Source organism: Ruegeria sp. CJ3 (assembly GCF_056536725.1).
In genome coordinates this window covers 56,551-150,791 of record NZ_JBQFQE010000009.1, presented here as the reverse complement: position 1 = coordinate 150,791, position 94,241 = coordinate 56,551, and the positions used below count along the sequence as shown (strand labels likewise).

General features: G+C 58.4%; 85 protein-coding genes and 4 pseudogenes (1 of these 89 running past the window's edge). 49 read left to right on the top strand and 40 right to left on the bottom strand.

Annotated elements, in window-relative coordinates:
* The first annotated feature begins 326 nt into the window (after positions 1–326).
* From ACR0J1_RS16100 to ACR0J1_RS16040, 13 genes and pseudogenes are all read left to right on the top strand, one after another.
* On the top strand, positions 327–1,352 hold the full coding sequence (locus tag ACR0J1_RS16100) for an ABC transporter ATP-binding protein (protein ID WP_480733653.1): 1,026 nt from the start codon (positions 327–329) through the stop codon (positions 1,350–1,352).
* The gene (locus ACR0J1_RS16095; protein WP_480733654.1) at positions 1,340–2,437 is read left to right on the top strand and encodes an ABC transporter ATP-binding protein; all 1,098 of its coding nucleotides are present in this window, start codon (positions 1,340–1,342) and stop codon (positions 2,435–2,437) included. The genes ACR0J1_RS16100 and ACR0J1_RS16095 overlap by 13 nt, the downstream gene beginning before the upstream one ends.
* The gene (locus ACR0J1_RS16090; RefSeq protein WP_480733655.1) at positions 2,434–3,945 is read left to right on the top strand and encodes an ABC transporter substrate-binding protein; all 1,512 of its coding nucleotides are present in this window, start codon (positions 2,434–2,436) and stop codon (positions 3,943–3,945) included. Before ACR0J1_RS16095 ends, ACR0J1_RS16090 begins: the two co-directional genes overlap by 4 nt.
* Before the next feature lie 42 nt (positions 3,946–3,987).
* Complete coding sequence (locus ACR0J1_RS16085) at positions 3,988–4,953, top strand: ABC transporter permease (RefSeq protein WP_480733656.1); 966 nt, start codon at positions 3,988–3,990, stop codon at positions 4,951–4,953.
* A gap of 1 nt (position 4,954) precedes the next feature.
* Positions 4,955–5,818, top strand: coding sequence for an ABC transporter permease (locus tag ACR0J1_RS16080; RefSeq protein WP_480519002.1), 864 nt, complete (start codon positions 4,955–4,957; stop codon positions 5,816–5,818).
* A gap of 15 nt (positions 5,819–5,833) precedes the next feature.
* Entirely contained in the window at positions 5,834–7,627 is a 1,794-nt protein-coding gene (locus tag ACR0J1_RS16075; RefSeq protein WP_480733657.1) for a gamma-glutamyltransferase family protein, read from the top strand.
* 1 nt (position 7,628) lies between these two features.
* Positions 7,629–8,378: a DUF1028 domain-containing protein gene (locus ACR0J1_RS16070; RefSeq protein WP_480733658.1), complete on the top strand. Its 750-nt coding sequence runs from the start codon at positions 7,629–7,631 to the stop codon at positions 8,376–8,378.
* Positions 8,379–8,381: 3 nt separating this feature from the next.
* Entirely contained in the window at positions 8,382–9,215 is an 834-nt protein-coding gene (locus tag ACR0J1_RS16065) for a sulfite exporter TauE/SafE family protein (protein ID WP_480733659.1), read from the top strand.
* 2 nt (positions 9,216–9,217) lie between these two features.
* Positions 9,218–9,928 carry a FadR/GntR family transcriptional regulator gene (locus tag ACR0J1_RS16060; RefSeq protein WP_480733660.1) on the top strand — a complete coding sequence of 237 codons (711 nt, stop codon included), beginning with the start codon at positions 9,218–9,220 and terminating at the stop codon, positions 9,926–9,928.
* Positions 9,929–9,967: 39 nt separating this feature from the next.
* Entirely contained in the window at positions 9,968–11,110 is a 1,143-nt protein-coding gene (locus ACR0J1_RS16055) for an NADH:flavin oxidoreductase/NADH oxidase (RefSeq protein ID WP_480733661.1), read from the top strand.
* Positions 11,111–11,165: 55 nt separating this feature from the next.
* Entirely contained in the window at positions 11,166–11,810 is a 645-nt protein-coding gene (locus ACR0J1_RS16050) for a glutathione binding-like protein (protein ID WP_480733662.1), read from the top strand.
* 200 nt (positions 11,811–12,010) lie between these two features.
* The gene (locus ACR0J1_RS16045; protein ID WP_480733663.1) at positions 12,011–12,817 is read left to right on the top strand and encodes a hypothetical protein; all 807 of its coding nucleotides are present in this window, start codon (positions 12,011–12,013) and stop codon (positions 12,815–12,817) included.
* A 455-nt stretch (positions 12,818–13,272) separates the two neighbouring features.
* Positions 13,273–13,809 (top strand): annotated as a pseudogene (locus ACR0J1_RS16040) (integrase core domain-containing protein); the annotation flags it as partial.
* A 546-nt stretch (positions 13,810–14,355) separates the two neighbouring features.
* Here ACR0J1_RS16040 and ACR0J1_RS16035 read toward each other — a convergent pair.
* From ACR0J1_RS16035 to ACR0J1_RS15975, 13 genes are all read right to left on the bottom strand, one after another.
* Entirely contained in the window at positions 14,356–15,264 is a 909-nt protein-coding gene (locus ACR0J1_RS16035; protein WP_480733664.1) for a carbon-nitrogen hydrolase family protein, read from the bottom strand.
* A gap of 79 nt (positions 15,265–15,343) precedes the next feature.
* Entirely contained in the window at positions 15,344–15,757 is a 414-nt protein-coding gene (locus ACR0J1_RS16030) for a GFA family protein (RefSeq protein WP_480733665.1), read from the bottom strand.
* A gap of 29 nt (positions 15,758–15,786) precedes the next feature.
* Positions 15,787–16,497 (bottom strand): glutathione S-transferase family protein, encoded by a 711-nt coding sequence (locus tag ACR0J1_RS16025; RefSeq protein ID WP_480733666.1) that lies wholly within the window; start codon positions 16,495–16,497, stop codon positions 15,787–15,789.
* Positions 16,494–17,675, bottom strand: coding sequence for a CaiB/BaiF CoA transferase family protein (locus tag ACR0J1_RS16020; RefSeq protein WP_480733667.1), 1,182 nt, complete (start codon positions 17,673–17,675; stop codon positions 16,494–16,496). The genes ACR0J1_RS16025 and ACR0J1_RS16020 overlap by 4 nt, the downstream gene beginning before the upstream one ends.
* 88 nt (positions 17,676–17,763) lie before the next feature.
* Entirely contained in the window at positions 17,764–18,669 is a 906-nt protein-coding gene (locus tag ACR0J1_RS16015) for a LysR substrate-binding domain-containing protein (RefSeq protein ID WP_480733668.1), read from the bottom strand.
* A 152-nt stretch (positions 18,670–18,821) separates the two neighbouring features.
* On the bottom strand, positions 18,822–20,192 hold the full coding sequence (locus ACR0J1_RS16010; protein ID WP_480733669.1) for a M20/M25/M40 family metallo-hydrolase: 1,371 nt from the start codon (positions 20,190–20,192) through the stop codon (positions 18,822–18,824).
* Positions 20,192–22,237, bottom strand: coding sequence for a hydantoinase/oxoprolinase family protein (locus tag ACR0J1_RS16005; RefSeq protein ID WP_480733670.1), 2,046 nt, complete (start codon positions 22,235–22,237; stop codon positions 20,192–20,194). The genes ACR0J1_RS16010 and ACR0J1_RS16005 overlap by 1 nt, the downstream gene beginning before the upstream one ends.
* A complete protein-coding gene (locus ACR0J1_RS16000) occupies positions 22,224–24,035 on the bottom strand; it encodes a hydantoinase B/oxoprolinase family protein (protein ID WP_480733671.1) in 1,812 nt (603 codons plus the stop codon). Before ACR0J1_RS16000 ends, ACR0J1_RS16005 begins: the two co-directional genes overlap by 14 nt.
* A 73-nt stretch (positions 24,036–24,108) precedes the next feature.
* On the bottom strand, positions 24,109–25,086 hold the full coding sequence (locus tag ACR0J1_RS15995) for an ABC transporter ATP-binding protein (RefSeq protein WP_480733672.1): 978 nt from the start codon (positions 25,084–25,086) through the stop codon (positions 24,109–24,111).
* The gene (locus ACR0J1_RS15990; RefSeq protein ID WP_480733673.1) at positions 25,083–26,102 is read right to left on the bottom strand and encodes an ABC transporter ATP-binding protein; all 1,020 of its coding nucleotides are present in this window, start codon (positions 26,100–26,102) and stop codon (positions 25,083–25,085) included. The genes ACR0J1_RS15995 and ACR0J1_RS15990 overlap by 4 nt, the downstream gene beginning before the upstream one ends.
* 2 nt (positions 26,103–26,104) lie before the next feature.
* Positions 26,105–27,004 carry an ABC transporter permease gene (locus ACR0J1_RS15985; protein ID WP_480733674.1) on the bottom strand — a complete coding sequence of 300 codons (900 nt, stop codon included), beginning with the start codon at positions 27,002–27,004 and terminating at the stop codon, positions 26,105–26,107.
* A complete protein-coding gene (locus tag ACR0J1_RS15980; RefSeq protein WP_480733675.1) occupies positions 26,997–27,974 on the bottom strand; it encodes an ABC transporter permease in 978 nt (325 codons plus the stop codon). The genes ACR0J1_RS15985 and ACR0J1_RS15980 overlap by 8 nt, the downstream gene beginning before the upstream one ends.
* A gap of 85 nt (positions 27,975–28,059) precedes the next feature.
* Positions 28,060–29,715, bottom strand: coding sequence for an ABC transporter substrate-binding protein (locus ACR0J1_RS15975; RefSeq protein WP_480733676.1), 1,656 nt, complete (start codon positions 29,713–29,715; stop codon positions 28,060–28,062).
* Positions 29,716–29,928: 213 nt separating this feature from the next.
* Here ACR0J1_RS15975 and ACR0J1_RS15970 point away from each other — a divergent pair, with 213 nt between their 5' ends.
* Positions 29,929–30,717, top strand: coding sequence for an IclR family transcriptional regulator (locus ACR0J1_RS15970; RefSeq protein ID WP_480733677.1), 789 nt, complete (start codon positions 29,929–29,931; stop codon positions 30,715–30,717).
* 144 nt (positions 30,718–30,861) lie between these two features.
* On the top strand, positions 30,862–32,589 hold the full coding sequence (locus ACR0J1_RS15965) for a M28 family metallopeptidase (protein WP_480733678.1): 1,728 nt from the start codon (positions 30,862–30,864) through the stop codon (positions 32,587–32,589).
* Positions 32,590–32,688: 99 nt separating this feature from the next.
* Here ACR0J1_RS15965 and ACR0J1_RS15960 read toward each other — a convergent pair whose 3' ends face one another.
* On the bottom strand, positions 32,689–33,468 hold the full coding sequence (locus tag ACR0J1_RS15960; RefSeq protein ID WP_480733679.1) for an XRE family transcriptional regulator: 780 nt from the start codon (positions 33,466–33,468) through the stop codon (positions 32,689–32,691).
* A 224-nt stretch (positions 33,469–33,692) separates the two neighbouring features.
* Between ACR0J1_RS15960 and ACR0J1_RS15955 the strand changes: the two genes are divergently transcribed.
* The 6 genes from ACR0J1_RS15955 to ACR0J1_RS15930 are packed head-to-tail and all read left to right on the top strand — an operon-like array spanning position 33,693 to position 40,687.
* Complete coding sequence (locus ACR0J1_RS15955; protein WP_480733681.1) at positions 33,693–35,255, top strand: ABC transporter substrate-binding protein; 1,563 nt, start codon at positions 33,693–33,695, stop codon at positions 35,253–35,255.
* Positions 35,256–35,270: 15 nt separating this feature from the next.
* Positions 35,271–36,209 (top strand): ABC transporter permease, encoded by a 939-nt coding sequence (locus tag ACR0J1_RS15950; protein WP_480733682.1) that lies wholly within the window; start codon positions 35,271–35,273, stop codon positions 36,207–36,209.
* A gap of 10 nt (positions 36,210–36,219) precedes the next feature.
* A complete protein-coding gene (locus tag ACR0J1_RS15945) occupies positions 36,220–37,077 on the top strand; it encodes an ABC transporter permease (protein ID WP_480522141.1) in 858 nt (285 codons plus the stop codon).
* Positions 37,074–38,054 (top strand): ABC transporter ATP-binding protein, encoded by a 981-nt coding sequence (locus ACR0J1_RS15940; RefSeq protein WP_480734540.1) that lies wholly within the window; start codon positions 37,074–37,076, stop codon positions 38,052–38,054. The genes ACR0J1_RS15945 and ACR0J1_RS15940 overlap by 4 nt, the downstream gene beginning before the upstream one ends.
* Complete coding sequence (locus tag ACR0J1_RS15935) at positions 38,051–38,971, top strand: oligopeptide/dipeptide ABC transporter ATP-binding protein (RefSeq protein ID WP_480734389.1); 921 nt, start codon at positions 38,051–38,053, stop codon at positions 38,969–38,971. Before ACR0J1_RS15940 ends, ACR0J1_RS15935 begins: the two co-directional genes overlap by 4 nt.
* A 15-nt stretch (positions 38,972–38,986) precedes the next feature.
* Entirely contained in the window at positions 38,987–40,687 is a 1,701-nt protein-coding gene (locus ACR0J1_RS15930; RefSeq protein ID WP_480734388.1) for an amidohydrolase, read from the top strand.
* Between the two features lie 147 nt (positions 40,688–40,834).
* On the opposite strand, the gene ACR0J1_RS15925 is transcribed toward ACR0J1_RS15930, so the two are convergent.
* On the bottom strand, positions 40,835–41,569 hold the full coding sequence (locus ACR0J1_RS15925; protein WP_480734387.1) for a response regulator transcription factor: 735 nt from the start codon (positions 41,567–41,569) through the stop codon (positions 40,835–40,837).
* The gene (locus ACR0J1_RS15920) at positions 41,566–42,756 is read right to left on the bottom strand and encodes a GAF domain-containing sensor histidine kinase (protein WP_480734386.1); all 1,191 of its coding nucleotides are present in this window, start codon (positions 42,754–42,756) and stop codon (positions 41,566–41,568) included. The genes ACR0J1_RS15925 and ACR0J1_RS15920 overlap by 4 nt, the downstream gene beginning before the upstream one ends.
* Before the next feature lie 222 nt (positions 42,757–42,978).
* Between ACR0J1_RS15920 and ACR0J1_RS15915 the strand changes: the two genes are divergently transcribed.
* The 5 genes from ACR0J1_RS15915 to ACR0J1_RS15895 are packed head-to-tail and all read left to right on the top strand — an operon-like array spanning position 42,979 to position 48,267.
* Positions 42,979–43,992, top strand: coding sequence for a substrate-binding domain-containing protein (locus ACR0J1_RS15915; RefSeq protein WP_480734385.1), 1,014 nt, complete (start codon positions 42,979–42,981; stop codon positions 43,990–43,992).
* Positions 43,993–43,995: 3 nt separating this feature from the next.
* Positions 43,996–45,468 carry a sugar ABC transporter ATP-binding protein gene (locus ACR0J1_RS15910; protein WP_480734384.1) on the top strand — a complete coding sequence of 491 codons (1,473 nt, stop codon included), beginning with the start codon at positions 43,996–43,998 and terminating at the stop codon, positions 45,466–45,468.
* Complete coding sequence (locus ACR0J1_RS15905; RefSeq protein WP_480734383.1) at positions 45,465–46,391, top strand: ABC transporter permease; 927 nt, start codon at positions 45,465–45,467, stop codon at positions 46,389–46,391. The genes ACR0J1_RS15910 and ACR0J1_RS15905 overlap by 4 nt, the downstream gene beginning before the upstream one ends.
* On the top strand, positions 46,388–47,365 hold the full coding sequence (locus tag ACR0J1_RS15900) for an ABC transporter permease (RefSeq protein ID WP_480734382.1): 978 nt from the start codon (positions 46,388–46,390) through the stop codon (positions 47,363–47,365). Before ACR0J1_RS15905 ends, ACR0J1_RS15900 begins: the two co-directional genes overlap by 4 nt.
* Complete coding sequence (locus tag ACR0J1_RS15895) at positions 47,362–48,267, top strand: SMP-30/gluconolactonase/LRE family protein (RefSeq protein ID WP_480734381.1); 906 nt, start codon at positions 47,362–47,364, stop codon at positions 48,265–48,267. The genes ACR0J1_RS15900 and ACR0J1_RS15895 overlap by 4 nt, the downstream gene beginning before the upstream one ends.
* A 2-nt stretch (positions 48,268–48,269) precedes the next feature.
* Here ACR0J1_RS15895 and ACR0J1_RS15890 read toward each other — a convergent pair whose 3' ends face one another.
* Together ACR0J1_RS15890 and mgrA are read right to left on the bottom strand one after the other, a co-directional pair.
* Positions 48,270–49,169, bottom strand: coding sequence for an NAD(P)-dependent oxidoreductase (locus tag ACR0J1_RS15890; protein WP_480734380.1), 900 nt, complete (start codon positions 49,167–49,169; stop codon positions 48,270–48,272).
* Between the two features lie 24 nt (positions 49,170–49,193).
* Entirely contained in the window at positions 49,194–50,231 is a 1,038-nt protein-coding gene (mgrA, locus tag ACR0J1_RS15885; RefSeq protein WP_480734542.1) for an L-glyceraldehyde 3-phosphate reductase, read from the bottom strand.
* A gap of 310 nt (positions 50,232–50,541) precedes the next feature.
* On the opposite strand from mgrA, the gene ACR0J1_RS15880 reads away from it, so the two are divergent.
* Positions 50,542–52,068, top strand: coding sequence for a UxaA family hydrolase (locus ACR0J1_RS15880; protein WP_480734353.1), 1,527 nt, complete (start codon positions 50,542–50,544; stop codon positions 52,066–52,068).
* A 50-nt stretch (positions 52,069–52,118) separates the two neighbouring features.
* Here the strand turns inward: ACR0J1_RS15880 and ACR0J1_RS15875 are convergent.
* The 4 genes and pseudogenes from ACR0J1_RS15875 to dctP all read right to left on the bottom strand — a co-directional run.
* A pseudogene (locus ACR0J1_RS15875) lies at positions 52,119–52,322 on the bottom strand (IS6 family transposase); the annotation flags it as partial.
* A gap of 271 nt (positions 52,323–52,593) precedes the next feature.
* On the bottom strand, positions 52,594–53,886 hold the full coding sequence (locus tag ACR0J1_RS15870; RefSeq protein WP_480734354.1) for a TRAP transporter large permease: 1,293 nt from the start codon (positions 53,884–53,886) through the stop codon (positions 52,594–52,596).
* 23 nt (positions 53,887–53,909) lie between these two features.
* Positions 53,910–54,416: a TRAP transporter small permease gene (locus ACR0J1_RS15865; RefSeq protein ID WP_480734355.1), complete on the bottom strand. Its 507-nt coding sequence runs from the start codon at positions 54,414–54,416 to the stop codon at positions 53,910–53,912.
* 19 nt (positions 54,417–54,435) lie between these two features.
* Entirely contained in the window at positions 54,436–55,446 is a 1,011-nt protein-coding gene (dctP, locus tag ACR0J1_RS15860; protein WP_480734356.1) for a TRAP transporter substrate-binding protein DctP, read from the bottom strand.
* A 511-nt stretch (positions 55,447–55,957) separates the two neighbouring features.
* Here dctP and ACR0J1_RS15855 point away from each other — a divergent pair.
* The 6 genes from ACR0J1_RS15855 to ACR0J1_RS15830 are packed head-to-tail and all read left to right on the top strand — an operon-like array spanning position 55,958 to position 61,987.
* The gene (locus ACR0J1_RS15855; RefSeq protein ID WP_480734357.1) at positions 55,958–56,707 is read left to right on the top strand and encodes a FadR/GntR family transcriptional regulator; all 750 of its coding nucleotides are present in this window, start codon (positions 55,958–55,960) and stop codon (positions 56,705–56,707) included.
* Positions 56,700–57,851: an aminotransferase class I/II-fold pyridoxal phosphate-dependent enzyme gene (locus tag ACR0J1_RS15850; protein WP_480734358.1), complete on the top strand. Its 1,152-nt coding sequence runs from the start codon at positions 56,700–56,702 to the stop codon at positions 57,849–57,851. Before ACR0J1_RS15855 ends, ACR0J1_RS15850 begins: the two co-directional genes overlap by 8 nt.
* Before the next feature lie 40 nt (positions 57,852–57,891).
* On the top strand, positions 57,892–59,151 hold the full coding sequence (locus tag ACR0J1_RS15845; RefSeq protein WP_480734359.1) for an ABC transporter substrate-binding protein: 1,260 nt from the start codon (positions 57,892–57,894) through the stop codon (positions 59,149–59,151).
* Positions 59,148–60,083, top strand: coding sequence for a carbohydrate ABC transporter permease (locus tag ACR0J1_RS15840; protein ID WP_480734360.1), 936 nt, complete (start codon positions 59,148–59,150; stop codon positions 60,081–60,083). The genes ACR0J1_RS15845 and ACR0J1_RS15840 overlap by 4 nt, the downstream gene beginning before the upstream one ends.
* Entirely contained in the window at positions 60,083–60,922 is an 840-nt protein-coding gene (locus ACR0J1_RS15835; protein WP_480734361.1) for a carbohydrate ABC transporter permease, read from the top strand. The genes ACR0J1_RS15840 and ACR0J1_RS15835 overlap by 1 nt, the downstream gene beginning before the upstream one ends.
* 9 nt (positions 60,923–60,931) lie before the next feature.
* Positions 60,932–61,987: an ABC transporter ATP-binding protein gene (locus tag ACR0J1_RS15830; protein ID WP_480734362.1), complete on the top strand. Its 1,056-nt coding sequence runs from the start codon at positions 60,932–60,934 to the stop codon at positions 61,985–61,987.
* Positions 61,988–62,071: 84 nt separating this feature from the next.
* Here ACR0J1_RS15830 and ACR0J1_RS15825 read toward each other — a convergent pair whose 3' ends face one another.
* Positions 62,072–62,290: a helix-turn-helix domain-containing protein gene (locus ACR0J1_RS15825; RefSeq protein ID WP_480734363.1), complete on the bottom strand. Its 219-nt coding sequence runs from the start codon at positions 62,288–62,290 to the stop codon at positions 62,072–62,074.
* Positions 62,291–62,581: 291 nt separating this feature from the next.
* On the opposite strand from ACR0J1_RS15825, the gene ACR0J1_RS15820 reads away from it, so the two are divergent.
* Complete coding sequence (locus tag ACR0J1_RS15820; RefSeq protein ID WP_480734663.1) at positions 62,582–62,941, top strand: transposase; 360 nt, start codon at positions 62,582–62,584, stop codon at positions 62,939–62,941.
* A 189-nt stretch (positions 62,942–63,130) separates the two neighbouring features.
* On the top strand, positions 63,131–64,261 hold the full coding sequence (locus ACR0J1_RS15815; RefSeq protein ID WP_480734543.1) for an AraC family transcriptional regulator: 1,131 nt from the start codon (positions 63,131–63,133) through the stop codon (positions 64,259–64,261).
* Between the two features lie 178 nt (positions 64,262–64,439).
* Here the strand turns inward: ACR0J1_RS15815 and ACR0J1_RS15810 are convergent, their stop codons facing one another.
* The 4 genes from ACR0J1_RS15810 to ACR0J1_RS15795 form a co-directional block, all read right to left on the bottom strand.
* On the bottom strand, positions 64,440–64,703 hold the full coding sequence (locus tag ACR0J1_RS15810) for a hypothetical protein (protein WP_480734365.1): 264 nt from the start codon (positions 64,701–64,703) through the stop codon (positions 64,440–64,442).
* 46 nt (positions 64,704–64,749) lie between these two features.
* A complete protein-coding gene (locus tag ACR0J1_RS15805) occupies positions 64,750–65,073 on the bottom strand; it encodes a hypothetical protein (protein ID WP_480734545.1) in 324 nt (107 codons plus the stop codon).
* Between the two features lie 161 nt (positions 65,074–65,234).
* Positions 65,235–66,143, bottom strand: a complete 909-nt coding sequence (locus tag ACR0J1_RS15800; RefSeq protein WP_480734327.1) for an autotransporter domain-containing protein — start codon at positions 66,141–66,143, stop codon at positions 65,235–65,237.
* A 425-nt stretch (positions 66,144–66,568) separates the two neighbouring features.
* The gene (locus ACR0J1_RS15795) at positions 66,569–66,967 is read right to left on the bottom strand and encodes a hypothetical protein (protein ID WP_480734328.1); all 399 of its coding nucleotides are present in this window, start codon (positions 66,965–66,967) and stop codon (positions 66,569–66,571) included.
* 369 nt (positions 66,968–67,336) lie between these two features.
* On the opposite strand from ACR0J1_RS15795, the pseudogene ACR0J1_RS15790 reads away from it, so the two are divergent.
* A pseudogene (locus ACR0J1_RS15790) lies at positions 67,337–67,490 on the top strand (integrase); the annotation flags it as partial.
* A 121-nt stretch (positions 67,491–67,611) separates the two neighbouring features.
* On the opposite strand, the gene ACR0J1_RS15785 reads toward ACR0J1_RS15790, so the two are convergent.
* The 12 genes from ACR0J1_RS15785 to ACR0J1_RS15730 form a co-directional block, all read right to left on the bottom strand.
* The gene (locus ACR0J1_RS15785; RefSeq protein WP_480734329.1) at positions 67,612–68,541 is read right to left on the bottom strand and encodes an SMP-30/gluconolactonase/LRE family protein; all 930 of its coding nucleotides are present in this window, start codon (positions 68,539–68,541) and stop codon (positions 67,612–67,614) included.
* A 44-nt stretch (positions 68,542–68,585) separates the two neighbouring features.
* Positions 68,586–70,088 carry an aldehyde dehydrogenase (NADP(+)) gene (locus tag ACR0J1_RS15780; RefSeq protein WP_480734330.1) on the bottom strand — a complete coding sequence of 501 codons (1,503 nt, stop codon included), beginning with the start codon at positions 70,086–70,088 and terminating at the stop codon, positions 68,586–68,588.
* Between the two features lies 1 nt (position 70,089).
* Entirely contained in the window at positions 70,090–70,998 is a 909-nt protein-coding gene (locus tag ACR0J1_RS15775) for a dihydrodipicolinate synthase family protein (protein ID WP_480734331.1), read from the bottom strand.
* Between the two features lie 3 nt (positions 70,999–71,001).
* Positions 71,002–72,177: an L-rhamnonate dehydratase gene (locus ACR0J1_RS15770; protein WP_480734332.1), complete on the bottom strand. Its 1,176-nt coding sequence runs from the start codon at positions 72,175–72,177 to the stop codon at positions 71,002–71,004.
* A 10-nt stretch (positions 72,178–72,187) separates the two neighbouring features.
* A complete protein-coding gene (locus tag ACR0J1_RS15765; protein WP_480734333.1) occupies positions 72,188–73,192 on the bottom strand; it encodes a 4-hydroxythreonine-4-phosphate dehydrogenase PdxA in 1,005 nt (334 codons plus the stop codon).
* Positions 73,189–74,151, bottom strand: a complete 963-nt coding sequence (locus ACR0J1_RS15760) for a YncE family protein (RefSeq protein WP_480734334.1) — start codon at positions 74,149–74,151, stop codon at positions 73,189–73,191. The genes ACR0J1_RS15765 and ACR0J1_RS15760 overlap by 4 nt, the downstream gene beginning before the upstream one ends.
* A gap of 73 nt (positions 74,152–74,224) precedes the next feature.
* Positions 74,225–75,370, bottom strand: coding sequence for a substrate-binding domain-containing protein (locus ACR0J1_RS15755; RefSeq protein WP_480734335.1), 1,146 nt, complete (start codon positions 75,368–75,370; stop codon positions 74,225–74,227).
* 84 nt (positions 75,371–75,454) lie between these two features.
* On the bottom strand, positions 75,455–76,579 hold the full coding sequence (locus ACR0J1_RS15750; protein WP_480734336.1) for an ABC transporter permease: 1,125 nt from the start codon (positions 76,577–76,579) through the stop codon (positions 75,455–75,457).
* Between the two features lie 11 nt (positions 76,580–76,590).
* A complete protein-coding gene (locus ACR0J1_RS15745; RefSeq protein ID WP_480734337.1) occupies positions 76,591–77,352 on the bottom strand; it encodes an ATP-binding cassette domain-containing protein in 762 nt (253 codons plus the stop codon).
* A gap of 112 nt (positions 77,353–77,464) precedes the next feature.
* The gene (locus ACR0J1_RS15740; protein WP_480734339.1) at positions 77,465–78,511 is read right to left on the bottom strand and encodes a substrate-binding domain-containing protein; all 1,047 of its coding nucleotides are present in this window, start codon (positions 78,509–78,511) and stop codon (positions 77,465–77,467) included.
* 19 nt (positions 78,512–78,530) lie between these two features.
* Positions 78,531–79,550 (bottom strand): ABC transporter permease, encoded by a 1,020-nt coding sequence (locus tag ACR0J1_RS15735; protein ID WP_480734340.1) that lies wholly within the window; start codon positions 79,548–79,550, stop codon positions 78,531–78,533.
* Between the two features lie 11 nt (positions 79,551–79,561).
* On the bottom strand, positions 79,562–81,067 hold the full coding sequence (locus tag ACR0J1_RS15730; protein WP_480734341.1) for a sugar ABC transporter ATP-binding protein: 1,506 nt from the start codon (positions 81,065–81,067) through the stop codon (positions 79,562–79,564).
* A gap of 127 nt (positions 81,068–81,194) precedes the next feature.
* On the opposite strand from ACR0J1_RS15730, the gene ACR0J1_RS15725 reads away from it, so the two are divergent.
* The 13 genes and pseudogenes from ACR0J1_RS15725 to ACR0J1_RS15665 all read left to right on the top strand — a co-directional run bounded on the left by ACR0J1_RS15725 (position 81,195) and on the right by ACR0J1_RS15665 (position 93,372).
* Positions 81,195–82,244 (top strand): LacI family DNA-binding transcriptional regulator, encoded by a 1,050-nt coding sequence (locus ACR0J1_RS15725; protein ID WP_480734342.1) that lies wholly within the window; start codon positions 81,195–81,197, stop codon positions 82,242–82,244.
* Positions 82,245–82,362: 118 nt separating this feature from the next.
* Positions 82,363–82,533, top strand: a pseudogene (locus ACR0J1_RS15720) (integrase); the annotation flags it as partial.
* A 602-nt stretch (positions 82,534–83,135) separates the two neighbouring features.
* Positions 83,136–83,534, top strand: coding sequence for a YegP family protein (locus tag ACR0J1_RS15715; protein WP_480734343.1), 399 nt, complete (start codon positions 83,136–83,138; stop codon positions 83,532–83,534).
* A 236-nt stretch (positions 83,535–83,770) separates the two neighbouring features.
* The gene (locus tag ACR0J1_RS15710; RefSeq protein ID WP_480734344.1) at positions 83,771–84,235 is read left to right on the top strand and encodes an EF-hand domain-containing protein; all 465 of its coding nucleotides are present in this window, start codon (positions 83,771–83,773) and stop codon (positions 84,233–84,235) included.
* A 125-nt stretch (positions 84,236–84,360) separates the two neighbouring features.
* The gene (locus tag ACR0J1_RS15705) at positions 84,361–85,425 is read left to right on the top strand and encodes a hypothetical protein (protein WP_480734345.1); all 1,065 of its coding nucleotides are present in this window, start codon (positions 84,361–84,363) and stop codon (positions 85,423–85,425) included.
* Positions 85,422–86,951 (top strand): ABC transporter transmembrane domain-containing protein, encoded by a 1,530-nt coding sequence (locus tag ACR0J1_RS15700; RefSeq protein ID WP_480734346.1) that lies wholly within the window; start codon positions 85,422–85,424, stop codon positions 86,949–86,951. The genes ACR0J1_RS15705 and ACR0J1_RS15700 overlap by 4 nt, the downstream gene beginning before the upstream one ends.
* Before the next feature lies 1 nt (position 86,952).
* Positions 86,953–88,536 carry a sensor histidine kinase gene (locus ACR0J1_RS15695; protein WP_480734347.1) on the top strand — a complete coding sequence of 528 codons (1,584 nt, stop codon included), beginning with the start codon at positions 86,953–86,955 and terminating at the stop codon, positions 88,534–88,536.
* A 69-nt stretch (positions 88,537–88,605) separates the two neighbouring features.
* Complete coding sequence (locus ACR0J1_RS15690) at positions 88,606–89,277, top strand: response regulator transcription factor (protein WP_480752355.1); 672 nt, start codon at positions 88,606–88,608, stop codon at positions 89,275–89,277.
* A gap of 611 nt (positions 89,278–89,888) precedes the next feature.
* Positions 89,889–90,251 carry a hypothetical protein gene (locus ACR0J1_RS15685; RefSeq protein ID WP_480734349.1) on the top strand — a complete coding sequence of 121 codons (363 nt, stop codon included), beginning with the start codon at positions 89,889–89,891 and terminating at the stop codon, positions 90,249–90,251.
* A 59-nt stretch (positions 90,252–90,310) separates the two neighbouring features.
* On the top strand, positions 90,311–90,847 hold the full coding sequence (locus tag ACR0J1_RS15680; protein ID WP_480627440.1) for a roadblock/LC7 domain-containing protein: 537 nt from the start codon (positions 90,311–90,313) through the stop codon (positions 90,845–90,847).
* 108 nt (positions 90,848–90,955) lie between these two features.
* A complete protein-coding gene (locus ACR0J1_RS15675; protein ID WP_480734350.1) occupies positions 90,956–91,633 on the top strand; it encodes a response regulator in 678 nt (225 codons plus the stop codon).
* Positions 91,620–93,029, top strand: a complete 1,410-nt coding sequence (locus ACR0J1_RS15670) for a HAMP domain-containing sensor histidine kinase (RefSeq protein WP_480734546.1) — start codon at positions 91,620–91,622, stop codon at positions 93,027–93,029. The genes ACR0J1_RS15675 and ACR0J1_RS15670 overlap by 14 nt, the downstream gene beginning before the upstream one ends.
* 13 nt (positions 93,030–93,042) lie before the next feature.
* The gene (locus ACR0J1_RS15665; RefSeq protein ID WP_480734378.1) at positions 93,043–93,372 is read left to right on the top strand and encodes a hypothetical protein; all 330 of its coding nucleotides are present in this window, start codon (positions 93,043–93,045) and stop codon (positions 93,370–93,372) included.
* A gap of 328 nt (positions 93,373–93,700) precedes the next feature.
* Here ACR0J1_RS15665 and ACR0J1_RS15660 read toward each other — a convergent pair whose 3' ends face one another.
* A protein-coding gene (locus tag ACR0J1_RS15660) for a dipeptidase (RefSeq protein ID WP_480734377.1) crosses the window boundary here: on the bottom strand, positions 93,701–94,241 show its end. Its footprint extends 827 nt past the window's final position; 541 of the gene's 1,368 nt are visible here — the last part of the coding sequence; the start codon falls outside the window, past its right edge; its stop codon occupies positions 93,701–93,703.

Below are 94,241 nucleotides of genomic sequence, written 5' to 3'. Positions count from 1 at the left end.
AGCTGGAAGATAGGGTGCAGGCGGCTTCATGGGGGCCATTCTGCGCCAAATACGTTCAGCCTTCAATAGACACGATAAGGAATACTTATCACGGATAATAGAGCAACAAATTTACTGGGAAATGTAGTGATCAAAAGTGATAAACTATGCGCATAAAGTGAACAGAAAACTGATCTAACGGAAAAATCGTGTGATGCAAAACTCTGTCACAAGCCCTGCGCCCACCTTCAGAACCTTTTGATGCCAAAAACAGCAGCAATGCGTTGACAAGTAATTCTCGAAAATGCAACCAATCTTGTATTGGTTAACCATAAAGGTTGCGATCTGTGCCTGACCAAAACAACAGCGCCGTGCCTGGCTCGCAAGCCGCGATTCTGAAGCTGTCGGCGTTCAGCCTGTCGTTTCGTGGTCAGCCCACTGCGGCGGTGGATGGGTTGGACCTTGCGGTCTCGGCGGGTGAAACGCTGTGCATCGTGGGCGAGTCCGGCTGCGGAAAATCGGTGACGGCACTGGCGCTAATGGGGCTGCTGCCGCGCGACATCATCGACATCCCCTCGGGGCGGTTGGAGTTCGATGGCCAGGCATATGACCTGCGCAACCAGCAGCTTGATGGCGCAACGCGGGGCGATCGGATGGCGATGATCTTTCAGGAGCCGATGACCTCACTCAATCCTGCTTTTCGCATCGGTGACCAGATTGCCGAAGCAGTCCTGCATCACCGCAATTGCAGCCGGGCCGAGGCCACCGAAAGCGCCCTGACCATGTTACGGCGCGTTGGTATTCCGGCACCGGAACAACGCCTGCGCGAATATCCCCATCAGTTGTCAGGCGGCATGCGACAGCGGGTCATGATCGCAATGGCCTTGATCAACAACCCCTCGCTCTTGATCGCGGATGAGCCGACAACGGCGCTGGATGTGACCATTCAGGCGCAAATTCTTGATCTGATCCGCGAGCTTCAGGCCGAGACGGGAATGGGGGCTCTGTTCATTACCCATGATTTGGGCGTGGTTGCGGAAATCGCGACGAATGTTGCGGTCATGTATGGTGGTCAGATTGTCGAAAGCGGCCCCGTAAATGCCGTGTTTGATGATCCGCAACACCCCTACACCATTGGCCTTATGAGCTCGGTCCCACGGATGAGCGGGGTGCGGGATCGGCTGATCACGGTGCCCGGAACCGTGCCGTCGTTGGCCGATATGCCGACAGGGTGCCGGTTTCGCACACGCTGTCCCTTTGCCACGCCCGATTGTGCCGAACGCCCGGTTTTGTCCGCGCTGGGGCAGGGGCATGCTGCCGCCTGCCATTATGCCCCACTGGAACAGCTCAAGGGGGTCCGATGCGCGATGTAATCCTTGAGGCGCGAAACCTCACACGTCATTTCACGCTGGGCACCGGGTTGTTTGAACGCAAAACCAAGGTACGCGCGGTTGATGGGGTTTCAATCTCGGTCGGCAAGGGGGAAACCTTTGCCATAGTCGGAGAATCCGGTTGTGGGAAATCGACCCTTGCACGCCTCTTGATGCGGCTGGATCGTCCGACATCCGGTCAGGTCCTGTTCGACGGGCAAGAAGTGCAGGACCTGCCTCGCCGGGACATGGCTCCTCTGCGTCAACAGATGCAGTTTGTGTTTCAGGATCCGTTCTCGTCGCTGAATCCGCGTATGACCGTGGGCAAACTGGTGGGCGAACCGCTTGAGGTGCATGCTCCGGAGTTGGATGAAACTGCGCGCCGTCAGAAGGTTGCGGATCTGCTGGCGCAGGTCGGGCTGCTGCCAGACCACGCCAACCGCTACCCGCACGAGTTCTCGGGCGGTCAACGGCAGCGCATCGGCATCGCCCGCGCGCTGGCCTCGGGTCCGCGGTTGCTGATCGGGGATGAGCCCGTCTCGGCGCTGGATGTGTCGGTGCAGGCGCAAGTTGTCAATCTGCTGAACGACCTAAAGCAGGACCTTGACCTGACACTGGTCATCATTGCCCATGATCTGGCCGTCATTCGTCATATGAGCGACCGGATCGCCGTGATGTATCTGGGTCAGGTGGTCGAAACCGGCCCGGCCGAGCAGGTGTTCGAACAGCCACGCCACCCGTATACACATGCATTGTTGTCGGCGATCCCTGAGCCCGAACCTGACCGTGAAAGAGATCACATGGCGCTGTTGGGTGAGACGCCGAGCCCGTCGGCCCCGCCTGCAGGATGCCGGTTCCATACCCGCTGCCCGTTCGCGCAGGACAATTGCCGGACAACTGCGCCGGTTCTTGATGCGGCAGATGCCGACCATCACGTCGCCTGCCACCATTGGAAAACCATACCAGAGGCCGGAAAACCGGCCCCGCCCCGACGCCGCAGCGCCGGAGCAGAAGAGCGGTTCGCGCTCTACCGCGCTGCCGTCCAAACTCCCCCGGCTTCTGCCGATAACAGAGAGGATATATTATGAATGTCTTGAAAACCGGCCTACTGGCCGGCCTACTGGGTGCCACGGCCCTTTCGGCGCAGGCCGCCGACCTGCGTATCGCATTGCAATCAGATGCCGACGTGCTGGACCCAGATCAATCGCGCACCTTTGTGGGCCGGATCGTTTACGCGTCCATGTGTGACAAGCTGGTCGACATCACGCCCGATCTGGAGCTGATCCCGCAACTGGCCACCGGCTGGGAATGGAGCGAGGACGGCAAATCCCTGACCATGACCCTGCGCGAAGGCGTGGTGTTCCATGACGGCACGCCGTTCAACGCGCAGGCGGTGGCGGACAATATCGACCGCTCGCAGAACCTTGAGGAATCGCGCCGCAAGTCCGAGCTGAAATCGGTCGTGGGCGTCGATGTGGTGGATGACTACACCGTCCGCTTCAACATGGCGGCTCCCGATGCGACGCTGCTGGCACAGTTTGCCGACCGCTCGGGCATGATGGTTTCGCCGACTGCGGCCAAGGCAGCAGGTGCGGATTTCGGGCTTAACCCGGTCTGCTCTGGCCCGTTCAAGTTCAAGGAACGTGTGGCGCAGGACCGGATCGCGCTGGAGCGGTTCCCGGATTACTGGAACGCGGATGAGATTCATTTCGACAGCGTCACCTTCCTGCCGATCCCCGACACCACCGTGCGTCTGGCGAACCTGCAATCGGGCGATATCGACATGCTGGAACGTCTGGCTGCGACCGATCTGGGGCAAGCCAACGATGACAGTGGCATCAATGTCGAAAGCGCTGTTTCGCTGGGATATCAGGGCATTACCATCAACGTGAACAATGGCGACAAGGGCGACAACCCCTGGGGCAATGACAAACGTCTGCGTCAGGCGCTGAGCTATGCGCTGGACCGTGATGCGATCAATCAGGTCGTCTTTGAGGGCGCCTTCGCCCCGGGTAACCAGCCCTTCCCGCCGACCTCTCCGTGGTATGATACCGATCACCCGGTGCCTGCGCGCGATGTAGACAAGGCCAAGGCTCTGCTGGCCGAGGCAGGCTTCCCGGACGGGATCGACCTGGAGGTTCAGGTGCCAAACACCACCGTTCCGCTGCAGCTGATGCAAGTGGTTCAGGCCATGGCAGCCGAGGCCGGGATCAATATCGAGATCACGTCCAAGGAATTCGCCACTCTGCTGGCCGACCAAAGCGCCGGTGACTATCAGGCCAGCCAGATCGGATGGTCGGGCCGTGTGGACCCCGATGGCAATATCCACCAGTTCATGACAACCGGCGGCGGCATCAATGACAGCCACTACTCCGATCCGAAAGTGGATGAGATGCTGAACAACGCCCGCGCCTCGACCGATTTCGACGCACGAAAAGTGGAATACGACAACGCACGCGATATCCTCGCGCAGGATATGCCCATCGTATACCTCTATCACCAGACATGGATCTGGGCGCTTGATGATGGCCTCAAAGGCTTCACCCCTTACCCGGACGGTATGATCCGTCTGGAAGGCGTGACGCTGGAGAAATAAGCCACTCACCCCCCGCCCGGTCCTCCAGCCGGGCGGGTACCCTTGACCGAAAGCCCTGATCCCATGCTGTCTTTCATCCTGCGCCGCATTCTGATTGCGATCCCGACGATCCTGCTGATCTCGATCTTCGTGTTCAGCCTGCAAAAGCTGCTGCCCGGCGACCCGGTCCTTGCCATGGCGGGTGAAGAGCGCGACCCCGAAGTACTGGAATTCCTGCGCGAAAAATACCGTCTGAACGATCCGATCCCGGTGCAATATCTGACATGGGTCGGCAATGCGCTGCAGGGCGATCTGGGAATTTCGCTGCGGACCAACCAGCCAGTGACTGAGCTAATTGCGGAAAAGCTGCCAGTGACGATCCAGCTTGCGATCATGGCGATCCTGTTTGCGCTGGTGATCGGGATACCCGCCGGGATTTTGTCGGCGGTCAAGAAAGGCACGATCACGGATTATGTAGCTAACATCGTGGCCCTGTCCGGGCTGTCGATTCCGAATTTCTGGTTGGGGATCATGCTGATCCTGCTGGTATCGGTGAAACTCGACCTGTTGCCCGCCTCGGGCTATGTGCCCTTGTCCGAGGACCCGGTGAAATCCATCACCACCATGCTGATGCCAGCCTTTGTGCTGGGCACCGCACTGGCCGCAACACTGATGCGGCATACGCGGTCAGCTATGCTGGGCGTATTGAAATCCGACTATGTGCGCACGGCCCGCGCCAAAGGTCTGCATGAACGTCGCGTGGTCCTGAAACACGCCTTCCGCAACGCGCTGACACCGATTGTCACGCTGACCGCGCTGCTGTTCGGTGAACTGATCGCGGGCGCGGTCCTGACCGAGCAAATCTTCACCATCCCCGGCTTCGGCAAGATGGTCGTCGACGCCGTGTTCAACCGCGATTACGCCGTGGTGCAGGGCATCGTGCTGGTCACTGCCGTGGGTTTCATATTCATGAACCTGCTGGCTGACGTGGCCTATGTGCTGCTGAACCCCCGTCTGAGGACCGCCTGACATGGCCCTAGCTGATCCCATCCTCGCGCGCCGTCCCGAAAACCGGGTCTGGAAGAAATTCCGCACCCACAAAAGCGCCATGCTGGGTGGCGTGCTGGTCACGTTCTTCGTGCTGATCGCCCTTCTGGCCCCGATCCTACCTGTGCCCGATCCGGCTGCCACCGATTGGGGCGCAGTGCGCAAAGCGCCCACCGCTGCGCATCCGTTTGGCACGGATGAGATCGGACGGGATGTGCTGTCGCGCATGATCTGGGGGGCGCAGGCGTCGTTGCTGGCGGGCGTCGTCTCGGTCGGGATCGCTGTCTTGCTGGGTGTGCCGCTGGGCATCATCGCAGGCTATTTCGGCGGCTGGATCGACGCCATCATCTCGCGCTGTACCGAGGCGCTGCTGGCCGCGCCGTTCCTGATCCTCGCCATCGCGCTGGCCGCGTTTCTTGGCCCGTCGCTGACCAATGCCATGATCGCCATCGGCCTGTCGGCGACACCAATCTTCATCCGCCTGACACGCGGTCAGGTCCTGTCAGTCAAGGCCGAAGACTACGTGACCTCGGCCCGCGCCATCGGCCTGCCGACCCCCAAAATCCTGACGCGGTACGTGTTCCCAAACGTGCTGCCGCCGGTGCTCGTGCAGGCGACGCTGACCATCGCGACCGCCATCATAGCCGAGGCGTCGCTGTCCTTCCTCGGCCTTGGCCAGCAACCGCCCGCGCCAAGCTGGGGATCGATGCTGAACACCGCCAAAAACTTCCTCAACCAAGCCCCGTGGATGGCCATGTGGCCGGGCATCGCGATCTTCCTCGTGGTGCTGGGGTTCAACCTATTGGGCGACGGGCTGCGCGATGCGCTGGACCCGCGCGAACATTGATTTCGGAGACCAGAAATGACTGAATTCACCACCCGCCCCGAGATCCGAGGCACTTTCGGCGTCGTCACTTCGACGCACTGGATCGCCTCGGCCGTGGGGTTCGGTATTTTGGAAAAGGGCGGCAACGCCTTTGACGCCGCCGTCGCGACAGCGATGACCCTGCAAGTGGTTGAGCCGCATCTGAACGGCCCCGCAGGCGACATGCCAGCCATTTTCCACTCGGCCAAGACCGGCAAAACACAGGTGCTATGCGCCCAGGGTCCCGCCCCCGCCGCCGCCACCATTGAGCATTACACCGGGCTGGGTCTGAACCTGATCCCCGGATCGGGCCTGCTGGCCACAGTGGTGCCCGGCGCGTTTGACGGCTGGATGCTGATGCTGCGCGATCATGGGCAGCTGCCGCTGCGCGATGTCATGCAACCTGCTATTGATTATGCCCGTGACGGCCACCCTGTGCTGCCGCGCGTCGCGCATACCATCGGCGGCCTGTCCGACTTCTTCGAAGATGAATGGCCCAGCTCGGCGGAAACATGGATGCCCGACGGACAAGCGCCCGAACCACACAGCAATTTCGCCAACCCCGCTCTGGCCGCGACCTATGAACGTCTGGTTGCGGATGCCGAAGCCGCGCATGACGACCGCATTGAGCAAATCGATGCTGCCCGCCGCGCCTGGCGGCAAGGTTTTGTGGCGGATCGCATCTTTGACTATCTCGCGGATGCAAAGGTCATGGACGTTTCGGGACAGCGCAATTCAGGCGTCATGGCGCGCGCGGACATGGAAAACTGGCAGGCCGCGTATGAAGATACGCTGACCTATGACTATCACGGCTGGACCGTCCACAAGACGCAGGCCTGGAGCCAGGGTCCGGTGCTGCTGCAGACGCTGGCCATTCTAAAGGGGATCGAACTTGGTTCGATGGACCCGAACGGGGCCGAGTTCGTGCACACGGTCATCGAAGCGATGAAGCTCGCCTATGCTGACCGTGAGGCTTATTACGGCGATCCCGACCATAGCGAGATCCCGATGGACTACCTGCTCAGCGACGCCTACGCCACCGAGCGCCGCGCCATGATCAGCACGGACGCCTCGCAAGAGCAACGCCCGGGTCGGGTGCCGGGGTTCGAACATCTGGCCGATGCCTATGTCGCCCGCGCCGCGCGTGATTTCTCGGCCAACACCGGGGCCAGCGCGGGTGAGCCAACCATGTCTCACCTGACCGAGAAACGCGGCGATACCGTGCATCTCGACGTGATTGATCGCTGGGGCAATATGGTCGCGGCGACGCCCTCGGGTGGTTGGCTGCAAAGCTCTCCGGTCGTTCCAGGACTGGGATTTCCGCTCAACAGCCGGGCGCAGATGTTCTGGCTGGAACCGGGCCTGCCGACCTCGCTTGCGCCGGGGCACAGACCACGCACCACGCTGACGCCCAGTTTGGCGGAAAAGAACGGGGTGCAGCTGGTCTTTGGAACACCCGGCGGCGATCAGCAAGATCAGTGGCAGCTGATCTGGTTCCTGCGCTTTGTCCATTTCGGGTTGGGGCTTCAGGAATGCATGGATGCGCCGCTGTTCCATTCGATGCATTTTCAGGGCTCGTTCTATCCCCGGGCGGCGCAACCGGGTGAAATGATGATCGAGGAAACCTTTGGCGCGCCTGTGATCGAGGATCTGCGCGCGCGAGGCCACAAGGTTACCGTGGCTGAACCGTGGACGGTTGGCCGTCTCACGGCTGCCCTTCGGGAACAGGACGGAACCCTGCGCGCGGCGGCCACGCCGCGCCTGATGCAGGCCTATGCAGTAGGACGGTGACATGACATACTCTCTGATCGCGAAAGACCCTGAGACCGGAGCCATCGGTCTGATCGTGGCCAGCCGGTTCTTTGCCTGCGGCGCGCGGGTGCCCTGCGTCGGCGCGCGCAGTGCGATTGCCTCACAAGCGTTTTCGAACCCGGTCTGGGGGACCGAAGGGCTCAGGCGGTTGGAAGCGGGCGAAGCCGCGCAATCCGTTCTGGACAATCTGGTGGCCCGCGATGCAGGGCGCGATGCACGGCAGGCGCATCTGATGGATGCGCAGGGCAATTTCGCCGCCTATACCGGGGCGGATTGCGTCGACTGGGCCGGACACCGGATCGGTGCGGCGCATGCGGTTGCGGGTAACATGCTGGCCGGGCCGGACGTCGTCGACGCAACGTTTGAGACATATGCATCGGAAACCGCGCTGCCATTCCCGGAACGCCTTATGGCTGCGATGGAGGCGGGCGAGCGCGAAGGCGGCGACAAGCGCGGCAAACAGGCCGCCGGACTGGTCATTCACCGTGGCCAGTCTCATGCCTGGCTGGACATGCGCAGTGACGACCACGCCGACCCGCTGTCCGAACTGCGACGGCTTTATGACGTGGCCAGCGAGCGTTACCTGCATTTCGCCGAAGCTATGCCGAGCGAGCAGAACTTCTCGGGCAATCCCGACCGGGCGGCGCTGGAAGATGCGATCGCGCTCGCGGATGCCAAACGCCAGGCCGAGGGGCGGGTGAGCCGCTCGTTCGCCAGCGACCCTGCGTGATGTATGGGCGGTATTGACCTCTCGACCCTTGCGGCGCTGATCGCCATCGCCGGTGCCGCCGGCGTGTTTGGCGGTATTCTGGCCGGTCTGCTGGGGGTTGGCGGTGGGATCGTCATCGTCCCAGCGCTGTATTTCGCCCTGTCGCTGACCGGCAGCGATCCGGCGCTGACCATGCAGGTGGCGGTCGGGACATCTCTGGCGACGATTGTGTTCACCGCGCTGTCGTCCAGTTGGGGGCATTACAAGCGTGGGGCACTGGATATGGCGCTGCTGAAACGCTGGGCGCCGGCCATCCTGATCGGCGTGATCATCGGCGGGCTGCTGGGCGGGCTGGTCAGCGGCTATATTCTGGTCGCCGTGTTTGCGACCGTGGCTGCGGCGGTATCGCTGGACATGATCTTTCGCAAACCGGGCAATGATGGCCCGCCGCGCAGTTTTTCACCGCGCGTCTGGGCCGCGACCGGCGTATTCGCAGGCGCGATTTCGGCGATGATGGGCATCGGCGGCGGCACGGTCTGCGTGCCGGTTCTGAACTTTCTGGGCTATGACATTCGCCGCGCGGTCGGCACATCGGCGGCCATCGGGTTCGTGATCGGCCTGCCCGGGGCGCTGATCTATGCGGCCACGGGGCTGGGGCAGACCGGTTTGCCACCCTTTTCCATCGGCTATGTCAACTTGATCGCAGCGGCGTTGATCATTCCGCTGACGACCAGTTGTGCCCACATAGGCGTCCGCATCGCACACACGATTTCGCAGCGTGCCTTGCGACTTGCTTTTGGCGCGTTCCTGATGCTTACGTCGTTGCGCATGTTTTACGATCTGATCGGAGCGTTCTGACCTTGGGGAATTGTCCAACTGATACCGAGCTGACCGCCGCCTTGCACACCGGAATCGAGAGCGGCGAATTCGTGAAGAATGGCAAATTGCTGCCCGAGCGCGCCTTGGCAGAGGCGCTGGCAGTGACCCGCGCCCGGATGCGCCGCATTCTGGATCAGCTAGAAGAAGACGGCACCGTGTTTCGCAGGCACGGACAGGGGACCTTCGTGTCACCTCCACCCGCCGTTAATGCAAGCCCGTTCCGCGCGGTTGCGGCCAAGGTAATGCCCCGCGATGTTATGGAGGTGCGGCTGGAAATCGAACCCGCATTGGCGGCCTTGGCAGCGCAACGTGCCACGGCGAAGGAGTTGCGAACGCTAGAACAGCTTACACGGGCCACTCTGGATGCCGCAGATACGCAGGCCTATGGGGTGGCGGATGATGTCTTTCACTACAAGATTGCCGAACTGGCCCACAATCCCCTGTTTCTGACCGTGTATGACTCGATCCGCGCGGTGCGCAAGCAATCGGAATGGACCCGCCAGCGGGAAACGCACTATTCGTCGTCGACCTTGTTGCGTTTGGGCGAACAGCACGAACAGTTGTTCAGCAGCATCGCATCGCGCGACAGCCAGGCAGCGGCAGAGGTTATGCAATCGCATCTGCTATCTGTGTCCAGTGCGATGCTGCGGGACAGGACGTATGGGCAAACTCAGAGCCTGACCGGGGGCTAGACGGCCCGCAGAACAAAAAAACAGGTTTGAGAGACAAGTATGCCCGCACTTTTCAGCAGTTTTCGCCTTCGCGGCGTGACCTTCAAAAATCGCATCGCCGTCTCACCGATGAGCCAGTATCGCGCTGACGAAGGACGGGCCAATGACTGGCATCTTGTGCATCTGGGGCGGTTTGCCATCGGCGGCGCGGCACTGGTCTATGCTGAGGCCACGGCGGTCACCCGCGACGGGCGCCGCACGCCCGGGGATCTGGGTCTTTGGGACGACAGCCAGATTGACCCGCTACGACGTGTCAGCGATTTCATAGCGCGCGAGGGGGCGGTGCCGGGTATCCAACTCAGCCATGCCGGGCGCAAAGCATCCGAGCGGCGGCCCTGGCATGGCGAGACGCCGCTGGACGAGGCGGACGCGTCCGAGCGCAAGGAAGACGCGTGGCCAGCCATCGCACCATCAGCCTTGCCCTATGCAGACGGTTGGCCGACACCGCGTGCTATGACGGAAAACGATATCGAAACCGTCATCGCGGCCTTCGGGGCTGCCGCTCGGCGGGCCAGGCTGGCCGGGTTCAAAATGATCGAGGTCTATGCCGCACATGGTTTTCTTGTGCATCAGTTTCTGTCGCCGATTACCAATCAGAGGGGCGATAAATGGGGTGGGAGCGCGGAGAACCGGATGCGGTTCGCAGTCGAGGTCGCGCGCGCCATTCGCCGGAACTGGCCCGATGAGCTGCCGCTGGCGTTTCGTCTGTCTGCGACGGATTGGCTAGAAGCTGGTCTGACCGTCGAAGACACGGTCGAGATTGCAAGGGCACTCAAGTCAGCGGGCGTCGATCTGATCGATTGCAGCTCGGGCGGGATCGCGGGCAAGGACAGACCGCAGCGGATGACCATCGCGCAGGGCTTTCAGGTACCGTTTGCTGCGCAAGTCAGGACGCAGGTAGAAATCCCCACCATGGCGGTTGGCTTTCTTTGGGATCCAAAGATATGCAACGCGGCGATTGAACAGGGCGACGCAGACATGATCGCCCTTGCCCGAGAGCTGCTGGACGATCCCAACTGGCCGCTGCACAGCGCCGCACAGCTTGAGGGAGACACCGGGCACGCACGCTGGCCGGTTGAGGCGGGCTGGTGGTTGATGAAACGCGACCGACTGTTGTCCAAACTTGGTCTACGCTCGGACTGAGGGCCGCCGCACGAAATCCGCGCTGAGGCGCGCCGTCAATGAGAAGGAGCCTCGGATGGCGACTTTGTATCACGCACCGCTCACATGCTCATTGGCCGCCCGGTTTGCGGCGGCTGAGGCATGTGTGGATTTGGATGTTACGCTTGTGAACCTGGCGACCCGAAAGACGGAAGACGGGGGATCGCTTTATGATATCAACCCGCTGGGTCAGGTCGCGGTTCTGGATTTGGGTGATGGAACAAAGCTGACCGAAACCTCAGCCGTTATTGCCTGGATTCAATCACAGTCCACTGCTGAGCTTTTTCGGATCGATCCGTCTGATGCAGCATATTTTCAGATGCTGCGGTGGCTGGCATTTTGCGCGACCGAACTACACAAGGGGTTGTTTCGCGTTGTGTTCTATCAGGAGGCCACGGACGAGGTGAAGGAGCGGGTGCGCGGACTGGTGCCGTCTCGTTTCCAGCTTCTCGATACTCATCTGAAAGATCGCGATTTTCTTCTGGGGGATAGGTTTTCTGCCGCTGACGCTTATCTGGGATGGTTTTTCGTCCTATCCAGTTACGCCGATGTTAATCATACGGCGTACCCTCACCTCGAAGCCTACCGCAAACGTGTACTGGCGCGCGAGGCTATCGCCGCGTTGATCGCAGAAGACACAGAGCTGAACCGCGCTATCAACCAGAACCTCTTTGGGGCTTAGGGCACACCTGTCTAGGTCATGTTGACAAATGACGCAGCCTGACGCGGATTGATGTGAAAATAACTTATGGTAGCGATGATTTGCTGGAGATTCTGAACGCAGATGTTTCAGATTTTACGAGTGGTGAGTTTCAGTTTGTCTGAAGTCTAGGGTTAGGGCCGATCATTGCGAGCTGGGCCAAGAAAGTTGGAAGTGGCGTTATGAAAGTCGTGATCCATCAGGGTTTTCACAAAACAGGGACAACAACATTCCAAAGGACGCTGTCCAAGAACCGGCGCATCTTAAGAGATCGCGTGAACGTGCTTCTACCTCGGGATGTTCAGGATGCTGGTTTTTCTGCAAGACGGTACGCGATAGCTCCTAAAGACCGAACTCTTCTTAATTTCAGAAAGAAGTTTCGGAACTCACTTGAGCCATATGTGGGTCAAACTGAAAAACCACTGCTAATCAGCAATGAAGAGTTCGCTGGCTTGATTCCAGGGCGCAAAGGCGTGTGGTCTTATGCTCATACCCACGTCCTTGCAGAGGTCTTGTTGGACGAAATCCACCGGCTCACAGAAGACCAAATTCATATCACGCTGCTATATACGACCAGAAATGCTGCTGATTGGATCCGAAGTACATATTGGCAGAACCTTCGCTCAATCCGAATCCTCGAAGATCTTTCTGAATACAGCGCTTCCCTGCAAAAGGGAGCTGACCTCGACGTAGTGGTTGACCGAGTAAAGGAGTCCGTCTCGTCCCGCGCCGACATCGTATCCATCGATGTGACCGAGCTAAATGACCGCTTAGAGCCTCTTGCCAAGGCACTTTCCATATTAAATGTGAGATCGGATAACTTGGTTGCAATCGAAGACCAAAATGTCCAACCAAACGGAAGCGCGGACTACTTTCTGGAATTGAACCGGTCAAGTATGACAGACGAAGAAGTCGCGGTGGCAAAACGCTTGCACTTAGATCGTCTGAGGGCGGCGAAAAACAACAGCCAACTGCCTGATCACATCTGAACCACTACATATGATCGCTGGCCCAAAGTCTTCCTGTCCGCAGTCGCACTCACAGCAACCGCCATCTATTGGTTAAGGATCCTGTCCATAAGCGGAACAACGTGTGTGCCGATAACAAAAATAGTTGTCTTGGGATTTATTTGACGATCAACAACGGTGTCTAAGTTAGCAGAAACAGCGCTATAGCAAGCGTGTCCATGCGTCCCGGCCAGCCAAATCCTGCGACTGGAGTGACTTCGGCCAAACTTCTGACAACCCTATTGGTCCTATCGGACGAATGAATCTTATCGCACGACAGCTTCTTGGAGCGCGCGCGCGCCAAGAAGCTGGCTCGGAAATGATGGCTGCACGCGCCAGAAACTCAATTTTCCAGCATCACCAAGCTGCTCACTCTCAACGATCTAGGATCGTCCAGCGTCGATAACCACAGATGTCCAGTCACCTGGCCGTGGATACTTAATGACGGCTTATGCGTTCGGCTACGGCCAGAGTATCGCAACCATGTTTGGTCGTATGACTTTTTTCATAGTCGAACCGATGATGGCGAAGCCCTCCGGACGCTGAACATCCTTGATGAGTAGAGTCGGGAATGCTTGGCAATCAGGGTCGAGCGGAAACTGAACGTCGACCGATGTAATCGACGTTCTGACGGGCCTGTTCATACTTCCCGGCGCGCCCAGTTTCATACGTTCTGACAATGGGCCGGAATTTGTCGCCCAGGCTGTCAGAGACTGGATTGCTGCCGTCGGCGCCAAGACGACTTACATCGAACCTAGCAGCCCATGAGAGAACGGATATTGCGAAAGCTTCATCGGGAGAATGAGGGATGAGCTGCTCAACGGCGAGATCTTCTGCATCTTGCGAGAGGCTCAAATTCTGATCGAACAATGGAGAAAACACTATGACACAAACGCCCCCACAGTGCTCTGGGCTATCGCCCGCCAGTGCCCGAAACCATCATCCCGACGGATCAAAGACCGATGATGCACTAACAATCAAATTGGACCAGCCAGATGAATCCGTTCAATTGCACCAGCGTATTTTGTCACCCAACAGTTAAGTGTCGTGCGATCTATCGCAACGCCACGCTCGGACATGACCTCTCAAAGTCACCGTACGACACGCCGCATCAAAGGTAAAAGAACATAGCAAAGAGGACCAGCTCGATCCGCAAAGGACAATTCACGCCCGGAATCTGCCCGTTTCAGCAGTTTATACAGCTGGCGGGATAATCGCCTTTCCAGTTTCGTCTACACAACTCTCAAAGATATTTGCGACAAGACCCAGCGCGCCTGGTAAACTCGGCACTGAACTTCTGAACCCGTCGAAACAAAGCCGACCGATCAACTTCGATGCCGCGTTCAGCCAGCAGATCGACGACATGCCGATAAGGAAAGCGGAACCTGCAGATGCCAGCGTACTGCGCAAAGAATGATGTCGCGCGAAACGCCGTGGTGTCTTAACGGGGATCTAAGCGGCATATTTAACCTCAAGCCCCAGATTGCCACCAATGTTGGCGATTAATGCAACAGTGTCCTTCAGTCCAATCGCTGCTTGTTGTGATCGAGGCTGAGGATGTCGCGTCTGCTGTAATGTCCGGCCGGGTCCAGTTTCATGTGCGCCGCAACGACTTTGTCGACCTCGACATCTGCATAAAGCGTTTTTTCTTCTCCTACGACCGGACCTGCGATCAATTGGCCGCCGGGCGCGGCAATCATGCTACCCCCGTCGTTGATGATGTCACGACCATCCGTCACGTATTTCCGCAGGGCAAAGCTGTCGGGAATATCGCTGCTTCGCAGAAGGCCCGAGACAGAGACGACATAGATACGGCCCTCCATCGCTATGAACTGGGTTATGTGATCTGTGACGTCCAGATCTCCGGGCCATGTCGCAACATGCAGTTGCTCACCCTGCTGGTACAGCGATTGGCGAGCCAGGGGTTGCCAGTTTTCGTAGCAGTTCAAACCGCCGACCCTGACACCTTTCCAGTCCTGGACCGCCAGACCATGACCATCGCCGTCCGCCCACAATAGGCGTTCATGGAAGGTCGGCTTGAGTTTGCGATGAACATTCACAACCCCCTTGTCGGGATGGATTGTCACCAACGTTGCATAGACCGAACCGCCGGACCCTGACCGCTCGACGATACCGGTCATGACCGCCACACCCAGCGCAGAGGCTTCTGCGCAGATTGCCGCAATTTCCGGCCCGTCCGTCGTGATGGCTGATTTCAAATAGGCCACATGGCCGATCTTTAACAACTCATCATTATGCGCCACGGCTTTTGCCCGCAGCCAGACGGGGTAGCCCGAAATGAAGACCTCGGGGAAGACAACCAACTCTGCCCCATGTGCTGCGGCGTCCCGCAGCAAAGCGATCAGCTTGTCCGTACTGGCCTGGGGATCGAGAAAAACCGGAGCGGCCTGAACAGCGGCTACTTTCATTGGAACGTGTCCTGCAATTGAGCGCGTGTAACCCGGGCCTGATCAGATCAGGCCCGGGTAAGAGTGTCAAACCGGCTGCTTAGCCCGGGTTTGCGGGTGCCGTATCCATATCGTCGGTGACCGGCCCCCACGGCTGTGCAGAATCGCACCAGATCTGGATTGTCGGCTTCACCCATGAGCTGTCATTCAACGTACCGGCCTTGACGGCTGCGAGATTGCCGAAGGCGGGCATTTCCGTCGATAACGGCGATCCGCAATTGCCGCAGAAATTGCGCGTTACCGGTTGCCCAGACGCACCGTTGACGACAAATTGCTTGCGGCTACCGCCCTCAAACGCGATCGAGGCCGTCGGCACCAGAACATTGGTGGAATAGGCCGATCCACTTTGACGCTGGCAGTCGGGGCAATGGCAGACAACCATCATGGCAGGTTCATCGGCGCTTGAACTATAGGTGACCTGTCCGCACAGGCAGCTTCCTTCGATCTTTGGCATTGGGTTCTCCTTGCTGGTGGTTGGTTTTGTTATCGGGATGGTTCTGGGGCGGACATCAGATGGTCAGCTGACTGGTTGAACAGGGTTGAGTTCTGTTCAGCAGAGGTCTTGCCAGAGAATTGGGCATCCTTGTGCAGATTGATTGCATCGCGCACAGCGGGACGTGTTTTGATGCGTTGCCGCCAGGCCGCTACGTTCGGGAAAGCCTCCAGCGAAACGCTCAGGGGTTTTGCGATGAACGCCCAGGGAAAGCACATCATGTCTACGATCGTGTAGCGCCCGAACATATAGTCGCGCCCGTCCAGCCAGTTCTCCATCACCGCAAGGGTTCGTTCAAATTCGCCTTTGTAGCGGTTCAGCGAATAGGGCTGATCTTCCGGCGCGTAGTTCACGAAATGGCTTAGCTGTCCGCCCATGGGACCCTGATTTGCAGCCTGCCAGAATAACCATTCGTTGAACGCGACGCGTTCTCTGGCGGTCTGTGGTCCGAACTGCCCGCTGCGGTCGGCCAAGTATGACAGGATTGCGCCGCTTTCGAACACGGTCAAAGGGCCGCCCTCGGCGTCATGATCCTTGATAGCGGGCATTCTGGCGTTTGGGCTGATGGCGCGGAACTCGGGCGTGAACTGATCGCCGGCGCGCAGGTTCATCAGGATAGTGCGATGATCCAGTCCCGTTTCCGCCAGCATAATCGCCACTTTCCAGCCGTTCGGCGTAGGGGCGTAATAGAAATCAATCATGATGCATCCGCCAAATTGCCCGCCCGCAAGCTGGCACGTATGTCGTCGCTATGCTCGCCCAGTTCCGGGGCAGGGCGCAGATCGGTTGCCGGAGTTCCATGAAAGACTGCCGCCGACCGCGCCTGCCGCAAACGGCCCGCCGTCGGGTGATCGTATTCGACGCAGGTGCCGTTGGCTTGAAGCTGGGGATGCTGGCGCATTTCGCGGCGGGTCAGAACCGGGGCGCAGGGCACGCCTGCGTCTTCCAATGCTGCCAGCAGCGTATCGCGGTCGACCTCGCGTACAATTTCCTGGGTTAATTCGAGGCGCGCATCGCGGTTGATATCGCGCAGCTCAGTTGTCTTGAATCGCTCATCATCCAGTATGTCGGGACGGCTCGTCGCGTGGGCCAGCGCCTCCCAATGTTTGTTCTGCATGATCGAGATGCTGAGATACCCGCCTTTGACCTCGTAGATCAGATCGTGGAAGGATTGGCTTTCCTCTTTTTCCATCTCGTCGCCGACGAAGGTGTGGCCGTTCATATCCGAGGCCCACAGGAAGGCTGTAACCGTGTCCAGCATCGACAACGTGACCTTTTGCCCCTTGCCCGAGCGTTCACGTGCGAGCAGGGCGGCGGTCACGGCCTGGCTGGCCTGAACGGCCGTCAGCTTGTCGGGCAGGATCGTGCGCACCAGACGCGGGCGCTCCTGGTCCGAGCCGGCCTGAACCGTGGTCAGTGCCGACAATGCCTGAATCAGCGGGTCATAGACCGGTTTGTTGGCAAGCGGACCGTCGAACCCGAACCCGGAAATCGACATATAGACCAGCCGGGGGTTTAGCGCGCTCAGAACGTCGTAGCTCAGGCCCAGGCGGTCGACGACACCTGGTCGAAAATTCTGGATGAAGACATCGGCCTCTGCCACAAGCGCTTTGATCATCTCGATGTCGTCGGGGTTCTTAAGATCCGCCACAACAGACCGCTTGTTTCGGTTGTTGTTGAGGTATGACGCAGAATGCCCGCCCCGGCGCGTCGCTACATGACGGGTGAAATCGCCATCTGCGCGTTCGATCTTTATGACATCCGCGCCCTGATCGGCCAGTATCATGGTGCACATAGGCCCCGAGACGACGGCGGTCAGGTCAATAACGCGAATGCCCGAAAGCGGACCGTTTCGTTGAATGTCGCTGTGCTGGACCATAGCCAAACTCCTGCAGTTCTTGAGTTGAGCCTAAAATCCAGAGATCGGGGTGAAAAATGCAAAAACCTCAGCAGGAGGTGAAAAAAATTCAACCCTTCTGAGTCAAGAGCCAGTCATGGAACCGTTTGACATCGGACCGCATAGAGGCGCTGGCCCGGGCAACAAAATAGCCAATATTGTCTGCGTCCGGCACATCAAAGGGGGCTACCAGAATACCCGCAGACAGCAGCGGATCGACCAACGGTCTGCGGCCAAGGGCAATGCCCAGCCCGTCCTGTGCAGCCTGAATCGTCAATTCATATGTTTCAAGGCTATAGCGCTGGCTGGTTTCCGGTGGTTCATAACCCCGTGCCTGACACCAGGCGTCCCATTCCGCGTCGACGGTTGAATTGGCAAGAAGCCGTTGCGTCTTTAGAACTTCGGGCAGGGGCGTTTCTTTGAGTTCATCCGCCAGCTTGTGCGACATCACGGGTACAATCTGTTCTCGCAATAGCGGTGTGGTAATGGCGTGGTCCCACCCGCCGGCACCTCGTCTGATGGCCAGATCGATGTTCTCGCGTTCCAGATCGACCACCCGGGTTGTGGTCACCAAGTTGACCTCGAGGTCAGGATGGCTTCGCTCCAGGTCTGCCAGTCTTGGCAAAAGCCACCCGGCAGCAAAGGACGGGGTCAGCGTCAGGGATATTCGCTTTCGTCCGGGCATGGAACGGATGGCTTCGGTGGCACGCAAGATCTCGGACATCGGGCCTTTGATGCGATCGAAAAACTGGCTTCCATCAGCGGTCAGATACAACCGCCCTTTGCGGTTCTCGATCAGTCTTACGCCCAATTCAGCCTCAAGGGATTTAACTTGGTGGCTGATGGACGAGGCCGAAACGTTCAAGCGTTCCGCCGCTTTGACGGCGCTGCCTGTCAGCGCGACCTCGTAGAACGATTTCAGCCCTCCGAAGGGTGGAAAACGGTCATGCTTACCGGGGTGTTTTGGGTCTGACATGGCTGCAGGTTAGCGCGAAGAGACAAGATTGGAAGCCCACCAGAGGGCGTATGTTCGACAGGCCGCACCCGCCGATGCGCGGCCAAGTCCTGCAGGACGTGGATTGCCTGCTGCGTAAGCCTCCGGCGTACCAATGTGCTGTATAGGAACTTTTAGGCTTCCTTCAGGTCAGCGCTGCGCAATGTTCCAAGTGCGTTCAAAACAGCGGCACCGGTCTTAATACCATCCAGAAACCTCACCACCTCCAGATTCTCGTTTGGCGCGTGGTTGGCTTCATCTGCGTTTGCGTATGGAATCACAAATGCGTCTTTTTTCAGGATCTTGGTAAAGACATAGTCGGGAAGCGACCCGCCGACGGTCGGATAAATCAGCGGCTCCATCCCGCGCGCGGCGATGATCGCGTCCCGCAGGGGTTTTGCGTAAGGGCTGTCCAGAGGTGTTTTTGAGGGCAACATGCCATTGTGCCGAACCACCTCGACACCCGGCGCGTGCCGCTTCACATGGGCTTCGATGCGATCGAACACGTAATCGGGTGTCAGCGGTTCGACCAGCCGCACGTCGCATTTCGCGATGGCCTCGTTCGGCAGCACTGTTTTGCTACCCGGCCCGCCATAGCCGCCATGCAGCCCGTTAATCGTCAGCGTCGGGTGGAACATCAGCCGATCCCAATACGGCCGGTCGCGAGGTCCGTCCATTTGGCCGAGCTTCAAATCCTCCATCACCGCCTGTTCATCATCCGGCAAACGCGCCACCGCATCGCGTTCGAGGTTGGTGGGCGGGATCACCGGCTCGGTCAGGCCTTCGACGGTGATGTTACCCTCGGCGTCTTTCATCGTGGCCAGCAGTTGTACCAGCGTCCAGATCGGGTTGGGCACCACACCGCCGTAATTGCCCGAATGCACGTCGCGCGCGGCCCCTTTGGCAACCAGATCGAACGAGGCAACGCCGCGCACGCCAAACGTAATCACCGGCGCGCCGCTTTCATGCAGGGGACCGTCCGACGTGACCACCAGATCGGCCTGCAGGCGGTCCGCATTTTCCCGCACGAAATCGGCGATCTGGGGTGAGCCGATCTCTTCCTCGCCTTCCAGCAGAAAGATGATGTTGCAGGGCAGCGTACCGTTGACGGCAAGATGGGTTTCAATCGCCAGAAGCTGTGCGAAATGCTGCCCCTTGTTGTCTCCGATCCCGCGCGCCCAAATGCGGCCGTCCCGCAATGTCGGTTCAAAAGGCGGACTGATCCATTGGTCCAGCGGATCGGGCGGCTGCACGTCATAATGGCCATACAGCAGGACAGTGGGCTTTTCGGGATCAACCGTGGCATGACCCAGAACAAAGGGGTGTCCCGGCGTCTCAACCAACCCAGCGTCAAAGCCCAGTTCGGTCAGATGCCCGACCAGCATATCCGCAACCTCGCGTATGCCAATGTCATGGGCCGAGATCGAGGGGTGGCGCACGTAATCCATGACCCGCGCGACAAAGCTGTCGGCATGGGCGTCGATGTGATCGAACAGAGCTTGCATCAGGTAGGGTCCTTGGTCAGCAGCACCGCGCCCGAGGCGTGGACCGTGGCCGTCCAGCCCGGCGCGATGAGGGCGGTCGTATCCAGTTGCGTCAGGATGGCGGGGCCGTGGATCGTGGTTTCCGCCCCAAGCGCGGCGCGGTCATAAACCGGCGTTTCAGCGATGCCGTCGGGCCAGTGCACCTTTTGTGTCTGCAGCGCGTCCGGCATATCGGCTTTGGCAAGGGCGGGGCTGTTGACCGGGTCGGTTCGGCCAACGGCTTCGATGCGCAATGTGACCAGCTCAATCGGCGCATCCAGAACAAATCCGTACAGCGATGTATGCGCGTCGCGGAAACGGGTTTCGGTCTCGTCAGGGCTGTTGGCCCAGTCGACCGCGATTTCGCCGCCTTGCCCGTGAAACCGCAACAGCGCGCGGGCGTTCAGGGCGCGCTGATCGGGGGCGATGCCTTCGTGATCCATCCAGGCGGTGGCGTCTTTGGTCAGCTCTGTGACTATGCTGTCACCCTGGGTCTGGTTGATCGCGCCGGGCGTGGGCAGGGCGCGGGTGAATTCGGCCTTCATATCGGCGGCTAGCAATCCGGCGGCACAGAGCAGACCGGGCGCTGCGGGGATCATCACCTGACGGATGCCAAGCAGTTCGGCCAATGCGCAGCCATGCAAGGGCCCCGCACCCCCAAAAGGGACCAGAGTGAAATCGCGCGGGTCATGCCCCCGCTCGACCGAGACGGTGCGCACTGCCCCGACCATGTTGTTGTTCATAATGGCCAGAATGCCCTGCGCCGCTGCCTCGGGTGTCAGGCCAAGCGGGCGCGCGACATTGTTGGTCACGGCGGCTTGGGCTGCATTGAGGTCCAGGGACATGGCCCCGCCCAGCAGGGCCTGCGGCAGGTTGCCCAAGGCGACATGGGCGTCGGTGACGGTCGCCTCGGTCCCGCCATGTCCATAAGCCGCAGGCCCGGGTCGTGCCCCGGCCGAGTTGGGCCCCACCGACAGCGTGTTGTTCGCCACGGCCGCAATCGACCCGCCACCTGCGCCGATTGTCACCATGTCCACCATCGGCAGCGACAGGGGCCATTCGCCCACCTTGCCTTGCTGCGTCAGATTGATCTCTCCGTCCCGGATCAGGCAGATGTCGGCGGATGTGCCACCGATATCCACGGTAATGATGTCCTTGATCCCACAAGCCGCCGCCGCATCGACCGCGCCCACCACGCCAGCGGCGGGGCCGGACAGTGCGGTCAAAGCCGGCGCGGTGCGGATCGCGCCGGTCCCAGCCACACCGCCATTGGATTGCATCAGCAATAGGGGCGAGCTGGCCTCGGCCTCACTCAGCCGGTTTTCCAGCCGCGAGATATAGGTCGACACCCCCGGCATCACATTTGCATTCAATACGGTCGCCAAGGAGCGTTCGAATTCCCGCACCACGGGCAGGACATCCGTGGAACAGGTGATGGCGACATCCGGCAGCGCCGCACGCAACAGCTCGGCCACGCGTTTTTCATGGGCGGGATTGGCATAAGCGTGCAACAGGCAGATGGCGACGGCCTCGACCTGCTGCTTGCGCAGGCGGCCCACCAGCGCGTTCACGCTGCTTTCATCCAGCTGTTCGACCACATGACCGCCCGTGCCGATCCGCTCATCGACCTCGTGAATACGGTCTGCCGGAACGGGCCGTGCCGGTTTCACCCAGGTGAAAAGATTGGCGTGGCGCGGAATGTCCTGGCGTCCGATCTCCAGCACATGGCGGAACCCGCGAGTCGTCACAAGGGCGGTGCGTGCGCCCTTGCCTTCGAGGATCATGTTGGTTGCAACCGTCGTGCCGTGCAGAACGCGCGACAGGTCAGCTGCGCGAATTCCCGCACCTTCCAACACCATGTTCACGCCAGTCATGAAGGCTTGCGACGGGTCGCTGGGCACCGAGGCGGTCTTGGCCCGCCACACCGCGCCCGAGCTGCGGTCGAGCAGAGAGATATCCGTGAAGGTCCCGCCAATATCGACGGCCACGGCATAGGACGGGTCAAAGGACATATCAGACGAGGGCATCGACATACTCCTGTCGGTAAAAGCGGCGGGTTTCCGGACGATTGGCGCGCAGGGTCTGGGTGGCCTGCACGTCCAGCGTGTCGCCCGCGACCACCACGCCATATTCTGCGCGGGCGGCCTGCGCGGTGACAAACCCGCTCAGTACGTCCTGCAGCACAGTTTCCGCAGGCCGGTCGAACGGGTGGCCATAGCCCCCACCGCCCCCGGTTTCGATCCGCAGGATGTCGCCGCGCTTGAGCATGTTGCCATCCGACAGCGGATCAAGCCGCACCTCGTTCGGCGTGCCCGGGTTCACGATGGCGATGCCATGGCGACCGGATTTACCGCCATGAATGCCCCATGGCGGGTTCTGGACGCTGTCGATACGGATGGCCACCATGGTTTCTTCGGCCAGAATTTCGTATTCGCGCACGATGCCGCACCCGCCCCGGTACCGACCCGCCCCGCCGGAGTCCGCAACGATGCCATAGCTGCGCATGGTCACCGGATAGCCTGCCTCCAGAAATTCGACCGGATAGTTCTCCTGCGCGACGAAATAGACCGCATCTATTCCGTCCGCCGTGGAGCGCGCGCCATAGCCAACGCCGATCCCATCGGCCAACAGGTAGGGCTCCAACGCTCCCGCCTCGGTCCGGTATTTGCCGCGCATGATGTTGACCACATAGGCCGAATTCGCCGCCGGGGCCTCACCTCCCCCTGCGTTCAGCAGCCCGCACATGGCCGAGATCATTCGCATCGCGGTCAGACCGCGCAGGCCCAGCGGGGCGGGGTATTCCGGTTGCAGGAAACTGCCCTTGCGAAACAGCACCTCATCCAGCGCATTGGGCCCGCCCGCATTGCAGACCTGACTGGGATCGCCGCCCAGATAGAACAGGCCCAATGCCATGCCGGGCACGCCCTTGTTCATTAGGTAATTGATCGGCCCGGGGGCCTGATCGTCTGTATCCCGGGCGTCGAAGGTAAAATGATCTGCTCCGTCCGCGCCCTTGGCACGCGTCAGCGAGAACCGCATGTGGAACGGGCCGTTGCCGTGCCCATCGGTGTCAATCGCATCGGTGAAGGAATAAGTGCCGTAATCGAAGGTCTCGGCCATCTTGTCCCGCACCAGATTTCGGGTGCGTTCCAGCAATTGTGCCAATGCGTCCTCGGTCACGTCCGGCCCGAACCGGTCAAGGATTTCGCCGACCCTGCGCACGCCAAGTTCAACACTGGCCATGAGCGCGCGCATGTCGCCTTCGCTTTGCTCGGGATAGCGGGAATTGCGGTGAAAAATGTCGAGCACGGCCTGATTGACCTGACCTGCTTCGATCATCTTGGTCACCGGGATCATCACACCTTCCTGAAAGATATCGGTGGCATCCGGGCTGATCGACCCGGGCCGCAAGCCGCCGATATCGGCAAAATGCGCCCAGCTCATGACAAAGGCGCAAACGCGGCCCTCGCGAAAGACCGGCGCCAGCAGGACCTGATCGTTGGAATGGGAAATCGCGCCGTATGAGCCGTAGCAGTCATTGTACCAATAGACGTCGCCATCCTGCATCGTCTCAATCGGGAATTTTTCCAGTACGGGCCGGGTCATGTCGCCAAAGATCGGCACCATCGACCCCACGGCCATCGTGCCATTGCCGTCGAACAGCGCCGTGTAGAAATCCTTCTTTTCGCGGATGAAGGCGGAAATGGCTGTGCGCTCGATCAGCGCCTCCATCTCGGATTGCGCGGCGGCAATGGCCCCGCGGATGATTTCGAGCGAGACCGGATCGCAAAGCGCGGATTGGCTGAGCCGTGATGGCTTGTTCATGGTCGTCTCCCTTCTGATAAGCTGAGGGTGAGCACGGTTCGACAAACCGTGCCTGGGTATGTGATGGGCTGCGTCATTCTTCGACGAAATGGCACGCGACGCGGCGTGTTCCTATGGGGCGGGGCATCGGGACTTCGTCGGCGCATCGGGTTTGCGCGCGCGGGCATCGGTCGCGGAACACGCAGCCCGAGGGCGGATTGCGTGGGTCCGGCGCGCCGCCGCCGATGGGCAGGGGATCGTGGCTTTGATCGACATGCGGCGTGGGCACCGCCGCAACCAGAGCCTGACTGTAAGGGTGCAGCGGCGCATGCACGATGTCTTCGGTCGGGCCGTCCTCCATAATCCGGCCCAGATACATGACGATGGTGCGGTCACAGACATAGCGCACGAGCGCCAGATCGTGGCTGATATAGATCGCCGTCAGCCCCAGTCGGTCACGCACATCGCGAAACACGTTCAGGACGCCCGCGCGCACCGACACATCCAGCATCGAGACGGGTTCGTCCGCGACAACAAACTCGGGTTCCAGGATCAGCGCACGTGCCATGACGACGCGCTGCAACTGCCCGCCTGAGAGTTGATGCGGATACCGCTCCAGAAACTGTTCTGGATCGCCCAGACCAACAAGCTCCAGCGCGTCGATGACGCGGGCGTGCCATTCGCCATTCGGAATGCGGGCGTTGGCCAGCGGTTCTTCCAGCGTCTTTCGGATGGAATAGCGGGGGTTCACCGCATCGAACGGGTTCTGGAAAATCATCTGCGACCGGCTGCGAAACGCGCGCAGCTCATCGCCCGACAAATCCTTGATCTCTTGCCCGTCAAACCGGGCCGAACCGCCCGTCACCTCCTCCAACCGCACGAGGATGCGACCCATCGAGGTCTTGCCACAGCCCGACTCCCCAAGCAGACCGACGCTTTCGCCTTTCCTCAGGGTCAGCGTCACGCCATCTACCGCCTTGACGGTCGCGGGCAACCCCATCATCGCCGAGATAGCGTTGCCGATCTTGTAGTGAAGCTGCGCGTTCTCCATTTCGATCATCGTCTCGGTCATGCGGCAGTCCCCCATGTCGAGGGTTGCCGGGCCGTTTCACGCAGGGCGGCGGCCTCATCTGCGCGGTGGCAGGCGACGTGATGGTCAGGCGCGGCTTCGGTCAGGGGCGGTTCGGTATGGCGGCACAGATCGGTGGCAAAGGGACAGCGCGGGGCAAAGCGGCAGCCTTTGGGCGGGTCGATCAGGTCCGGCGGGCTGCCTGCGATTGGGGTTAGAACGCCGGTTCCGGCGGATTGCAGATCGGGAAACGCGTTTTTCAGCCCCATCGTGTAGGGGTGCAGCGGTTCGTTCAGCAGGGTCGCGGTGTTGCAGTTTTCAACGACCTTGCCCGCATACATCACCACCGTGCGGTCGCAGATGTAAGCCACGACCGAGATATCATGCGTCACCATGATGACGGACAGGCCAAGGTCGCGTTGCAGGCTGCGCAACTGGTCCAGAATCTGGCGCTGAATGATGACGTCAAGCGCCGTTACCGGCTCATCCGCCACAACCAGTTTCGGGTTCAGCGCCAAAGCCAGCGCAATCGCAGCGCGTTGCCGCATGCCGCCTGAGAATTGATGCGGAAAGTCGCGTAGGCGGCCCGGGTCGATGCCTACCATCTCGAACAATTCTACAGCACGCGCGCTGGCCTGTGATTTGCTCATCCCGCCCCGGTCGCGCAAGACCTCCATGATCTGATATTCCACGCGATACACCGGATCGAGGGAGTTCATCGCCGATTGCGGAATGAACGAAATATCGCGCCAGCGCAGGTTGTTCATCTCACGCTCGGAGATCGCGGCGAGGTCTTGACCGTCGAATTCCATCGCGCCGCCCGCGATGCGCGCGTTGTCGGCAATCACACGGGTCAAGGTACGGGCCATGGTGGTCTTGCCGCAACCGGATTCTCCGACCAGACCGACGATGGCGCCTTGCGGAACGTCGAAAGACGCCTCGCTGACTGCGACCACATCCAGCGCGCCGACCTTATAGGCAATCGACAAGTCTCGGATAGAAAGAAGCGTGTCTGCCATGGTCAGCGCCCCAGCTTCGGAAACAGCAGGTTTTCATACCCGCGCGAGATGAAGAAACCGGCACTGACCACAAGGATGATCGCCAGCCCCGGCGGGATAAACCAGTGATAGGCCTGCCGCGCCAAAGCCTGACTTGCAAAGGCGTCCTGAAGCATGAAACCCCAGCTGATCGCATCCGGGTCGCCGAACCCAAGAAAGCTGATTGATGCCTCGGTCAGGATGGCCCAGCCAATGGCGATCGAGCCATACAGAAAGCTGAGCGGTAGGATATTGGGGGTGATGTGGCGCAGAATGATTTTCAGGTCCGAGGACCCGACGACACGCGCGGCCTCGACATATCCGCGCGAGCGCAGCGACAGGACTTGTGAGCGGATCACTCGGCCCGTATCGCGCCACAGCACCAGCGCCATGGCGATGACCGTGTTCCAGATTGACGGCTCGGAAAAGGCCGAGATCACGATGACGAAGGGCAGGAACGGGATACCGAAGGCCACATCGGCCAGCCGCATCAGGAAGGCATCGACGCGACCTCCGAAATATCCGGCCAGCAGCCCCACGACAGAACCGATGAACGCCACCATGAACGCTGCGGTGAAGCCCACAAGCAATGCCGATCTGGCCCCCCAGACGATCTGGGAAAAGATATCGCGGCCCAATGACGTGGTGCCCAGAATATGCCCCTGCTCCCCCGGCAAAAGGTCCGACGCCAGGTCAAAGTCTTCGGTGTAGAGGATCTCAGTCGGGTCATACGGCGCGATGATTGGCGCGGCCAAAGCGGTGATGATGAACAACGCGTAGATCAACAGGCCGGCCAAAGCAAAAGGATCGCCCACCGGCAGCTTGATCGCCTCGAATACCCGCGCGATGCCCGAGGGGTTTGCCTTGATCGTCGCATCAGGCATGAGAAATCCTCGGGTCCAGGAAGGTATAAAGCAGATCGGCAATCAGGTTCATGATGATGACCACAATTGCGATCATCAGGAACGCCCCCTGCGCCAGCGGGTAGTCCGAAGCCGCAACCGCATTCACCAGCTCTCGCCCCAGACCGGGCCAGGAGAACACGCTTTCGACCACTACGTTGCCCTGCAGCTGATAGCCCACCGCAATGGCGAATGAGGTCATCACTGGCAGCAGAGCGTTCCGGGCCCCGTGCCGGATCACAACGGCGGAGGGCGAAAGCCCTTTGATCTTGGCCATGGTGACGAAATCTTCTTTCATCACATCCAGCATGTTTGATCGCATCAGCAGCAGTGGCAGGCCTTGCGAGTAGATCGCCAGAGTCATCATCGGCAGGAACAGGTGCGACAGGAAATTGGCGGAGGTATATAGCTGCCACAGGCTGTCATAGCTGGTGCCTGCGGACCGTGTGCCGCCAGCGGGGAACCAACCCAGTGAAAAGGAAAAGATCGCCAACAGCACCATGCCCAACCAGAATTCGGGCATCGCACGGGTGGCCAGAACCGCAGGTAGAGCCGCGGCCTCGAACCGCGAATTGCGTTTCCATGCGAGCCATGCGCCCGCAAGGATGCCAAAAGTATAGGCCACGATCAGCGAGGAAAACGTCAGGATCAGAGTGTTCGGCAACAGCAGCATGATCCGCTCTGAGACGGGGCTGCGATAGCGGAAGGAATAGCCAAGCTCACCCTGCAACAGATTGCCCAGATAGGTAAAATACTGCTGCCACAAGGGCTTATCCAGGCCGAACTGCCGGATCAGCGCCTCTTGCTGTTCTGCGGTAAAGGTCGGATCGATATAAGCCGCCAGCGGATTGCCGGGCATCAGGCGGAACATCAGGAACAGGATCGTCACGACCGCCCAGAGGACCAGCATCAGTTGCAGCGTGCGTATGAGGAAAGGCTTGAGAGTGCTCATCTCTGTCCTGAAAGGGCCCCGGAGGGTTGGGTTGTGGTGTTTAGAAGGGGCGCGGCGATTGCCCGCCGCGCCAGCCGGACGGGTGTTAGTCCGCAAGTGTTTCCTTGACACCGTCGGGATAGGTCAGGCGATCACCGACACCGCCATAGCCGGCCTCTTCCAGGATCGACTTGGCTACATCGCCGCCTGCCTTGAACCCGTTCACGACGTCTTCGGCGTGCCAGTATTCCAGCGCGGGCGAGACCACCGAGTTCGATGGGACAGCGAACTTTTTGAAGGCCGCGTTCACGATCAGGCGGCGATCAACAGCCGCAGACAACGCACGGCGGAAGGCCGGATCGTTGAACGGTGGGCGGCGCAGGTTGAAGGCGACGTACCGGAAGCCGATATCGACGGTCGAAACCACCTCCAGATCGCCATCCTGTTCTGCGGCATCCAGCAGGACCTGCGGATCACCCTGGAAATCAGTCAGGAAGTTCAGCTCACCTGACCGCAGCATACCCAGCGCAGCCTCGGCATTTGGAACCAGACGCAGGATAAAACGCTCGGCCTTTGGGGCGTTGAAATGGTCGGTATTGGCCTCCAGCACGATCTCTTCATTGGGCAGCCAGCGCACGAACTTGTAAGCTCCGGAGCCGATTGGCGTGTCTTCCTGATAGCTTTCCGCGTTTTCATCCTTGGTCGCCAGATCCGCCAGAATGGGCTCCCACACGTGTTTCGGGATGATGTTGATCTTGGCCAGGCTGGAGGTCAGAAACGAGGCCGAAGGCGTGTTCAGCGAGAAGACAATCGTGTTGTCGCCCTCAACGTCGACGCTGGCGACATTGCTGCCGAACGGGGCGTACATCGGAGCTTCGCCGCCCGTGGTCGCCTCATAAGAAAAGACCACATCATCGACGGTGACCGGCTTGCCATCATGGAAAGTCAGCCCGTCGCGCAGCGTGACAGCGATGGTGGTGTCGTCGCGCCATTCAAAGCTTTCCGCCGCCCAGGGCTGCGGCAGGCCATCCGGCCCCACGCGGAACAGACGGTCATAGATCAGCTCGGTCAGCCAGTTGTCGGTCACGCCCGAGATATAAAGCGGGTTCACCGCAATCACATTGTCCGAACTGTTGACGATGATGTCCTTCTGATCACCCGTCGGCGTCAGGCCCAGCCACGTCCAGTAGCTGCGGATACCGATGCCGGATTGATCCACGACCGAGGCCGGATCGAAGACGGTTTTGTCAAAGGCAAAGGCCTGCTGCGGATGCACTAGCATCATGTTGGGCTGATCCGCGTCCAGAATTTCCTGCGCCTTCAGCACCAGTTTCTGCCGCGCCTCGGGGTCGACGGTCACCCGTTGTTCTTCAACCAGCGCGTCATATTCGGGGTTCTTGTAGCCGATGAAATTGTACCCGTTCTCGGCGGTAGAGGAATGGAACAGGTTAAAGATGATCTCATCCGGGTCAGACCGTTCCGGCCGCCCGGTCATCTGCCAGGCGGTCACGTCCCAGTCGTCGCGGTTGTACCAGACGGCATCGGCCATTTGCGACCACGGCATCACGTTGACATTGACGTCCAACCCCAGCTTGCGCCATTCCTGCGCGATCAGCTGGATGGCCTGAAACTCGGCCGGCTGTGCCGCCTGTGGGCGGGTCAACAGTTCGATGGTTCGGATTTGATCCTGTGCGCTGGCACTTACCGCCCAAAGCGATGCTGAGACAGCAAGTCCGGCAGCAGCTGTAACAAGAGTCTTCAAGGTCGTTCTCCCGTTGGTTAGCCCACGGGGCACGCGGGCAGTTTAGATCGCGGCGGTTATTGCCCGCCGCCAAATGTGCAACACCTTTTCTTTATGGACGCCCGATCAAGCTGATGCTGTGAGCGATTATTGTTTTACTCAATGAAACAGGTTTGCTATCGTTCATTCAGTAAAACACAGATTCGTTTAAAAGCAAGAGAGTCGAAGTCACCGATGTCGCAAGAAACCACCGAAGCGGCCCCCGGGCGAAAATCTTACCGGATCGATGCGGTGGCCCGTGCCCTGCGTGTGATGGAGGCTTTGGCCGAAACGCCGGGGATCGGTGCAACGGCTTTGGCAGAACAGCTTGGTCTGACCAAGTCAATTGTCTTTCGTCTTTTGCAGACGCTGGAAGAGGATGGCTATGTCCAGCGCGACGAGGAACGGGCAATTTACTCGCTGGGCTATCGCGTGGCACTGTTAGGAGAGCGCGTGGGGCGGGAAGGCGCGTTGTTGCAGGTCGCCCGCCCGGTGATGGACGCGTTGCGTGACGACACGGGTGAAAACGTCAACCTGGTAATCCGCGAGGCGACCGCGTCGGTCGCCATTGCAACGCGCGAGGGGCTCCACAGTATAAGGCTTTTTGCGCAGTTGGGCCGACGCGGGCCGCTGCATGCCGGTGGTGCATCGATGCTACTGCTAGCCTATGCAGAACCCAGTATCCGCGACAGTGTTCTGGCCAGCGAGCTTGAGCAGTTCAGCCCGCATACCATCACCGACCCGGAGCGTCTGCGCGAGGTTTTGCTGCTGATCAGGGCGAACGGATACAACGTAGCGATCAACGATCTGGACGATGGGGCCTTCTCGGTCGCGGCGCCGATACAGAACAGTGCGGGCGAAATTATCGCTGGTATCTCCGTGGCGGGTGCGTCTGTTCGGCTCGATGAAGTGCGCCGTGCAAGCTACATTGAAAAGGCTGTGGCAGCGGCCAATGAGATCTCAGAAAAGCTGACATTGGGCTGATCCGAGTTGTACTAAAAGTTTCAGGTTGTTCCCAATTCATACCGTCTGACGCGCCAGGACAGGGGTCTTGCGCGGAATCAGTTTGTCTGTCTATGTTTTATTTATTGCGACAACGTTTCACTGAATAAAACATTGGAGAGGCCCATGATCCCTGAAGAAACTGCCCTGCTTGATCAGGTCACAATCGACGAACCCTGGGCCCTTGTCGAAAGCTTCTCGACCTTCAAGCGGGAACACCCCGACGACGTCAATCGCGGCATGGATGAGGTTGTGAGCCGGCTGACCAAACACGGGGTCGACGTGAAAGTGCACGAACCGGACCTGTTCCTCAGCCTGCCCGGTGAAGCCCGAGTTGAGGCCGCGGGCGTCACCTATCGCGCCAAGCCGCCTGCCTTCAGTGCCAACGCTCCAAGCGGATTCAGCGGGCCGCTGGTCTATATCCGCGGCACGACCAACATGGATGAAGAGGACGCCTTTGAAAGCCAGCTTGAGGCCGGGCCGGAAATGGAGGGGCGGGTGCGCGGCAAGATCGTTCTGACCGAAGGCTTCGCCAGTCCCGCGATTATCTCTTTGATGGAAGGGTGCGGCGCGGTCGGTGTGATTGCGATCAATCCCGGTGTCGACATTCACTGGGGCATCTGCACCACGATCTGGGGCATCCCCAGCGCAAGCGATTTGCACCGCAAGCCATCGATTCCGGCGGCGGCGGTGAATATGGAAAGCGGCAAAGCGCTGATCGAACTCGCCAAAGCGGGGGGCGAGGCGACGATCTTCACCGAGATGGAAGAGGGCTGGTTCCGCTCAAAGCTGCCCGAAATCACCATTCCCGGCAGCGAAGAGCCGAACAAATACGTGTTGCTGCACGGTCATCTGGACAGTTGGGATGTGGGCGTCGGCGACAACGCCACCGGCGATGCGACAATGTTGGAGGTGGCGCGGGTCCTCTGGGCCAATCGAGACAAGCTGCGGCGCACGGTCAAGATATGCTGGTGGCCGGGGCATTCTACGGGTCGTTATGCGGGATCGACATGGTATTCGGATACCTTCGCGCTCGATCTTGACGAGAACTGTGTGGCGCAGGTGAATTGTGACAGCCCCGGTTGCCGGTGGGCGACCGAGTTCATCAATGTCTCGGTCATGTCCGAAGCCCATGATTTCCTTGCCAATGTCATCCAGGATGTCGCGGGCAAAACACTGCATTCCGAGCGCCCACACCGGGCGGGGGACTATTCCTTCAACGATATCGGCATATCCAGCTACCTGATGCTGTCTTCGGCGATGACCGACGCCCATCGGGAAGAGCTTGGATATTACGCTGTGGGGGGGTGCGGCATGAACATCGCCTGGCATACCGAGAACGATACGCTAGAGATTGCGGATAAAGATATCCTGTTGCGCGACATCAAGGTCTACTTGCTGGCAATTTTTCGCAATGCAAATGCGGGCGTTCTGCCAATGGACTGGCGCGCGACTGCGCGGGAATTTCAAGCGACGATTGCCGAATATCAAACGCAAGCTGGCGATTGCTTTGACCTTTCGGGGCCAGCCGCAGCCGTTGATGGCCTGCTGACGGACCTTGAAACGTTTTACGAGCGGGCCCATGCCGGAGAGATTCCGGAAACTGCAGCCAATGCGATCATCCAGGATCTTGCCCGCATTCTGGTGCCGTTGAATTTCAATCGCTCTGATCGTTTCAGGCATGACCCGGCCCTGACTATTCCGCCACTTCCTGCTCTGGAAGAGGCGACAAAGATTGCCGCAAGACCCGAAACGCTTCGTGGCTTTTCCCGAACCGAATTGGTCCGAGGTCAGAACCATGTGATTGCCGGGATAAGGAGCGCTCGGAACAGAATAAAAGCTGGGCTGGGATAGCATCGGACACAATCCGGCCTGCAGAAAACTCAAGCCTTGGATTTCCACAGCAAGATGCAGGAGCTTGCAGTTGATCTGTTCTTTGCCCGAGCGAGCCCGCTACGTTAGAAGGGTTCCCTCGTTCTCTGTCAGGAACCGTCTGATCTGAGGTTCAATCCTTGCACTGGAGTTTGGATATACACCTGTCTTGCTTACCGCCTCTCGCGCTGAGGTCGCATTGCTGATGCGTTTCCAGATGGTGGGTGATGAAAAAGGCGCCAGCCGCGGCCGTGTCGCGACGCCTGTGGTTAGCCCTTTGATATGAACAATCTGCTGACGATGGGCGGGGTAGAGGATCGTTTCGGACAAAAAGCCGTCATCGCTGAAAGCGCGTTCGAAAATGTAGATCCGGTTGCCGCGATATGCGGCCAGACCCGAGTAACGTGTCCGCTGTCGGATGTTGCCATTGGCATCCGTGGCGCGTTCAAAACTGTGAGTGACGACATATCCGTCCTGTTCCCGCAGCCAGATCAGGGTTCGCAGAATGCCGCCCTCCCACGTGGGAGTACGAAAATGCCCGTGATAAAACCCCAGATAGCGGCGCAGGCCCCGGGCCTGATCCCGAAACACGTCACCTATCAGTTGTTCCGGAACACGGCGCGTAACCTTGTTCTGACGGATATGTCTTGCATGAAACGTGTCATGAGGCAGCAATAGCTCTGCCTCGGCAATGCTGAAAAACCCAGCGATACGGCGCAAGTTAAAGGCCGAAGGCAGCCCGCCACCGTTCAAATATCGGTTAAACTGCTGGCGGTTGATTCCAATCTCGCGGCAGACGGCTGATATGCTGGCAAAGCGCGCGCAAAGCGCCCGCAGGTTTTTTGAAAAATCCTCGGCCATTGGTCCTGCTTCTTACACTGGTTGCTGCAGTTGTGCGTAAACATACATACAATAGCATAAACTCGCTTACTTTCAACATGCCCCTCGATCGTGGTTATTTGCCCTAAAGCTGCGCATGAGACCGGGTGTCATGCGTATGCAATCAGAAAGCGGCAGAATGGCGGATGCGGGGTTTGGTCCCACGCTGCACACAGCACGGCCCGGAAAGCCAAAGGGAGAACGACATGAAAATGAAATGGATGCAGGCGCCGCTGGATCGGCGCGGATTTCTGAAAACGGCCGCCGCATTGGGTGCAAGCTCGGCGCTTACTGGCGTTTGGCCGGGGCGGGCGATCGCGGCAGAAGACGGGGTTCTGCGCATCCGTTCGTATCGTGACATGCAGACGCTGGACCCGGCGCATTCCGAAGGCCAGAGCGATGAACAGATTCAGGCCCCGATCTATAACAAACTGATCCAGTATAAACCCGGCACCGAATGGGATTGGCAGCTGGACGCCGCGGCCATGATCGAACAGGCTGACCCGACCCATATCAAATTCGCGCTGCGCGATGATATCGGATTTACCAACGGTTTCGGCGCAATGACGGCGGAGGACGTGAAGTTCTCGTTCGAGCGTATCATCGACGAGGCCACCGGCAGCCCGAACAAGCCGGATATGGGCCCGCTCAGCCATGTCGAGGTGACAGGCGAACGGGAAGGGACCATTGTTCTGAACGATCCCTTTGCGCCGCTCTGGTCCATTGCGCTGCCATATATCACCGGCAATATCGTGTCGAAAGCGGCGGTTGAGGCCGCGGGCGGGCGTATCGGTACCGATCCGGTGGCAGAGTCTGGCCCTTATCTGCGGTCGGCCTGGAACCCGAAGGAAAAGACGGTGCTGACCCGCAACCCCGACTGGAAAGGGGATGCTCCGGCCTGGGAGACGATCGAGATTCTGCCGATCGACGATGAAAACACCGCCGAGATCGCCTTTGAAGCCGGTGAACTGGATTTGACGCGCGTCTCATTGGGTTCGGTCGAGCGCTATAGGGCAGGGGTACCCAATGGTGGGACGCTGATCGAGAACCCGTCGCTGTACTATGTCTGGCTGGGCATGAACATGGATCACCCCAAGCTGCAGAACAAGAAGCTGCGGCAGGCCATTCAACATGCCATCGATGTGCCGACCATTCTTGAGGCGGCGTATTTCGGGGCGGCTGAGCCATCGACCGGGATCATCGCGCCGGGGCTGACCGGCAACCGCACTAACAGTCTGGTTCCGCCGCAGGCCGATTTTGCCAAAGCAGCTGAATTGCTGGCGGAATCCGGTGAAACCAACGTGACCCTGACGCTGGATATCCTCAACAAGACCACCTACAGCACCATTGCGCAGATCATTCAGGCAACCTTGGGTCAAATTGGCATCACGGTTGAGGTGAATGTACTGGAATCGGGGGCGTTCTGGGCCAGTGGTGACAACGAGAATCTGCAACTGATCCTGAACCGGTTCTCGATGACCCCCGACCCCTATTACGCAACCGCATGGTTCACCACCGAACAGGCAGGTGTCTGGAACTGGGAACGCTTCCGCAGCGAAGAGTTCGATGCCGTCCACGACGCAGCCTTCCGCGAGACCGATCTGGCAAAGCGTGCCGAGATGTACCAACGCGCACAGGATCTGATGGAGGAAAGCGGTGCGTATCGGTTCATCACCCATGAGGCGACACCGATCATCCACACCTCACGGATTGTGCCTGCATTGCGGCCCGATGGCACCACGCTGCTGCGATATTTCGGCAAATCCTGATCAAGTGGGGCCGCAATGGCGTTTTATGTCCTCAGACGGTTCGCCCTTGCGGCCCTGATCCTTGTGGTTGCCGTCACCGCGATGTTTCTGATGATCCGCGCGGTGCCTGGCGATCCGGTCCAGATCATGCTGGGCCCGCGCGCCACGCCCGAACTTCAGGCGCGGCTGACGGCCGAGTTGGGGTTGGACCAGCCGATCTGGAACCAGTTGCTGATTTTCTATGGCAACCTGCTGCACGGTGATCTGGGCGTTGACGTATTCTCGGGCCGTCCCGTCACCCAGATCGTGTTTCAGCAATTGCCGTTCACGCTGGAACTGATCTTTGCCTCGATCCTGTGGTCTGCAGTGTTGGGGATTGCAATGGGGGCCTACGCGGCGGCGCATCCAAATACGCTGATCGACCGGATCGCAGCGGCTGTCTCGGTCAGTTTCGTGGCTGCCCCGTCCTTTGTTATTGCGCTTCTGTCGCTGCTCGTCTTTGCGGTGCATCTGCAATGGTTTCCGGCCATCGGAGTGGGGGACGGGTTTGTCGACAGGCTGTATCACGTCGCCCTTCCGGCCTTCGCCATCGGGCTTAGCTGGGTCGGATACATTGCGCGGCTGGTGCGCGCCTCGATGCTTGAGGTGTTGGGCGAAAGCCATATCCGAACAGCCCGCGCCTTTGGCCTGCGCGAGCAGAGGATCGTCATGGTCTACGCCCTGCGCATCGCCATCCTGCCGGTTGTCACCGTGATCGGCGTGGGAATGGGATTCCTGCTCAGCTCTGCGGTGTTTGCCGAGATCGTGTTTGCCCGCCCCGGGTTGGGCAAGCTGGTGATCGATTCCATTACCACGCGGAACTATCCGATTGTCATGGGCTCGGTCCTGGTGTCGACCGCGTTGTTTGTTCTGTCGACCGCTTTGGCGGATCTGATCAATGCCTGGTTGGACCCGCGGGCGCGGACGGCAGGCTGAGGGGGCAGGGATGACCAAACCAAGATCGGAACTGTCCACCATTCTGCGCGGGGTGGCCCGCGATCCACTGGGCCTTGCCGGGCTGATCATCGTCGGCACCATCGTGTTCTGCGCCCTGTTTGCAGCTTGGATCGTACCTTATGACCCGGTTGCGCTGAACGTGACCCACCGGTTGCAAGGCCCCTCGGCCGAGCATTTGCTGGGCACGGACCAGTTGGGCCGCGATACGTTCAGCCGGGTGATCATGGGCGGGCAGGTGGCGCTGAAAGTGGCTTTGCCTGCGGTATTCGGTGCGATGGTAATCGGGCTGACGCTGGGAATGATCGCAGGCTACGGGCCGAAGTGGTTGGACAACCTGCTGATGCTGTTCTTTGATACCATCCGCTCGTTCCCGACGGTCATGTTCGCGCTGGCGGTGGTCGCGCTGGTCGGGCCGAGCCTACAAACGGTGGTGTTTGTGGTCATGGCGACCTCGATCCCCACCTATGGCCGGGTGGCGCGCACGCAGACGCTGACCTTGCGCAATTCCGAGTTCATTCTGGCCGAGCGGTCGATGGGCGCCAGCATCTTCCGCATCCTCGGGGTGCATATGCTGCCCAATATCATCGGCGTGCTGGCCGTTCTGGCGGCGATGGACATCCCCACGGTGATCGCGCTTGAGGCGGGGCTGTCCTTTCTGGGCCTGGGGGTCAAGCCGCCGACTCCAAGCTGGGGTTCGCTGCTGAAGGACGGGTATGCATTGATCCGGCAGACGCCATGGCTGGTGGTCGCCGGTGGTCTGCCAATCATTCTGGCCACGCTGGGCTTTACCTTTCTGGGCGAGTCCCTGCGCGATGTGGTCGATCCCAAACTGAGGAAACAGCGATGAGCACCCCTTTGCTCGAAATTGACGGCCTCAGCGTCGACTACGAAACGGTCCGGGGTGATCTGAAAGCCCTGCGCGATATCACGTTCGACATCCAACCGGGCGAAATCGTGGGCATCGTCGGCGAATCCGGCTGCGGTAAGTCCACGCTGATTTCCTCGATCCTGCGCCTGACCGCACCAAATACGCGGTTCCGGCGGGGCGAAATCCGGTTCAAAGGGCGCGATCTGCTGGCCCTGTCCGAACGCCAGATGCGGGCGTTGCGGGGCGACGATATCTCGATCGTGTTTCAGGACCCGATGCAGACCCACAACCCGGTGCTGTCCATCGGGCAGCAGATGCTGGACATCCAGCACCGCTCGGGCGCGTCGAAATCCGAAAAACGCGCGCGGGCCGCAAAGATGCTGGGGGCTGTCGGTATTCCGGACCCCGAGGCCCGGCTGGCGCAGTTCCCGCATGAGTTCTCGGGCGGGATGCGGCAGCGCATCGCCATTGCCATGGCGCTGATGTCAGAACCCGATCTTCTGATTGCCGATGAACCTACAACAGCACTGGACGCCACGCTTGAGGTGCAGATCATTGAGCGGCTGAAAGACCTGCAACAGGATTTCGGCTGCGCGATCCTGTTCATCTCGCACCATCTCGGGGTGATCGCAGAGCTGTGTGATCGGGTGGTGGTGATGTACGCAGGCGCCGTTGTGGAGAGCGGCGAGGTACGTGAAATTTTCCACCACCCGAAACACCCTTATACCCGCCGTCTGATCGACTGCGATCCGGGGCATATCAAGACCCGAGCGCGCGTGTTGCCGACCATTCCGGGCGAGGTGCCCGATCTGGCCAATCTGCCCGGCGGCTGCATTTTCCGCGACCGTTGCGATCAGGCTCTGCCGCGCTGCGTCAGTGATGTCCCACCGCTCGAGCAGGTGCAGCAAGGCCATCTGGCCGCCTGCTGGCTGAACCATGCGGAGGCCACGACATGAGCCTGCTTGAGGTGCAGAACCTGCAAACCAGTTATGGCCGCATCAATGTCTTGGCTGGGGTAAGCTTTCGCGTTGATCAGGGCGAAACCTATGCTCTGGTGGGCGAAAGCGGCTCGGGCAAGACCACCGTGATCCGCGCGATTGCAGGGCTGGCCCCGGCACAGGCGGGCAGTGTCCGGTTTGACGGGCAAGAGATACGCGGCCTGCCAGAACGTGCGCTGCGCCCGCTGCGCAAGGACATTGCGATGATGTTTCAGGACCCGGTTGGCAGCCTGTCGCCGCGCCTGACCATCGGCAGCCTGATCACCGAGCCTTACCGGATTCAGGGCCTGAAAGACCGCGATCTGCGGGCCGAGGCGCGGCGGCTGCTGGAAATGGTCAACCTGCCCGCGGATTTCGCCGATCGCTACCCTTACCAGCTGTCGGGCGGGCAGGCGCGGCGTGTTGGTGTGGCTCGTGCGCTGGCGCTGGAACCGCGCTTGATCTTGGCAGATGAACCCACCGCCGGGTTGGATGTGTCGGTTCAGGGCGAATTGCTGAACTTGCTGAACGACCTGCGTGAAAGGCTGGGGCTGGCAATGGTGATCATCACCCACAACCTGAACGTGGTACGCCATGTGGCGGACCGCATGGGCATCATGTATCTGGGTCGACTGGTCGAGGAAGGCACGACCGAGGCGATTTTTGACACCCCCCGCCACCCCTATACCCGCTGCCTGTTGTCGGCCAATCCCGAACCCGACCCCGACGCGCGGCTGGAGCGAATTGCGCTGAAAGGCGAACCGCCTAGTCTGCTGAACCGCCCCTCGGGCTGCGAGTTCCGCGAGCGCTGTCCGGTGGCCGCCGATATCTGCATGCAGATCCCCGTCTGGGAACAGACCGATGGCCACGGTTTGCGCTGCCTGAAACCGTTTTGAAGTGACGAGACACATATGACGAAGCCGAACGTGAAACTGTTTTTCAACGGGCCGATCCTGACTATGGACGCGCAGAACCCGGAATGCGAGGCTTTGCTCACACGGGGCGGGCAGATCGCTGCGGTCGGGTCCGAGGCGGACTTGCGCAAGCAAATGCCTATGAGCACGCAAGAGGTTGATCTGGAAGGGCAGACTCTGATGCCCGCCTTCATTGATCCGCACGGGCATTTCCCTGATTCCGGATTTGTCGAACTGTTCCGCGTCGAGCTTTCGGCGCCGCCACGCGGCGATTGCCCGGACATTCCCACCGCGCTGCGCCGCCTCGCGGACCGCGCCAAGGAAACACCTGCCGGTGAATGGGTTATGGGTGTCTTGTTTGACAACACAGCCATTGCCGAGCGGCGTATGCCCACCCGTGCCGAGCTGGACGCGGTATCGCGCGATCATCCGATCTGGGTCATCCATGCCTCGGGCCACAACGGTGTTGCGAACTCGGCCGCGCTGGCGTTTCTGGGTGTCGATGCGCATTCACCAGACCCAGTCGGAGGGCGTTTTGATCGCGACCCCGAGACCGGAGAACTGACCGGCCTGATCGAAGGTCTGTCTGCGATGGGGCCTTTGGGCGAAACCTGTTTCCTGATCGACCGCACGCGGTTCCTGCAAGGATGCGCCGCCGCCCGCGACGAATATCTGCAGCATGGTGTGACGTTTGCCCAGAATGCCTGGGTCAATGCCGAGCTACTGGAGCATTTCGCTGCGCTGGCCGCGGAAGGCGATCCGGGCATCGGCCTGATGCTTTTGCCTATCGCGGAACTCGAACCCGCACTGTCCGAGGGACAGGCCGAGGTGGACTGGCAAGACACCCCGCATGTCCGCACCGGACCGCGCAAACTGTTCTCGGATGGTTCGTTCCAGTTACAAACCGCATTCCTGAGTGAACCCTATCACGAGGTTCGCAAGCCCGATTGCCCCAATGGTATGCCTTATATGGATCCGGACCTGTTCCGATCCGAGGTCATCCGCCTGCACAGGCTTGGTTTTCAGGTCCACTGCCACTGCAACGGCGACGCCGGGGCCGAGATGTTCATCGATGCAGTTGAGGCGGCACTACTCGACACCCCACGCAACGATCACCGGCATACCGTTATCCACGGGCAGGTCTTGCGCGACGATCAGCTACAACGGATGGCCCGACTTGGTATGACGGTCAGTTTCTTTTCGGCCCATGTGCATTTCTGGGGCGACAGGCATTATGACACGATCATGGGTCCCGAACGCGCCAACCGCCTGACCCCGGCTGGATCAGCCGAACGGTTCGGGGTGCGCTTCACCCTGCACAATGACGCTTCGGTTACGCCAACACGCCCCCTACATCTGGCGCATTGCGCGGTGAACCGCCTGACGGCGTCGGGGCGTCGGCTGGGGCCAGATCAGGGGATTTCGGTGATGTCAGCGCTTAAGGCGCAGACAATCGATGCGGCCTGGCAAGTCTTTCTCGAAGATGAACGCGGATCAATCGAGCCAGGTAAAGTGGCCGATTTGACGGTGTTGTCTCAGAATCCACTGATGGAATCGCAACGCCTGCAAGAGATCACGGTCACGCGGACCTATCGGCATGGGGAGCTTGTTTTTGAACGAGATGCCACCCCAGCAAGCAAAGACAGCTGCAACAACTCAGGGCTGCACATGGGTGGGCCGCGCCGCTCCATGAATTGATGATTCTGTTCGATCAAGTGTCTGAACCACCCGGTTTTGATGCTATAGTGGCGGCTTCTACGCCGACGAGACGCCCGCCGCCGCATCGAGATGAGCCGTTAACAAGTTGGGCCTAAAAAACTTCGCGACGGCATTCTGCAAAGATGGTTACGCACCATGCGTCTGGACTTTTGGCAACCACTGGCTGACTTCCCGCTCGGCCACGGTGATCGCTTCGGTGTTCAGGATTTGCGCCCGTATCGCCTTGGATACGGCCCTGACGCGCTTGTTGATCGTTATGTCAGCATCACCGACTGGCAGATCGCTCACGTCCAGTTTCTCATAGATCGACAACAGACGGTTTTGCACCGTGCGCAGTGCGAGTTTTTGGCGTTGCGCGATCGCTTTATCCGACAGCCCCAACGACAGATCAGTCAGTATCGCCAGTTCCACTTCGGTCAGCGCTTCGCCCGCGCGGTTCTGATCGCGCTGGATTTGGTGGATCTCGCGATCGACGACGATTTGGGCCTCGATCAGAACAGCGCGCAACGCTAAATGCATGCGCGATGGGCTCGCGGTTTTCAGGACATATCCATAAGCGGCCTCTTTCGGGACGATCCGGGTGATGCCGCGCAAATATGCCTCGTCCGAGTAGTTGGACCAGAACAGAATACGCGTTGCGGGCCGTTCCGCCCAGATCGTTCTGGCGGCCTCGATCCCGTTGCGTTCCTTCATGCGCAGATCCATGACAATGGCTTCGACCGCGTTTTGACGGGCCTGTAGCTCTCCTTCGCGCCCGTTGGTCGCAAGGCTGATATCTGTGGCTTCGGGCAGGGCCTCTGAGACCATTTCCCTGAGGTAGTTCGCGTGCATGGCGTCATCTTCAACCAACAGGACTTTCATACCGCCACCTCAGCTTTTGGGCATTCCGAGGCAGGCAGGCTGACCACGATCTCGGTGCCGTGGGATTGCGAGATTGCAAAATGCGCACCGATCAATTGGGCCCGCGTGCGCATATGGGTCAAGCCGCCGGATGTCCTAAGCCGCCCGGGCGGGCTCGCCCCGATCCCGTCGTCGGTAACACGCAGGTGCAGGCCACCTCTGCAGTGGATCTCCACTAATATCTTGCTGGCTTGCGCATGGCGGACGGCATTGTTGATGCCCTCTTGCGCGATGCGGAACAACGCGATCCGTTTGGTCTGAGGCAACTGATCGATCAGGCCGTCGGACAGATCGCGCACGTCGATGTCGATGCCCTGATCCGCTCCGATTGCGCGTTCAAGATGCGTCCGGACCGCGTGTTGAAACCCGAAGAGTTCCAGCAGGGACGGGATCGACATATCGATGATGCCCCGCAAATCCTGAATGCAGCTTTGCATGCTGTCCTGTAGCGCTTCGATGTCTTGTCGTGATTTGCACCGCTCAAGATCGCGGCTTATGCGGGTCAGGTCGGCCAGCGTCTGGTCATGCAGGTCCATTCCGATGCGCTGACGTTCAAGCTCCAGTGTGTCGGTCAGACTGGATGCACCTTGCCGCAACCCTTCTTCGCGGGCTTGCACTTCTGCGCGCATAATCGCCTCGCGCTTGGCCTGTTCTGTGGCGCGCAGGGCATAGAAATAGGGGGCTAGGATGTCCGCGATATTGCGCACCTGCTCGACGGCTTGTTCGTCGTAGAAATCGGGTTTTTGGGACGAACAGTTCAACGCCCCAATCGTACGCCCCAGCACTTTCATCGCCACGTTCACCCGGCTGCGCATCTTGTGCCGAATGATCGGCCCGGCATCCGCGCCTTCGAACACGTATCGTGGATCCTCCAGAGCATTGCCGGTCAGCAGGCTGTCGCATCGCCCAAGCAAGATATCCCGTACCGGAGAAACCTCGGCAGGAGCCCGGGTGCGGCTCCAACTGGTATGCAGACCGACCTCATAGCTGGTGTTCAGCGTGCCTTCTTCATCGATCAGGCAGACGTCCAGATGATCGACCTCAAGTATCCTGTCGATCTCGGATTTGACCGAGCGCAAAGCGGATTTGATGTCCAGGTTGCCGGCCAGGTGGTTGGAAATCCGCAAGTAATAAGCAAGGTCTGCCATCTGCGCGCCCTTTCGAAACCGGCCTCAGGCGTCCGGCAAAGCTGACTATATCGCTGGCTCAGCAGCATGTCATGCGGATTGCCGCAGCGAATTTGCGGGAACCCGCAAGCTTTGCGCGCGTCGTACTCTTACACAATCGCCGCGCCCGGTGAATCCTTACGCTGCCGGCTTGAGAAGGCGGGCGCAATTTGTGCGGCGGTTGGGCCGCTCAGGGAGGAAAAGATGACACTGAAGGCCATATTGCTCGGCGCTGTTGCCGGGACCACCGTATTTGCTGCATCTGGCGTCGCGGCGGATACGTCGGACAAACGCATTGCTCTGTCGAACAACTATGCCGGAAACTCGTGGCGTCAGGCGATGTTAGAAAGCTGGCAAAAGAACGGGGACGCCGCTGTTGCGGATGGTGTTGTCGCTGCAGCTGATGCGTTCACGACCTCGGAAAATCAGGCCACCGAACAAGCGGCGCAAATTCAGAACATGATCCTGCAGGGCTATGATGCCATCGTCATCAACGCAGCCTCGCCCACGGCCATCAACGGCGCGGTCAAGGCGGCCTGTGATGCGGGCATTACCGTGGTGTCCTTTGACGGCATCGTGCAGGAACCCTGCGCTTGGCGCATCGCGGTCGACTTTCAGCAAATGGGCCGCGAGCAGGTGAAATATCTGGCTGAGCGCTATCCGGACGGCGGCAACCTGCTGGAAATCCGCGGTCTGGCGGGTGTGTTCGTGGATGATGAGATCAGTGCGGGCATTCATGATGAAGTCGCCAACAGCAATTTCGAAATCGTAGGCTCGGTCCACGGTGACTGGGCGCAGGATGTGGCGCAAAAGGCTGTTGCTGGTATTCTGCCCAGCCTGCCCGAAATCGTGGGCGTGGTGACCCAGGGTGGTGACGGCTATGGTGCAGCGCAAGCCATCGGAGCGACTGACCGGTCGATGCCGACCATCGTAATGGGCAACCGTCAGGACGAATTGCAATGGTGGTCCGAGGAAAAGGCTGCAAACGGGTACGAGACGACCTCGTTGTCGATTGCACCGGGTGTCAGCACGCTGGCTTTCTGGGTCGCGCAGCAGGTTCTGGATGGGGCCGATGTTCCCAAGGATCTGACCGTTCCTTTCCTGACGATCCAACAGGATGAGCTGGAAGAGGCGCTGAAGACCACGCCCAAAGGCTCGGTCGCCAATGTCGAATATACGTTGGATGAGGCGAAGGCCGTTATCTCGGCGGCTCAGTAATCCATGACCAAGACCCAAACGATACCCGGCGCATCAGATGCGCCGGTTGTCACGCTGGATGGGGCGAATATGTCCTTCGGCCCTGTCCACGCGCTGCGCGCCGCGTCGATATCTGTCGGCGCGGGCGAATGTGTTGGGCTGGTGGGTCATAACGGCGCTGGCAAGTCGACTCTGGCGAATGTGATCAATGGGCGGCTGACGCAAACCGGTGGGTCGGTCGCATATCGCGGCGAGGACGCGGCTCTGCGAAACAGCCAGAACGCGCAGAGCGCCGGGGTTCGCAGCGTGTTTCAGGAACTGTCCTTGTGCCCCAACCTGACCGTTTTGGAAAACCTGCGCATTCCCTATCGCAACATGCCCCGCAAAGGCTGGCGTCGTGTAGCCCAGCAGAGAATTATCGCCGCGCTGGATCTGGTCTTTCCGGGCCATGGTATCCGCGCGCATGCAACCGTTGGCGATCTGACAATCGCCGAACGTCAAATGGTCGAGATCGCAATTGCCTTTGCCGAGCGCGATCGCGAACCCAGCCTTGTTATTCTGGATGAGCCGACATCCTCGCTGGATGCGGCCATAGCCCGGCAGTTGCTGGATCACATCAAACGGTTCTGTGCATCGGGCGGGGCCGTTTTGTTCATCTCTCACATGATGGGTGAGATTTTTGAGGTCGCGACGCGGATCGTCATCATGAAGGACGGCCAGATCGTAGATGACCAACCGGCGCAGGCCTTTACCCGCAGCAGCATCGTCGATGCGATGGGCCATGTTGCGCCGGATCATGATGAGGCGGAACAGGCGCGCGCGAACCGCCCCCTGGGGGAGGAGGTGATCCGAGCCCAGAATGGCCTGAACGCCCGCAAGGGCGAGATCGTCGGGCTGGCCGGATTGGCCGGGCACGGGCAGGCTGAAGCCTTGGCGCAGATTTTCTTTGACCATTCCTCGGTCTGGAAGACACCGAAACAGCCCGAGGTGGTTTTTGTGGCCGGGGACCGGTCGCGCGATGGGGTGATGCCGCTGTGGTCGATCCTGAGAAACCTGTCCTTAACCACGCTGCCCGAGTTCAGTCGTAAGATCATGGTGGATCGCGGCAATGAGGCCGGGCTGGTGCAAAACTGGAAAGAGCGGATTGGCATTCGAACCGATAACCTGCTGAACCCGATCCTGTCGCTGTCGGGTGGCAATCAGCAAAAGGTTCTGTTTGCCCGCGCGCTGGCCTCAAGCGCGCCGATTGTGGTGATGGATGACCCGATGCGCGGCGTGGATGTGGGCACCAAGAAAGAAGTCTATCAAATGATTCAGGACGAGGCGGCTAAAGGGCGCAGCTTCCTTTGGTACTCGACCGAGACGGATGAGATTCTGGAATGCGACCGGGTTTTTGTCTTTCGCGCGGGCCAGATCGCGGCAGAGCTGACCGGTGACGAGATTTCCGAAGAAAACATACTGCGCGCCTCGTTCGAAATGCAGGAGGCCGCTGAATGACCGCCGACCGTATGCGCCTGTTGCTGCCGGTTCTGTCGCTGGCTGTCTTGCTGGGTGCCGTGTTCTACCTGCAACCCCGCGCGATGAGCTATTTTGGTCTGAACCTGCTCTTCAATCTGGCCATCCCTGTGGCCCTGGCGACGATTGCACAGATGATGATCATCATGGTCAACGATATCGACCTGTCGATTGGCACTTTTGTCAGTTTCTGCGCCTGTGTCACCGCCACCTATGTGCATGACACGCCGTTGCTGGGCTATGCCATCCTTGCCGCCGCCATTCTGGCCTATGCGGGCCTGGGTGCACTGATCCAGCTGCGCGGCCTGCCTGCGATTGTTGTCACGCTGGGCATGTCCTTTGTCTGGGGCGGGCTTGCCGTGCTGATCCTGCCTTCGCCCGGCGGGGCTTCACCCGAGTGGCTGAAGACGCTGATGAACCTCAAGACACCATTAGTGCCCATTGCCGTCATAGCGCCGCTGGTCATTGCCTTTGCCGTGCATCTGCTGATCAAACGATCCTGGGTCGGAGTAATTCTGCAAGGCGTCGGCGGAAATGAACGCGCGATGGAGCGGGCAGGGTGGTCCGTCGTCAAACTGCGGGCCGGGGCCTATGGGCTGGCCGGATTGTTTGGTGTGCTTGCGGGTATGTGTCTGGTCGGGCTGACGACAGCGGCGGATGCCAATATCGCGCTGCGCTATACGCTCTTGTCGATTGCCGGGGTGATCCTTGGGGGCGGCGAGTTTGTGGGCGGCCGTATCTCACCCTTCGGGGCTGTGATCGGGGCGCTGACGCTGACGCTGGCTGCAAGCTTTCTGTCTTTTCTGCGCCTGTCGCCGGATTGGCAGATCGGTGCGCAGGGTGCGATCCTGATCCTTGTGCTGGCCGTGCGGCTGCTGTTTGTGCGCAGGGGGGCGACCGCATGACGGATGAGACGACCACCGTAGCGCCGCGATGCAACCCTGCGCGCGCGTTTCTGCGAAAGCCCTGGCTCTGGGCTTATGTGGCGGCGGCGCTGACCTTCGGCGCGACCTCGATGCTGGCCGGATCGGGGGCGGGGTCGCTGCTCTATGCGGCGCTGACCTTTGCGTCCTTTTCGGCCATTGTCGGAATTGGGCAGATGCTGGTGATCACCTTAGGTCCGGGAAATGTCGACCTGTCGATCCCGGCGTCGATGACACTGGCTGCCACGCTTGCATTGAAATTCATGGACACGCAGACGGGGCTGATCCTGCCGGGGTTGCTGGTTGCCATCGGCGTTGGCGTCGGTTGTGGCGTGATGAACTTCGCGCTGATCCTGCTACTGCGGATCCCGCCGATCATCGCGACGCTGTCGGCGTCTTTCATCTATCAATCGCTGGCGATCTGGTCGAACAGGGGCCTGCGGATCAAACCGCCCGAGCCGCTGGCCGATTTCGCCACCGGGGGAACGCTGGGGGTGCCCAACGTGGCGTTGGTCGGGGTCGCGCTGGCGGTGTTGGCGTGGCTTGTGCTGGAACGCGCCATCGCCGGTCGCTGGATTTCCGCCATTGGCCAGAACCTGCGCGCCGCCCGGCTGAGCGGTGTTCCCGTCAACGCGGTGCGCTTTGCGGTCTATGTGAACTCTGCCGTCTGTGCCGCGTTGGCCGGGTTTCTACTGGCCAGTTTTTCCGGCGGCGCAAACCTGAACATGGGCACCGAATACATGCTGATGTCCATCGCCGTGGTCGTGATCGGAGGGTCCTCGATCGGCGGAGGCAACTCGAACGTGCCCGGCATCTGGGGGGCGGCGCTGTTCATGTTCCTGATTGTCTCGATGCTGAACTCTTACGGGTTGGGGGCAGGCATCAGGCTTATTTTGACCGGTCTGGTGATCGTTGGCGTCGTCACACTGGCCAATCGCAAAGGATATGACGCATGACCCAAGCAGCGCTCTACGATGTTGTCCGGCCTGAGTTCAATGATCTGATCCATGCCAATCTTGCGATGTCCCGGATTTCAACCGGGCATGTCTGGACCGAAGGCCCGGTCTGGTTTCCCGCACATAATACGCTGCTGTTTTCGGACATTCCAAACCAACGTATCTGCCGTTGGACACCTGATGGGGGCACCGGTGTGTTCCGCGCAGCATCCAATTATGCCAATGGCAATACCCGTGACCCGCTGGGCCGTCTGGTGACCTGTCAGCACGGCACCCGATCGGTTGTCCGTACCGAGCATGACGGCAGCCAGACAGTTCTGGCCGACAGGTATGACGGCAAACGTTTGAATTCACCCAACGATGTGGTGGTGCATTCAGACGGGTCCATCTGGTTCTCGGACCCGACCTACGGAATCCTCTCCGATCTGGAAGGGCATCAAGCTGAGCCTGAGCAGGATGGAAACTATGTGTATCGCTTGGCTCGGGATGGGTCTTCGCTGAGGTCGGTGGCTGATGGTTTTGTTCAACCCAACGGGCTGGCGTTTTCCAAAGACGAAACACGGCTTTATGTTGCCGAGTCCGGCAGCAGCCACGACGCTTCGGTCCCTTCGATCCTGAAAGCATTTGATGTTTTGCCAGATGGCAGCCTGACCAACGGACGCCGCTTTGCCGAGATCGACAATGGGCTGCCTGATGGTCTGAGGGTGGATAGGCATGACAATATCTGGTGCTCTGCCGGGGACGGAGTGCATGTGTTTTCCCCGTCCGGCGACCTGCTGGGCAAGGTTCTGGTGCCGGAAAGGGTCGCCAACCTGACCTTTGGCGGTGAACGCGGCAACGTACTGTTCATCACCGCGACCACGTCTGTCTATTCGCTCTTTGTGAATACAGCGGGCTGCTAGCGCTACTTACCCCTGTCCAGCCCATTCATCTGCGCGATGAAATCGGCCAGCATCGGCAGGTAGCGCTCTCCCTGTCCCGCAGCATCCATTGCTGCAAATGCGTTCCGCACATCCGCCTGCACGGGGTTGAGGGCCCCGACACTGTTGGCCAGGTTGGTCAGATACCGCATGTCCTTGTGGGCATTCGTGATGCTGAACTTGTGGGCGTTCTCGTCCCGCTCCAGTGTCCATTTCATGAAAGTCTCATAGAACCCGTTCGACAAACGGCCGGGGCGGATGATGGAATCCACTTGCTCGACGGTCAGGCCTGATTTCTCGGCAATCGCCAGCGCCTCGGAATAGAGCGCTGCGTAGCCCAGTGAGATGAAGTTGTTGATCAGCTTCATCTTGTGCCCCAGACCAACCTCACCCAGATGCACGGCCAACCCCGACCAGCATTCCAGAACCGGTTTGATCGTTTCGAATGTCTCGGGCGTGGCGCCGACCATTGCGTCCAGCGTGCCCGCTTCGGCCTCGACCGGAGTTTTCGCCAGAGGTGCGTCGGCCAGATCCATACCTGCCGCGCGCAGTTCAGTGGCCAGTTGCAGGGTTGAGACCGGATCAGAGGTCGAGCAATCGATAACGATCAGACCCTCTTTGCCAGACGCCAAAATCCCCTCGGGGCCGCGCACGATTTGTTCCACTTGCGGGCTGCCGGACACGCATAGGTGGATGATATCGCACTGGTCGGCCATGTCCTTGGCCGATTTGGCCTCGGTCGCGCCGCGCTGCAGCAGATCATCGACGGGGGTACGGTTGCGGTGCCCCATCACAACCAGCGGATAGCCTTTCTGGACGATGTTCTTAGCCATGCCGTGCCCCATCAGGCCGACACCAATGAAACCTATGACAGGCTTGTTCATGCTCGTTTCCTTGTTCAAAGCGGATTATGCGTTCGAGGATTGCGACCACAGATTGACGTCGCCATTGGCGGAATAGAGGTCAATCTGGGCCAACTCATCGGGTGTAAACTCGATGTTCTTCAGGGCGCCCACGCAATCAATGATCTGGTCTGATCTGGAGGCCCCGATCAGTGCCGTTGTAATTCCACCGTCACGCAAAACCCATGCCAGTGCCATCTGCGCCAGCGTTTGCCCGCGACGTTGGGCAATGGCATCCAGGCTGCGCAGGTTCTCGATAGTCTCGTTGGTCAGCAAACCCGGGTTCAGCGATTTGTCATCTGCGGCACGGCTGTCCTGAGGGACACCGTCGAGATATTTCCGGGTCAGCATTCCCTGCGCCAGCGGAGTGAACGCAATTGACCCAATGCCGAGCTCTTTCAGAGTATCTTTCAATCCGTCCGTCTCGACCCATCGGTTGATCATGTTGTAGCTGGGCTGATGAATGACGCAGGGTGTGCCCAGATCCCTCAGGATGGCCGCAGCCTCGCGCGTGCGCTGCGAATTGTAGGACGATATACCGACATAAAGCGCCTTTCCCGACCGCACGATCTGATCCAGCGCACCCATCGTTTCTTCCAACGGGGTATTGGGATCGAACCGATGCGAATAAAAAATATCGACATAGTCCAAACCCATACGCTTGAGGCTTTGATCGCAAGACGCGATCAGGTATTTGCGGCTGCCCCATTCGCCGTAGGGCCCGGGCCACATATCGTAACCGGCCTTGGATGAGATAATCAGCTCATCCCGGTATCCGGCAAAATCCGTTGCCAGGATTTGCCCAAAGGCCTCTTCGGCGCTGCCCGGAGGGGGGCCGTAATTGTTGGCCAGATCAAAATGCGTAATACCCAGATCAAAAGCCGTCCGACACAGCTCCTGCTTAAGGCCATGTGGCTTGTCGAATCCGAAGTTATGCCAAAGCCCCAACGAGATCGCAGGCAATTTCAGCCCACTGTTGCCGCAGTGGTTATAGATCATGTCGTCGTATCGGCCCGCACGGGGCACGTAGGAACTTTTAGCCATAAAAAGCAGTCCTTTAAGATAAGCTGGCGAGGCCATCACGACCCTGTGCGATGACGCATGTCCCGCGTTGCCGGAAACGTACACTGCATGGGGGCGTCACATAAACTACTTTCACCGGCCTGATAACGATGTCTTGAACAGCGACTTACAACCGAATGCCGCGTTCGACCCATCGGCGGGGCTGTTGTTTTGGCGGCTATGGCGCTATCACAGACGCAAAGTTGTTTCGCGGGCTGCGCGTAGACAGATTTGCAGATTGCCGTTCAGCCGCATGACGACGAAGAACCTGGAACAAGTCGGGAAAATCGGAATGAGTGCGATCAATGGCGGCGATCTGATCCGTCTCCAAGAGGCCGACAACATCGTCATCGCGGCCCGTACACTGGATGCCGGGACAGATCTCGCGGGGATCACACTGACCAATCCAGTGCCGTCGGGGCACAAGATCGCAACGCAGGGTATCGCGCGGGGCGATGCCGTTCGCAAATACGGACAAGTGATCGGGTTTGCATCTGCAAACATCCAGGCCGGAGAGCATGTGCACTCTCACAACCTGCAATTCGAGCCGCTCGAGCTTGATATGCGTGTGGGGCAAGACCTGAAAGATGTTGACTTCGTGCCCCAGCCAGACCGTGCCCAGTTCATGGGGTATCATCGTCCCAACGGCCAAGTGGGTACGCGCAATTTCATCGCCGTGCTGACATCGGTGAACTGTTCGGCCACCGCAGCACATATGATTGCTGCCGAAATCACCGATGAAGAACTGTCCGATTTTGAAAATGTCGACGGGGTCGCCGCATTTTCGCACGGAACTGGCTGCGGAATGGCGATGAACAGCGACGGGTTCGCCAATCTGCAACGGGTGCTGTGGGGCTATGCGCGAAATCCCAATGTCGGCGGTGTTCTGTTCGTCGGCCTGGGGTGTGAAGTCAACCAGATCGATTTTCTACTTGAGGCTTATGGCTTGTCGCAGGGGCCGCGGGTTCGGACGATGAATATTCAGAACATGGGCGGGCTGCGCCAGACGGTCGAGGCGGGTCTGCGCGAAGTGCGTGAGATGTTGCCAATTGTCAACGCCGATCGCCGCGCTTTGGCCCCTGTGTCCGAAATTACGTTGGCGCTGCAATGTGGCGGTTCGGACGGCTGGTCAGGTGTAACGGCAAACCCGGCGCTTGGATATGCTGCGGATTTGCTGGTGCGCAACGGCGGCACCGCTGCTTTGGCCGAGACACCAGAGATCTATGGCGCGCAGCATCTGTTGACCTGCCGCGCCCGGGACGAAGCCACCGCCTCCAAGCTGATTGAACGCATTGAATGGTGGGAACAGTATACGGAAATCAATGGCGGCTCGATGGACAACAATCCATCGCCCGGCAACAAGCGTGGTGGTCTGACAACCATTCTCGAGAAATCTCTGGGCGCGGTGGCCAAAGGCGGGACCACACCGCTGAACGGAGTTTACCGCTATGGAGAGCCGATCGACACGAAAGGGTTCGTGTTCATGGACAGCCCCGGTTATGACCCGGTCTCGATTACGGGTCAGATTGCCTCGGGCTGCAATATGGTGGTCTTTACTACGGGGCGCGGCTCTGCCTTCGGCTCCAAGCCTGCACCGACGATCAAGGTGGGGTCGAACTCGGCACTATGGGGCCGGATGCCAGAGGATATCGACCTCGATGCAGGGGTCATTGTCTCGGAAGGGCTGAGCGTCGAGGCGGTCGGGCAAGAACTTTTCCAGCACATTATCGACGTCGCCTCGGGTCGGCCCAGTAAGTCGGAAGCGCAGGGTCTGGGCGACCATGAATTCGTGCCCTGGCAGATCGGCGCCGTCATGTAAGCGATTGGCCGTGCCCGTGTGGCTGTCTACAAAGCGCGCGAGCTTGCAACGCGTTTGCGACACCTGGCAGCTTCAGGCACAAGACCGGTATACCGGCTGACCCAGGGGTTCAATTTCGCGTGGTCCAGGTTAACGCCAGGCTCTGCCATGATCTCTTCCAGATCCCGAAATGACGCGCCGTATCGGAGATAGAAGTAAGCAGCGTACAAGATCACTTCCTTCGGAAAATGCGCACCCTTGAATGAGATCGTCATGGTCTGCTCCTGTCTTATCCGAGCACCCGCCATAAGAAGTACGCTCGACCTGACAGGTGGAGAAAAAGTTTGCTACAGCACCGTACGTGACCCAGAGCGACGCGTCTTTATGTTTTGGGGTGTACTCGGGCAGTTAATTTCTGTTGCCAAACGTTCGATGTGGTCATCGTCAAACAGTCCAGTGGGCCCGACTATTTGATCCAGTCCTTTAGTCAGGATGCGCAGGGGGCGAGCAAAGCGATCATATGTGCGCTCGGTTGAAGCCTTTCTGTCAGAACAATAGGTCAGGCAGAAACAGAGCCAGGGCAGGGAAAAGCGTCAGGATCAGGATGGCAAACAGATGAATGAGCCAGTAGGGAACTGTTGCAACCGCGACGCGGCCCAGGCTGACCTCATTATTTGTTAGTGCGGTTAAGACTGACAGGTTCAGCCCGACCGGAGGTGTGACCTGTCCGATCTCAATGACGATGGTGATGATGACCCCGATCCAGATCGGATCAAAGCCCAGCCCGGTCAGCAGCGGGAACACCACCGGTAACGTCATGATCATCAGGGACAGGCCATCAAAGAAGCAGCCCAGCACCAGATAGATCAGCACCACGATCAGCAACACGCTGTAGGTGCCCATCCCGCTTTCGGCCACGACCTCGAGGATCTGTTGCGGCACGCCCAGAATGCTGGTCGATTTCGCCAGAATGGTTGCACCCAGTACCAGAAACCCGACCGAGGCGAACAGCAGGGCGGACTGATATACGGCCTCTACCAGCTTTTTCCAGGTGAGGTCGCCCCAGATGGACGAGATGATCACGGCCAGAACCACGCCAACGCCGGCGGCCTCTGTGGGTGTGGCCAACCCTCCGACGATGCTGCCGATGACCGCAATGATCAGGGCCAGCAGAGGCCATATTTGCTTGAAGCCCGCCAGAGTTTCCCGCAAGGGGAGCGGGGTTTCATCGCGGGGGGCTATGGCCGGGTTGCTGGCGCTTTTTACAAACAGATAGGCCATGAACATCAGACCCACCAGAAATCCGGGGATGATCCCGGCGGCAAACAGCCGACCAATCGAGGTCTCCGTGAGCGCGCCGTAAATCAGGAAGGACAGGCTGGGCGGGATCAGCAGACCCAGTGTGCCACCACCTGCCAGACTGCCGACTATAGTATCTTTGTCATAGCCCCGTTTGGACATCTCGGGGTAAGCTACCGACCCCACCGCCGCCGCCGTCGACAGGCTGGAGCCGCTGACCGCGCCAAACAGGGTGCAGACCGCGATGTTGGTGTGCAGCAACCCGCCAGGGATGCGGCGAAACAGCGGGGAGAAGGCGGAATAGGCCTTTTCGCTGATCCCGCTGCGCAGCAACACTTCACCCAGAAGGATGAACATCGGAACAGCGCTGAGGGTGAAGGAATTGAAGACGCTCCAGATCGCATCCACCGCCAGCGACGTGGCCCCGTTCGAGAAGAAGTGCAGGATCAGAAGCCCGGTCAGGCCAAGCGCGGCCCCAAGCGCCACGCCTGTCCCGGCGGTGGCGACCAGCGCGCCTGTCAACGTAAGCCAGAACGACATTCAGCGGCCTCTTTGAAGGGGGTTCATTCGATGTCAGCTTCGGCGTCGCCGACCCGGTCCAGAATGCCGACCAGACGCGCCACAAAGATGGACATGGTTAGTGTGAGTGAGAGCGGCATCAGTGCCATCCACGGATAGAGCAAAATCCGGGTGGTCTCGGTCTTGAGGTTGCGCTTGAAGGCAAACTCGAACCAAGGGATCGTCTCGACGATCAGCCATAAGAAGAAAACGATGCCGACCAGCAGGGCGGCGATCTGCAGGGCTGCATGCGCCTTACCTTTTAGCATGTCTGCCAGCAGCGAGACGCGCACGTGCTTGGCCCGTAGCGTCACCATCGGCAGGCCGAGAAACAACGAAACGCTCAGCAAAAGCCCCACGACTTCTTCGGTAATGTGCAGCGGCGTATTGGCGAATTTTCGCATCAGAACGCTGGTCACGATGAGGCCGACGATGGCAATCATCCCCAACGCCGCCGCAGCAGCGCACGCAAGGGCCAGACGGTCCAGCCCCCGCGCGATCAGGTGTTTCACGCTGCGCGCCATCCGAAGATCAGCGGCCCAATGCGGTCAGAACCCGCTGGCGATATTCGGGCGCATTGCCGCCGGCCTCATCCGCCAGTTCTGCCCAGATTTCGGTCACGTTGGACACAAACAGGTCGCGGTCTTCCTGCGAGAAGTCTTCGCCCCAGGTCACGCCCTCTTCGCCCAGCTTGTCGCGTGCGGCCAGTTCGCGCTCAAAATCATCCTCATATTGGTTGGTGCGCTCCCACAAGGCATCTGCCGCGGTGGCAATCGCCGCTTTGGTGGCATCGTCCGTCGCGTCCCACTTATCGGTGGCGACGCCGATGACATAAGGGCCGGACGCCATCGGGTACAGGAAGGACGCGTATTTGGCGACCTCCTGCAATGAAACCGTATGTGCATAAAGCGCCGGGTAGAGGGCACAATCCACCACGCCGGTTTTAAGGGCCACATACATTTCTTCCTGCGGGATGATCTGCGCGGCGACGCCAAGACGCGTGAAGGTTTCAACCTGATCACGCGCCCAGACGCGCAGCTTCTTGGATTTTAGCGCGTCGATGGTGCGAACAGGTTCATCCCGGCAGAACACCGAAACCGACAGCATCGGGATCGGCACATATCCCACCGAGGTCACGCCCCAGTCGGCAAATTCTTCTTCGTAAATTTCTCGCACGGTCGGGATTGCCCTCTCGAATTCTTCGATCGAGCCAATTGTGCCCTGAACAACAACAGAGCTGAGCGCCGGGGCATCGCGCCCCAGGTAATTCGCCCAGATCAGGCTCATCTCGACTGCGCCCTTGGGCAGGAACCGCAGGGTGTCCGTATTTGGCAGGCCTAATGATCCGCCGCTATAGAGCTTCAGTTCACTCTCACCGCCCAGGGTCGCATTCACGTCTTCAACAAAACGTTCCAGTTCCGCTGTTTCGGGCCGGGTTTCTGGCAGGAAATTGTTGAAACGCCACTCTTCAGCGCTGCTTGAGGCGATACCTGAAACAAAAGCGGCTGCGCTCAGCGCGGCGGTCTGGAAAATTCTCTTCATATTGGTCCCTCCTGAAGTGTTGAACATTTGACTCGTTGCGAAGCGCTTTGAATATCAATCTTGCGATTAAGGCGATCAGAGCGAATTTGATCTCTGGTTTGAGGTAGATAGGCGTTGTACCGGCTCTGCCGGTTGCAAGCATAGAAAGAGCGGGGGCGGTTTCAAGTCATACCTGCATCTCGATCTCATTAAGCTGAAACATCATAGCAGTGCCGGGACCATTCGCCGTTGATGGACAGATGAGATAACTTTTTGTCTCAGAATCTGACACCATGGATCCGCCACCACCTTTTCGGTTCGGCCATTTTTTTGACCAAACGACGGGGCACATCGTCATGGAAACGGTCAACACTAATTGCGGGCCTGAACCCCTGCGGCTGAGCCAACGTCTTATAGATCGCTGAAATAGAAATGTATTTCCCTTAAGCATATAATGTCGGACAAAATACTTGTTTTTGTCCGACATTATATGCAACGCTGATCCCACCCCCGGAATCAAAGCGAGCGATCCGTGCCCCAGACCCCCGGCCTCTCTCAGCCAGCGAAACCGCTCAGCGCCGGTTTGCAGAAACTGCCGCGGGGCAGCACCAGTAAGGATGTCATCGATGCCCTCTCGACGATGATCGAAGCGAATGGCTTGACCATCGGGGACAAGCTACCGACCGAGGTCGAGATTGCGCAACAGCTGGGCATTAGCCGCGCGAAGGTTCGCGAGGCGCTGACCTCGTGGCAGAACATGGGCATTGTGGTGCGTAACAAGAAGGCCGGCACCCGGCTGGCGGCTGAGGTCGCGTCGAACTCGATCCATCTGCCCGTTTCGGTCAAACTTGAAGCTGAAAGCCTACTGCGTACCCACGCCGTGCGCCGCCCGCTTGAGATCGAAACGGTTCGGCTGGCCGCGCACTTTGCGGACCAGCAGCAAAAACGCATCATCATGGCCCGCGCGATGGAGCTGATGGCCTCTTACGAGGCAGGCGAAGATTGGCGCGACGCGGATCGCCGTTTCCACGACACCCTGCACGAGGCATCGGGCAATCCTTTGTTCCGGCAGTTGATCCTGCAAATCCAGCAGGGGTTTAACGAGGTTTACGAAGCACCTTTCGGGCAACCTCATCTAGGCCAAAGCAGTATTCCCCTGCACCTGCCCCTGGCCGAGGCAGTGATCGCCGGAAACGCCGAAGAGGGTGCCCGGCTGATGGATGAAATTCTGGCGCTGGTCGAGGATGAAATCCGGCAAGTGATGGAGCAGCAAGATGTCTGATCCCCGCGATCTTGCCACCCTGCTGGCTGCCGTGTCCGATGACGGGCAGGGGGCCGTGACGCCGCCCATCGTGCAGACTTCGCTGTTCACCTTTGACAACTACAAAGCGTTCGAGGACCGCATGGCCGGTCTGTCGGACACCGCGCTTTATACCCGTGTACAGAATCCCACGGTTGCCGCCTTTGAAACGCTGATGGCGCAGGCCGAGGTTGGCGAGGCCGCCGTGGGTTTCGCCTCGGGCATGGCGGCGATTTCATCAACCCTGCTGGCGTTCCTCAAACCCGGAGACCGGATCGCCTGCGTCGAGCATGTCTATCCCGACACCTACCGGTTCATGGAACGAATGTTGCGGCCCTTTGGGGTGCAGATCGACTACTACCCGGTGGACCGGTTCCAGGATGATCCCGATCTGCTGAAAGATGTTGCAGTGGCCTATCTGGAAAGCCCCAGCTCGGTCATCTTCACTCCGATGGACCTGCGCCGCGTCAGCGAACATGCCGGGCGGCATGGGGTGCTGACCATGATCGATAATTCCTGGGCCAGCCCGGTGTTTCAGAACCCGATCTCTTTGGGGATCGATATCGTTATCCACTCAGCCTCGAAATACATATCGGGGCACTCTGACACGGTTGCGGGCGTTGTTGTGTCCTCCCTGGACAATATCGCCCGCATCCGTGATCTGACCCTACCGTTGCTGGGGGCCAAGCTGGCCCCGTTTGAGGCATTTTTGTTGACCCGGGGCTTGCGAACCCTGACCGCCCGGATGCGCCAGCACGAGGCGACGGCGAATACCTTTGTCGACCGGCTGTCCGCATTGCCGCAGGTCACCGCCATTCACTCACCCGGGGCCAATACCGTGCCCGGCCTGAAAGGGCGCTCGGGCCTGATGTCTCTGGAATTCGACGACAGCGTCGATATCCCGGCCTTTGCCGACGCGCTGTCGATCTTCCGGCTTGGTGTCAGCTGGGGTGGGTATGAAAGCCTGATCCTGCCTGCCCGCGTCGGGCTGGCGCAGGCAGGTGAACAGAACTCGATGCAGAAATTCGGGGTGTCCCCGAACCTTGTACGCCTCAGCCTCGGGCTCGAGGACGTCGAAGATCTTTGGGCAGATTTCGAGCACGCGCTTTCAAAAAGCACCGCTTAAGCGGGCATTCACAACAGATGGTTATGGAGGAAGACAAAGAATGAAACGATTACTGACAGGGATCACTCTGGCAGCCACCCTGATGGGGTCGGCGGCCTATGCCGAGACCAAGCTGAAGCTGGTCGAGGTGATCACCAGCCCCGAACGCACCGAAGTGTTGCAGGGCCTCGTAGACAATTTCGAAGCCGCAAACGAAGGCGTCACCGTCGAGATCGTATCCCTGCCATGGGGCAGCGCGTTTGAAAAGCTGGCCACGATGGTTGCCGGTGGCGACATCCCCGATGTGGTCGAAATGCCTGACACATGGCAGGCGCTGTATGCCGGGTCGGACCAGTTGGTCAGCCTCAAGGATTATGTGGCTGATTGGGAACATGGCGGCACGCTGACCGACAAGACCGTGGCGATGGGGTCGCAGGCCGGGGACCTCTATATGATCCCCTACGGCTTTTACCTGCGGGCCATGTTCTACAACAAGAAACTGCTGGCCGAGGCGGGTGTCGACAGCCCTCCGGGCACGATGGAAGAGTTCATGGCCGCCTCGGCTGCCGTGTCCGAACTGGACGGCAAATATGGTTACTGCCTGCGCGGCGGTCCCGGTGGCACAAACGGCTGGATCATGTTCAGCGCGGTGATGAACGGCACCAACGAGTTCTTCACAGAAGACGGCAAAAGCCGCATCAATGAGCCGGGCTCGGTCGAGGGTCTTCAGTTCATGATCGACTTGTACCAAAAGGGCTATGCCCCCAAGGACAGCGTCAGCTGGGGCTTTAATGAGATCGTGGCCGGGTTCTATTCCGGCACCTGCGCTTTCCTTGATCAGGACCCGGACGCATTGATCGCAATTGCCGAACGGATGCCTGCCGAGGATTTCGCGGTGATCCCGATGCCTGTCGGGCCATCCGGCAAAGCCTTCCCGACCATCGGTTTCGCCGGCTGGTCCGTGTTCAAGGCCACCGAGCATGAGAAAGAAGCGTTTGATTTGGTCGCGGCCCTGTCCGCGCCCGAGGCCAACGCCACATGGGCCAAGCGCGTGGGAGTTATCCCGATCCACAAAGGCGCGGATCAGGACCCGCACTTCAAGACCGAGCAGTTCAAAGGCTGGTTCGAGGAACTGAATGGTGCGCAGTACGAGCCCACCACCATGCCGACCTATCTGGAGCAATGGGGTTACTTCGCCAGCACCGTCCTGCTGGAATCCTCTCAGGAGGCCTTGCTGGGTCAACGCACCGCACAAGAGGTTGCGGATGAGTGGGCCGAGATGCTGACCGACGAATACGCGAAGTGGAAAGCCGGTCAATGACCGCGCGTCTGCAAAAAACTGTTGTGCCCGGGTCAACCCGGGCGCGACGTTCGCTCTACCTGCAATATTTGGTCGAGCCGTTTTTCTACCTGTCCCCGGCACTGATCTTGATCGGAGCCGTCATGATGGTGCCTCTGATCATTGGCATTTCCTATTCGTTCCAATCCATCGAATTGCTGAACCCGTTCAAAACCGGCTGGGTCGGGTTTGAGAACTATTTCGACCTTTGGGGAGATCGAAAATTCTGGATCGCCCTTGAAAACACGTTTTTCTGGACCTTTTGGTCCATCACCTTTCAGTTTCTGTTGGGCCTTGGTCTGGCCATGTTGCTGAACACGGACTTCTTCGGCAAACGTCTGTTTCAGGCGTTGGTCTTTCTACCTTGGGCCGTCCCCACTTTCCTATCGGCCCTGACATGGGCGTGGCTATTCAACCCGGTCATTGGCCCGCTGCCCCACTGGCTGGCAGCCTTGGGTGTTTTATCAGAACCCTTTAACATCCTCGGCGATCCGAACCTCGCCATGTGGGGCCCGATCACAGCGAATATCTGGTTTGGAGTACCCTTCTTCGCCATTACCCTGCTTGCCGCATTACAATCCATTCCGTCCGAACTCTATGAGGCCGCCGAGATCGACGGCGCTTCGCCTTGGCAGATTTTCACCAAGATCACCCTTCCGTTTCTGGCCCCGATGATCGCCATCACGGTGATGCTACGCACCATCTGGATCGCCAATTTCGCCGATCTGATCTTTGTCATGACCGGCGGAGGCCCCGCCAATTCGACGCAAATCCTGTCGACCTACATCTTCACCACCGCCTTCCGGAAACTGGACTTTGGCTATGCCTCGACCATCGCCGTGGCGTTGCTGTTCATCCTGCTGATCTATGCGGTGATCCTGCTGTGGCTGCGCAAAAAGCTGGTGAAGATCTGATGTCCGCAATACGTCGCAACCCGGCCCTGATCGTCGGCAAATACGCCGCACTTGCGTTCTATCTGCTCTTTGCGCTGTTCCCGCTATATTGGCTGGTCAAGATCGCGATCACGCCGGATGCGCTGATCTTTTCCGAAGGCACGCGCATGTTCCCAAGTGCCGCGACGTTCGAGAACTTCTCGACCGTTCTGTTCCAGACCGATTTTCTGGCCTATTTCCGGAACTCGCTGATCGTTTCGCTGGGCACGGCCTTTGTTACAACGCTGATCGCCGCAGGCGCAGGCTACGCGTTCTCGCGCTTTGTGTTTGCGGGCAAGCGGATCATCATTGCGGTGATGTTGATCACCCAGATGTTCCCGCTGCTGATGATCATCGCGCCGATCTACAAGATCGTCGCTGATCTGGGCCTGCTCAATTCGCTGACCAGCCTGATCATCGTCTACACCGCCTTCAACATCCCCTTCGCCACTTTCCTGATGCAGTCCTTCTTTGACGGCATCCCGACCGATCTAGAGGACGCGGCGATGATGGACGGTTGTTCGCGCTTTCAGGCGCTGCGGCTGGTGGTATTCCCGCTGACCCTGCCGGGGTTGGGCGCAACGCTGGGCTTTGTGTTTACCGCCGCGTGGTCGGAGCTGCTGTTCGCGCTCATGCTGATCTCGAAGAATGACGCGATGACCTTCCCGGTCGGGCTGCTGACCTTCGTGTCCAAATTCTCGGTCGATTGGGGGCAGATGATGGCAGCGGGCGTGCTGGCACTGATCCCCAGCTGTTTGTTCTTCATCTTCATTCAACGCTATCTCGTGCAGGGGCTCACCTCTGGCGCGGTCAAAGGATAGGAGGCCGCGATGGCACGAATCGAACTGCGCGACGTCAGCAAGAGTTACGGCTCGGTCGAAGTTCTGCGCGACGTCAATCTCGACATTCAGGATGGCGAGTTCGTAGTGCTTGTGGGCCCATCTGGCTGTGGCAAGTCCACCCTGCTGCGCATGATTGCGGGGCTTGAGCCCATCACCAACGGTGATTTCCTGATCGATGGGGCCCGCATGAACGACCTGCGCCCGCGCGAGCGGGACATTGCGATGGTGTTTCAGTCTTATGCGCTTTATCCGCATATGGATGTTGAACGGAACATGGGGTTTTCGATGGAAATTCGCCGTGATCCGAAAGATCAGCGTATGTCGAAAGTCGCAAAGGCGGCTGAAACTCTGGGTCTGAAACACCTGACCGACCGCCTACCCAAAGCTCTGTCTGGCGGCCAACGCCAGCGTGTCGCCATGGGGCGCGCCATCGTGCGCCAGCCCCGCGCGTTTCTTTTTGATGAACCACTGTCGAACCTGGATGCCGCGCTTAGGGTGGAAATGCGTCTGGAAATCGCCCATCTGCATCAGCGTTTGGGTGCCACGATGATCTATGTCACCCACGATCAGGTCGAGGCGCTGACCTTAGCCGACCGGATCGTTGTTCTGAACGCTGGTGTCGTGCAACAAGTCGGCAGCCCGCTGGAGCTTTATGAGAAGCCCGCCAACAAATTTGTGGCGCAATTCATCGGCTCACCGACGATGAACGTTCTGCCCGTGTCAGGAACAGAGACGGGTATCATCATGCAAAGCGGTGTAAAGCTCGACCTGCCGCACCGCGCCTCGATCGCGGACGCGACCGAACTGGGTATCCGGCCGGAACATCTGGACGTAGTTGATCCCGGTGCAGGGGACATTGTTGCGATAGCCGACGTAGTCGAACATCTCGGATCTGACACGAACATCTATGTAAAAGCGGAAGGGATTGGCCCCCTTATGGTGCGCAAGCATGGGAATATACCCGCCAAGCCAGGCGACAGGCTGGGATTACATATTGCCAGGCAAAATATCCATGTTTTCAACAGTGATGGTACCGCTGTTTAAGTGTTTTTAGCGTCATAAGCCAACTTATGTTAAATAGGCGCGACCGTTACTCGAAATTCACGGATAGCTTTGGCGAGTGCACGACTAATCCGCTTGAAAAAGTTGAACCGTTCGCACGTTCAAGCCGTCGGCAATCTTGATAATTGTCTTCAGTCCAGGATGTCTCTCACCACGCTCAATTCCACCGATATAGGTTCGATCTAAATCCACCAAGTATGCAAAGCTTTCTTGACAAAGGCATTTCTCCTTTCTCAAGGTTCGGACACGAAGCCCGAATGCACTTATCTCTGATTGCTCAGCCACACTTGCAAAGCACTTCAAATGACGGCATATCGTCTGCGGACTAATCGTATCTTTTTGAGCGCGAACCGATGCAGATCATTACTCGATACGCAAGCATCGGCGGCGCTGGTCGCGCTTCGACAACCCTGGCACTGGCCGCAGGGTTCCTCTTTCATGAGAAGCGCGTACTCTTGATCGACGTCGGGTCTCAGGCCAGGGTGCAGAGCGCTCTGAAGCCACCATCTCTCGTCGAACGTGCAACACGTGGATTGCTCAAAATCTAGTTTACACCGACGATCTCATTGCTGAGGCATATCCGTCTCCATCTGCACTAGTACAGTTACTCGAGCACTCCAAGGTCAATGGGATCGAACCCTCCTGCCTGATCTGCCAGACGCCTCAGAACTGATCGGTGACAAAGGATACGACAGTGATGCCTATCGCTCGGCCTTGAAAGAGTGCGGGATCATCCCGTGCATTCCTCCAAGAGCAAAGCGGAAGCATCCCGCAAGCTGCTGTAAAACAATATACAAACAACCTCACAAGGTAGAGAACCTGTTCGCCAAGATCAAAGGTTGGCGCAGGGTCGTAGCCCGCTATGACCGCTGCGCCCACACCTCCTTCTCAGCTATCTGCATCGCCGCAATAATCATATTCTGGATCAATCAATGAGTCCTGAGCCTAGAAACCAGCCCCACACGGAACGCTAGGGCCGGACGGTTCGACAAGGCGAATAACACCCGCATTGTTGCACTTGAAGTCTACAGTTGTTGCCAATGTTGTTCCGCCGAGGCCAGCGGGATCATCTTCGCGGATTGTGAGAAGAGCTCAGGTTTTGGCAATTTTCATCAAGTCGCGTGGATGCTGCTTGGCATGGCTTTGTCACCGTGCTTATTGTTGTGCGAAACAAAAAGCCCGGATTTCAAAGGGCGCATCAGTCTCGGGCGACATTGCGGTATGAAACAGAACCAAGTGAATGCAGATAGCCAGTTCTGGAGTGTTCCGGGTTTTGGGGTGCATCACATCGCCAGGTTTCTGGACAACCGCGGCTCAGATATTGTTGCGCTGCTGAGATCGGCCAATCTGCCCGTTGATCTTCACGAAACACCGCCCAACTTTGTCGATGTCCGCAATGAGCTCCGCCTTTTGGAACTTGCCATTGAAGAGACCGGAGACCCCCTGTTTGCGATCTCGGCGGGAAAAACCTTTAACCCCAGAAAAACAACCCTTCTCAGCTATGTCGTTTTGAACTCGCCGACCGTTGGCGAGGCAATCGAGATGGCTGTGACCTATGCTCGATTGGCTCGGGGTTTTGCGAAATTGTCGTTCTATGAAGATGAGCGCGGCATGTTTTTGGAGATAGATTCCGCAGCCCGGTTGATACGTGCTGATGGAGCTCATAACGAGTTTCGGATTTCCGCATTCTTGACCAGTTTTCAAATTGCAGCCGAGGCGCCTCTGCCTGTCCTGGAGATCCGGTTTCCGCATGAATTGACCGAAGAAAAGCACTCTCAGATCTCCGATGTTTTGTCGGTCAAGGTCAGGCAGGGCCAACGCGTTCCAGGTATCCTGTTTGACAAAGCAGTGATGGACATTCCGATTAAAGATACGGACCCCGCATTGCTGTTGCACCTTGAAACGCATGTGCAAAACTTGATGAAGGACTTGCCCGCTGCCATCGGTGAAACAAGCTCTCTGGTGCAGGGCGAGATTACGTCGCGACTGTCTTTTAGTTCACCGACACAAGATGAAATTGCAAACACGCTTGGAATGAGTGTCAGTACACTTGGGCGCAAGCTTGCAAAAGAAGGCACGACCTACAAACAGCTGTTAAAGGAAACACGACACAGGCTGGCAGAGCAGTATCTTGATGACCCTAAACTCAGCCTTTCCGAGATCGCATTTGCACTCGGGTACTCTGATCAGGCTGCGTTTACCAATGCCTACAAGACCTGGACAGGTCAATCCCCAGGCAGTGTTCGAGCTGGATAGCGTGATCTCAAAATCTGCAAACCCGCTAACGCTGCGGGCCGGTCAATTCCTGAGCCCCAAATTAGATGCCCCCGAGACATCTCTGGGTTCTTATCTAATCGCAGAGTTTTGCGGTGGCTCGCGGATGCTTGTTGATTGAACGCAACTTCAAGCATCCGCTGGAACAGACTCAGAGCGCTTACAACAAAGCATCAGTGCAGGCATCAACGCAGTTTTCATCAACCGAGTTTTGTGAGGTCGAACCATAGCCGCGGGCAGGTTTTTTGATGGTTTGATGATATTTGGGTTTTGTATCAGCGTGGGTGCGGGTTTGTGAAACTGCCGAACGAACATCATGTGCATGAGAACGTTGGCCGTGGCCACCCAACGGCCCCGCCATGGACATTCCAACACTCAGAATAACGGCGAATGCGGTAGCGGATGCAATCAGTGTCTTTTTCATTTTTTAGCTCCTTTCAGTTAGATGAATGATCAAAAGCTTCGTTCGATCAGCCTCCGCACGGAGAGTATTTATGGTGGTGGCTGCCGATAGGGGGAAGCTCGCTGCATTGGCCCACAAGACCCGGTTCAAACTCCTTGTTGATGGCCGCCTGAGGGTCACCTTTGACTGCATACTGGCCTGCGCCATCCAGCCCGGCGATGGGAAGCTCAACATTAACTGCTCGGTTTGACTCGAATTGGGCCTCCAGATCGGGATGAGGCAAACCATCGCCGTCAAATGCTCCATGGCCGATAGTCGGGTGGGCGATGGACATTCCGGCACTCAGAACAAGGGCGAATGCAGTCGCGGTTGTGATCATTACTTTCTTCATTTTCCGGTTCCTTTTCTGTTGAGCGTGCTTGTCACGCTGTGTGCGCAATCAATCTGGCAATCTGCGGCTCGGATTGATTGCGCTGGCAGGTCAAGGTTTTGCGAAAAGACATCAAATTCTCGCCTGATCCCCATTTCGATTCAGATCAAAGACGAGACGCCTTAGAACTGGACCTCAAAGCCGATGTTCCAGCTGAAGTCCTGGTCGCCCGAGCTGTTTCCCAAATCGGTTTCACTGGAGATCTCGGCATAGAGCAGCGCGTGATCTGAGAGGGGGATATCGCCACCTATGGTCAGAGCCGTTGTGTTCTGACCTGGCTCGATCGAGACTGTATTTTGACCGACCATCACCGAGGCTTCATTGTCGAACGCATGATAGACGTCGATTTGACCATACAGCATCGAATTGTTTGCAAAGGTATGTTCGGCACGTAGTCCGACTCGAGCCATCAACGTGTCACCGTCCACCAGGGATCCGATTTGACCAATCCCGCCCCGATCCGGGACATTTTCCATGTTGATATCGCTGTACATGGCCTGCACTTGCGGGATGAGCGTCCATTCATTTGGCATCCCGAACGACTTGCCAATTTCAACAGATAACTCATACCCATTGCCGTCGACGTCCACAGTGTTCCGACCGTTCAGACCTATGCTGCCGTCGAAATTCCCAAAGCGGAGCTGCCCGTCAATATAGAACTGATTGTCCGCAACCCAAAGTGCGCTAAGAGTTGCATCGTAGCCATCGGCCGAGATATCAGCGCTAGCAATGCGGCTGCTGACGCCTGATGACAGGTGGTTGATGCCAATTTCCAATCCGCCGAACAGCTGTCCGTCTGCAACCTCTCCCACAGGAAAATCTGTCTCATATTGACGTTCATCGCTGTTTGTCGAAAAACCGCGATCACCGACATTTTTTGTACCAGCGTGGTTACGTGCTTGCGAAACAGCGGAGCGAACATCCTGAGCAAACCCGAGCTGGTCATGGCCATGAAACGGACCGGCCATGGTCGTTCCAGCACTCATAGCAATGGCTAGTGCAGTGACGGATGCAATTAATACCTTTTTCATCGTTTCGCACCTTCCAACTAAGCGTGTTCAGTTCGCTGTGTTTGCACTAAACATGGCAATCTGCGGCTCAGACTTATTGCGCGGACACGTCAAGGTTTTAAGGAAAATCATCAAATTAGCACCCGCCTACAGAGCAATATCTGGTAGGGCGTTGACTGCAAGGTAGGCATAGGCTTCGCGACAACCGCTCGCCGAGCTGAACAGGTGAAAAACGATGCTCGCAACCGCGATAAATGCGCTATGCCAGCCTATAATATGACCTGGCGCAAAAGCGATTTCCGCGCCCTATGGTCGTATGGACAATGTGCTGAACCGGCCTCACAGAGAGGCCGTTCCAGTCGGGACCCGGAATAATATCCGGGGCACGATGTTAATTGATGGCAGGTCGGATTTCTCTGGGAAAGTCTGCTCAGATCAGCGTAATGCTATCGGTAGTATTTCCAGTGCGGCGTAGGTTGCAGGTTGTCATCCGTTTTACCAATAACCCAAGTGTAGCTACCATCATCGCCCGCAATCGTGATGCCGACAACATTGGGTAATTCCGAGTTCCAGTTCGTGCCATACGTGCTCTGCTCTTGGGTTGAGGATAGGTTCGTTTGGCTCAGATCCTGCGTCGACGTTACATCAAAGCGACGGTCAGCCATGTTAGTGCTCTGGTGGGTCTTGGCCATCTTGTCGGAATGGTTGAATGCTTGCGAAACCGTCGAGCGAACATCACGTACATTCCCGCCCGAGCCGTGGTCACGCAACGGACCGGCCATGGACATTCCAGCACTCAGAACAATGGCGAAAGCGGCGGCGGATGTGATCAGTGTCTTTTTCATTTCTTGGTCCCTTTCAGTTGATCGTGCTTGAAACGCTGTGTGTGAGACCAATTTGGCAATCCACAGATCAGATTTATTGCGCGGGCTCGTCAAGGTTTTGAGAAATGGCATCAAGTTGACGCCCGTTTGCGGCATCTTCCGTAGTACGACGGCCCTAGTTAGGTGAACATTGGTTTCGCAACAGCCGTCTGCGAAACTGAATAGGATGAAATCGGCACTGCGAAAACAGCCGACATTTGAGCAAAGTGCAGCATCGAACAGAAAGGGCTCCTTCCAGACCTCAGAGGCAGCGCAGCAATCCCGTGATATGGTGCCTCGTCAACGTCGGGTTGTCGTGTTGGGAGGGCATGGCGGATCGGAGGATCAGTCATGGAAACACCAAACCTACCAGCCATTCGCGCACTTCGCCCCGCATGGAACAAGGGCCGCATCGTGGGGTCAGAAACGACCGCTGAAGCCAAAGCATGTCTGGGCGATCCGTGTTCGACTTGAATTGGCCGAAAACCACCGCGACCTAGCGCTGTTAAGGAAACGTCGACCTTTCAATAGGCTTGTGTCGCAACCTATTCCAAAACCACTAGCTTGGGACGAGCGCCAGATTTCACAGGTGTCTCTGCTGCCTGCAACACCAGTTAGCAAGTAAATCAAACCGATGAAACACCGTTTACATTCAGGTAGACCGCATAGAGGCTACTGGTTCCCGCCGCGAACAGCCGGTTCAGTTTGACCCCTCCAAAACACACATTTCCAACCATCTCGGGTATATGCACTTTGCCAATTAAATCCCCTTGCGGATTGATGCAGTGAATTCCGTCAGCAGCAGAACTCCAAATACGACCGTCCAAATCCGGTCGGAAACCGTCGAACAATCCCGCCGAGCAATTGGCAAAGACCTCGCCCCCCGTCAGAGTTTTTCCGTCATCTGAGACACTGAACCTACGTATGTGCGCCGGGCCATCGGGGTCATGGGTTATGCCTGTGTCGGAAATATAAAGAGTGCTCTCATCCGGGGAAAACGCCAAGCCGTTCGGTTTCACAAAGTCGGTTGCAACCGCCGTTACCTCGCCCGACGCCGGATCGATGCGGTACACATGGCAAGCCCCGATCTCGCTTTCGGCGCGGTCGCCTTCATAGTCCATCATGATCCCATAAGACGGATCGGTAAACCAGACCGAGCCATCGGATTTGACCACAACATCATTGGGCGAATTCAGGCGTTTGCCTTGCCATGCGCCGGCCAAAACGGTGATCGAGCCGTCATGTTCGGTTCGTGTCACCCGGCGGGTCAGATGCTCGCAGGACACCAGCCGCCCCTGCCGGTCCACCGTGTTGCCGTTGGCGTTGTTTGACGGTTGACGGAATACGGAAACCGAGCCGTCCGTGTCATCCCAGCGCATGAGGCGGTTGTTGGGAATATCCGACCACACCAAATAGCGCCCGGCAGCGAACCAGACCGGACCTTCGGACCAACGCGCGCCGGTCCATAAACGCTCGACCCGGGCATGGCCAATGAAACAGGCTTCAAATTCTTTTTCTATGACTTCAAAGCCGGTGCCCTCCAAAACGCCGTACATTCATTCGCTCCTTTTTTCAGTTCGCCCCAAGGGTGGATGACCTCTCAGCCCCTTAGTTCGTCGGGCAACAACGCATCCGGCATGTTCTGATAGCTGACCGGGCGCAGCCATCGGGCGATGCCCAACGTCCCAACAGACGTGGCCCGTACATCCGTACTGGCCGGATACGGTCCACCATGCATCATGGCCGAACAGACCTCGACCCCCGTCGGGAATCCGTTGACCAGCAAGCGCCCGGCTTTCTCTTCAAGAACCGGCATCAGGTCTTGCGCCAGCGGTGTATCACCGTCATCCATGTGCAGTGTGAGGGTCAATTGCCCTTCCAGCCCTTCGGCCAGAGCTTTCATCTGCTCGGCGTCGTCACAGCGCACAAGGATGCCCGCTGCGCCAAAGACTTCGTGCTGCAGCTTGGGACTTGCCATCCACTCGGCCGCACTGACCGTGAACAGCGCAGGCATGGCGGCGCGTTTACCGGTTGCGGCGCTGCAGGACGTAACCTCGGTCATCAATGCGCGGAAGTCGCGGACGCCCTGTTCATAGGCATCGTGGATGCCATCGGTCAGCATCTTCTGTTCCGCTGTGTCATTCAGGGCCGCCACGCACGCGCTTTCCAGCGCATCAGCATCGGGGCCTTTGACCATAACCGCGACGCCGGGATTGGTGCAGAACTGCCCCGCGCCCATTGTGAGGGATGCAGCCCAACCCGCGCCAATCTCAGCCGCGCGTGCGCCGATGGCGTCGGGCAGGCAGAACATCGGGTTGACCGAACCCAGTTCACCATAAAACGGGATCGGCTGCGGGCGGGCATGGCACAGATCATACAGCGCCCGTCCCCCGGCCAGCGATCCGGTGAAGCCGACGGCCGTGATCTCGGGATGCTGCACGAGGGCCGAGCCGACCTCGCGCCCCGATCCCTGAACGATCTGGAACGTGCCCGTGGGCATACCGCAAATCCCGATGGCTTTGGCAATGGCTTGTGCGACCAGTTCAGCGGTGCCCGCATGGGCACTGTGACCCTTGACAATCACGGGGCACCCGGCGGCGAGGGCCGAGGCGGTATCCCCGCCCGCCGTTGAAAAGGCGAGCGGGAAATTCGACGCACCAAAGACGGCCACGGGGCCGATGGCTTTGTGCGTCAGGCGCAGATCAGGACGGGGGAGTGGCGTCCGATCAGGGAGCGCGCCAACTTTACGGATATCGAGATACCCGGGCTCTTCGATCAAATCGGCAAACATGCGCAATTGACCCGTTGTGCGGCCGCGTTCACCAACCAGACGGGCTTCGGCCAGGCCGGTCTCACGCATTCCGGTTTGGGTGATTTCATCGCCCAATACATCCATCTGGTCCGCAATCGTGCGCAGGAATGCTGCGCGATCGGCCCGTGATGTGCCCGAATAGGTACGAAAATCGCGACGTGCCGCGCGGCAGGCTTGGTCCACTTGCGCAGCGGTTGCCTGTGCAAAGTTTTGGCCCTCAAGGTCATCAGATGCGCGCAGCATGTCAGAGCCGACCCAAGTGCCATCAATCAGGTTTTGTCCAAGGATCATGTTATTTTCCCCATCTCAGGACCAGTGGGTCCAGCGGTTTCAAAAGGTCTATCAGACGAGCACGAATGGCCGGTTCCAGCGGACCAATTGGGTGGCGGCAGAACTCGGACCGCATCACGCCCCCTTCGACCATCGCAACCTTGCAGGCCTGCCATCCGCATTGCCTGTTTTCGTGATTGATCACCATCGCAACCCGGCCATAGGCAGCGGTCGCCTCGTCGATGCGCCCTGCGTGATGATGGGTGATGACCGGCTTGATCTGGTCCACGATCATGCCCGAGGTCATCGACCCTGTGGCCCCAGCATCCAGATCGGCCAGCAGGGTGATACCCTCCTCGCCATCAAAGGGGGCCTCAATCGCGTCACGCCCTTCGGCAATCAGCGCCCGCAGCTTGTTGGCGGCGCGCGGGCATTCGATCTTGAACAGCTTCACCATCTCGATCTCTTGCGCCATGCGCACCAGCAGAGGCACCGGTAGATCAACACCCGACAAAGGCGCATCCTGCACCATGATCGGAATACCGACCTCGCCTACGGCGGCAAACTGGTCATAAGTCTGCTGTCCATTCCCTTTCAGCAAAGCACCATGATAGGGCGGCATCATCATGACGATATCCGCACCCAGTTCCTTGGCAAATTTTGCACGTTCCACAGCGAGCTGGGTGGCAAAATGGCTGATCGTGACGATCACCGGTACACGGCCTGCAATATGTTCCATGCTTAGGCGTGCAAGGGTCGCACGTTCCCCATCCGAGATCAGGAATTGCTCTGAATAATTGGCCAGAATGCAAATGCCGTCCGCCCCCTGATCAATCAGACAATCAAGAACGCGTTTCATCCCTTCAAGATCGAGCGTGCCGTCGTCATGAAAAGGTGTCGGCGCAACGGGCCAGATACCTGAATAGATCATGGGTTACTCCGTTATTTCAAAGTGTTCGAGGTATTTGTCTGTAATCTCGATCCCCAGACCCGGTTTATTGTCGTCCAGATCAAGGAAGCCATCCACAGCTTCGGGGTCGCCCTCGAAGATGTAGTAGAACAACTCATTGCCGACCTCGACATCGAAGACGGGGAAGTATTCGCTGATCATGCAATTGGCGTTTGCCATGGTCAGGTGGTAATTGTGCATCTGCCCCGCATGCGGGATGACCGGGATTTGATGTGCCTCGGCAATCGCGTTGATCTTCTGCGCGGCTGTGATACCGCCCACGCGGTTGGTGTCATATTGCAGAACGCTGACGGCCTTTTTCTCGATCAGGTCCTTGCACCCGATGATCGAGAATTCATGCTCCCCTCCTGAGATCGGGATGATGTTCATCGCGTTCAGTTCGCGATAGCCTTCAACATCATCGGCGATCACGGGCTCTTCCAACCAGCGGGGCTCAAATTTGACCAGTTTGGGCAACATCCGCTTGGTGTAATCGAGATTCCAACCCATGTAACATTCGACCATCAGATCAACGTCATAGCCGATGACCTCGCGCACGGCCTCAACCCGTTTGAGGTTTTCGCGCATCCCCGCCATGCCGTCTTTTGGCCCCCAACCGAACCGCATTTTATAGGCGGAATAGCCGTTCTTTTGCGCCTCGGCGGCTTCGGCCTGCATCACGCCGATAGGGCCAGAATAAAGCTTGGAATAATAGACAGGGATTTTCTCTTTGGTGCGTCCGCCCAGCAGTTTGAACACGGGCTTGCCCGTCAGCTTACCCATCAGGTCCCAGATCGCCAGATCAACGGCCGAGATCGCGATCATCCCGATCCCTTTGCGCCCCCAGGCATGGCTGCGGCGGTACATCTTTTCCCACAGATAAGCATAGTCGAACGGATCCTCGCCGATCACCAGCGGAGCGAACCATTCGTCAATCGCGGCTTTGACCACCGACGGCGCAAGGGCTGCGTTGCCGATGCCAATGGTGCCGTCTTCGGTTTCGATCTCGCAGGTCAGCCATTGGTGGAACCGGAAAGACGACATGGCGTCGCCCTTTTCATACAGCGCATCCGAGGCGTTTGTGCAGAAATTGCCGGCGGGGGGCACGGTCGGCCCGGTCCAGTTCCAGACGCGAGCGCGTACGGATTTGATCTTGGTCATCTTGGTCCTCTCAGTCGGCGCCGCGTTCGGCGCGATGCGTTTTGGCCATACGCACCAGCAGGTCGAATGCCTGCCGCGTTGCGCCCGGATTGGCCTTGTTCTGTCCAGCGATATCAAAGGCAGTACCATGCGCCGGGGTGGCGACCGGGATGGGCAACCCACCTGCCACGGTCACACCGCGCTCAAACCCCATCAACTTGATCGCGATCTGGCCCTGGTCGTGATACATGGTCACGACCGCATCGACCTCGCCCCGCTGCGCCTTGAGGAACACGGTATCCGAGGGCCAAGGGCCCGTGACATTCACTTGTTTTTTCTGTGCTTTGCGTACGGCAGGCTCCAGAATGTCGATCTCTTCCCGGCCAAACTTGCCATTGTCGCCCGCATGCGGGTTCAAAGCCGCCACCGCGATATTCGGGCGCGCCTTGCCAGCCTTGCGCAGCGTATCATTGGCCAAGTTGACCGCCTTCAATATCCCCTCTTCGGTGATATTGGCCGCCACATCCTTGAGCCCGATATGAGAGGTCACGCGGGTGGTCATCAGCTCTTCCAGAACATTCAGTTCCGAGTGATAGCCAGTATGCCCCATGTAGCGCGCCATATAGCGGTGTTCGTCGTCGGCATTTAGCCCAGCGGCGGTCATCGCGGCCTTGTTGAACGGGCCAAAGAGAATGCCATCCACTTGCCCGGCCATCGCCAGATCCATCGCCTTGTCTAAACAGCGCAAGGACGTGGTGCCCCCTTCGACCGTGACCTCGGCAATCTTTATGTCTTCGGGCGCGATAGTTTCCAGGTTCAGGTGGGCCAGGCCAGGTTGATCTGCCACCTCGGCCACCGTGTTCAAAGGCACATCCAATTCGGCCTGTTCAGCGCCACGCTGCCAGAGATGGCTGTCACCCACCAACACAATATCGGCAGCCTCTTGCACGCCGTCCTGATTGAGCAGCTTAGCGATCAGCTCCGGGCCTATGCCGGACGGGTCGCCCGGGACGATGGCGATACGGGGTTTGGTCATGCGACATTCTCCCAGTGTTTTGAAAATCCGTCGGGCAGGATGACCATCACGTCCGGTTCCTTCCCAGTGTCAAAGGTTTGCACCACTTCGAACGTATCCAGGTTAAACCGCTGCACCTGTTCGCGATCGATGGCGATATAGGCAAATGCCGCTTCGTCATCGATGCACAGCGCCAGAGGGTTTGCAGGGGTTTTCTGTTCGTGCAACATCTCACCCGTTGCTTCATCAAAGACCGAGAACGAACCACCGAAGTGGTTCATGGTGACCAAACGATTGCGCTTTTCGTCATAATAGATGCGGCAGGGGTCGTCTGGGGTTGGAAAGCTGCGCTCGATCTCAAGCGTGTCGGTGTTTATCACCGCGACCGTGTTCGAGATACGTTGCGATGTATACAGCCTGTGCGCGTCTTCGCGCAGACACCGCCCCTCGGGTTTTTTCCCGGTCTTGATCGAGATCGGCGCAACCGACGCATCATAGGGATTGAACACCGTCACATCGCCCGAGGTCAGGTTCATCGAATAGGCCGTTTGTCCATCTTTGGTCAGCGCGAACAGATGGCACTTCGTGCCCCCCGTGGGCGTGATGTGGTCCCACCCCTGATCGAAGGCCCGCGGGTTTTCTTTGACCAGCAGATGCCCTGTCCATTCCGACAGCACATATAGGCGCCCCTGCCCGTCCAGTCCGATACCATGTGGACGCGCGTGCTCGCCCAGATCATAGGTATGCACGATTTCCTGCTTGCGGATGTCGATCACGATGACTGAGCGGCCATCGGTGCCATCAATGCCCGAATTCTGCACGCCGTAGTGGCCGACATAGGCATAGTGAAAATCATCATCGACTACGAATTCATGAGGAAAATGCGGCAAATTCAGACGTCCCTGCAGGGCGCCGGACTCAATGTCGTACCAGCTTACGCAATGGCTGCATTTTTCTATCAACATCATGGATTGCGCCATGCAATATCCCTCCTTCTTGGGTCTGTTCGATCATTTGAGGCCGACCGGGCGGGGTCGGCCTCAGACCAATTGCTTACCGTTCCAAGGCACCCACGCCCGAGAAACGGAAAGCTTCCTGTTCCAGCGCGTTCAGCTCATCGGCGCTCATCTGATCATGGGCAACGGTGATGCGGCCAAGGAAGACAAAGGGCAGTTCGTCCTGACGCCCTTCGAGATGCGCTTTGATCGCTTCGGCGGTCGCTGCGCCCACATCGTCACCCATGCGCATCGGTGTGGCGTCCAGCTCTCCGCGGCGAATGGCGTCCAGCTCAAGACCTGTTCCGCCCCAACCGGTTGAGAACACGTCTTTCTCTTTGCCCACTGCAACCTGTGCCTCGACCGAGCCCATGGCCATCGCAGTGTTGGCGTTGTGGATGATCGTGGCCTCAGGGTACGCCTGCAGGATCAGGCTGGTGCCTTCAAAACCGCCTTCGCGCTGGTACTCACCATAGTGTTCGTAGACGGTGTTCCAGTTGCCTTTTTCTTCGACACAGGCCTTGAAATCGCCCGAGCGCTGATCATCGGTGATGCCCGGAATACCCCGGTTCATTGCCATGGTCACATCGTTACCCAGACGTTCCAGCATGTAGTCGCACATGGTCAGGGCTCCGGCGGCGGAACTGAAGTCAAACCACGCATCGGGCTGGTTGGTCAGGTCCTTGGGCGGCGTGTGAAAGGCCCAAACAAAGGTGGCAAAGCCGTCATTGCCCGCCATCTTGTCGATATTGTCCGCCTGAATCGCCAGCTCTGAAGGCCCGAAGATCACAAAGTCATACAGATCCGCATCCTGAACCACCTGATTGGCATAGGTCGATTGCAGGCTGTGCTCGATCTGACGGCTGGCGAATTCTGTGGTTTCGTATTCGATCCCTAGCTCATCCAGCCGTTTCGTCATCGCCAGATAGTTGCGCGCCCAGAAATCCGAGGTGTCCGCCGACGGGTAGATCAATGCGATCTGCAGCGGGCCGTCTTGTGCACCAGCATAGGGCACTGCGGCGGCACCGGTGGTCGCCTGCAAAGCCTCAAGCTTGCCCTCTGCATTGACCTCACCGGGGACCCAGTAGTCCCGATCGGCGATGCCTGGCAGTTCTCGCAGCGGCAGATTGCCTTCGGCAAAAGCCGCGGCGGCACAAAGGCAAAATGCGCTTGTCGTCAGCAGTGCTTTGTTCAATTGTTTCACGGTAAGTCCTCCCTTTCGCGAACATTGTGGGGTCTTGCAGGTGCGCCGGGACTCCTACCTCCGGGCGCACCACCTTTGCTTGCCTTAACCGCTTGGCGAAGGCTCGGTTGCCAGTCCCGCCCCAAGGGCCAGCAACAGGATCAGGACGCCGATCAGAGCAGCAGAGAAGCGGATGAGTTTCTGCGCCTCTTTGCTGCGCAAACCCGCCAGCAGGCCATGCGCACCATCCCGGTCTTTCTTTTGCATCCAGGTGTAGAGTGCGACCGAGCTGACGATCACAACGCCCGAGGCGACGGATTGCCAGAAGAATTCAATCCGCAGGGTCACCAGCGCGTTGATCATCATCGACAGCAGCAGCACCCCGGCCAGAGATCCGATCATCGACGCGCGTCCGCCGAACAGGGACGTGCCGCCCACAACCACCGCCGCGATGACGTGCAGGTTGAAATACGGGGCCGAGGTTGCCTGAATGGCATTCAGCTTGCCGGTCAGCATCACACCCGCAAGTGCCGCCGCCGCGCCCATCAGCACATAGGCATAGATTTTATGGCGGTCGACCGCGACGCCGGTCATCTCGCTGGCCTCGGGGTTTGAGCCGATGGCGATGGTGTAGCGCCCGAAATAGGTGCGGGTCAGCACCACGTAACCAACGGCCATGGTGATCAGGCCCAACACGACGGGGACCGGGATGAAGCCAGGGATTTGGCCGCGACCGATCTCGGTGATCAGGTCAGGGAACCGGGCCAATACCAGACCTTTGGCGATAACCAGCGCCAGGCCGCGATAGACGAGGTCCATGGCCAGCGTTCCGATCAGGTCCGGTACTTTGAACCGGGTGATCACCAGACCATTGATCAGGCCCATAATCGCGCCCATCAGAATAGCCATCGGAACGGCGATCCATGCGGGAAAGCCGTATTGCTTGACCAGAAACGCCATCAGAATGGCCGACAGGGCCGCAACCGAGCCAATGGACAGGTCAATCCCGCGCTGAGTGATGACAAAAGTCATCGCCATGGCCATCGGCATATAAAGTGCCGCATCCAGTAGGATCAGGTTGACGTTCGTCAGGCGGAAATACCGCGCGGGTTCGGCAATCCCCATGAAGATCAGGATCGCGAGGATCATCACCATGGGGCCGATAAAGGCCAGATAGGGTTCCAGCCGGTCCATGATCGTTTTTTCGGGATGCGTGGTTGTTGCAGACATCGGTACTCTCCTCACGCAGCCGCATCCTGGGCACCCACGATGAGGCCCAGAACATCTTGCACCGAACTTTCGGCAGTTTTGACCACACCAACGGCGCGACCACGGCGCTGCACATGGATGCGGTCGGACACTTCGAACACGTCATCCAAGGAATGCGAGATCAGGATCACCGCCAGTCCCTGCTCGCGCAGCGATTTGATCAGTTTCAGGGTGCGCGCGGTTTCCTGCGGACCCAGTGCCGCAGTGGGTTCATCCATTACCAACAGGCGCAGATCGTCATGGTAAACGGCGCGCGATATTGCCACCGCCTGACGCTGCCCCCCCGACAGGCTTTCGGTCATCACATCCATAGACCGCAGACGTACGCCCAGTCTTTCCTCAAGCACGCGTGCGGCTTCGGTTTTCATGCGTTTATTGTCCAGAAACGGCATGCCTATAAAGCGCGTGATCAACTCATTGCCCAGAAACATATTGGCGGCGGGCGATAAATGATCAGCCAGCGCAAGTGTCTGGTAAACCGCGTCAATCCCATTGGCGATCGCATCCGAATGGCTGGACATTTCCAGCGGTTTGCCGTCGAGCAATATCCGCCCTTCGGTGGGTTGATGTACCCCGGTCAGGATTTTGATCAGCGTTGATTTTCCGGCCCCGTTATCGCCGACGATGGCCAAGACCTCTCCGGCATAGGCGGTCAGATCTACATCCTGCAACGCCGTCACACCACCGAACCGCTTGGTAATGCCTTTCATTTCAACCAATGGCTGGTCGCTCATGGTTTCCTCCTCTGCGCAAAGCTCCGCCATGGCGATCGAAAGACCGCTTTAGCAATTGGCGCTGTGTCATCTCTGTGGATGGCGACCCCGCTATTGGGGCCGCCCAAAGGGCTTACTTGCCCCAGATTTTCGAATAGGCTTCGCGGTATGGGCTGTCGGGATCGAACTGGTTGCTGTCGCCCAGCTTGGCCAGCCCGGCCTCAGTCACCAGCGCTGGCGACGTGATATAGCCTGAGCAAGGTTCGCCCTGAATGGCGCGGTTCAGTTCATCCACCAGTTGCCAGCCCTGCAGGTTCAGCGGTTCGGCCACGGTGATGGTCTGATAGTTGCCGCTGCGGATACGCTGGAACGCGGCCGCTGACCCGTCGCCAGCCGAACCCGCCTGCGGGCCGTCATCGGACGAGATGCCAGCAGCGGCCAGCGCCGGACCCATAAAGTCGAAATACAGATCGTTGATCGCCAAGGCATGCGTCCACTGATTGCCGTATTTCTGCAGCAGGCTGGTGGTCAGCGGTCCCATGCGGGCCGAGGTGTCGGCGATGGGCGTGTCAACATATTCCAGCACGGTGCCGCCCGCTGCCTCGATAGTTTCCTTGATGCGGTCGGCCTTGTCGATTGCGATCTGATAGGTCGAGTCGGTGAAGATGATCGCCCCGACACCATCGCCGCCATCCTCCATGGCCCATTCGGCGGCCACTTCGGACACAGTCATCGCATCGGTCGAAACATTGGCAAAAATGCCGCCCGGCGCGTCACAGCCGATCTTGGGGCCCGAATGCCATGCGACAATCGGAATGCCCGCAGCCACGATACCTTCCAGCGCGGCCTGTTGTTCCACCGCGTCAAAGCCATTGATGATAACGCCGTCGGGCTGCAAAGCCAGCGCCTGACCAATCGCCCCGGTACGGCCCTGGATCGAGCCTGCGCCGTCCAGCACGCGAACCTCCCAGCCGATGGTATCCACGGCCTCTTCCACGCCGTTGGTCACACCCAGAATACCGCCGTTTTTCAGGTCTGCGGCGACGACCACGATTGACTTGCCCTCGGCGGCCTTGGGGCCACTGGTCGGCCCGTCAAAGGCTGTTTCAGCCATCACAGGTACACCCAGACCGGTTAGAAGGGCAGCGGCGGATACCGCCATGAACGTCCGTTTCAGCATGATCTCCTCCCTTATGCTTTTACTTATTGGCGCCCTTGCGCCGCTGGGCGTAACCGGCAATGCCGATTGCGATCAGAAGCGTGACACCGTTGAACATCGGCTCGACCCAGAAGGACCCACCGAATTGTTGAATGCCCGAGATGCCGACAGCCAGGATCGCGACACCCACGACTGTTCCCCAGACATTCACACGTCCCGGCTTGATGGTGGTGGACCCCAGAAAGGCCCCGACCAAAGCAGGCAACAGGAATTCAAGACCGACCGAAGCCTGACCAATCCGCAGTTTCGACGCCAGTAGAACCCCGGCGAAGGCAGTAATAAAGCCCGATGACATGAAGGCTCCAATGACGAATTTGCGCGTGGGAATACCGTTCAGTTGCGCCGCGCGCTGGTTGGCACCAATCGCATAGAGGTACCGACCGACAGGCGTGTATTCCAGGATCAGCCACATCGCGACAGTGATCCCCAGCACATAGAACCCGGTGATCGGCAGGCCGAAGACAAAAGTTCCGTTGATAGCATAGAAACTCTCCGGCAGGGCTCCCACCATCTGACGGCCGCCGGTGTGCCACAGGGCCAGCGCATACAGAACCGTGCCCGTGCCCAGCGTGGCGATAAAACTGTCGATCTTGGCGACTTCGACCAGCAGACCATTCAGGAAGCCGGTCAGCAGACCCAGCGACAGAACAATCGCCACAGCAATCGGCCAAGGGATGCCGTAGAGGGTCTGCAATGAGATCGCCAGAATGTGCCACAGCACAATACCATAACCCACCGTCAGGTCGATCCGCCCCGCCGCCATCGGGATCATCGCCCCCAACGACAACAGCGCGATGATCGCCTTGTCCGAGATGATCGCCCGCAGGTTCAGCATCGTCGGGAAGGTATTAGGCAGCAGGATCGAGAACAGGCTGATAAGAAACGCGGTCAGCAGAACCAGACCGTAGACCGGCAGAAACCGCAGGGTGCGCGTTTTGAGCGAGGCGTCTTTCAGCTCGGCCTTGGTGGGTTCCAGCGCGTTGGATTCAAGCGATTGCATAGTGGTCTTCCCTAACTTGCGACGGCGTTCGAGGCCGAAGCAGCCTGTATAAGGTTCTCGGTTGTCAGTTCGGTGCCCGACAGTTCGCGCACGATCTGTCCCTGGCTGAATACGATGGCGCGGTGGCAGATGGCGGCGACCTCTTCGAAATCGGTCGAGACGACGATGATCCCAACCCCGTCTGCCATTGCGCGGTTCAGCAGCGCATAGATTTCCGCCTTGGCGCCAACATCGACGCCCGCAGTCGGGTCTTCGCAGATCAGCAGTTTGCGCTGGGTTTCCAGCCAGCGGCCAATGACCACCTTTTGCTGATTTCCGCCCGACAGGCTTTCAATCGCCATGCTTTGGTCATTGGGCGACAGGGCCACGTCATCCCCGATCTTGGCGGCACTCTGCGTCTCGGCCCGGTGGCTCATGAACGACAACAGCGACCGCCCGATGGCAGCCGGGTTCAGGAACGTGTTTTCCCGTATCGTCAGCGACATGGCCACGGATTCCTCGGTCCGGTCGCGGGCGACCAGACCAATCCCCGCGGCCATCGCCGTTTGCGGCGAAGACAAGTCCGGCTGTTCCCCGCGCAGAGTGATCTGGCCGTCAAACACCTCGGCCCCGAACAACGCGCGCGAGACGTTTTCATGCCCCGCCCCACGCAATCCGACCAGGCCAACGATCTCATTCGTCTGAAGCTGGAAGCTGACGTTATGGGCGGCCTCCATATTCAGGCCCTCGACCTGCAGGATGGTGTCACCCAATGGCATATCCGGTTTGCTGACCTGACGGGTTTTGCGGCCAACGATCATATACACCAGTTCTTCCGGGGTGGTATGGTCGATGCTGCGCAGGCCCACCATTTCACCGTCGCGCAGCACCGCGACACGGTCGGCGATCTGGAAAATCTCATCCAGACGGTGCGAGACATAAATCATGCCAACGCCTTGTTCCTTCAAAGGACGCAGGGCTTCGAACAGACGTTCGACCTCATCAGCTGGCAGCGAGGCTGTGGGTTCATCCAGAACCAGAAAATCACAATCCACCGCCAATGCCCGCGCTATGGCGACCAGTGACTTTTCGGTGCGCGACAGGTCCTGAACCCGCGTTGTCGGGTCGAAGTCACACCCAACCTTGTCCAGAGCGTCCTGCGCAAAGCTTTCGACCGACGTCCAGTTGATCAGCCCGCTTTTGCGCGAATAGCCAAGTGCCAGGGCAATGTTTTCGGCGACCGTCATCCATTCGATCATCCCCAGATCCTGGTGAATGAAAGCCACTGACTGACGTTCACCAAAGCCGCCGGGGCGATGTTCATAGGGGTGACCGTCGATCAGAACGCGCCCCTCATCCGCTTTGTGAATGCCGCCCAGAATTTTGATCAGCGTGGATTTCCCCGCCCCGTTTTCACCCAGCAAAGCCACGATTTCACCGCGTTCAATGTTCAGGGAAACGTCGCGCAAGGCATAGGTGCCTCCAAAATGCTTCTTTATCCCGTCGAAGAACAGATTGTTTTGCGCAGTGCCGGGCACGGCGGCCTCCTCCCAATGCTGGATAACTCTGATGCTCCTCAACATCGTATTGAGTTACCCGTAACGTTACGCTAGCATTCTCTCAGGTCCAGCAGATGTCAACAAAAAAGAGTTACCCGTAACGTAAATGAGTGACGAATCCGGTAAATCAAACAAAAACAATAAAATAAGCTTGGCTGAGGTCGCCAAGGCCGCAGGCGTTTCCAAGATGACCGCTAGCCGGGTTTTGCGGGACGAAGGTGGATTCTCAGAGAAGACTCGCGCTAAAGTCATGGCCGAAGTTGATCGTTTGGGATACCTGCCGAATCGCTTGGCGACCGTATTTGCAGGCGACAAAAAGTCGACATTTGTCGGCGTCAGCATCCCCGAATTAGGCAATGAAATCTTTGCGCAAGTGTTGGAAGGTATCGACCGGAAACTGGGAGCCTTCGGGCATCAGACAGTGCTGGGACTGACCGAACATGAGGTGGACCACGAAGAGAAGTGGATTGAAACCGTTCTGTCTTGGCAACCTGCCGGGCTGATCATCACGGGGCGTTCACATAGCCAGAAAGCGATTCAAATGCTGCGAGGCGCGGGTATTCCTTTGGTCGAAATCTGGGACTTCAATTCCAGCCCTTTGGATATGTGTGTAGGGCTTAACCACTTTGACAGCGGTTATAGCATGGGTCGCTATTTGGCCGGGATGAACTACCAGAAATTCGGCTATGTGGGAACCTCACATGACGTGGCAAACGCGGCGACCGCACGCCTACATGGCTTTTCTAAAGCCATCAAGGATGCAAACGGACGCCTCGAAAAACAACTGCTTTTGAAAGACACGCCGGGCTTTTACACTGGGTTTTATGGAACCGAGCAGCTGCTTGCATCCCACCACGATATCGAGGTTATATTCTACCAGAACGACAATATGGCCATCGGCGGGCTGCACTATGCCCAGAAAATCGGTCTGAGCGTCCCGGATGACATCGGAATTGCGGGATGGGGCGACTTACCGATTTCAGCGATACAACCCTATAGGCTGACGTCTATCGCCGTACCCCATCTGAAAATCGGCCAGATCGCTGCCGAGATGGTGCTGGCGCAAATCAACGGCGAGCCAGCCAAGTCCACGACGGATGTCGGATTTCGGCTTATTCCCGGTAGCACTGTGAGAAAATCCAGACTGAATAGGTAAATTGCCGCGCGATGCAGATGCCGTGCAAGGAATATACACCAGTTTTCCACGCCCGCCTTGCTGCCCATCTATGCGTTTTGCAGCAAAGGTCCGGAGCGAGCCTTATCCATGATGGCTGTATGGCACACACTCAATGCGAAGAACTAAAGTCACGCAGATCCACAATAAAACAGGCAACCTCCGAGCTGTTCAGCTCCTTCTGGGCCACACGAAGATGGATAGTACCGTCAGATACCTTGGCGTCGAACTTGAGGATGCCCTAGCCATCGCCGAAGCCATTAAAATCTAGACTAAAGGGCCGTTCGAGAGGACGGCCCATAGCCGACCTTGAGCGGGGCCATCGAATGCTGCAGCCGCAGCCCGCTTTGCCGAAGCTCGCTACGTGAGCACAATCTGGGCAATCTTGAATTCACCGATCGCTGGACAAACCCGTCATCCGAAAACTCACCAGCGCCATCATCCTGACCGTTCCAACAAATATGGCGTGTTAATCATTGGTGTGGCACTTGGGCTTGCCCGCAGCGATCAGTTGCCATGACCTCAGTTTATTGCCGCATTTGGTGATGCACATGAGACCTTCGTAGCGTTTTGGGGCTTTCTGTTTTTGCGGAGATCCCAAGCGACTTCACGATCTGTGGCATAGTTCTGATTTTGGGGTAGGACTGCTTGTTTTGAAATACGACAATTGAAGTGCACGTTCCGTCTGAGAATAATTTCATCCCATATGCGAATGCAGGTGATCTTACAGTGCGTCATTGCATTCCATCAACAACAGGCGGAAATCCTTGAATGCGTAGATGACCCGGGTCAGCGCGGAACCGACAGGTCCTTTATTTGTCAGACGCTGTGGTCGCCCCTTAAGCCAGAGCTTCACAACGCAAATTTCTTCTTGTGACTGTCTGGCAAAAATCGCAACGTCGTGACGCGTTTGGGTTCTACATCAATGAGGTGGCTTACATGGCAGGAAAATTTGAAATTTACGAAGACAAAGCCGGAGAATACCGTTTCCGGCTAAAGGCGGGAAATGGAGAGATCATTCTGGCCAGTGAAGGGTATGTCCAAAAGGCCAGCGCCGAAAACGGCGTGGCATCGGTGAAAACAAACGCTCCGAACGACGATAGGTACGAGCGAAAGGAAACCAAATCCGGTGGCCATATGTTCAACCTGGAAGCCAGCAATGGCCAGGTTATCGGAACCAGCGAAAGCTATACAAGTGCATCCGGACGCGACAACGGTATCGAATCCGTCAAGCGCAACGCCCCTGATGCGCGGATCGAAGACCTGACCTGACTTAGACACGTCCTTGATCGAGCTAACGACCGAGGCAAGCCAGATTTCATGGTGGCGCGAAGTCGCGCCGCCGATGCCTTATTAACAGGTTTTCCAACCGACATTGCATCAATGCGTTTTCTGAAATTCCTCTCGCACGTTCATTTTCTGTTCATTTTTTGAATATGCGCGCTTCATTTGCACACGCCATATTGTCCTACTGGAGTTAAGAAAACACTGGTTCCCGCGAAGGGCCGATGGGCAAAGGAACATTTGTGTCGGGGAATGGATGTAGGACCAAGCGCTGGCCGGGGGCAATCTGTCACGCGGTCTGCGTTATATTTCTGACTTGTATTCTATGCGTCGGGTTGGGGCACGTCGGCACGGCCGAGGCGCAAACTGCAAGCTTTCGCTCGGTGGATACGAACGCGGATGGTGTTCTGAGTTTTGACGAGCTTGTTGCTGCCTTTGGGACGGCGGGCGCAAGGAAATTGCTGCAGGACATAGATCGCAACGCAGACAATCGCATCACGATCATCGAACTGCGTGGCGGACGTGACAACGGGAAGGACAGACAAGACAACCGGGGCGCGCGCGAGTCCGAGGGGGGTAGTCGAGGCGAGCGCGAAAACGAAGACGGCGACGACGGTGAGCGCGATAGAGATGACGGCGGCGATGATGATGGAGATGACGGCGACGATGACGATGGGGATGACGACTGATCTAGACGCTTCGCGTTCATCTGTCGTTCATCTGATCACACGCCGCCCCTTCATCCGGTTTTGCGATTTTTCTCACATGGCGCTGGCAAAACGAAGGCATCGAACAGCCAGTCACGGAGTTAAGCATGACACAGTTTCCCCAAACCTTTCCTTTAGCCTGCGACATTGCAAAATGGGCCTTCACAACCCGCAGAGTCGATCGGTCCGACGTGCGTGGGCTTTCTACGCGGATGGACGCCGCAAAGGCGGGTGATCTGATCCTGTGCGAGATTGCCGAGATTGGGCACCACAAGAAAATCCAATTGGCCGAGCGCCGCGCTTCAGCCAGTTATCCGGGCGATTTCGTCGTCCTTTGCCTGGGGGATCGCTATGCGCCGGATCAGTTTCTGGCCAGTGCCATCATTGACGACGATCTGATTGATTTGGTGGCAGGTGGCGGTGTCGCCGGGCGGGTGGACGCGGCCCACGTCCGTATGGAAGACCCCACCCGGCTGAAGCCCCTCGGCCTGCTGACGGATGTAGATGGGCGGGTGATGAACGTGGCGGATTATGCCCTGCCCAGCCTGCCATCCAATGAACAGGTCACGGTCATTGGTGTTTTTGGTGCCTCGATGAATTCGGGCAAGACAACCGCCGCGTCGAGCCTTGGGCACGGCCTGATGCGGGCGGGTTTTGCCGTGGCTGGGATCAAGGCCACTGGAACCGGCGCCTTTGGCGACTTCAACAGTTTTGAGGACGGTGGCGCTCCGGCCCTTGATTTCACGGACGTCGGGATGGCCACCACATACCGAATGCCGATGGCGCAGATCGAAGCGGGCTTTGAAACGCTGGTTGCCACCGCCGCCGCGCGCGGGGCCGAGGTGGTGGTGGTTGAGATTGCCGATGGTGTGTTCCAACAGGAAACCCGGGCCATCCTGCAATCCTCGCGCATTCGCGACCGTCTGGATGGCATCTTATTCGCTGCCCCAGATGCGCTGAGCGCTCTTGGCGGTGTGACCGTTTTGGATCAGGCGGGTCTCAGTCCCTTTGCGATTTCGGGCATGGTCAGTTGCTCGCCCCTGGCCGCTGCCGAAGCCACCGAGGTCACGGGCCGCCCGATCCTGTCGCGCGAAGACCTGTGGTCGCCCGAGATCATCACCCGGCATGTCGTGCCGCTGATGCGCCGTGCACCTGAAGATGTGGCCGCATGAAACTCCTCCCCGGATTGGCCACAAGGGACCGCATCATTGATGCGGTCCTGGTGGTGTCCAGCAGCATCCTGCAGGCGGGCGCATTGGCCGTTGCCGCCTTTGCCACCCGGGATGCGTTCGCAACACTGCACGGTGGCAATGTCCTGGCCGTGGAAACCGTCGCGCAACTGGCAATGGCAGGCGCCGTCGCGGCGCTGTGTCTGCTAATATCGCAATACCGCGCCGAGGCGTTGGGCCAGAGCTATGCGATCTCGCTGCGTCAGGTTCTGTATCGGAAGATCGCCCGCCTACCGAAATCCCGCCACGAAGAACGTCGGCTGGGGGCTTTGTCTCTGCGTTTCGTTGGAGATCTTTCGGCCGCCCGCCTCTGGTTTGGTCGCGGTCTGCCTGATGTGTGGTCTGCTGCCATAGTGATCCCAGGCGCTGCCGCCATTCTTTATGTGCTGAGCCCGGCGCTTGCGATCAGCGGCGTATCTGCGCTGGGGTTCTCTGTTGTGGTGATGGCGGCCTTGGCGTGGCATCTGGGACGTCGGCATCGGAACCTGCGCAGCCGCCGGGCAAATATAGCGATTTCCATGATTGAACGAATCGCGATTGCGCCGGAACTGGACCTGATGGGCCGCACCGGTCGAGAGCTGCGCAGGTTGAACGCTCAGGGCTCATCCCTGCGTGACGATGCGCTGGCACGAAGGGGGCGAACCGCCAGTCTTCAGGCAACGCTGCAGATGGGGGTGGCCCTTGCCGGTCTTCTGATGCTCTGGCAAGCCAGCCAAACCGGCATAGCGCCAGCCACGGTTGCTGCCTGTCTTTCGGTCATTGCGCTGGTCGCCCATCCGCTGCAGAGGCTCGCCCGGGCATGGGACCAGTATTGCGCATGGCGTGTGGCGCGCGAAAAGGCCGAGAAGCTGCTGTCGGAACCCGAGGTCCTGCGGAAAGCGACATCCTGCACCGGCCCCATTGCAATCGAAGTCACCGGAGAAGTTGATCAGGCGCCCATCGCGTTCATGGCGGGACATAACGCCGTCTCGACTCTGACAGGTAAACACGCGTTGATCATCGCGCGGTGTATCGCGGGGCTCGACCGGCGCACGGGGATCAACGTGCGCTTCAGCGGGCAGGACAAGACCCCTAAAGTGGGTTTTGTCGGAGATGATCATATCGGCCTTCAGGGCAGTTTACGCCGATCGGCAAGTCTGATGTGCCAGAAACGGCCTGTCGACAGGAGGATATCGGAGGTCATGCGGCGCTTTGGCTTGTCTGATCTGCTGTCCGCGCCGCGCGGTCTTGATCAGCGCCTGGCGGAAAACGGCAACGGTTTGCTACCGCATCAAACATTGCCGCTAGACCTGGCACGTGTTGTTCTTGGCAGGGCGGATGTCATTGTCATCGCCTCGGTGCGATGGGAATCGTGCAAATCCCATCAGGCTGACTTGCTTGCGACGCTGCGGGCTTTGTCCAGTGCTGCGATTATATTGGTCGGAGAAACCATCCCTCTTAATCTGGAAGAGAACTCAAAGGTCGTCTGACATGCGCTCATCTACCCTGTTTGGTATCTATGCAATAGTTCTCGTCGGGTTTCTTGGCGGGTTGGCGGGCCTGACCCTTTACAGCCTCGAAAAAACCCGTTGGTGGGACGCACGGACACAACTGGCGCAGGACTCGTACGGTCTGCACCTCAGGTTGGAAGCAGACCTCTACCGGCTGTTCAAACAGCACGGCGATGCGCTGCTTATCGGGGATAGGGACGATGGGGTGAGTGAAGCCGAACTACGGGCGAAGATCACTCAGACGCTGGAAGCGATCCGTATGACCATCGCGCGTGAAATCCAGATGGTGGGCGATGAAGAGATCGAGGAACTGGAGCTCCTCGATGAGATTGAGGATGACATTGAATCCGTCAACGCGGCCATTGCAAGCCTGTCAGCTGAGGGCAGCCCGATTGAGACCTTCGTCCAAATCGAACGCCTGGCGGGTCTGCTTGATGGGGATATCGATGACCAGCTTGATCGGAAGATCCAGGCCGCACTGGATGAAGAGGTTGAAGAAGTCGAAGAGGTTCTGGCCGAGGCTAATGCCTTTCGGCAGTGGAACGAGCGACTGGTCTATGTGATCGTTCTGGCCGCGATCGCGGTCCTGCTGGTGGGGCTTGTATCGTTCAACCGGCAGATCAGAAAGCCGCTGACACGGTTGGCAGATGGCATCGGTCGCCTGCGCAGGGCCGACTATTCCGAGCCGGTCCATCTTGGTGGCAGTCTGGAGTTTCGCGAGCTGGGCACCGTGCTGAACGGCATGGCCGAGGGCCTCGCCGCGCGTGAGGCCAGCCGCGCCGAACAGAAGCGGCGGCTTGAAGATACCGTTGCCGCCAGAACGGCCGAGCTGCAGCAGCTTATCGATAAGCTGGAGACCGGCGAGGAAAACCGCAAGCGGTTGATGGCGGATATAAGCCATGAGCTGCGCACCCCGCTGGCCATCATTCTGGGCGAGGCCGATGTTACCCTGCGGACGTCGAATTCCCTGCCCGACGAGGCCTCGGATTCGCTGGCGCGTATTCGGGATTCAGCAAAGCATACCAATCAGATCGTAGACGACATGCTGACCGTTGCGCGATTTGAGGCCGGCCAGTTGAGGCTGGATCGCAGGCAAACCGACCTGCGCAAGATCGTTCATGATGCTGTCGCAATGTTCCCCGACCCGGTTCGGTTCGATAGCCCCGACATCAAAGTGATCGCATCGGTCGATGAGGTGCGTCTCCGCCAATCCGTGCTGGCCCTGCTGCAGAATGCGCGGCGCTATGGAGGGCCGACGATCGAGGTCAAGCTGGACGAGGGGCTTGCCTCGTGCACGATAGCCATCGAGGATGACGGGCCGGGATTGAGCGCGGCAGAGAAATCTCAGGCCTTTGATCGTTTCTTTCGGGGCCCGAATGCGTCGGGGCAAGGTATCGAAGGCAGCGGCCTTGGGCTGCCGGTGGTAAAATCCATCGTCGAGGCGCATGGTGGAGCTGTCGATCTTCAGGATCGGCCCGAGGGCGGGCTGCGGATCGTCATAACCCTGCCAAAGGCTACCCGGATGAAAGTTGTTCAAACCGGCACGATGCAAAAAAGGGGTTGATGCGCGGACATCAGGGCTAACCTGATTTTGTCGGCGCAGTTTCGAACAGCGAAAGAGTTGAGGCACGTCATGAATATCTTGCTTGTCGAAGATGAGGCCCGCGTTGCCGATTTCATACGGCGCGGTTTATCCGCCGAGGGCTGGGCGGTGGATCACGCTCCGGATGGTGAAGATGCCTTGGAGCTTGCCGCGACAAACACCTACGACGTTATTCTTCTGGACCTGATGCTGCCGGGTATTCAAGGTCAGGATGTGTGCCGCAAGCTTCGCGCCCGCAAATCGAAGACACCGATACTGATGTTGACCGCTCTGGATAGTCCGGAAGAAAGGGTCGAAGGGCTGAAGATCGGCGCGGACGACTACCTGCCCAAGCCGTTCGATTTCGACCAGCTGATCGCGCGGGTCGAGGCACTACATCGCCGCGCCAACGGGTATGCAAGTGATCTCAGCGAGACCGAGATCATCTGCGGAGATCTGAAGTTTGATCGGACTTCGCTTCAGGTTTCGGTAGCAGGGCAAGAAATCAAGCTGTCAAAGAAAGAGCGTGATCTGCTGCTGCTCTTTCTTACCAACACAGGCCGTGTGCTGTCGCGTGAACGCATCCTGAATTCTGTCTGGGGGGTGCACGAGGACCCGTTGACAAATGTAGTCGACGTCTATGTTGGCCGGTTGCGTCGCAAGATCGGGGCCGAAGGCCAGCGGATCGTCACGCTCAGAAACGTTGGATACCGGATGGGCTGAGTGCGGTATTGGCGCAGCGCAAGAAGTAGACGCGTGGAACCAGAACCTGCAAATCTGTCATGATTTTGATCTTGGTGAAAAGTAACTGCAAGAAAGCAAACACATGATGCACGGGTGGATTGATTAGCAGAACTTCGAGGGTTGGTGGATCCACAGCCCGCCCAAACCGGGGCACACCGGCATCTGGCGATGCCACTCACTCCAAGAACCCCGCCAATCCTCGCGGCGGCTTTCTCCAGGTGTTTCGGCCCAGTGGAGGAAGTCGCCTATTTTTTGATCTGGCGGACTGCTGAAAGCAGTGAATGTTAGCCCTTGGGTTGTCAAATCTTATATTTTGTATAACCAAATTTATTGTGGGAGGGCACGCTGCATTCTGTAGGACACAGTTCTGGACATCATTACGTAACGTCAGGGATTTGCGCTGAAAGATGTAGAAAAAATCCATTAAGTAATCGATAATAAATGATAATTTAGGAACCTTGAAAGCTACCTGACTGATAAGCGGACCTGCACAGGCCAATCTTACATATTTTTAAAGATTCTGAATAATTCAGTTAAACTGAATATCGCCTCTACACTCATCTGTCGGTTTGTATGAGTCGTAGGCAAGCATGTTAAGCATCATCATCTGCGCGATCGCATATGTCAGCTTTGAGTGCACCAACCTGTGGTGCGTCCTTGCAAGTGACAAGGGCGATGCGATCTCTCTGCTACTCGCGTGTCAGACACCGTTTGGGTATTGGCCGGTGCTGAGCGCTGCGCGGCTGTTGTGGCAGACTGCGGATATCGTGCCGATACAACCTGCGTCGCCGTTTAGGTTGCAGGCCACCACGCTCGCTTTGCCGCGTCGGCGTGCCGCCGCGCCAAGAGCGCTTCCGCAGATCGACGAGCAACTCATAAACACGTTGCTGCACCATACAAACAGCGTGATGACTCCGGGCGCAAGGCCGCGGACCACGCCAGAGATGTTCTAAACGATGCTGCTTTCATACCCCGGAAACAACTTTCCACCCAGAACCGATGAGTGAAGACGATGGAAAAAAACAAGCAAAGCTCTCTGTCGGTCGCCACGCGGTTTGGCGAACGGTTTGGGCTGGTCCGGACATACAAGATCAAGATCCCAGGCACCGGCCCTGCGAATGAAGAATCTGAGCCGCTAAATGGCACCTCTGACAGAAAAAGAGTTGCTGGTATTAACTTAACGAAGGAGAAGATGATGTCTTTGGACATATCAAAACTCAGTGAAATCAAAGGTTTGATCGGCGCCTGTCTGGTTGACAGTGACACCGGTCTAACACTTGCTACCGAAGGTGGCGCCAAGTTCGACCTTGAAACCGCTGGCGCGGCGAATGTGGAAGTCGTGCGCGCCAAACTGCAGGCAATCGATGCGCTGAAGCTGAATGACGTGATCGAGGATATCCTCATCACGCTGGGCAAGCAGTTCCATCTGATCAGGCCCCTGGAAAAGAACCCGAATATCTTCGTCTACGTGGCGCTGGACAAGAAGACCGCCAATCTGGGTTTGGCCCGTCTTCAGGTGAAAGCCGTCGAAGAGACGTTGAGTTTATAAATGACCCCCTCGCGCCAACGGTTCAGGCGCAGTAATGTGCCTGAACCACCCGTACGAGGGCTTGTTGCGTCAGCGTTGCTTTCTGCAATGTGATTGAAAGCCGGAACCATGAAAATTCTAGTCGCCGAAGACGATGTCAAAACCGCAGAGTTCGTGATCTCAGGGCTCCGCTCCAGCGGGTTTACGGTTGAGTGGTTCGAGGATGGACGCGATGCTCTGTCATACTGCCTGTACAACCAATGCGATGCAGTTATCCTTGACCGGGTGCTGCCTGGCATGGACGGCATGTCGATATTGAAAGCGCTGCGCGCGGCGCAAAATCAAACGCCGGTGTTGTTTCTGACCTCAATTAGCGACGTGAGTGATCGGGTCGAAGGTCTGACCGAAGGGGCGGATGATTATCTGGTCAAGCCCTTTCACTTCTCAGAGCTTCTGGCCCGTCTGCAGAGCGTGCTGAAACGGCGCACCGACAGGGTGGAGGCGACGGAATTGCGCGTTCTGGATTTGTCGATGGATCTGCTGAAACGTCTGGTTCGCCGACAGGATCAAACGATCGATCTGAAACCACGAGAGTTCGCGTTGTTGGAACTCCTCATGCGCAACTCGGGCAGGATCGTGACCAGAAACATGATCCTCGAACAAGTTTGGGATTACAACTTCGATCCGAACTCGACCGTGATCGAGACCTATATCAGCCGTCTCAGAACCAAAATCGACAAACCGTTCGAGGTCGCGCTTTTGCATACCATTCGAAATGTCGGATACAGCCTCCATGGACCGCGCTAGTATTTTCTCGGGCGCGCCGTTTAGAACCGCGTGCTATGCGGCGCTCGTTGTCTGGGTCATCACGGCGGTGTTTGGATACGCTGCCTATGTCGCGCTGAAAGACACGCTGCGGGCAAATCTCGAGCAGCAAATTCTGGAAGAGGAGCTGCTGCTGCATGAAATCCTGCTGGATGGCGGCACAGACGCGCTCCAGCGCGCGGTCGACCACCTGAACAGCCCGAACCGAACCAGGCTGCATATAATTGCGCTCTTCGACAAGCATAACTCTGCCCTTGCAGGCACTGTGGCCAAGATACCCGAAACAAATGGCTGGCACGAAGTTGACCCTGATTTTGTTGAGATCGGGGGCGGCAGCCCTGTTTATCTGCTCAGAGCATCCGACTACCTCGGGTATCGCACCGTAGTCGCACGCAGCATGGCATCGATGAACCAGGCATTAACCACTCTATGGGAAAGCCTGGTGCTCCTCACCATTGCAACCACCATCGTCGTTCTCGGGCTTGGCTATTGGGTAAGCTATTACAGCTACGGCAAGCTCAGGCGCATTGAAAAAACACTCGACATGGTTTCCAAAGGGAATACTGAGGCCCGCCTTCCGGTTTCAAGCCTTAACGATCAGATTGATCGGGTATCACGCCTTATGAACCGTCATCTGGATCGGTTGTCCAGTTTGATAATCAGCACGCAGACCACTGCCGTCACCATCGCCCACGATCTAAAGACACCTCTATCCCACGGGTTTCTGGCACTGCAGCAGGTTTTTGCGGAGCTGGAATATGGCGGCGACCCACGGCCAAAATTATTTGAACTGGAACAAGAGCTCAAACGGCTCAGCGCCGTGTTCGACACCATTCTCAGGATATCGCGGATCGAAGCAGGTACTTATAGACGGCCGTTCTCGACCGTTAATCTGAGCGCCCTGGTCGCTGATGCGGTCGAGACCTTCCTGCCCGTGGCCGAAGATCAGCAGATGAACATCACAGCGGATTTCAACGCCGATACCATACTGGTCCGGGGTGACGAGCAGATGCTGAAGCAACTTCTGGTCAACCTGATCAACAATGCGATCAAATACTGCCCACCCGAGGCCTGGATACGGGTCTCGCTTGTGGCCAGCAACGACTCGGTGGTGCTGGAGGTCTCAGACAATGGCTTTGGCGTGCCCGGCCCCCTTCTTGATAAGATATTCGACGCGTTCTACCGCGTCGATGGGCATCGCAAGGAAAGCGGAAACGGTCTGGGTCTGGCGCTGGTCAAAGCCGTCGCTCTACGACATGGCGCTAAGATTTCAGCCAATAACAACGATCCCGGGCTGAGGATTAGCGTCAGCTTCGGCAAACCCGAAGTGAGCACTGTAGAAAACGACGTGTTCGATGGTCGTAAGACGAAAACATGAAACGAGGTGTATTATGCTGGGAAAACTGGTTTTGATGAGCGGCGTAGCCTGTGCTTCGAGTGCCGCTGCAAGCGGAATGGATTTTCACTGCTCATCAGATGTAACAAGCGCTGAGATCAGAATTTCACAACCCGAAGACGGCGCAGACGCGCAAATAGTGTTTCATGACATCAAAGGGTCTGCGACGATCGCGCATGGCCTTGATGGTGTAACCTTTATCCATATCAAAGAAAACGAAGTCTGGACGCTTGCTCTACATTTCCCCACCATGAAGTATGAACTGTCCGTACATGGATCGGAAAGCCTCGAAGATCATGGTCAGTGTACGCAAAACAGCGAATGAGTTGAGATCATTGCGAGAATACGCTCGCATTCTGAGCGATCCACACCGCAACGGGTTGGTGTAAGACAACCTTTGTGCGCTCTTATCGAAGGTCGGCTTTTTGTCGTTCCAATTCCCAATGGTAGCCGTTTACCAGGGCTCAAACGGATGGTCATGCAGTTCGTGGCGTAAGCAAAATGACATCCCCAGGACCTGCCTTCTTTGAGAAAGCCCCCCATCTCGAAGCGGCCGTCCCTCCATAGCGCAGCATCCGGTGCCTTGGGCGCCTTCCGGAACTGAAATGCTACGCATCATCTTGGAATTCCATGATCCGCCAACGCTGGGCTGGCTATTCGCCCAGTCGTTCCATTAGCCGAGCGTAGGCTGTCTGGCCACGTCTGAAAGTTGGCAGACGGAAGAACTCATCCGGGGCATGTTGGTTTTCATCTTCGTGACCGAACGCAAACATGACGGCATGTAACCCCAACTCATGCAGCAACGTCGACATCACCGGAATCGGGCCTCCAACGCGGGTTTTGTAAGCGGGTTTCCCATAGACTTCTTCGAGAACCTGCCCCGCGACGGCAGTGGCATTGTGCCCCGCTGGCACAAGAAACGGGTCCGCGCGCCCCGGATTGCGCGATACTTGAGCGGTAACACCCGGGGGACAAAAAGCCTCAACATGGGCGGCGATCAACTCAAAGATCTTTTCGGGGTTCTGGTTTGCAACCAGCCGGCAGGTGATCTTGGCCGAGGCAACTGCGGGCAAGACGGTCTTTGTACCTTCACCTTGCCAACCGCTGGTCAGCCCGTTGACCTCAAGCGTCGGACGCGCCCACAGGTTTTCGCGTGTTGTGTATCCCGGTTCACCCAGCGTCGCAGGAGCACCG

What these genes read in the sequence shown, in the direction of transcription:
- ACR0J1_RS15675 (WP_480734350.1), top strand. Translation starts at nt 90,956, where the DNA reads ATGAAAATTCTAGTCGCCGAAGACGATGTCAAAACCGCAGAGTTCGTG.
- ACR0J1_RS15745 (WP_480734337.1), bottom strand. Translation starts at nt 77,352, where the DNA reads ATGAGCGACCAGCCATTGGTTGAAATGAAAGGCATTACCAAGCGGTTC.
- ACR0J1_RS15785 (WP_480734329.1), bottom strand. Translation starts at nt 68,541, where the DNA reads ATGTACGGCGTTTTGGAGGGCACCGGCTTTGAAGTCATAGAAAAAGAA.
- ACR0J1_RS15880 (WP_480734353.1), top strand. Translation starts at nt 50,542, where the DNA reads ATGAGTGCGATCAATGGCGGCGATCTGATCCGTCTCCAAGAGGCCGAC.
- ACR0J1_RS16075 (WP_480733657.1), top strand. Translation starts at nt 5,834, where the DNA reads ATGACTGAATTCACCACCCGCCCCGAGATCCGAGGCACTTTCGGCGTC.
- ACR0J1_RS15670 (WP_480734546.1), top strand. Translation starts at nt 91,620, where the DNA reads ATGGACCGCGCTAGTATTTTCTCGGGCGCGCCGTTTAGAACCGCGTGC.
- ACR0J1_RS15970 (WP_480733677.1), top strand. Translation starts at nt 29,929, where the DNA reads ATGTCGCAAGAAACCACCGAAGCGGCCCCCGGGCGAAAATCTTACCGG.
- dctP (WP_480734356.1), bottom strand. Translation starts at nt 55,446, where the DNA reads ATGAAGAGAATTTTCCAGACCGCCGCGCTGAGCGCAGCCGCTTTTGTT.
- ACR0J1_RS16070 (WP_480733658.1), top strand. Translation starts at nt 7,629, where the DNA reads ATGACATACTCTCTGATCGCGAAAGACCCTGAGACCGGAGCCATCGGT.
- ACR0J1_RS15945 (WP_480522141.1), top strand. Translation starts at nt 36,220, where the DNA reads ATGACCAAACCAAGATCGGAACTGTCCACCATTCTGCGCGGGGTGGCC.
- ACR0J1_RS15940 (WP_480734540.1), top strand. Translation starts at nt 37,074, where the DNA reads ATGAGCACCCCTTTGCTCGAAATTGACGGCCTCAGCGTCGACTACGAA.
- ACR0J1_RS15950 (WP_480733682.1), top strand. Translation starts at nt 35,271, where the DNA reads ATGGCGTTTTATGTCCTCAGACGGTTCGCCCTTGCGGCCCTGATCCTT.
- ACR0J1_RS16055 (WP_480733661.1), top strand. Translation starts at nt 9,968, where the DNA reads ATGCCCGCACTTTTCAGCAGTTTTCGCCTTCGCGGCGTGACCTTCAAA.
- ACR0J1_RS15700 (WP_480734346.1), top strand. Translation starts at nt 85,422, where the DNA reads ATGAAACTCCTCCCCGGATTGGCCACAAGGGACCGCATCATTGATGCG.
- ACR0J1_RS15845 (WP_480734359.1), top strand. Translation starts at nt 57,892, where the DNA reads ATGAAACGATTACTGACAGGGATCACTCTGGCAGCCACCCTGATGGGG.
- ACR0J1_RS15930 (WP_480734388.1), top strand. Translation starts at nt 38,987, where the DNA reads ATGACGAAGCCGAACGTGAAACTGTTTTTCAACGGGCCGATCCTGACT.
- ACR0J1_RS15735 (WP_480734340.1), bottom strand. Translation starts at nt 79,550, where the DNA reads ATGCAATCGCTTGAATCCAACGCGCTGGAACCCACCAAGGCCGAGCTG.
- ACR0J1_RS16045 (WP_480733663.1), top strand. Translation starts at nt 12,011, where the DNA reads ATGAAAGTCGTGATCCATCAGGGTTTTCACAAAACAGGGACAACAACA.
- ACR0J1_RS16090 (WP_480733655.1), top strand. Translation starts at nt 2,434, where the DNA reads ATGAATGTCTTGAAAACCGGCCTACTGGCCGGCCTACTGGGTGCCACG.
- ACR0J1_RS15705 (WP_480734345.1), top strand. Translation starts at nt 84,361, where the DNA reads ATGACACAGTTTCCCCAAACCTTTCCTTTAGCCTGCGACATTGCAAAA.
- ACR0J1_RS15835 (WP_480734361.1), top strand. Translation starts at nt 60,083, where the DNA reads ATGTCCGCAATACGTCGCAACCCGGCCCTGATCGTCGGCAAATACGCC.
- ACR0J1_RS15815 (WP_480734543.1), top strand. Translation starts at nt 63,131, where the DNA reads ATGCTGCTTGGCATGGCTTTGTCACCGTGCTTATTGTTGTGCGAAACA.
- ACR0J1_RS15680 (WP_480627440.1), top strand. Translation starts at nt 90,311, where the DNA reads ATGGAAAAAAACAAGCAAAGCTCTCTGTCGGTCGCCACGCGGTTTGGC.
- ACR0J1_RS15915 (WP_480734385.1), top strand. Translation starts at nt 42,979, where the DNA reads ATGACACTGAAGGCCATATTGCTCGGCGCTGTTGCCGGGACCACCGTA.
- ACR0J1_RS15995 (WP_480733672.1), bottom strand. Translation starts at nt 25,086, where the DNA reads ATGACCGAGACGATGATCGAAATGGAGAACGCGCAGCTTCACTACAAG.
- ACR0J1_RS15895 (WP_480734381.1), top strand. Translation starts at nt 47,362, where the DNA reads ATGACCCAAGCAGCGCTCTACGATGTTGTCCGGCCTGAGTTCAATGAT.
- ACR0J1_RS15980 (WP_480733675.1), bottom strand. Translation starts at nt 27,974, where the DNA reads ATGAGCACTCTCAAGCCTTTCCTCATACGCACGCTGCAACTGATGCTG.
- ACR0J1_RS15920 (WP_480734386.1), bottom strand. Translation starts at nt 42,756, where the DNA reads ATGGCAGACCTTGCTTATTACTTGCGGATTTCCAACCACCTGGCCGGC.
- ACR0J1_RS15870 (WP_480734354.1), bottom strand. Translation starts at nt 53,886, where the DNA reads ATGTCGTTCTGGCTTACGTTGACAGGCGCGCTGGTCGCCACCGCCGGG.
- ACR0J1_RS15840 (WP_480734360.1), top strand. Translation starts at nt 59,148, where the DNA reads ATGACCGCGCGTCTGCAAAAAACTGTTGTGCCCGGGTCAACCCGGGCG.
- mgrA (WP_480734542.1), bottom strand. Translation starts at nt 50,231, where the DNA reads ATGGCTAAAAGTTCCTACGTGCCCCGTGCGGGCCGATACGACGACATG.
- ACR0J1_RS15985 (WP_480733674.1), bottom strand. Translation starts at nt 27,004, where the DNA reads ATGCCTGATGCGACGATCAAGGCAAACCCCTCGGGCATCGCGCGGGTA.
- ACR0J1_RS15710 (WP_480734344.1), top strand. Translation starts at nt 83,771, where the DNA reads ATGGGCAAAGGAACATTTGTGTCGGGGAATGGATGTAGGACCAAGCGC.
- ACR0J1_RS15960 (WP_480733679.1), bottom strand. Translation starts at nt 33,468, where the DNA reads ATGGCCGAGGATTTTTCAAAAAACCTGCGGGCGCTTTGCGCGCGCTTT.
- ACR0J1_RS15775 (WP_480734331.1), bottom strand. Translation starts at nt 70,998, where the DNA reads ATGATCTATTCAGGTATCTGGCCCGTTGCGCCGACACCTTTTCATGAC.
- ACR0J1_RS15780 (WP_480734330.1), bottom strand. Translation starts at nt 70,088, where the DNA reads ATGATCCTTGGACAAAACCTGATTGATGGCACTTGGGTCGGCTCTGAC.
- ACR0J1_RS15850 (WP_480734358.1), top strand. Translation starts at nt 56,700, where the DNA reads ATGTCTGATCCCCGCGATCTTGCCACCCTGCTGGCTGCCGTGTCCGAT.
- ACR0J1_RS15805 (WP_480734545.1), bottom strand. Translation starts at nt 65,073, where the DNA reads ATGAAGAAAGTAATGATCACAACCGCGACTGCATTCGCCCTTGTTCTG.
- ACR0J1_RS15910 (WP_480734384.1), top strand. Translation starts at nt 43,996, where the DNA reads ATGACCAAGACCCAAACGATACCCGGCGCATCAGATGCGCCGGTTGTC.
- ACR0J1_RS15900 (WP_480734382.1), top strand. Translation starts at nt 46,388, where the DNA reads ATGACGGATGAGACGACCACCGTAGCGCCGCGATGCAACCCTGCGCGC.
- ACR0J1_RS15760 (WP_480734334.1), bottom strand. Translation starts at nt 74,151, where the DNA reads ATGGCGCAATCCATGATGTTGATAGAAAAATGCAGCCATTGCGTAAGC.
- ACR0J1_RS15800 (WP_480734327.1), bottom strand. Translation starts at nt 66,143, where the DNA reads ATGAAAAAGGTATTAATTGCATCCGTCACTGCACTAGCCATTGCTATG.
- ACR0J1_RS15965 (WP_480733678.1), top strand. Translation starts at nt 30,862, where the DNA reads ATGATCCCTGAAGAAACTGCCCTGCTTGATCAGGTCACAATCGACGAA.
- ACR0J1_RS15695 (WP_480734347.1), top strand. Translation starts at nt 86,953, where the DNA reads ATGCGCTCATCTACCCTGTTTGGTATCTATGCAATAGTTCTCGTCGGG.
- ACR0J1_RS15890 (WP_480734380.1), bottom strand. Translation starts at nt 49,169, where the DNA reads ATGAACAAGCCTGTCATAGGTTTCATTGGTGTCGGCCTGATGGGGCAC.
- ACR0J1_RS16020 (WP_480733667.1), bottom strand. Translation starts at nt 17,675, where the DNA reads ATGGTCCAGCACAGCGACATTCAACGAAACGGTCCGCTTTCGGGCATT.
- ACR0J1_RS16095 (WP_480733654.1), top strand. Translation starts at nt 1,340, where the DNA reads ATGCGCGATGTAATCCTTGAGGCGCGAAACCTCACACGTCATTTCACG.
- ACR0J1_RS15690 (WP_480752355.1), top strand. Translation starts at nt 88,606, where the DNA reads ATGAATATCTTGCTTGTCGAAGATGAGGCCCGCGTTGCCGATTTCATA.
- ACR0J1_RS15770 (WP_480734332.1), bottom strand. Translation starts at nt 72,177, where the DNA reads ATGACCAAGATCAAATCCGTACGCGCTCGCGTCTGGAACTGGACCGGG.
- ACR0J1_RS15830 (WP_480734362.1), top strand. Translation starts at nt 60,932, where the DNA reads ATGGCACGAATCGAACTGCGCGACGTCAGCAAGAGTTACGGCTCGGTC.
- ACR0J1_RS15765 (WP_480734333.1), bottom strand. Translation starts at nt 73,192, where the DNA reads ATGACCAAACCCCGTATCGCCATCGTCCCGGGCGACCCGTCCGGCATA.
- ACR0J1_RS16050 (WP_480733662.1), top strand. Translation starts at nt 11,166, where the DNA reads ATGGCGACTTTGTATCACGCACCGCTCACATGCTCATTGGCCGCCCGG.
- ACR0J1_RS15665 (WP_480734378.1), top strand. Translation starts at nt 93,043, where the DNA reads ATGCTGGGAAAACTGGTTTTGATGAGCGGCGTAGCCTGTGCTTCGAGT.
- ACR0J1_RS16010 (WP_480733669.1), bottom strand. Translation starts at nt 20,192, where the DNA reads ATGCAAGCTCTGTTCGATCACATCGACGCCCATGCCGACAGCTTTGTC.
- ACR0J1_RS15740 (WP_480734339.1), bottom strand. Translation starts at nt 78,511, where the DNA reads ATGCTGAAACGGACGTTCATGGCGGTATCCGCCGCTGCCCTTCTAACC.
- ACR0J1_RS15725 (WP_480734342.1), top strand. Translation starts at nt 81,195, where the DNA reads ATGAGTGACGAATCCGGTAAATCAAACAAAAACAATAAAATAAGCTTG.
- ACR0J1_RS16015 (WP_480733668.1), bottom strand. Translation starts at nt 18,669, where the DNA reads ATGTCAGACCCAAAACACCCCGGTAAGCATGACCGTTTTCCACCCTTC.
- ACR0J1_RS16030 (WP_480733665.1), bottom strand. Translation starts at nt 15,757, where the DNA reads ATGCCAAAGATCGAAGGAAGCTGCCTGTGCGGACAGGTCACCTATAGT.
- ACR0J1_RS15685 (WP_480734349.1), top strand. Translation starts at nt 89,889, where the DNA reads ATGTTAAGCATCATCATCTGCGCGATCGCATATGTCAGCTTTGAGTGC.
- ACR0J1_RS16035 (WP_480733664.1), bottom strand. Translation starts at nt 15,264, where the DNA reads ATGAAAGTAGCCGCTGTTCAGGCCGCTCCGGTTTTTCTCGATCCCCAG.
- ACR0J1_RS15935 (WP_480734389.1), top strand. Translation starts at nt 38,051, where the DNA reads ATGAGCCTGCTTGAGGTGCAGAACCTGCAAACCAGTTATGGCCGCATC.
- ACR0J1_RS15905 (WP_480734383.1), top strand. Translation starts at nt 45,465, where the DNA reads ATGACCGCCGACCGTATGCGCCTGTTGCTGCCGGTTCTGTCGCTGGCT.
- ACR0J1_RS15795 (WP_480734328.1), bottom strand. Translation starts at nt 66,967, where the DNA reads ATGAAAAAGACACTGATCACATCCGCCGCCGCTTTCGCCATTGTTCTG.
- ACR0J1_RS15925 (WP_480734387.1), bottom strand. Translation starts at nt 41,569, where the DNA reads ATGAAAGTCCTGTTGGTTGAAGATGACGCCATGCACGCGAACTACCTC.
- ACR0J1_RS15750 (WP_480734336.1), bottom strand. Translation starts at nt 76,579, where the DNA reads ATGTCTGCAACAACCACGCATCCCGAAAAAACGATCATGGACCGGCTG.
- ACR0J1_RS15955 (WP_480733681.1), top strand. Translation starts at nt 33,693, where the DNA reads ATGAAAATGAAATGGATGCAGGCGCCGCTGGATCGGCGCGGATTTCTG.
- ACR0J1_RS16000 (WP_480733671.1), bottom strand. Translation starts at nt 24,035, where the DNA reads ATGAACAAGCCATCACGGCTCAGCCAATCCGCGCTTTGCGATCCGGTC.
- ACR0J1_RS16025 (WP_480733666.1), bottom strand. Translation starts at nt 16,497, where the DNA reads ATGATTGATTTCTATTACGCCCCTACGCCGAACGGCTGGAAAGTGGCG.
- ACR0J1_RS16080 (WP_480519002.1), top strand. Translation starts at nt 4,955, where the DNA reads ATGGCCCTAGCTGATCCCATCCTCGCGCGCCGTCCCGAAAACCGGGTC.
- ACR0J1_RS16005 (WP_480733670.1), bottom strand. Translation starts at nt 22,237, where the DNA reads ATGCCCTCGTCTGATATGTCCTTTGACCCGTCCTATGCCGTGGCCGTC.
- ACR0J1_RS15990 (WP_480733673.1), bottom strand. Translation starts at nt 26,102, where the DNA reads ATGGCAGACACGCTTCTTTCTATCCGAGACTTGTCGATTGCCTATAAG.
- ACR0J1_RS15810 (WP_480734365.1), bottom strand. Translation starts at nt 64,703, where the DNA reads ATGAAAAAGACACTGATTGCATCCGCTACCGCATTCGCCGTTATTCTG.
- ACR0J1_RS16065 (WP_480733659.1), top strand. Translation starts at nt 8,382, where the DNA reads ATGGGCGGTATTGACCTCTCGACCCTTGCGGCGCTGATCGCCATCGCC.